Annotated in this window: 110 protein-coding genes, 1 tRNA gene and 4 pseudogenes (1 of these 115 running past the window's edge); 51 read left to right on the top strand and 64 right to left on the bottom strand. The window is 42.5% G+C overall.

Features of this window, described 5'->3' with window-relative positions:
* Window positions 1–350, top strand: the end of a protein-coding gene (locus tag V7K15_RS22655; protein ID WP_334908976.1) for a dynamin-like GTPase family protein. 2,131 nt of this gene lie to the left of the window's left edge; only the last 350 of its 2,481 coding nucleotides appear in the window; the start codon falls outside the window, past its left edge; its stop codon occupies window positions 348–350.
* 281 nt (window positions 351–631) lie between these two features.
* Here the strand turns inward: V7K15_RS22655 and V7K15_RS22650 are convergent, their stop codons facing one another.
* Together V7K15_RS22650 and V7K15_RS22645 are read right to left on the bottom strand one after the other, a co-directional pair.
* Window positions 632–1,219, bottom strand: coding sequence for a Uma2 family endonuclease (locus V7K15_RS22650; protein ID WP_334908974.1), 588 nt, complete (start codon window positions 1,217–1,219; stop codon window positions 632–634).
* 481 nt (window positions 1,220–1,700) lie between these two features.
* A complete protein-coding gene (locus tag V7K15_RS22645; protein WP_442949712.1) occupies window positions 1,701–2,948 on the bottom strand; it encodes an AGE family epimerase/isomerase in 1,248 nt (415 codons plus the stop codon).
* Between the two features lie 221 nt (window positions 2,949–3,169).
* Between V7K15_RS22645 and V7K15_RS22640 the strand changes: the two genes are divergently transcribed.
* Window positions 3,170–4,048, top strand: coding sequence for an aspartoacylase (locus V7K15_RS22640; protein WP_334908970.1), 879 nt, complete (start codon window positions 3,170–3,172; stop codon window positions 4,046–4,048).
* Here V7K15_RS22640 and V7K15_RS22635 read toward each other — a convergent pair.
* The gene (locus tag V7K15_RS22635) at window positions 4,045–4,908 is read right to left on the bottom strand and encodes an Rpn family recombination-promoting nuclease/putative transposase (protein WP_334908968.1); all 864 of its coding nucleotides are present in this window, start codon (window positions 4,906–4,908) and stop codon (window positions 4,045–4,047) included. The two genes, V7K15_RS22640 and V7K15_RS22635, sit on opposite strands and share 4 nt — an antisense overlap.
* Before the next feature lie 172 nt (window positions 4,909–5,080).
* A complete protein-coding gene (locus tag V7K15_RS22630; protein ID WP_334908966.1) occupies window positions 5,081–7,303 on the bottom strand; it encodes a hypothetical protein in 2,223 nt (740 codons plus the stop codon).
* Window positions 7,304–7,867: 564 nt separating this feature from the next.
* Between V7K15_RS22630 and V7K15_RS22625 the strand changes: the two genes are divergently transcribed.
* Together V7K15_RS22625 and V7K15_RS22620 are read left to right on the top strand one after the other, a co-directional pair.
* The gene (locus V7K15_RS22625) at window positions 7,868–9,037 is read left to right on the top strand and encodes a glycosyltransferase family 4 protein (protein ID WP_334908964.1); all 1,170 of its coding nucleotides are present in this window, start codon (window positions 7,868–7,870) and stop codon (window positions 9,035–9,037) included.
* Between the two features lie 167 nt (window positions 9,038–9,204).
* Window positions 9,205–10,344, top strand: coding sequence for a glycosyltransferase family 4 protein (locus V7K15_RS22620; RefSeq protein ID WP_334908962.1), 1,140 nt, complete (start codon window positions 9,205–9,207; stop codon window positions 10,342–10,344).
* A gap of 73 nt (window positions 10,345–10,417) precedes the next feature.
* Here the strand turns inward: V7K15_RS22620 and V7K15_RS22615 are convergent, their stop codons facing one another.
* Window positions 10,418–10,789: a hypothetical protein gene (locus tag V7K15_RS22615; protein WP_334908960.1), complete on the bottom strand. Its 372-nt coding sequence runs from the start codon at window positions 10,787–10,789 to the stop codon at window positions 10,418–10,420.
* Window positions 10,790–11,024: 235 nt separating this feature from the next.
* Complete coding sequence (locus V7K15_RS22610; protein WP_292720957.1) at window positions 11,025–11,294, bottom strand: hypothetical protein; 270 nt, start codon at window positions 11,292–11,294, stop codon at window positions 11,025–11,027.
* 363 nt (window positions 11,295–11,657) lie between these two features.
* On the opposite strand from V7K15_RS22610, the gene V7K15_RS22605 reads away from it, so the two are divergent.
* Window positions 11,658–12,932, top strand: coding sequence for a cation:proton antiporter (locus V7K15_RS22605; RefSeq protein WP_334908958.1), 1,275 nt, complete (start codon window positions 11,658–11,660; stop codon window positions 12,930–12,932).
* A gap of 302 nt (window positions 12,933–13,234) precedes the next feature.
* Here the strand turns inward: V7K15_RS22605 and V7K15_RS22600 are convergent, their stop codons facing one another.
* The 7 genes and pseudogenes from V7K15_RS22600 to V7K15_RS22570 all read right to left on the bottom strand — a co-directional run bounded on the left by V7K15_RS22600 (window position 13,235) and on the right by V7K15_RS22570 (window position 20,443).
* A complete protein-coding gene (locus V7K15_RS22600; protein WP_334908956.1) occupies window positions 13,235–13,624 on the bottom strand; it encodes a hypothetical protein in 390 nt (129 codons plus the stop codon).
* Window positions 13,625–14,082: 458 nt separating this feature from the next.
* Entirely contained in the window at window positions 14,083–15,189 is a 1,107-nt protein-coding gene (locus V7K15_RS22595) for a saccharopine dehydrogenase family protein (protein ID WP_334908954.1), read from the bottom strand.
* A gap of 206 nt (window positions 15,190–15,395) precedes the next feature.
* A complete protein-coding gene (gene crtD / locus V7K15_RS22590; protein ID WP_334908952.1) occupies window positions 15,396–16,913 on the bottom strand; it encodes a C-3',4' desaturase CrtD in 1,518 nt (505 codons plus the stop codon).
* A 399-nt stretch (window positions 16,914–17,312) separates the two neighbouring features.
* Window positions 17,313–19,206, bottom strand: a pseudogene (locus tag V7K15_RS22585) (pentapeptide repeat-containing protein).
* 146 nt (window positions 19,207–19,352) lie between these two features.
* Window positions 19,353–19,613, bottom strand: coding sequence for a Txe/YoeB family addiction module toxin (locus tag V7K15_RS22580; RefSeq protein WP_334909003.1), 261 nt, complete (start codon window positions 19,611–19,613; stop codon window positions 19,353–19,355).
* The gene (locus V7K15_RS22575) at window positions 19,613–19,885 is read right to left on the bottom strand and encodes a type II toxin-antitoxin system Phd/YefM family antitoxin (RefSeq protein WP_334908950.1); all 273 of its coding nucleotides are present in this window, start codon (window positions 19,883–19,885) and stop codon (window positions 19,613–19,615) included. Before V7K15_RS22575 ends, V7K15_RS22580 begins: the two co-directional genes overlap by 1 nt.
* Window positions 19,886–20,203: 318 nt before the next feature.
* A complete protein-coding gene (locus V7K15_RS22570; protein WP_334908948.1) occupies window positions 20,204–20,443 on the bottom strand; it encodes a hypothetical protein in 240 nt (79 codons plus the stop codon).
* Window positions 20,444–20,652: 209 nt separating this feature from the next.
* On the opposite strand from V7K15_RS22570, the gene V7K15_RS22565 reads away from it, so the two are divergent.
* The 3 genes from V7K15_RS22565 to aspS all read left to right on the top strand — a co-directional run bounded on the left by V7K15_RS22565 (window position 20,653) and on the right by aspS (window position 23,144).
* Entirely contained in the window at window positions 20,653–20,877 is a 225-nt protein-coding gene (locus V7K15_RS22565; RefSeq protein ID WP_334908946.1) for a type II toxin-antitoxin system HicB family antitoxin, read from the top strand.
* Between the two features lie 104 nt (window positions 20,878–20,981).
* Window positions 20,982–21,194 (top strand): type II toxin-antitoxin system HicA family toxin, encoded by a 213-nt coding sequence (locus tag V7K15_RS22560; protein ID WP_334908945.1) that lies wholly within the window; start codon window positions 20,982–20,984, stop codon window positions 21,192–21,194.
* 162 nt (window positions 21,195–21,356) lie between these two features.
* A complete protein-coding gene (aspS, locus tag V7K15_RS22555) occupies window positions 21,357–23,144 on the top strand; it encodes an aspartate--tRNA ligase (RefSeq protein ID WP_334908944.1) in 1,788 nt (595 codons plus the stop codon).
* Window positions 23,145–23,169: 25 nt separating this feature from the next.
* On the opposite strand, the gene V7K15_RS22550 is transcribed toward aspS, so the two are convergent.
* Window positions 23,170–23,514, bottom strand: coding sequence for a hypothetical protein (locus V7K15_RS22550; protein WP_334908942.1), 345 nt, complete (start codon window positions 23,512–23,514; stop codon window positions 23,170–23,172).
* 144 nt (window positions 23,515–23,658) lie between these two features.
* Between V7K15_RS22550 and V7K15_RS22545 the strand changes: the two genes are divergently transcribed.
* Together V7K15_RS22545 and V7K15_RS22540 are read left to right on the top strand one after the other, a co-directional pair.
* On the top strand, window positions 23,659–24,831 hold the full coding sequence (locus V7K15_RS22545) for a DNA cytosine methyltransferase (protein WP_334908940.1): 1,173 nt from the start codon (window positions 23,659–23,661) through the stop codon (window positions 24,829–24,831).
* 3 nt (window positions 24,832–24,834) lie between these two features.
* On the top strand, window positions 24,835–25,497 hold the full coding sequence (locus tag V7K15_RS22540; RefSeq protein WP_334908938.1) for a restriction endonuclease: 663 nt from the start codon (window positions 24,835–24,837) through the stop codon (window positions 25,495–25,497).
* Window positions 25,498–25,552: 55 nt separating this feature from the next.
* Here the strand turns inward: V7K15_RS22540 and V7K15_RS22535 are convergent, their stop codons facing one another.
* Window positions 25,553–27,664, bottom strand: a complete 2,112-nt coding sequence (locus V7K15_RS22535; RefSeq protein ID WP_334908936.1) for a M3 family metallopeptidase — start codon at window positions 27,662–27,664, stop codon at window positions 25,553–25,555.
* Between the two features lie 36 nt (window positions 27,665–27,700).
* Between V7K15_RS22535 and V7K15_RS22530 the strand changes: the two genes are divergently transcribed.
* From V7K15_RS22530 to V7K15_RS22520, 3 genes are all read left to right on the top strand, one after another.
* The gene (locus tag V7K15_RS22530; RefSeq protein ID WP_334908934.1) at window positions 27,701–27,844 is read left to right on the top strand and encodes a hypothetical protein; all 144 of its coding nucleotides are present in this window, start codon (window positions 27,701–27,703) and stop codon (window positions 27,842–27,844) included.
* 149 nt (window positions 27,845–27,993) lie between these two features.
* A complete protein-coding gene (locus V7K15_RS22525; RefSeq protein WP_334908932.1) occupies window positions 27,994–28,689 on the top strand; it encodes a Uma2 family endonuclease in 696 nt (231 codons plus the stop codon).
* Between the two features lie 251 nt (window positions 28,690–28,940).
* Window positions 28,941–29,897 (top strand): hypothetical protein, encoded by a 957-nt coding sequence (locus V7K15_RS22520; protein WP_334908930.1) that lies wholly within the window; start codon window positions 28,941–28,943, stop codon window positions 29,895–29,897.
* A 644-nt stretch (window positions 29,898–30,541) separates the two neighbouring features.
* Here V7K15_RS22520 and V7K15_RS22515 read toward each other — a convergent pair.
* The 7 genes from V7K15_RS22515 to ffh form a co-directional block, all read right to left on the bottom strand.
* Window positions 30,542–32,350: an ABC transporter ATP-binding protein gene (locus tag V7K15_RS22515; RefSeq protein ID WP_334908928.1), complete on the bottom strand. Its 1,809-nt coding sequence runs from the start codon at window positions 32,348–32,350 to the stop codon at window positions 30,542–30,544.
* Window positions 32,351–32,441: 91 nt separating this feature from the next.
* Window positions 32,442–33,239, bottom strand: coding sequence for a DUF6816 family protein (locus V7K15_RS22510; RefSeq protein ID WP_334908926.1), 798 nt, complete (start codon window positions 33,237–33,239; stop codon window positions 32,442–32,444).
* Between the two features lie 162 nt (window positions 33,240–33,401).
* Window positions 33,402–33,806 (bottom strand): ChuX/HutX family heme-like substrate-binding protein, encoded by a 405-nt coding sequence (locus V7K15_RS22505; protein ID WP_334908924.1) that lies wholly within the window; start codon window positions 33,804–33,806, stop codon window positions 33,402–33,404.
* Window positions 33,807–33,978: 172 nt separating this feature from the next.
* Entirely contained in the window at window positions 33,979–34,932 is a 954-nt protein-coding gene (locus V7K15_RS22500; RefSeq protein WP_334908922.1) for a PhoH family protein, read from the bottom strand.
* Window positions 34,933–35,397: 465 nt separating this feature from the next.
* A complete protein-coding gene (locus V7K15_RS22495) occupies window positions 35,398–35,832 on the bottom strand; it encodes a KH domain-containing protein (protein WP_334908920.1) in 435 nt (144 codons plus the stop codon).
* On the bottom strand, window positions 35,795–36,055 hold the full coding sequence (gene rpsP, locus V7K15_RS22490; protein WP_334908918.1) for a 30S ribosomal protein S16: 261 nt from the start codon (window positions 36,053–36,055) through the stop codon (window positions 35,795–35,797). The genes V7K15_RS22495 and rpsP overlap by 38 nt, the downstream gene beginning before the upstream one ends.
* A 202-nt stretch (window positions 36,056–36,257) precedes the next feature.
* Complete coding sequence (ffh, locus tag V7K15_RS22485) at window positions 36,258–37,724, bottom strand: signal recognition particle protein (RefSeq protein WP_334908917.1); 1,467 nt, start codon at window positions 37,722–37,724, stop codon at window positions 36,258–36,260.
* Window positions 37,725–37,805: 81 nt separating this feature from the next.
* Between ffh and V7K15_RS22480 the strand changes: the two genes are divergently transcribed.
* From V7K15_RS22480 to V7K15_RS22450, 7 genes are all read left to right on the top strand, one after another.
* A complete protein-coding gene (locus V7K15_RS22480; RefSeq protein WP_334908915.1) occupies window positions 37,806–37,949 on the top strand; it encodes a hypothetical protein in 144 nt (47 codons plus the stop codon).
* Between the two features lie 14 nt (window positions 37,950–37,963).
* Window positions 37,964–38,581, top strand: coding sequence for a DsbA family protein (locus tag V7K15_RS22475; RefSeq protein WP_334908913.1), 618 nt, complete (start codon window positions 37,964–37,966; stop codon window positions 38,579–38,581).
* Between the two features lie 466 nt (window positions 38,582–39,047).
* Window positions 39,048–40,028, top strand: coding sequence for a cation diffusion facilitator family transporter (locus tag V7K15_RS22470; RefSeq protein ID WP_334908911.1), 981 nt, complete (start codon window positions 39,048–39,050; stop codon window positions 40,026–40,028).
* Window positions 40,029–40,148: 120 nt separating this feature from the next.
* Window positions 40,149–40,397 (top strand): hypothetical protein, encoded by a 249-nt coding sequence (locus tag V7K15_RS22465; RefSeq protein WP_334908909.1) that lies wholly within the window; start codon window positions 40,149–40,151, stop codon window positions 40,395–40,397.
* A 32-nt stretch (window positions 40,398–40,429) separates the two neighbouring features.
* Window positions 40,430–42,379 carry an alkaline phosphatase gene (locus V7K15_RS22460; RefSeq protein ID WP_334908907.1) on the top strand — a complete coding sequence of 650 codons (1,950 nt, stop codon included), beginning with the start codon at window positions 40,430–40,432 and terminating at the stop codon, window positions 42,377–42,379.
* Between the two features lie 370 nt (window positions 42,380–42,749).
* Entirely contained in the window at window positions 42,750–43,241 is a 492-nt protein-coding gene (locus V7K15_RS22455; protein ID WP_334908905.1) for a PEP-CTERM sorting domain-containing protein, read from the top strand.
* 456 nt (window positions 43,242–43,697) lie between these two features.
* Window positions 43,698–44,900 carry an argininosuccinate synthase gene (locus tag V7K15_RS22450; RefSeq protein ID WP_334908903.1) on the top strand — a complete coding sequence of 401 codons (1,203 nt, stop codon included), beginning with the start codon at window positions 43,698–43,700 and terminating at the stop codon, window positions 44,898–44,900.
* A gap of 194 nt (window positions 44,901–45,094) precedes the next feature.
* Here the strand turns inward: V7K15_RS22450 and V7K15_RS22445 are convergent, their stop codons facing one another.
* Window positions 45,095–45,727, bottom strand: a complete 633-nt coding sequence (locus tag V7K15_RS22445) for a DedA family protein (protein ID WP_334908901.1) — start codon at window positions 45,725–45,727, stop codon at window positions 45,095–45,097.
* A 464-nt stretch (window positions 45,728–46,191) separates the two neighbouring features.
* Between V7K15_RS22445 and V7K15_RS22440 the strand changes: the two genes are divergently transcribed.
* Window positions 46,192–46,545, top strand: a complete 354-nt coding sequence (locus V7K15_RS22440; protein WP_334908899.1) for an STAS domain-containing protein — start codon at window positions 46,192–46,194, stop codon at window positions 46,543–46,545.
* Window positions 46,546–47,026: 481 nt separating this feature from the next.
* Here V7K15_RS22440 and V7K15_RS22435 read toward each other — a convergent pair whose 3' ends face one another.
* Together V7K15_RS22435 and rpsF are read right to left on the bottom strand one after the other, a co-directional pair.
* On the bottom strand, window positions 47,027–47,587 hold the full coding sequence (locus V7K15_RS22435) for an Npun_F5560 family protein (RefSeq protein WP_334908897.1): 561 nt from the start codon (window positions 47,585–47,587) through the stop codon (window positions 47,027–47,029).
* A 271-nt stretch (window positions 47,588–47,858) separates the two neighbouring features.
* Complete coding sequence (rpsF, locus tag V7K15_RS22430) at window positions 47,859–48,209, bottom strand: 30S ribosomal protein S6 (protein ID WP_334908895.1); 351 nt, start codon at window positions 48,207–48,209, stop codon at window positions 47,859–47,861.
* Window positions 48,210–48,374: 165 nt separating this feature from the next.
* Here rpsF and V7K15_RS22425 point away from each other — a divergent pair, with 165 nt between their 5' ends.
* Entirely contained in the window at window positions 48,375–48,551 is a 177-nt protein-coding gene (locus tag V7K15_RS22425) for a hypothetical protein (RefSeq protein ID WP_334908894.1), read from the top strand.
* Between the two features lie 68 nt (window positions 48,552–48,619).
* Entirely contained in the window at window positions 48,620–49,393 is a 774-nt protein-coding gene (locus V7K15_RS22420; protein WP_334908893.1) for a fumarylacetoacetate hydrolase family protein, read from the top strand.
* 3 nt (window positions 49,394–49,396) lie between these two features.
* Here V7K15_RS22420 and V7K15_RS22415 read toward each other — a convergent pair whose 3' ends face one another.
* Window positions 49,397–49,873 (bottom strand): Tic20 family protein, encoded by a 477-nt coding sequence (locus V7K15_RS22415; RefSeq protein ID WP_334908891.1) that lies wholly within the window; start codon window positions 49,871–49,873, stop codon window positions 49,397–49,399.
* An 81-nt stretch (window positions 49,874–49,954) separates the two neighbouring features.
* Window positions 49,955–50,152 carry a hypothetical protein gene (locus V7K15_RS22410; RefSeq protein WP_334909001.1) on the bottom strand — a complete coding sequence of 66 codons (198 nt, stop codon included), beginning with the start codon at window positions 50,150–50,152 and terminating at the stop codon, window positions 49,955–49,957.
* Window positions 50,153–51,106: 954 nt separating this feature from the next.
* On the opposite strand from V7K15_RS22410, the pseudogene V7K15_RS22405 reads away from it, so the two are divergent.
* The 3 genes and pseudogenes from V7K15_RS22405 to V7K15_RS22395 all read left to right on the top strand — a co-directional run.
* Window positions 51,107–51,466 (top strand): annotated as a pseudogene (locus V7K15_RS22405) (hypothetical protein); the annotation flags it as partial.
* A gap of 156 nt (window positions 51,467–51,622) precedes the next feature.
* Window positions 51,623–54,334, top strand: coding sequence for a hypothetical protein (locus tag V7K15_RS22400; protein WP_334908999.1), 2,712 nt, complete (start codon window positions 51,623–51,625; stop codon window positions 54,332–54,334).
* Window positions 54,335–54,790: 456 nt separating this feature from the next.
* On the top strand, window positions 54,791–54,955 hold the full coding sequence (locus tag V7K15_RS22395; RefSeq protein ID WP_442949710.1) for a photosystem I reaction center subunit VIII: 165 nt from the start codon (window positions 54,791–54,793) through the stop codon (window positions 54,953–54,955).
* A 374-nt stretch (window positions 54,956–55,329) separates the two neighbouring features.
* Here the strand turns inward: V7K15_RS22395 and V7K15_RS22390 are convergent, their stop codons facing one another.
* The 7 genes from V7K15_RS22390 to V7K15_RS22360 form a co-directional block, all read right to left on the bottom strand.
* Window positions 55,330–55,449 carry a photosystem II reaction center protein J gene (locus tag V7K15_RS22390; RefSeq protein ID WP_334908887.1) on the bottom strand — a complete coding sequence of 40 codons (120 nt, stop codon included), beginning with the start codon at window positions 55,447–55,449 and terminating at the stop codon, window positions 55,330–55,332.
* A gap of 70 nt (window positions 55,450–55,519) precedes the next feature.
* Window positions 55,520–55,642: a photosystem II reaction center protein L gene (locus V7K15_RS22385; protein ID WP_012411802.1), complete on the bottom strand. Its 123-nt coding sequence runs from the start codon at window positions 55,640–55,642 to the stop codon at window positions 55,520–55,522.
* Between the two features lie 8 nt (window positions 55,643–55,650).
* Complete coding sequence (gene psbF, locus V7K15_RS22380; RefSeq protein ID WP_012411801.1) at window positions 55,651–55,788, bottom strand: cytochrome b559 subunit beta; 138 nt, start codon at window positions 55,786–55,788, stop codon at window positions 55,651–55,653.
* A gap of 9 nt (window positions 55,789–55,797) precedes the next feature.
* A complete protein-coding gene (psbE, locus tag V7K15_RS22375) occupies window positions 55,798–56,046 on the bottom strand; it encodes a cytochrome b559 subunit alpha (RefSeq protein ID WP_273762113.1) in 249 nt (82 codons plus the stop codon).
* Between the two features lie 44 nt (window positions 56,047–56,090).
* On the bottom strand, window positions 56,091–56,327 hold the full coding sequence (locus V7K15_RS22370) for a hypothetical protein (RefSeq protein ID WP_334908885.1): 237 nt from the start codon (window positions 56,325–56,327) through the stop codon (window positions 56,091–56,093).
* Window positions 56,328–56,349: 22 nt separating this feature from the next.
* On the bottom strand, window positions 56,350–57,372 hold the full coding sequence (locus V7K15_RS22365) for a photosynthesis system II assembly factor Ycf48 (protein ID WP_334908883.1): 1,023 nt from the start codon (window positions 57,370–57,372) through the stop codon (window positions 56,350–56,352).
* Window positions 57,373–57,560: 188 nt separating this feature from the next.
* Window positions 57,561–57,896, bottom strand: a complete 336-nt coding sequence (locus V7K15_RS22360) for a rubredoxin (protein ID WP_334908881.1) — start codon at window positions 57,894–57,896, stop codon at window positions 57,561–57,563.
* 281 nt (window positions 57,897–58,177) lie between these two features.
* Here V7K15_RS22360 and ndhC point away from each other — a divergent pair, with 281 nt between their 5' ends.
* From ndhC to V7K15_RS22345, 3 genes are read left to right on the top strand one after another with little or no spacing between them, the layout of a single operon-like run.
* Complete coding sequence (ndhC, locus tag V7K15_RS22355) at window positions 58,178–58,540, top strand: photosynthetic/respiratory NAD(P)H-quinone oxidoreductase subunit C (RefSeq protein ID WP_273762108.1); 363 nt, start codon at window positions 58,178–58,180, stop codon at window positions 58,538–58,540.
* Entirely contained in the window at window positions 58,531–59,268 is a 738-nt protein-coding gene (gene ndhK, locus V7K15_RS22350) for a photosynthetic/respiratory NAD(P)H-quinone oxidoreductase subunit K (RefSeq protein ID WP_334791675.1), read from the top strand. Before ndhC ends, ndhK begins: the two co-directional genes overlap by 10 nt.
* The gene (locus V7K15_RS22345; protein ID WP_334908879.1) at window positions 59,261–59,821 is read left to right on the top strand and encodes an NAD(P)H-quinone oxidoreductase subunit J; all 561 of its coding nucleotides are present in this window, start codon (window positions 59,261–59,263) and stop codon (window positions 59,819–59,821) included. Before ndhK ends, V7K15_RS22345 begins: the two co-directional genes overlap by 8 nt.
* Window positions 59,822–59,929: 108 nt before the next feature.
* On the opposite strand, the pseudogene V7K15_RS22340 reads toward V7K15_RS22345, so the two are convergent.
* A pseudogene (locus V7K15_RS22340) lies at window positions 59,930–60,847 on the bottom strand (Rpn family recombination-promoting nuclease/putative transposase).
* Between the two features lie 68 nt (window positions 60,848–60,915).
* Here V7K15_RS22340 and V7K15_RS22335 point away from each other — a divergent pair.
* The 3 genes from V7K15_RS22335 to V7K15_RS22325 all read left to right on the top strand — a co-directional run bounded on the left by V7K15_RS22335 (window position 60,916) and on the right by V7K15_RS22325 (window position 63,576).
* The gene (locus tag V7K15_RS22335; RefSeq protein WP_334908877.1) at window positions 60,916–61,059 is read left to right on the top strand and encodes a hypothetical protein; all 144 of its coding nucleotides are present in this window, start codon (window positions 60,916–60,918) and stop codon (window positions 61,057–61,059) included.
* Window positions 61,060–61,130: 71 nt separating this feature from the next.
* Entirely contained in the window at window positions 61,131–61,520 is a 390-nt protein-coding gene (locus V7K15_RS22330; RefSeq protein WP_334908874.1) for a Pepco domain-containing protein, read from the top strand.
* Between the two features lie 7 nt (window positions 61,521–61,527).
* Window positions 61,528–63,576, top strand: a complete 2,049-nt coding sequence (locus V7K15_RS22325; RefSeq protein ID WP_334908872.1) for an SUMF1/EgtB/PvdO family nonheme iron enzyme — start codon at window positions 61,528–61,530, stop codon at window positions 63,574–63,576.
* Between the two features lie 508 nt (window positions 63,577–64,084).
* On the opposite strand, the gene V7K15_RS22320 is transcribed toward V7K15_RS22325, so the two are convergent.
* The 3 genes from V7K15_RS22320 to V7K15_RS22315 form a co-directional block, all read right to left on the bottom strand.
* On the bottom strand, window positions 64,085–64,297 hold the full coding sequence (locus tag V7K15_RS22320; protein ID WP_334908870.1) for a DUF6887 family protein: 213 nt from the start codon (window positions 64,295–64,297) through the stop codon (window positions 64,085–64,087).
* Window positions 64,270–64,392 (bottom strand): DUF6888 family protein, encoded by a 123-nt coding sequence (locus tag V7K15_RS30075; RefSeq protein ID WP_442949711.1) that lies wholly within the window; start codon window positions 64,390–64,392, stop codon window positions 64,270–64,272. Before V7K15_RS30075 ends, V7K15_RS22320 begins: the two co-directional genes overlap by 28 nt.
* A gap of 126 nt (window positions 64,393–64,518) precedes the next feature.
* The gene (locus tag V7K15_RS22315; RefSeq protein ID WP_334908868.1) at window positions 64,519–65,061 is read right to left on the bottom strand and encodes an REP-associated tyrosine transposase; all 543 of its coding nucleotides are present in this window, start codon (window positions 65,059–65,061) and stop codon (window positions 64,519–64,521) included.
* Window positions 65,062–65,192: 131 nt separating this feature from the next.
* On the opposite strand from V7K15_RS22315, the gene V7K15_RS22310 reads away from it, so the two are divergent.
* Window positions 65,193–65,333 (top strand): hypothetical protein, encoded by a 141-nt coding sequence (locus V7K15_RS22310; protein WP_334908866.1) that lies wholly within the window; start codon window positions 65,193–65,195, stop codon window positions 65,331–65,333.
* Between the two features lie 21 nt (window positions 65,334–65,354).
* Here the strand turns inward: V7K15_RS22310 and V7K15_RS22305 are convergent, their stop codons facing one another.
* Window positions 65,355–65,723: a hypothetical protein gene (locus tag V7K15_RS22305; RefSeq protein ID WP_334908864.1), complete on the bottom strand. Its 369-nt coding sequence runs from the start codon at window positions 65,721–65,723 to the stop codon at window positions 65,355–65,357.
* Window positions 65,724–65,900: 177 nt separating this feature from the next.
* Between V7K15_RS22305 and V7K15_RS22300 the strand changes: the two genes are divergently transcribed.
* From V7K15_RS22300 to V7K15_RS22280, 5 genes are all read left to right on the top strand, one after another.
* Complete coding sequence (locus V7K15_RS22300; RefSeq protein ID WP_334908861.1) at window positions 65,901–66,113, top strand: hypothetical protein; 213 nt, start codon at window positions 65,901–65,903, stop codon at window positions 66,111–66,113.
* Window positions 66,114–66,994: 881 nt separating this feature from the next.
* Window positions 66,995–68,287, top strand: coding sequence for an ATP-binding protein (locus V7K15_RS22295; protein WP_334908859.1), 1,293 nt, complete (start codon window positions 66,995–66,997; stop codon window positions 68,285–68,287).
* Window positions 68,277–70,061, top strand: coding sequence for a tetratricopeptide repeat protein (locus V7K15_RS22290; protein WP_334908857.1), 1,785 nt, complete (start codon window positions 68,277–68,279; stop codon window positions 70,059–70,061). Before V7K15_RS22295 ends, V7K15_RS22290 begins: the two co-directional genes overlap by 11 nt.
* Before the next feature lie 168 nt (window positions 70,062–70,229).
* A complete protein-coding gene (locus V7K15_RS22285; RefSeq protein WP_334908855.1) occupies window positions 70,230–70,562 on the top strand; it encodes an element excision factor XisH family protein in 333 nt (110 codons plus the stop codon).
* A 174-nt stretch (window positions 70,563–70,736) separates the two neighbouring features.
* Window positions 70,737–71,072 carry a XisI protein gene (locus tag V7K15_RS22280; RefSeq protein WP_334908853.1) on the top strand — a complete coding sequence of 112 codons (336 nt, stop codon included), beginning with the start codon at window positions 70,737–70,739 and terminating at the stop codon, window positions 71,070–71,072.
* A 91-nt stretch (window positions 71,073–71,163) separates the two neighbouring features.
* On the opposite strand, the gene V7K15_RS22275 is transcribed toward V7K15_RS22280, so the two are convergent.
* The 6 genes from V7K15_RS22275 to V7K15_RS22250 form a co-directional block, all read right to left on the bottom strand.
* Window positions 71,164–71,343, bottom strand: coding sequence for a hypothetical protein (locus tag V7K15_RS22275; RefSeq protein ID WP_334908851.1), 180 nt, complete (start codon window positions 71,341–71,343; stop codon window positions 71,164–71,166).
* A 421-nt stretch (window positions 71,344–71,764) separates the two neighbouring features.
* Window positions 71,765–72,841 (bottom strand): PstS family phosphate ABC transporter substrate-binding protein, encoded by a 1,077-nt coding sequence (locus V7K15_RS22270; protein WP_334908849.1) that lies wholly within the window; start codon window positions 72,839–72,841, stop codon window positions 71,765–71,767.
* A gap of 112 nt (window positions 72,842–72,953) precedes the next feature.
* Window positions 72,954–74,225 carry a serine/threonine-protein kinase gene (locus V7K15_RS22265; protein WP_334908847.1) on the bottom strand — a complete coding sequence of 424 codons (1,272 nt, stop codon included), beginning with the start codon at window positions 74,223–74,225 and terminating at the stop codon, window positions 72,954–72,956.
* Window positions 74,226–74,745: 520 nt separating this feature from the next.
* Window positions 74,746–75,372 carry a cytochrome c oxidase subunit 3 gene (locus V7K15_RS22260; RefSeq protein WP_334908845.1) on the bottom strand — a complete coding sequence of 209 codons (627 nt, stop codon included), beginning with the start codon at window positions 75,370–75,372 and terminating at the stop codon, window positions 74,746–74,748.
* 144 nt (window positions 75,373–75,516) lie between these two features.
* Window positions 75,517–77,253, bottom strand: a complete 1,737-nt coding sequence (ctaD, locus tag V7K15_RS22255) for a cytochrome c oxidase subunit I (RefSeq protein ID WP_334908843.1) — start codon at window positions 77,251–77,253, stop codon at window positions 75,517–75,519.
* Between the two features lie 84 nt (window positions 77,254–77,337).
* Window positions 77,338–78,444: a cytochrome c oxidase subunit II gene (locus tag V7K15_RS22250; protein ID WP_334908841.1), complete on the bottom strand. Its 1,107-nt coding sequence runs from the start codon at window positions 78,442–78,444 to the stop codon at window positions 77,338–77,340.
* Between the two features lie 405 nt (window positions 78,445–78,849).
* On the opposite strand from V7K15_RS22250, the gene V7K15_RS22245 reads away from it, so the two are divergent.
* Window positions 78,850–79,782: a COX15/CtaA family protein gene (locus V7K15_RS22245; protein ID WP_334908839.1), complete on the top strand. Its 933-nt coding sequence runs from the start codon at window positions 78,850–78,852 to the stop codon at window positions 79,780–79,782.
* Window positions 79,783–80,007: 225 nt separating this feature from the next.
* Window positions 80,008–80,958 (top strand): heme o synthase, encoded by a 951-nt coding sequence (locus V7K15_RS22240; RefSeq protein WP_334908837.1) that lies wholly within the window; start codon window positions 80,008–80,010, stop codon window positions 80,956–80,958.
* Window positions 80,959–81,188: 230 nt separating this feature from the next.
* Here the strand turns inward: V7K15_RS22240 and V7K15_RS22235 are convergent, their stop codons facing one another.
* The 6 genes from V7K15_RS22235 to V7K15_RS22210 form a co-directional block, all read right to left on the bottom strand.
* A complete protein-coding gene (locus V7K15_RS22235) occupies window positions 81,189–82,646 on the bottom strand; it encodes an ATP-binding protein (RefSeq protein WP_334908997.1) in 1,458 nt (485 codons plus the stop codon).
* A 728-nt stretch (window positions 82,647–83,374) separates the two neighbouring features.
* Complete coding sequence (locus tag V7K15_RS22230; RefSeq protein ID WP_334908835.1) at window positions 83,375–84,505, bottom strand: hypothetical protein; 1,131 nt, start codon at window positions 84,503–84,505, stop codon at window positions 83,375–83,377.
* Entirely contained in the window at window positions 84,502–85,455 is a 954-nt protein-coding gene (locus V7K15_RS22225; RefSeq protein ID WP_334908833.1) for an AAA family ATPase, read from the bottom strand. Before V7K15_RS22225 ends, V7K15_RS22230 begins: the two co-directional genes overlap by 4 nt.
* Window positions 85,440–86,417, bottom strand: a complete 978-nt coding sequence (locus V7K15_RS22220) for a hypothetical protein (protein WP_334908831.1) — start codon at window positions 86,415–86,417, stop codon at window positions 85,440–85,442. The genes V7K15_RS22225 and V7K15_RS22220 overlap by 16 nt, the downstream gene beginning before the upstream one ends.
* Window positions 86,418–86,458: 41 nt before the next feature.
* Entirely contained in the window at window positions 86,459–87,328 is an 870-nt protein-coding gene (locus V7K15_RS22215) for a CHAT domain-containing protein (RefSeq protein ID WP_334908829.1), read from the bottom strand.
* Between the two features lie 197 nt (window positions 87,329–87,525).
* Window positions 87,526–87,789: a 4-Cys prefix domain-containing protein gene (locus tag V7K15_RS22210; RefSeq protein ID WP_334908827.1), complete on the bottom strand. Its 264-nt coding sequence runs from the start codon at window positions 87,787–87,789 to the stop codon at window positions 87,526–87,528.
* A 190-nt stretch (window positions 87,790–87,979) separates the two neighbouring features.
* Between V7K15_RS22210 and V7K15_RS22205 the strand changes: the two genes are divergently transcribed.
* Window positions 87,980–88,855, top strand: coding sequence for an MBL fold metallo-hydrolase (locus tag V7K15_RS22205; RefSeq protein ID WP_334908825.1), 876 nt, complete (start codon window positions 87,980–87,982; stop codon window positions 88,853–88,855).
* Window positions 88,856–89,064: 209 nt separating this feature from the next.
* On the opposite strand, the gene V7K15_RS22200 is transcribed toward V7K15_RS22205, so the two are convergent.
* Window positions 89,065–91,371, bottom strand: a complete 2,307-nt coding sequence (locus V7K15_RS22200; protein ID WP_334908823.1) for an IMS domain-containing protein — start codon at window positions 91,369–91,371, stop codon at window positions 89,065–89,067.
* A 717-nt stretch (window positions 91,372–92,088) separates the two neighbouring features.
* Window positions 92,089–92,265 (bottom strand): hypothetical protein, encoded by a 177-nt coding sequence (locus V7K15_RS22195; RefSeq protein WP_334908821.1) that lies wholly within the window; start codon window positions 92,263–92,265, stop codon window positions 92,089–92,091.
* A gap of 142 nt (window positions 92,266–92,407) precedes the next feature.
* Between V7K15_RS22195 and pdhA the strand changes: the two genes are divergently transcribed.
* The 5 genes from pdhA to V7K15_RS22170 all read left to right on the top strand — a co-directional run bounded on the left by pdhA (window position 92,408) and on the right by V7K15_RS22170 (window position 95,627).
* Window positions 92,408–93,442, top strand: coding sequence for a pyruvate dehydrogenase (acetyl-transferring) E1 component subunit alpha (pdhA, locus tag V7K15_RS22190; RefSeq protein ID WP_334908819.1), 1,035 nt, complete (start codon window positions 92,408–92,410; stop codon window positions 93,440–93,442).
* Between the two features lie 124 nt (window positions 93,443–93,566).
* Entirely contained in the window at window positions 93,567–94,436 is an 870-nt protein-coding gene (locus tag V7K15_RS22185) for an aldose epimerase family protein (protein WP_334908817.1), read from the top strand.
* Between the two features lie 61 nt (window positions 94,437–94,497).
* Window positions 94,498–94,569 (top strand) — tRNA-Lys (locus V7K15_RS22180).
* Between the two features lie 14 nt (window positions 94,570–94,583).
* Window positions 94,584–94,727 carry a hypothetical protein gene (locus tag V7K15_RS22175; protein ID WP_334908815.1) on the top strand — a complete coding sequence of 48 codons (144 nt, stop codon included), beginning with the start codon at window positions 94,584–94,586 and terminating at the stop codon, window positions 94,725–94,727.
* A gap of 351 nt (window positions 94,728–95,078) precedes the next feature.
* Window positions 95,079–95,627 (top strand): hypothetical protein, encoded by a 549-nt coding sequence (locus V7K15_RS22170; RefSeq protein ID WP_334908813.1) that lies wholly within the window; start codon window positions 95,079–95,081, stop codon window positions 95,625–95,627.
* Window positions 95,628–95,823: 196 nt separating this feature from the next.
* Here V7K15_RS22170 and V7K15_RS22165 read toward each other — a convergent pair whose 3' ends face one another.
* Window positions 95,824–95,997, bottom strand: a complete 174-nt coding sequence (locus V7K15_RS22165; protein ID WP_334908811.1) for a hypothetical protein — start codon at window positions 95,995–95,997, stop codon at window positions 95,824–95,826.
* Window positions 95,998–96,203: 206 nt separating this feature from the next.
* Between V7K15_RS22165 and fba the strand changes: the two genes are divergently transcribed.
* A complete protein-coding gene (gene fba, locus V7K15_RS22160; RefSeq protein ID WP_334908809.1) occupies window positions 96,204–97,283 on the top strand; it encodes a class II fructose-bisphosphate aldolase in 1,080 nt (359 codons plus the stop codon).
* A 140-nt stretch (window positions 97,284–97,423) separates the two neighbouring features.
* On the opposite strand, the gene V7K15_RS22155 is transcribed toward fba, so the two are convergent.
* The 6 genes from V7K15_RS22155 to cysH form a co-directional block, all read right to left on the bottom strand.
* The gene (locus V7K15_RS22155; RefSeq protein WP_334908807.1) at window positions 97,424–98,236 is read right to left on the bottom strand and encodes a carbon-nitrogen hydrolase family protein; all 813 of its coding nucleotides are present in this window, start codon (window positions 98,234–98,236) and stop codon (window positions 97,424–97,426) included.
* Between the two features lie 217 nt (window positions 98,237–98,453).
* Window positions 98,454–98,777 carry a thioredoxin gene (gene trxA / locus V7K15_RS22150; RefSeq protein ID WP_265275256.1) on the bottom strand — a complete coding sequence of 108 codons (324 nt, stop codon included), beginning with the start codon at window positions 98,775–98,777 and terminating at the stop codon, window positions 98,454–98,456.
* A gap of 330 nt (window positions 98,778–99,107) precedes the next feature.
* Window positions 99,108–100,271, bottom strand: a complete 1,164-nt coding sequence (locus tag V7K15_RS22145) for a GuaB3 family IMP dehydrogenase-related protein (protein WP_334908805.1) — start codon at window positions 100,269–100,271, stop codon at window positions 99,108–99,110.
* A 545-nt stretch (window positions 100,272–100,816) separates the two neighbouring features.
* Window positions 100,817–101,347: a YdcF family protein gene (locus V7K15_RS22140; RefSeq protein WP_334908995.1), complete on the bottom strand. Its 531-nt coding sequence runs from the start codon at window positions 101,345–101,347 to the stop codon at window positions 100,817–100,819.
* A 521-nt stretch (window positions 101,348–101,868) separates the two neighbouring features.
* A complete protein-coding gene (locus V7K15_RS22135) occupies window positions 101,869–103,122 on the bottom strand; it encodes an exonuclease SbcCD subunit D (RefSeq protein ID WP_334908803.1) in 1,254 nt (417 codons plus the stop codon).
* A gap of 55 nt (window positions 103,123–103,177) precedes the next feature.
* Complete coding sequence (gene cysH / locus V7K15_RS22130; protein WP_334908801.1) at window positions 103,178–103,903, bottom strand: phosphoadenosine phosphosulfate reductase; 726 nt, start codon at window positions 103,901–103,903, stop codon at window positions 103,178–103,180.
* 877 nt (window positions 103,904–104,780) lie between these two features.
* Here cysH and V7K15_RS22125 point away from each other — a divergent pair.
* Together V7K15_RS22125 and V7K15_RS22120 are read left to right on the top strand one after the other, a co-directional pair.
* Entirely contained in the window at window positions 104,781–105,317 is a 537-nt protein-coding gene (locus V7K15_RS22125; RefSeq protein ID WP_334908993.1) for a methanogen output domain 1-containing protein, read from the top strand.
* Between the two features lie 157 nt (window positions 105,318–105,474).
* A complete protein-coding gene (locus V7K15_RS22120) occupies window positions 105,475–106,785 on the top strand; it encodes an ATP-binding protein (RefSeq protein WP_334908798.1) in 1,311 nt (436 codons plus the stop codon).
* A gap of 394 nt (window positions 106,786–107,179) precedes the next feature.
* Here V7K15_RS22120 and V7K15_RS22115 read toward each other — a convergent pair whose 3' ends face one another.
* The gene (locus V7K15_RS22115) at window positions 107,180–108,769 is read right to left on the bottom strand and encodes a DHA2 family efflux MFS transporter permease subunit (protein ID WP_334908796.1); all 1,590 of its coding nucleotides are present in this window, start codon (window positions 108,767–108,769) and stop codon (window positions 107,180–107,182) included.
* 245 nt (window positions 108,770–109,014) lie between these two features.
* On the opposite strand from V7K15_RS22115, the gene V7K15_RS22110 reads away from it, so the two are divergent.
* Window positions 109,015–109,611 (top strand): TetR/AcrR family transcriptional regulator, encoded by a 597-nt coding sequence (locus V7K15_RS22110; protein ID WP_334908793.1) that lies wholly within the window; start codon window positions 109,015–109,017, stop codon window positions 109,609–109,611.
* A 164-nt stretch (window positions 109,612–109,775) separates the two neighbouring features.
* On the opposite strand, the gene patD is transcribed toward V7K15_RS22110, so the two are convergent.
* Window positions 109,776–110,201 (bottom strand): heterocyst frequency control protein PatD, encoded by a 426-nt coding sequence (gene patD / locus V7K15_RS22105; RefSeq protein WP_334908790.1) that lies wholly within the window; start codon window positions 110,199–110,201, stop codon window positions 109,776–109,778.
* Between the two features lie 316 nt (window positions 110,202–110,517).
* On the opposite strand from patD, the gene V7K15_RS22100 reads away from it, so the two are divergent.
* Window positions 110,518–112,788 carry a RelA/SpoT family protein gene (locus tag V7K15_RS22100; RefSeq protein WP_334908788.1) on the top strand — a complete coding sequence of 757 codons (2,271 nt, stop codon included), beginning with the start codon at window positions 110,518–110,520 and terminating at the stop codon, window positions 112,786–112,788.
* Between the two features lie 200 nt (window positions 112,789–112,988).
* On the opposite strand, the pseudogene V7K15_RS22095 reads toward V7K15_RS22100, so the two are convergent.
* A pseudogene (locus V7K15_RS22095) lies at window positions 112,989–113,334 on the bottom strand (IS4 family transposase); the annotation flags it as partial.
* A gap of 291 nt (window positions 113,335–113,625) precedes the next feature.
* Window positions 113,626–115,260 (bottom strand): PAS domain-containing sensor histidine kinase, encoded by a 1,635-nt coding sequence (locus tag V7K15_RS22090; protein WP_334908786.1) that lies wholly within the window; start codon window positions 115,258–115,260, stop codon window positions 113,626–113,628.
* Between the last annotated feature and the right edge of the window lie 83 nt (window positions 115,261–115,343).

Here is a 115,343-nt window from a genome sequence, read left to right as displayed (position 1 = left end):
AAACTCAGTTGTTACCAATGGCAGAACAGCAAGCAGATGAAATTTTGCAGCAATACCCGCAGGCGCGTGCTTATTTAGAGAAAACATTGGAACAAGAAGCTGAAGAAAAAATTGCGAATAATCGCCGATTATTGAATGTTATTGAAGAAAATATGGAAACATATAATTCAGCAGTTTCTAGTATCAATGGTTGTTTACAGGGGATGCAATTATATGACCATCTTTTGCCTGAAATTGGTAATGCAGACTTGATATCTGCTAACCCTGATTCATTAGACACTAATGGCAAATTTGCTACTAATGGATTTGTGATTTCAGATAGGTTAGTTGATGAGGTAGCAAAGGTTTAGTATAGTGTAATACCCGTAATTTACTGTGATTTTAGGCACTTATTGATCCCCCCTAGCCCCTTTTAAAAAGGGGGGAACCGGAATCAAAGTCCCCCTTTTTAAAGGGGATTTAGGGGGATCTAAAACGTTTTGTTACCGGGAAGAGGACTTTTAAAACATCCTCTAACACACCATTTCCGATTTTCGGTGCGTTACGGAAGCTGTAACACACTCTACACTATCTTCTAATTCTTTGCACCTACTTAATTACAACACTTATTTAGGCGATCGCACTCACAAAATTATTCACTAGCACCCTCTGGAAACAACCGACTCAAGTCTAATAAGGCATTTTCAAATCCAGGAATGGTTACTGACTGGTTAGATAGAGAAATCTGCTTGCTGAGATAGCTAAACTTGCTTTGAGCATTTTGATACGGTTGGCTGTGTCGCTCAAGTTGACGATCTGGCAAATTCACAATCCAGTAATGAGAAATTCCGGCTTCTGCATACAATGACAGTTTGGTTGTTTGATCGTAATCTATAGTTTTATCCGAAATTTCAATCACTAACAAAATATCTTCAGGATAGGGATAATGAACCAGATAATCTTCATCTCTTCCTTGTGCAATGACAACATCCGGTTCAGGCTCACTTTGATTAGCAAGGGTAATAGGATCTTGTCCACGGATGACTGCTTGATCACCTAAAAGCCGATCCAATTGACGGCATAGGATAGAACTACAAACTGTATGAGGTGTTCCTTTTGCTGTCATTTGAATCAGTTCTCCTCGAATTAATTCAATATGATTGGCCTCTGTCAGAAATCCAAGTTCAATCAATCTATGGTATTCAGCGATCGTAAATCGCTTAGGTATCACAGCATTCATGAGAAATCCTTCTAATGGCACTGATTCTACTTTTACTTGTACATTAACAGAAATTAAACTGACTGCGTTATTTACCGCACTTCGGCATACTTCGACTGCGCTCAGTACAAGAGGCTCAGTGACCACCGCAGGTCTTACCCTGAGCCGGCGCCGTACCACTTCTCTACGAGACGCTCCGCTAACGTGGAAGCAAGCTACGTGCAGCGTCTCGTAGAGAAGGGAATCGCAATAACTTAAGCTGTCGTTACCACAACTGAAGCATTCATAAGTAACGTTAAAGCTGTGGTTATGAATGCTGAAGGTGTCGTTACCACAATGTCACCATTTATAAGTAAACTTAAAGCTGTCCTTACCACAGCTTTAGTTGTGATTATGAATGCGGAAGCTGTCGTTATCACAATGTCACCATTCATAAGTAATCTTAAAGCTGTCGTTAGCACAGCTTAAGTTGTGGTTATGAAGATGAATTTTTGCAACAAGTCTATTGCAAAGGAGTAGCGATCGCCTCAAATTGCTGCCAACATAGATACAATGCACGCGGGACGTGAAAACACCCTTTCCATTTGCCACCTTTAAGGTTCAACAATACTTCCCCACGCCGATTTAGATAGCCGAACCACTCACCGTACTCGGAATCAGCAAAGTGAGACCAAGCGTAATCATGCATCTTTTGATACCATTCCCAACACACCTCACGCCCTGTCAAGCGATAGCCCATCGCTAATGCAACCATAGATTCTAGGTGAACCCACCACAGCTTTTGATCCCATTCCAATTGTTGTGGGGGATGACCGTCTGCATCCATAAAGTAATACAATCCACCATACTCCCTATCCCAAGCAAAATTCAGGATATTTAGCACTACGTCAACGGCTTGGTTAATAGTTTTAGTATCTTTTTGGCGACGGGCGATATCCATAATAAACCACATAGCTTCAATACCGTGACCGGGATTAATCAGCCGTCCCTCAAAACAATCAATGTGGGAACCGTCAGGGGCAACGTTTTCGTACATTAGTCCACGTTCTTCGTCGAGAAAATCGGTCATCACTTCGCGGACTGTCTCAGCTAAAACATTCTCTAATGTTTCTTTTGGCAGTAACCATTCCATTTCTAAAGTCAAGTTGGCTAAAATCATCGGTACAGCCAATGATTTCATGGGGCGTGTGCCGGGATAAGTTTTATTATATTTGCCCTTGGGGTTGTCCTTGCGGCGTAAAACGTTGTTGTAAGCCTGTATTGCCACATCCTTTGCCCATTCTTCGCCCCCAGCGAGTGCATATTGACTAAATGCCATTGCCGCAAAGCAATCAGAAAAGATATTGTAAGGCTGAACCAGTGGTTTCCCTTCACGGGTAAGGGCAAAGTACCAATTACCATTACTATCTCTGCCATGTTGGGCGAGAAAATTAGCGCCATTGCTGGCAATTTTTAGCCAGTTTTCGCGTTTTTCTAGCTGATTGTAAAGCATCGAAAAAGTCCACACCTGGCGGTTTTGCAGCCAGATGAATTTGTCTGTATCATAAATTTTTCCCTGGCGATCGAGACAGGTAAAATAGCCGCCTTGCTGCCAGTCGAGAGAGTGTTTTTCCCAAAATGGGAGTACGTCGTTGAGGAGGGCGTTTTTGTAAAGTTCAGCGTAGGCGTAGCCCGCACTTCTCTGCGAGAGGCTACGCCAACGAGTTGGCTCAGTGACGACCTTTGGCATCGCTTGAAAATTATACTCCATAAATTTCCTCCCCTTTTCTGCTAAAACCAACAGCTTAACAGTTATCACATTTTGGCTCGAACTTGGAGCGTAGGCGTAGCCCGTCGTAGACATCACGTCAGTTTTTTACAAGATATAGTCAGCAGCAGGTATACTTCTATCTTGTATCTTGCATTATTCTCAATAACCGTAGGGTGGGCGTGATAGTGTCCATCTATAACTTTTTTAGATATGAGGTTGTTATGAGTCAGATTGAACGGGTTGCGATCGTTGGAGGAAACCACGGAAATGAGTTAACAGGAGTACATTTAGTCAAAATGTTTCAGCAGCATCCTAATTTAATCAATAGAGCAAGTTTTGAAACTCTGGCATTACTTGGCAATCTCAAAGCTATTGAAGCAGGTAAACGATACATTGACAAGGATTTAAATCGTTGCTTCACTAATCAAGGCTTACAAAATCCCCAACTCTCAAGTTATGAAGATACGCGGGCAAAAGCAATTCTACAGATATTGCAACCGCAAAATCAGCCCTTTGTGGATGTAATTGTTGATTTACACAGCACAACTGCCAACATGGGATTAAGTCTGATTTTTTCTGATCTGCATCCTTTCTTACTTCGGTTAGGCGCTTATTTAAGTTCTATCAATCCGATGGTAAAAATTTTTGTTAATCAAGAATCTAGAGAAGGTGGTTTTCTCCGTTCTTTGTGCGAATTGGGTTTTGTTATAGAAGTTGGTGCTGTGGCTCAGAATATTTTAAACGCCGAATTATTTCATCAAACAGAGCAGCTTATTTATGCAATTTTAGACTATTTTGAAGGGTGCAACCAAGGTAATATTCCGCAGATAAACAGCACCCTTACACTCTATAAATACATTGGGACTATCGATTATCCTAGAAGCCATAGCGGGGAGATTGAAGCCATGATTCATCCCCAGCTTCAGTTTAGAGATTATCAACCTCTGAATCCCGGTGATCCAATGTTTCTGACTTTTGAAGGAAAAGATATTTTCTATGAGGGAGCGTCTACTGTTTATCCTATTTTTATTAATGAAGCAGCTTACTACGAGAAAGGAATTGCGATGTATTTAACTCAAAAGCACCAAGAGGTAGTTTAATTTATTCGCCCTTGTAACCAAGATTGCAAATCAGCTAAGGTAGTAAAATCAAGCAATGCATCGCTCAAATCTCCCAGAGCAGCCAAAGGTAAACCAGAAATGGAGGAGCGCATTTCCTCAGACAGTTCTCCAAGCCGCTTAGTCAATAGTCGGGAAATAGCATTAGCCATCGCTTCTCGTCCTTCTTCTCGCCCTTCTTCTCTCCCTTCTTGCTTAATTTCTTGGTAAACTCGTGTTTGCTGTAGTGTTATTCCCAGCATAGATTCAACCTCCGTTCTGCTTAATTGTTCAAACCTATACATCATTATCGTCGTTACCATTTCTATTATGGCGCGACTCGCTGCTAATGGCACTTCTTGACTAGTTCTGGTTAACAAATACTTGGCTTCTTCTGGTGCTTGGCTTTGCTCAAGTGTAGTCAGTACCATCAACGCTACCCATAAAGGTAATTGGCGAATATTCCCCAATTCATCCAAATATACCCAATGCACTTGGTTACTATTGAGAAATCCCCGATGAGGGTAAATGTTACTTTGTTCGGTATTGCGAGATGGATAAATTATAACTGCTTGCCAGTCGTTAAATCTGGCGCGGTTGCGGTAGAAATATAGTGAAGATTCAGCAAATACTCTTTCATAAAGCTGTTCATCCTTCTGAAACTGTACCTCACAAAAATATACAACCCCAGGAGTCTCGCTTTCTGGTGGGAGAAATACCCCGTCAATTTCAAATTTGGGTTCCTTGACAGCTACCGAATCAAATCGATAAGCATCTGCATTTTTTGGAGGGTTTGTCAATAGTTCAAATAAAAGAGTGGGGGATTGTTGAAACAGTTTGTAAAAAATTGAGTCTCGACGCATGGAGCATTTTATTTTATTAAATCTGCAATACATTTAATCACATATTGTATATATAGCAATCCTGAATCAAACGCGCAGAAACAAGATCCCCGACTTCTCTAAGAAGTCGGGGATCTGCGGCTTGGTTAAGCTTAGAGTCAAGGCTGTGTCATATCGTAATTGCTGTAAATACTCACCCTCCTAGCCGATACATAATCACCTTTCCTTTCCAATTCTCTTCCACAAATACCAGATACTCGCCATTTGAACGACGAAAAGTCCGGATGCCGTAGGGTATATCAATCCAGCCACTTTCACTTCCAACTTCTGGGCCTGGTTTTAACTGTTGTACTTGCACTCCCGTCTTTGCATTGTAGACATATACCTCTGCGGTTTTAACTGTCACGGTGAAGACATAATCTTTTGCCACACTGATTGCAGCTGTGGAAACTTCGCGTTTGCCGGTGCTGTCGTAGGGAATCACAATTCGCCACCGGGGAGTCCGATTTCCTTGACTCCAATTGTCAAAACGGGCAATCTCAGATCCAGCAACTCCTGTATCGTCGCCGAAGGCGGGGTGATCTACTGTGAAGCCTGACAAATACATGGTATCTGTTTGGGGGAAATATTCGAGCCGCCGCAAGTCATTAAATATGCTGGGAGTAGTTTGCTTTTCCATCGAACTATAGCTGTAGATGGGGTTGCCTTTAGAATCTATTCCCTGTAAAGGATAGTGTCGGATAGCAGTACCATCTGGTGTTCGCAAAGCTTTCCAAACATCTCCTTTGCTGTCTACCCACCAGCCGCCGAGATAGGGATAATCTTTGCTGGTATCATATTCGTTCTTTTCAAATCTGCCATTACCGTTGCGATCGCGCCAGATCCACTCCCCTTTTTCTGGTTGATGCGGTGGCCAATTTCCGGTGAGAAATTTTTTATCTGCGCCATTGCTACCGACAAACATTCCGGCTGGGATGGCAACTTGGCCATCTGTGGCTGGATTAAAACGATATATTTGCAGAAAGCTGCTATACATATCTGTGAGAAATAAAAAGGGCTTCCCTTGGATGCGGCGAACAAAGGTTGCATCTGGCGATGTATGCAGACGTGGATCTTGAGGATATTTGAAAGCATTTAAAGTGTAGCCTTTGTAAGTCCATTGCTTACCAGCAGGCTTACTGTAGTTGATCAGATAGTGTTCTTGTTTGGTGAATAAATCGATGCCATCAGTTTTAGGATCAGCATCTGCATTATCGACGAATATCAATCCTAGCGATCGCCACAGTTGTTTTCCCGATGGTGAAAATTTTCGCAAATCTGTTCCTGATTTGTTGAAACCATTACTATTTATATAGATATTACCTGAAGCATCTGTACCGACTCCAGTAAGTCCATAAAGTTTCAAATCTCGAACTTCTCCAGGAACTCCTGCATAGATACCGCCCTTACTGCCGAAACTACCCACCTGCACCGGCTGGCTTTTGATGTCATAAATCAACATTTGCTGACGTGGGCCATTTTCTGCCACTAACAGCCTACCTTGATGATCAATTGCGATCGCAGTTGGTTCGACGATATCTGCAATCTGTTGGGATAATTGCTTTCCACTCTGGGAATAATGTATAATCTTTGCAGGATTACCACCATTTTTGCTTTGAATAATCCACAGATTTTTTTGTGGATCAATAGTTATTGCTCCCGGATTAGCAACAGTAAAGTTGCGGAGTTCCTTCATCGTATCAGTATCATAGACACGAATGCGGTTAGCAGCAAAATCACTCACATACAACTCGCTTTCCACAGTTGCTAATCCAGTGACTTCGCTTTTAGTACTGGTAATCAACATACTTTTATCCCAGCCACGCCCATTTGGAAACGGCGCAGGTTTTCCTGACAAGTCATAACGTCTAACGGAATACCAAGTTGTTCCTTCAGGTGGGTAATCTTCGTTTGTTTTGCCCCTTGAACCTTGAGTCATGGCAATGTAAACATATTTACTATTTGCTGTTACCGCTTTGCCACCGCCACGACTCCAGCCGTGAGTATCTCCAAGGGCACTAATAACCTTACCATCCTTATATATTCCTGCCTCCATTCCCGCTTCATCCCAATGGCTGTTGGTATAAACTGTGCCATCAGGGGCAACATACATTGCCTCAATATTGTTTTGTACCCGCAGATTTCCACTGCCAAAAGTATTACCTATCCACGATGTTTTATAGGTAAGCGTGGATGTTCCAGTTGTCGCCCAGTCTGTTGTAATTCCAAGAGTAGTAACAATGATTCCAACAGTCAGACTGAGTAAAAAGTTGAAAGTTTTACTTCTTTGTAAATACCTAGTCTTAGATAATTTTTTGATGGGCTGATTGAACTTGTGACCGAGTTTTCCTAACTGCGTCAGTAATTTATTTGTCATATAAGTTTTAAGCTTTTAATTATTTATATACAATCATTGTTTAGAAAATCCGCACAGAATAGAAGTATTTTTGACTGGATAAGATCCAATTTATGTGGTAGGACAACATCTGATATATAAATAGCAATTAATTGAGATTTAAAAAATTATATTTACATAACCTTTATAAAAATCACATGGTTATTTAAAAGTTCAGCTAATATCTTAAAAAACTATTGCTTTATGTATTAATATTTACTTTCTCCAAAGCAAAAATAGTAAAAATCAATACACGATCTATTGATTTATAGTGGCTTCCTCCTTTTCCTGTCTAGCATTCACCTTCGTTGATTGATAAGTATCATATCTGTCATAGTCAGTATTATATGGTTAATAAAAACACAGTTTTTAATTCCTTGTTGACGTTTGCATATAAATAGTTTATAAATTGGTGTTCTATAAAAAAACTCTTATTGGTAATGTGTATTCGGAAATTCAAGTAATTCAGATTGGGACATAACACGCTGTAGGAGCACAGCAATGCTGTGCCCCTACTGTTTTAATACATTTATAGGAGACATATTGATGGAAAATAAACAAAAAAGTTTTACGTCAGCATCGGCATCTATTCTCACTCTTGGATTAGGCTGGTTTCCCAAAAGTCCTGGAGGATTAGAAAGGTATATTTATGAACTAACTCATAAATTAGCAGCAAATCAAGATCAGGTTGAATTATGTGGAGTCGGTTTACCAGAGGCAGAACTAAATTCGCCGATTAAGCTGACTAATTTGGCTTCTCCCGATAGTTCTATGTGGCAAAGATTATGGTCGATTCGCACTAACTTTCAGAAAACAAGAACAAGCAAACCCGATGCTATTAATTTGCACTTTGCATTATATAGCTTTCCTATTTTAGATATTTTACCAAAGGGAATACCAGTTACTTTTAACTTTCATGGCCCTTGGGCTTCTGAGAGTCAGCAAGAGGTAGTTAATAAAAATCTCAGTCTTTTGATCAAACATTGGCTAATAGAACAAAATACTTATAATCGCTGCGATCGCTTCATTGTTTTGAGCAAAGCATTTGGTAAAATTTTACATGATAAATATCAAGTACCGTGGAGCAAAATTAATGTTATCCCTGGTGGAGTTGATATTAACTGGTTTCAACCAAATTTCTCACCCCAGGAAGCTTGTAGACAGCTAGCCTGGCCTAGTAATCGCCGGATTATATTTACATCACGCCGCTTAGTACATCGAACCGGGGTTGACAAATTATTACAGGCACTAGCTATAATTAAGCCCAGAATACCAGATGTTTGGCTAGCGATCGCAGGTCGTGGTCACATCCAAGCTGCACTACAACAACAAGCTACAGAATTAGGACTAGACGACAACGTTAAATTTTTAGGCTTTCTACCTGATGAACAATTACCTATAGCTTACCAAGCTGCTGAATTGACTATTATGCCTAGTCAATCTTTTGAAGGATTTGGATTAGTAATAATCGAGTCTCTAGCCTGTGGTACTCCTGTTTTATGTACTCCAGTTGGGGGAATGCCAGAAATTTTATCAGAATTTTCACCCGATTTAATTACTACTTCAACCGAAGCCTCAGCTATTGCTGAAAAATTAGAGCAAGTGCTTTTGGGAAATATTCCTATACCTTCACGCGAAGCCTGTCGCCAATACGCTATCACACACTATGACTGGAATCAAATCGCCCAACAAGTACGGAATATTTTATTAGCTTAAACAAGTGAATCTAATAAATCAGGACTTATGCACTCAAAACCTGAAACCCCTTAAAAAGGGGGGATCTCAAAGAGCCAACTTTTAAGGCGGTTGGGGGATCTCTTATGCATAAGTCCTACAAATCTTAGGGGCGTTACGTGGGTCAAATTAGATAAAATAGAGGTTTCATGAGAATTCTTTTCTTAGATCAAAGCGGTAAAGCAGGCGGTGCCGAATTATGTTTAATAGATATTGCTAAACCATATGGCGATCGCGCTTTGGTAGGTTTATTTGCAGATGGTACATTTAAAGATTTACTACAGCAAAATCATATCCCAGTAGAAGTTCTTGCAACTCAAGCAATCCAAGTTCGTAAAGAAAGCAGTTTAGTGCAAGGATTAAAGAGTTTGGGACAGCTTGCACCTTTGATTACTAAAGTAGTTAAAAAAGCGCGTGAATACGATTTAATCTATGCCAACACCCAAAAAGCATTAGTTGTCGGTGCATTAGCAAGTTTTTTCAGTCGTCGCCCTCTGGTTTATCATTTACATGATATTCTTTCCACAGAACATTTCAGCCAAACTAATCTTCGCATCGCTATTAACTTAGCTAATCGTTTTGCATCATTAGTAATTGCTAATTCCCAAGCTAGTAAAACAGCCTTTGTGCAAGCAGGAGGACGCCTAGACATCATCGAAGTTGTCTATAACGGCTTTGATTCAAACATTTATCAAACTGATGAATCTGACATTAATAAATTACAGCAACAGTTAGGATTATCAGGAAAATTTGTAGTCGGACACTTTAGCCGTCTTGCACCTTGGAAAGGACAGCATATTTTAATTGATGCCCTTGCCAAATGTCCGCAAGAGGTGACAGCAATTTTAGTGGGTGATGCACTGTTTGGCGAACAAGATTACGTCCAAAAGTTACACCAACAAGTTGCTGAACTCGGACTAGAAAATCGCGTCAAATTTTTAGGATTTCGTTCTGATATTCCCCAGTTAATGGCAGCTTGTGACTTGGTGGCGCATACCTCAACTTCCCCAGAACCCTTTGGTAGAGTGATTGTAGAGGCAATGCTATGTGGAAAACCTGTAGTTGCAGCAAAAGCTGGGGGTGTAATAGAATTAGTAGAACATGGACTTAATGGTTTTCTAGTAACACCCGGAGAACCTGAAGAACTTGCACAAGTAATCATCACCTGTCTTCAGGAGACAGAAATAACTGCAACTATAGCCCATAATGCCAGGACTAATGCTAGTCGGCGTTTTGATGTTGCAATTATTAATCAGCAAATTGCCGAACTCCTGTCCTACAGATTATAATTATCTGGGTAATCTACAATCACCGATTTTGTTGGGATAACCCCAGATTTCAATCTAGGGTTTATGGTTGTGATTACAAACCGACTAATTCACGAGATTCAAAATCAGAGAGTTGTTGAGCGATCGCTAATCTTGCTTCCAACTTAGCTACACTAAACTGATTACGCAGATATTCCAAATGAGCGATCGCATTTGCTTTATCGACAATTAATCGAATCTGGGTGTCTATTGACTTTTGATATTCCTGATTTACAAGCAGCACCTCAAAGCGGCGAGCCTTGCGTTGAGCATCATTTTTCAAATCCATCTCAAAGGCAGCGACACGATCGGCATTGCCTTCAAATCGGTCAACTTGGTGCTGTACTGCCATCAACTGAGAGTCTATTTCATTAGCCCGTTGGGCAGCTTGGGCGATCGCACCTGGATAATGACTCAGTTGCATCATTTAATAATTTTCCTCTCAGGTCAATAATGGAGTGTTTAAGTATAAGACCAACCCTTGAATCTATTTCCCAGAAGGCTGTCACAGAACAGTTTTACACTTAACTAAGCTTGGTGGAGTATATATCTATTATAGCCCAAATGTACTCAATTAAGGAAGAAAAAACGATGTCTGCGATTAGAAGAATTAAGCCTGCTTATGCAGGCTAATTATTTTCTGCTAAACTCTGCACTGTAGCTCAAGCCACTTCCCGCAGTTGTGGTTGTGACGGCACACTCACTTCTGGAAATGAAAGCGAGAGTTGTTCGGCTTGAGGTACCGCCGCTTGCTGCAAAACTTGAACTTCGATATTCACGCTCACCAAATAACTGCCTGTATCAGCACCAACCGCTTCAGCAATTAGTTTGGCAATATCTGGGCGTTTGGCAGTCAGGGGGTCACGTAAAATACATCGATCCCATTCATGCTTGGCAGTCGGATTGAGGTTGAGAATATAATGCTTCATCATCGAACTAACCCTTGAATCCATCTTCCACAAGGTTTTCACAAAGCCGTTATGCATTTGGCTAGGCTTTGTGGACGCTATCTATATTATAGTATATTTGTACTAAAATGGGCGATGTCTGAGTGAGAAAGTAGGGAAGATAGACCATTAGAGGGTTTAGTACCCCCACCTGGGAACTGAATCACCATCTAATTTGTCCCCTTGTCCCCTTGTCTCTTCCTTCAACTTTTCCTTTCTCTCTAATTTGGTAGCAAGACTGAATCTCCAATCCCTAATCCCAGAAAATCTGCCCATAGGTTATTTCTAATACAAAGCTATTGCAACTAAGCTTACAAAGCAACACCTAATTTTTATATAAATCGCTATATGGCAGATATCTATATTATTGAGCTATTTGTGATTGGTCTACTTTTGTTGATGGTAACATTAGGGTCCGGTTGGATTGCTCGCTTACCTCTTTCTTTTGCGATTATCTACCTAATAGTTGGTATTTTTCTAGGACCTTACGGCTTTGGGCTGATTCAATTACGTCGGGATGGAGTTTTCAACGCTGAACTGCTAAAGAGAATAACAGAACTTGTAGTACTTATTTCTGTGTTTGGCTGCGGCTTAAAAATTGTTCGTCCTCTCAAATTGCGGGTTTGGGATATTACGACGCGATTGATTATATTTCTGATGCCAATTTCAATTTTTGCTCTGGCTGCTGTAGGTAAATTATTTTTAGGGATGAATTGGGGAGAAGCGATTTTATTAGGAGCAATTCTCGCACCTACTGATCCAGTATTAGCATCGGAAGTACAACTGACCGATATAAACGACCAAGATGAGTTGCGCTTTGGTTTAACTTCCGAAGGTGGATTAAATGATGCTTTGGCTTTTCCCTTCGTTTATTTTGGCATTTATGCCTTAAAAGATGACAGCTGGGGGAACTGGTTTAAACACTGGATTATGGTTGATTTAATTTGGGCGATCGCAGTTGGCATCGTCATGGGAATTATTGTTGCCAAATGTATAGTTTTGATTGACAAAAAAATTCAAAATAACCGTCCTGCCAATGAGTTAATGGAAGACTTTATTGCTATCAGCACAATTCTACTAACTTATTCCTTAACAGAAATGGTGAATGGCTATGGATTTCTGGCAGTATTTGTGGCTGGCTTAGTTGTCCAACGCAGTTACAGAAATTCTGAAAAACCGCTAGCACAATTAGAATTTGTTGAGCAAGTTGAAAAGCTGCTGGAAGTTGGGACAATTTTAATATTGGGTTCAATATTATTATTCAAGCCAATGCTCAATTATGCAATGCAATCTTTGTTAGTGATAACTTTGTTATTCTTAATCATCAGACCTATAGGAGTTTGGATTAGCACAATAGGTAAACGTCCTCTAGACTCACGCCGCCGAACCTTCCACCCAGGAACTCGGTGGTTATTTGGATGGTTCGGTATTCGCGGTGTAGGATCTTTATATTATCTTGCCTATGCCTTTGGTCATGGTTTAAAAGGTGAAGCAGGCGAACAAATTGCTTGGATAACTTACACTACTATTGTAGTTTCAGTGATTGTGCATGGAATTAGTGCAACTCCATTAATGAAGTGGTATGAGCGCGATCTTGCTAATCAGAGAAACGCTACTCCATAAATATCAGGTGTGTTATGCCAAAGGCTAATGCACCTTAAATTGTTAATGCTGCGGTACTTTCGGCGATAACACATCCGACAATTTGATTTTCTTATTTGTCAAGACTTACGCAAACAATAGCCGAAAAGAGTGATTTTCTTCTTACTGGCAATACCCTGCGGTCAGCCTTCGTCTACATGAATTGCCCCTACCGTATGTAGCTTTGTGTAAGTCCTATTTGTGACTCCTGAATTATTACTAGCAAACAAAACCTCTCCTGGAAGAAGAGGTAGGGAAGAAGTTGGGGTTTAGGTTTATATTTCCTATTTACCTGTCACCTTTTCAATAACTTCTTTCGCTTTTTCACCAAAGCTTTCTGGGGGATTTTGTTCTTTCTCCGCTTTCAAATTCCTTTCGTAAGTCTTCTCTATAGTATTAAGGTTTGTTGAATCTTTTATTGCTTGCTCATAAGCTTCTTCTCGGTTTTCTTCTTCAATGCCAACACCTGGGTCATATTCATTAGCACGATTAATTTTTTCTTCAGAATTTGGTTTATGCTCTGGAGGTATTAGTTTTAATTCTTCAAGAGTAGTTGCATAACTAGCTTGCTGAACGAAAATGAAGGAACCTGATAAGCTGATGAAAATCATTAAGCCAACAATCAAAAAGCTTGAACGTAACGCTTGCTTTAAAGTTAATAGGATTTTTTGCATGAAAGAAACCTCCTGTTTTTATGTTATGAGCCTTGGTCATGTATAAATAGATTTGATATTCCAGACTCACAGGCATCCTAAATGTTTAGGTACAGTTTTTACTTCTACCGTAGGGTATATTAATTTTCACCTATAGTTAAGTTAATGCTATCTGAACCTTTTAGGACTTAGCACTACGTATATTTTTGTAATAGTCAAATTGTCGTGCTTACTGATATCCCGCCCAGAACTCAAGTTCGGGGCTAATAGCTAAAGTCCACTTCAGTGGACTGAAATTTTTACTCTATTATCTGGCAATACCCTTGGTGTTAGCCATAAAAACCTTAATCGTCCAACTCTTCTCTACGAGAGGCTGCGCCAAGGAGACGCTGCGCGTAGCTTCTCCTTGGCAGGAGTACGCGGTTCGTTAAAAAAATTGACTTTGACAAAGAGTTATGCATTAACTAAACTGTATTCAGCTATAACCAACTGTGATTAATTTTAATTCCTCGACTTTCCATTACCTCTTCAAATAAATTTGTTGGTAGTGCTTCTTCCACAGGAAAAACACCTGGTTTTTTGAGTTTACCTTCTAACAATAATTGGGCAATACTACCTGTGCCGCAACCAGAAGCCACTGCTGTATTTTTATGCACTACAGTTGAGCAATAAACGGCTGTTTCACCATTTTTTTGCCCTGTAACTTCTGAACGAACTGCTACCCCAATTCCACTAAAATTATTAGTAACATCTGTCATCGAATGGCTGACATGAGACAGAAATTCAATCATGTAACGACGCTGCATTAACCACTTAGGAAAAATGTGTGCCGCAATCCAAGTTAGGTGATTGTAAAAATCGGGAACAGAGCCGAACTTAGTAATTACAGTTTTAACTGATGGGAAGGCGTTGGGTAGTGTAAAGGTTTCTGGCATATCAAACCAGTAAACTCCTCTGCGTCCATAGGGAGATGGAAACTCAACTACTTCTCTTTCACTATAAGGCTTGATTAACTCCCATTTGCCATTTATCCAAGTCTCAAAAGGATATTGCAACCCCAAAAAAGTTGTCCGCATTACTGTAATGCCAGCACCACCAGAACCCGAAACCAAATAACTTAAATGTATCTTTTCTGCTTGATCAAATTGTTCAACACCTTGACGTACCATGCTGTTAGAAATACCAGGAAAAATGCCAGTATTAATAATTGCTGTCACACCAGCAGCAGCAGCTTGTTCATGAAAATTCAGAGCTTTGCTGGTATAAGAACGATGGTCACTCACATCTAGATAATTAACGCCTTGAGATATACAGGTTTCGAGAACATTAGTATCTCGATAGTGAAATGGCCCAGCACAATGGATGACTAAATTAGAGTTTGCGATCGCATCTCGGAGTTTGTCAACTTCTGCCAAGTCCAATACTAAAAACTGCACTTGTCCTCCCGAAGACAAGCTAACAGCCTTCCCAAACTCCGCAGAACGTCCAGTAATCGTAATTTGTGCGTCCGTATGGGTAGCTAGATCGTGAGCAACAGTGCTACCAATCCGCCCCCGTCCACCAAGAATTAAAACGCTGTCTGTCATTACTCCAGATTAGCAACACTAACCTAATTTCATCAATTTTCTGTCTTGTTTGCCATCAGTTACAAGTATGACTTGCCTGCCAAGGAAGGAGGAGTTTTCAATTATTGGTAGTTGATATAGCGGTTCTCGGTTGACTGAAGTACAAGAACCCCACCCCCAACCCCCTCCCCGCAAGCGAAGAGAGGGGGCTATGATATTAGGAAACGCTATAAGTTTTGCGCTTCAATTTGCCTGACTACCGTTAGCGCCGAATAACTCACCCCAGCAGTACCTTCGCCGGGATGGGTGGAGTCACCAACTAACCACAGATGCTCAATTGGTGTACGATTAGCGAACCCAAAGGGGCCAAAGGTGGGAATTCTTTGACCGATACCGCCAACTATACCCCGATCGCGGGCTGTGAAATGGGCAAAGGTGCGAGGTGTTGCGGCTTCTTGATGAATAATAGTTTCTGGTTTGAGATAGAAATATTCGGCAAGACGAGCGATCGCTTGCAGGGTATACTTTTGTTTGAGTCCTTCATAATCATCAGTCTGCCACCACGGAGTCGGATCGACAAATGAAGAAGCGATAATTGTCGCTTTACCCTCCGGTGCGCGACCGTCTCCAGGATGACTGACGGAAACAAAGAGGGAATTATTCTCGCCAATCGGCCCATCAGCATCATACATAAATTGTAAGTGGGGTGGACATCCTAGCGGAATCGCACTGGCATCTACACCTAAATACACCACAAACGCGCCCGATGCTTGGGGCAGTTTTTCCACCCGATTTTTATAACCAGATGGAGCGTTTTCTGCTAATAACTGCACCAAGTTTTGCATGGTGACATTACTAACTATGTGGTCAGCTGCTTCTGTCCAGACTTCGCCAGTTTTTTGATTTCTAATGACTACAGCAGTAGCTTTGCCATTCTCTACTTTGATTTCTTCTACAGTGTGGCGCATCAACAATTTGCCGCCATCTCTTTCTAAAGATTGTACTAGGCGATCGCTTAATACTTGCATACTACCCTGGAGGTGAAACAATCCTTGGGGCAGTTGAGATACACTCAACGCTGTTGCCGCATAAAGTAATGCTGTTTCTTCTGCATCCACCTGGGAATACAACTTCAGTTGCAAATCCAAAAAAGTCCGCAGTCGTTGGTTATTTCCCACTCCACATAATCGTAAAGCATCTCCTACAGTCAACAAAGTGAAGGGTACAGTAATTAATGTACTAGGACGCATCGCTTGCATTAACTGCCACAAATCCCATAAATTACGCGGTGGTAGCACCGGATTGCGTCCTTGAAATTCCCAACTGGCATTAAATAAAGTTGCGATCAATTGCCAGAACGGTTCACTACCGGGAAACTGTTTTTGTCGTTCCTCTTGCCATTTCTCTTGATCACGCCAAATATTAATCGGTGTACTTTCCCCAGGTAAATAGACTGCACAAGCAGGATCGCAAGGCGTTGCTTGTGGTAAATCTATTGACAATTCTGAGAAAATCCGGTGATGAATTCCTCCTGGTTCCAACCCCGCCACCTGAGTTGCGCCTACATCAAAGGTAAATCCCTGCCGTTTAAACGTCGAAGCACAGCCTCCGGGGACAAGAGCCTGATCCAAAATTAAGACGCTGTAACCTTTATGAGCTAATAATGCTCCAGCAGTCAGTCCACCTATTCCTGCACCGATAACGACGACATGAGATTTACTTTTGTCAAGATAAATACTGGACATTGATTAGTTTCTTTAAAATTCTTAATACTTTTACTTATAATTTTATCTTACTCTCTGAGTTAAATGGGGTGCGATTTCTCAGTTAAGTCTAATAGAGACCTAACCCCCAACCCCTTCCCTATAAGGGAAGGGGAGCAAGATTCAAAGCCTCTCTTGTCTTAGGCTACGGTGTACACACAAGTCTGAAATAGCTGATTAACCAAGGTTTTACCCCACCCTAACCCTCCCCTTATAAAGGGGAGGGAACTAGATTTCCGGTTTCCCCCCTTTCTAAGGGGGGTAATTTGACTTGTGTGTACACCGTAGCTCCTCTTAGGAGAGAGCTTTGGAGAGAGGTCAAAGTCTATTGCATACAAACGAGAAGCTCTATATTATCCGGCGATTTGAATCACGGGCGGATCAACTTAAACCTAAAAAAGTTGAAATCAACGGCAATAGATTACTGCACTGTTCAACCAACTTTGTAGCACTGGGTAAACTAGAAATTGTCCCTTTTAAAATCTTTATAGCCGTTTTCGCCGCCTTTTGCATTGCCCCTTCTTGGGGACTTTTCGCTGTTTCTGCTAAGGCTTTCACCTGCTCTAATGCCTCAGCTTTATCTTCTGGCGGTAAGTTTGTATCAGCCTCAATTGCTGCTTGCAATTGCGTCAACAATTCCTTAATTCCCGGTTTATCTGGTTCGGGAGATGCTGGTAACTCGTTGATGGTATTTGTGTACCGTACCGCTAATATCGCCCAAATTCAAAGCTTGTCCACTGGCATTAAAGTCTCTGCCAACACTGCCAATTTCAATTTTGCGGCTGGCATCATTGCTGTTAGTCATATTTTTATTCTCAACTTTATTGTCAACTTGAATATTAATAGGTTTATTAGCTAATAATCTGACAATCTCTGTCATCTCTCCACTTTGTTGGCGATAAATGATTATCTGCTCATCTTTAGCTTGTAATTGTGCTTTATATTGTTCTTCTACAGCTTGCAATGCCAGTTGATAACTTTGTGAAAAATCACTATGAATCTTTTCTTTATCAGCATCAACAGGTACACCAACCTTAACGACTACTACGCCATCACCTTTATTTTCAATACTCTGTAGGGCTAATGCTGTGTCTTCATTTTGATTTTGCACATTTTGAAAGGCATTAACAAAAGCCTTCCAATCAATGCCATTACGGAAAATCAAATCAACAGTATTTAAAACCTCTTCAAACAGCTTGGTAAATTCTCCTGGTTTAAATTCGCCACTACTGGGACGGCGTTCGCTGTCATCGGTTTCAGGCTTGGGGTGTTCTAGAAGATAAACAAAGCGACAATCTACATTATCTAACTGAGTTGAACTTTCAATATTCCATGCTTCCACACAAGCACCAGTCATTTGGGCGCTGGTAAAGTTAGTGCCTATAGCTTGAGCTAGAGTCAGATTTGCCCACTCTAAACAAGCTCCTTGGAAGGTTGCTTCAGTAATATTAGCATCTTTTAGATTTTCCTCTTTTAAGTCTGCACCTATGAGGTTAGCACCTTTAAGGTTAGCGCCAAGATATGATTTTTTTCTACCATTGCAGCTTATGAGTAAATTGAGAACAGCAAGGTTAATTAGTATAGTGTTGTCTACTCTGGCAAGGTCAAGCTTTTTGACTTCATAAAAACGAGTGCGTGTGAGGTTGGCATTTCTGAAATCTGTATTTCTGAGAATTGCACCTGTAAAGTCAACATCAGTTAAATCAGCACCACGAAAGCTAGTTCCACTTGTAGCAGCAAAGGCGACAGCAAATGAGCGAATCCAAGCGTCTTTTTCATTTCCAGCCAGACTACGCCAGCCAATGTAAGCACTAAATAATGTAAAGGCTACGGCTATGGCTCCGGCTATGGCTCCGGCTATGGCTCCGGCTCCGGCTCCGGCTAAGGCTACGGCGAAGGCTACGGCTAAGGCTCCTAAAGCTGCTGTTAAACCCTTACAAATGGTAATAATACAAAAAATTAGCAGGAAAATTAGGGAGACTATTCCTATGATGAAGTTTTGAGTATTAACAGGGTTAAAAATATATGCTACCAATACACCAAGGAAGATTGAGAAAAACCCTGATAGTCCCGACAGCAGCAATAATACTGTGAGCAACCCAATTGTCCAACGTCGCTGTAATCCGGCTTTAGCTCCTGTAAAATCAGCATCTTTAAGAATCGCGTTGCTAAAGTTTGCCCCTTTAATATCCGCCTTGCTAAAGTTGGCTCCAGTCAGGTTTTGACCTTTAAAAGAGCGACCTCGGAGATTTTGACCGGAGTAGTCTGGCGGCATAATCAGTAATTCGTAATTGAGAAAGTCAGATTAAATCTGGGTTCGGGGGTTTGAATCTGGTGACGGATTTTAGAGAACTAGTGTTACTGAGATTTTATACAACTTTGCTCTGTGATATTTCGGCTTTTGGGAAACTTTCATCAATATTACTCATAATGAGTCCACATACTTAAAACTTTCACAACTCGCTCTTCTTCGATAACTTCATATACAAGCCGATGCTGAATGTTAATTCTCCGAGAATATGCCCCTTGTAAATCTCCTTTTAACTTTTCGTAGGCAGGAGGATTTTCATAAGGATTTTGCTCCAAAATTGCCAGAAGTTCCTCCGCTTTCGGCTTGAGTCCAGATGCAGCAAGCTTCTTTGCATCTTTTTGTGCCCGCTTGGTAAAACGTAATTCCCACACTACCAATCAAGCTCTTCTTTGGTAACACATTCCTCAACAGGAGTACGCATTCCTTCAAGAATATCCTCTCGCATTCCAGGAACTTGCAGTATGTGCAACGTTTCTTGGATTGCGTTCCAGTCTTCAAGAGCAACAAGTACCGCTTGATTTTGATGACCACTAATTATTACTGGTATGTGAGATTTTGCACTTTCATTAATGACAGCATCAAGGTGCTGTTGTGCATCATTAACATTAATCACATCCATGATCGCAACCTCTTTTTTATTCACTTATGACAGTAAATAGCAAAAATTCCTACAAGTATTGTAGAGAAAGCAAAGCCAATAAGCTGTAGTTATCAATATTGCTACTGTAGCGGTCTACCTCGTGACGGGAGCGGTTCCACAACTTACGGGAGCGGTTCCACAACTTACGGGAGCGGTTCCACAACTTACGGGAGTAGTTCCACGACTTACGGGAGTGGTTCCACAACTTATGGGAGCGGTTCCACAACTTACGGGAGTAGTTCCACAACTTATGGGAGTAGTTCAACAACTTATGGGAGCGGTCTACCTTGCAATATTACTCACTAAGAGTAGCAGAGTTTATCAAGGTGCGTAGGCGCAGCCCATCGTAGACATCGCTTGACCGATACCTTTAAGAATTTGCAATATTTCATACACCTCTCTAGCAGAGGTAAACAGAGCAAACACCCGCGACAGATTATATTCAGGAGTAGGCGATCGCGTCAATTTAATAAATAAAATATCGTCACCGTTAGTCAACATCCCAAAGACAGGTTTATCAGGATGAGGGTTAGCCACTAAATAAGCTAATGCTTGCGGCAAACCTGACTAAACCGAATCGATTATGGGCATCCCTTAAGCTGTTAATCCCTTCTGTAATTGCTGTTGTCTGTGTCATAGCTTTTTAGCTTTTTGTTTATATCAGTCATGAATATAACCAAACGCCATTTTATTGGCATAATATTTTTTTAGCGATCGCAGCTACTCAACTAATCTAAAATTAGATTACCCCAGCAAATAACAACCTGAAGATGACCAGAGAATTTAACGTTATTATAGAACGCGATCAAGGTTGTTTTGTTGCCTCCGTGCCTAGTCTTGCTGGATGTCATACCCAAGCCAAATGTCTAGACGAACTGATAGAGCGGATTAAAGAAGCTATTGAACTTTGTTTAGAGGTTGAACAAGAAAAGGCCGAAGCATTAGAGTTTATCGGTGTGCAGAGAGTTTCTGTGCAAGTATATAGCGTTTCCTAATGACATGAAGTACATCATAGCCCCCTCCTCGCTTGCGGGGAGGGGGTTGGGGGTGGGGTTCTTGTACTTCTACTCAACTGAGAACCGCTATAAGCATACCGAGTTTGAGTGGACAGGAAGTAATTACAGCTTTAAAAAAAGCAGGTTTTGAGGTTGCAAGAATCCGAGGTAGTCACCATTTTTTGATACACAGTGATGGTCGTCGAACTGTTGTTCCAGTGCATTCTGGTGAAACAATTGGTTCTGGTTTGTTAGCACAGATACTCCGTGACTGTCAGATCAGCCGTGATGAATTCCGGGAACTATTGCAAAAATAGGTAAATTTTACCCTTCTGGTGTCATGGATTCTCCTATATATAGTGTGAGATGATTTAATTTTTTATTTCACCAGAACTACTACAATTACTATTGATGCTAGATAATGGGAAGGCTTTGACATTTTCTTGCCAATCTAGCCCAGACAAACAGAACTAACACTTATGCGAACTCACTATTGCGGCGAACTCCGAAAAGAACATATTGGAGAAACAGTTACCTTTTACGGATGGATAGACCGTCGCCGCGATCATGGTGGTGTAATATTTTTAGATTTACGCGATCGCTCTGGAATTGTCCAAATCGTCAGCGATCCGCAACGCACCCCAGATTCTTATCAGCAAGCAAACGCCCTGCGAAATGAATATGTTGTCGAAATCACTGGTAGAGTAACGCAACGTCCCGAAGAATCGCTGAATACCCGCATCCCCACAGGCGAGGTAGAAATCTACGCCGATAAAATTGAACTCCTGAATGCTGTCCGCAAACAGTTACCTTTCCAAGTTTCCGTAGCTGACACCGAGACAGTGCGGGAAGACTTGCGGCTAAAATATCGTTATTTGGATTTGCGACGCGATCGCATGGCGCAAAATTTGCAACTACGTCATAAAATTGTCAAAGCCATGCGTCGTTATCTGGAAGATTTGGAAGGTTTTATTGAAGTCGAAACCCCAATACTTACCCGTTCTACCCCAGAAGGGGCGCGGGATTATGTTCTACCCAGTCGCGTCAATCCTGGTGAGTGGTATGCTTTGCCGCAATCACCTCAGCTATTTAAACAATTGCTGATGGTATCTGGCTTGGACAGATATTATCAGATTGCCCGTTGCTTTCGTGATGAAGATTTACGCGCCGACAGACAACCGGAATTTACCCAGTTGGACATGGAAATGAGCTTCATGTCTCAAGAAGAAATTATCGAACTAAACGAGAAGTTAGTTAGTCATATCTTCAAAACAGTTAAAGGAATTGAGTTACAGCGCCCTTTCCCCCGTCTCACTTACGCTGAAGGGATGGAACGCTACGGGAGTGATAAACCAGATACCCGCTATGCTTTGGAATTAGTTGATGTCTCAGATATTGTCAAAGAATCTGGTTTCAAAGTCTTTCGGGACACTGTTAGCAATGGTGGTATCGTCAAAATCCTCCCCATTCCCAACGGTAACGATGTAATTTCTAATGTCCGCATTAAACCAGGCGGCGACTTATTTAAAGAAGCCAGCGAAGCCGGCGCTAAAGGTTTAGCTTATATCCGCGTCAGGGATGATGGGGAAATTGACACCATTGGCGCGATTAAAGATAACCTTAGCGTTGAACAAAAAGAAGAAATTTTACGCCGCACAGGTGCAAAAGCTGGACATTTGCTATTGTTTGGGGCTGGTGATGCTGTTACAGTTAATAAAACATTAGATAGATTACGGCAAGCGATCGCTAAAGAATTTGGCTTAATCGATCCAGAAAAAATCAACTTGCTGTGGATTACAGACTTCCCGATGTTCGAGTGGAATGCTGACGAAAAGCGTCTAGAAGCACTACACCACCCGTTTACAGCACCGCATCCTGATGATTTAAGCGACTTAAAGACTGCACGCGCCCAAGCTTATGACTTAGTACTCAACGGCGTGGAAGTTGGCGGCGGAAGTCTGCGGATTTATCAGCGAGAAATTCAACAGCAAGTATTTGAAGCGATCGGTTTATCTCCAGAAGAAGCACAAAGTAAATTTGGTTTTCTCTTAGAAGCATTTGAATATGGTACACCGCCGCATGGTGGCATCGCCTATGGTTTAGATCGTTTGGTCATGTTGCTAGCTGGAGAAGAATCTATTCGGGATGTCATTGCTTTTCCGAAGACACAACAAGCGCGTTGTTTGTTAACAGATGCACCTTCGAGTGTAGATGCTAAACAATTGAAAGAATTGCACGTTGCTTCGACATATAAACCAAAGTCTTAGTAAAGCGCAAGGGGAGCACAGAAAGTTAAAGTAAGCTTTTATAGCTCAGTTCTTCTCTAACCCTTCTGTTATGTTTATTATGCTCCCTTTGGCTTTCATCAATTGCTGGACTGTATTTTAAGGGAGGCTCTAAACACTCTAAATGTTCTTTTTGTTCATTTTCATAAATTATGATGTGACGATCATTGGTCATTCTATGGATAGCGTAATACTCAAGATACTCAGCATCATCTTTTATCCCAAAAATAAAATTTATCTTCCAACCAGCTTGAAAAATTGAACCTTTCTGACGCTTTTGTATATTCTCTTCTGGTAAGGTAATTTTCCATTTAGAAAAATATCTATTAAATTCATTCGTAATCGCGTCCATGTTTATACTCATTAGCCAAAGTCCTAGTGTAACTCAAGTACAAGTAGGGTGGACAATAGCCACCAATTACTTTAATTGAGAAAGCAAAAGTAATGAATAATATATCTCTTTAACCACAGCCATAACTTGTTTCAAAATTTGTAGATGACAACAAACAAACTCAAAGCCTTAGAGCTTTTTGCTGGTATCGGTGGGTTTCGCCTGGGTATGGCAAATGCAAATATTCAAACAGTATGGGCGAATGATATTAATGAACTTTGCTGTAAAGTTTATGAAAGTAATTTTGGCAAAGACTCAATTACTTTAGGCGATATCAACGAAATCTCCATTTTAGACATTCCCAATCACGATATATTAACTGCTGGCTTCCCTTGCCAACCTTTTAGTCCGGCTGGTAAAAAACTTGGCGTGAGAGATATAGTTAGAGGAACACTATTTGAGCGCATTATAGAAATATTAGACCAGAAGCAGCCAAAATATTTCTTTTTGGAAAATGTCAAAAGACTTTTGACAATGGAAAACGGCTATCATTTTAGATTAATTTTAAATGCACTTTCTGAATTAGATTATTTTATCGAATGGCGACTAATTAGCCCCTTGAGTTTTGGTATCCCTCAAAATCGAGATAGAATTTTTATTTTCGGCACAAAATTAAATTCAACAGATATAACACCTAATACTTTAGAAAAGCTATCAGTCTTTTTAACTGGAGAAGACAATATTTTATTGCCAGATATAGAAGTTCCATTGGTAAAATATATGTTACCAATCATGACGATGAAAAGGAAAAATGATAATTGGGGAATTGCCTATAAAAACCAGATGTTGACTCAAAATATTTCGTCATTGCCTAACATCAAGCCGAGAAAGAGGCTTCAGGATATTCTTCAGGATGAGTCAATGGTGGATACTCAGTTTGATTTTACTGCCGATACCCTGGAGCGGATTAAGCAAAGTAAGCCTGTAAATCGTTATTGTAATGGAGTTGAAATTTTGTACAACCAGGATGGAGGCGCGAGACTTGGTTATACTATATTCGGAACTAATGGCATTGCATCAACATTGACTGCCTCAACATCAAGGCATTATGAACGCTACCAAGTAGGTGAGAAATTTCGGCGTTTAACTAATATTGAATATGCCAGACTCATGGGTTTTCCTGATGATTGGTGTCAAGTTGCCAGAATTTATGATCAATACGCATTATTTGGAAATGCTATTGTACCAGCTTGTGTCGAGTGGGTGTGCAAAAGAATCGGTCAAAGGAATTTTGAATTGAGTAAATCTGGTTGGCAACAATTAACTTTGGCTATTTAAAAAATGGAAGTGCTAACCTTATCTTCCCTCAAAACTGCTGCACGAGATTTTTGTGTTGTACTAAGTACAACACCGATTCCTAATTTGTATGGCGTTACAGATGGCAAAGCAGTAGGAACCTATGTTGAGTTGACTTTTAATCAATATTTGTCCACAAAGTACGAATACATCCTTGGTAGTGCTGCTTTAGGGATTGATTTTCCCGGATTAGAAGTTGATTTAAAAATGACATCAATTCGTCAGCCCCAATCTTCTTGCCCCTTTCGGAATGCCAGTCAAAAAGTGTATGGATTGGGCTATCATTTACTGATATTGGCTTATGAAAAGATTGATGAGCATAGCTCTCGTACAGCTAATTTAAAATTCCAGAATATTGTCTTTGTATCAAGAGAAAGAACTGGAGATTATCAAACAACCTACGGTTTAAGAGAAATCTTACGCCGTAATGGCAACAAAGAAGATGTAATAGCATTTTTAGAGGAACGCAACTTTCCTTTAGACGAAATTGGGCGTGAAATACTTGCAGAAAGAATTTTGCAGCAACCGCCAGAAATTGGCTACCTAACAATTTCTAATGCGCTACAGTGGCGGTTACAATACAGTAGGATTATTCAGGTAGCAACTACGACGACAACAGTAGGTGTAGAAAATCTACTGGTAGGATGAAGGAGATTGATGTTTGACACGCATCTGCATTGCAACCTCCCTACAGAGGTGTTATTTAGTTGACAGCAGCACTAACTAAACCATTGTACCTGAGCAAAGCGATCGTACTTGGTTCACGACCCCGGAAAGTTTTAAACACCTCCATTGGATGCTGTCCACCACCAAGAGCCAGCACCGTATCTCGATAGCGCCGACCTGTAGCTTTTACCGCTTCTTCATCTTCTAGCCCAGCTTCCTCAAAAGCGGCAAAAACATCAGCGCTCAATACCTCAGCCCACTTGTAACTGTAGTAGCCTGCTGCATAACCACCCTCAAAAATATGTCCAAAAGCACACAAAATTGAATCTTCTGGGAGTGGTGGTAAAACGGTAGTAGTCTTAGCTATGCGATGACGCACATCTGAGGGGGTTTCATTACCACCAGGGCGATAGCGGTAGTGTAGTTCTAAATCAAGACTGCTCATGTGGATTTGCCGCAACGTAGCAGTACCACTCATATAATTACGCGCCGCTAGCAACTTTTGATAATAATGCTCCGGTAGGGCTTCTCCAGTTTCATAATGTTTCGCCATTCCAAATAAAGTGGGTCGCTCATAGCACCAGTTTTCCATAAACTGACTAGGTAGTTCCACTGCATCCCACTCCACGTTATTGATGCCTGCGGCTCCGGGATAGTCAACCTTGGTGAGCATGTGGTGCAATCCATGACCAAACTCGTGGAATAAAGTCTCTACTTCGGAGAAAGTCATCAAACTAGGTTTACCATCTACGGGAGGACTTTGATTACACACCAAATAAGCTACAGGTAAGCGGATGGCAGTGACACCATTTTCAGTGATTTTGCCCCGATTGATGCACGCATCCATCCAAGCACCACCGCGTTTCTCGGCTGGACGGCTATAGGGGTCTAAGTAGAAATAGGCTATGGGAGAACCAGTTTCGTCAGCAATTTGGAAATAACGAACATCCTCATGCCATACTGGCGCTTGACCATCGGCAGAGGTGACAGTGACGCTAAACAGCCGCTTGACTAGTCCAAATAAGCCGTCTAATACTTGGGGAAGGGAGAAGTAGGGACGCAATTGTTCAGAGGTAAAGGCAAATTTTGCTTCTCGTTGGCGTTCCGCCCAAAAGCTGATATCCCAGTGTTTTAAATCTGTAGCTTCTGCTGCTCCTTGTGCTGCTGCAAAAGCTTTGAGTTCTGCCAAGTCTTTGACAGCAGCATCATAACTAGCGCGGCGTAATTCTTCTAACAGGGCGTTGACTGCCTCAACGTTGGGAGCCATTTTACTAGCTAGGCTCAATTGGGCAAAACTTTTAAAGCCTAGTATATCTGCGAGTTCTTGGCGTAATTTCAAAATGCGCTCAATTAAGGGGTTGTTATCCAAATCGCCAGCAGAAGCGCGGGTGATATGAGCTTTGTAGAGCTTTTCGCGCAAATCTCGACGGGTGCTGTGCTGCATGAAAGGACCATAGCTGGGGAAGTCTAAAGTAATCCGCCAAGGACCATCTTCTGGTGTGGCATTGCTTTCGCCAGATGCACGAGCGCCTTGGGCTGCTAAACTCACTAAGCTTGGGGGTAAACCGTCAATTTCCGCTTGTGTTGTCAGGGTTAAGCTGAAGGCTTTAGTGGCATCAAGTACATGGTTAGAGAATTTGGTAGAAAGTTCTGCTAACTCCATTTGTATGGTGTTGAAACGCTCTCTTGCTTCTCCTTCTAAGCCAACACCAGCAAGTTGTGCATCTCGAATAGCGGCTTCGACAATGCGCTGTTGGGCTAATTCTAAAGTTGCCCAACTATCACTGCTACGGAGTGCCTTAAAAGCATTGTAGATGGGTTGGCTTTGACCGAGCTTGTTGATAAACTGTATGACTAGTGGCTGTACGATTTCATGAGCTTCGCGCAGTTCTGGGCTATTTTTAACACCCATTAAATGATTCACCGCCCCCCAACTCCAAGTAAGCCGTTCTATCAACTTTTCTAAGGGTTCTACTAAACCACTCCAACTAGGCTGTACACTAGCCTCTAAGGTGGCAAGCTGCTGGTCAAGTTCTGCCAGCAACTCATTGAAGGCTGGTACTACTCGTTCTGGTTTAATCTCTGCAAAGGGAGGTAAACCAATGCCTTGAAGTAGGGGATTGTCGGAAATAATAGTACTTGCACTCATGTTTTTGTGTGAACTGCGGACGAATAAAAACCAACAATGATTTTTGTTTATATATCTTCTAATGTAGCGATCGCAGTGCTAAATATTCTTGCCATTGTAGAAAAAAGGCAAAAAAAGCGAGAATTCCTCACAAAAGTATCCCGATATAGCTATTTTGTTTGGTTTGTGAACGATACCTGACCGAAGATGACAAGGGGAAAAAAGAAAAAACCCATTGTTCACACGGTTTCAGATCCAATAAATTTAACAGGCGACAGTTCCATAAATATCAGCGAAAGTCTCTGAGATAATATAATCATGCACTCATCCTCTCAACCAGGTGGCTAATTATGACTAGCCTTTTACCTAGTTCTCAATCAATAGAAGTTTTTTACCCAAGCTCGGATGGTGAACCATTGGCAGAAAGTTATATTCATTTATCTGCTCTACTGGCAACTTTAGAAGTATTGAGACAATATTTGCTGGGTCGGCAAGCAACGGTTTTGAGTAACCAGTTTCTCTATTATGCTCAGGGTTTTCCGAGGTTACGGGTAGCCCCAGATGTAATGGTGATTTTTAATGTCGCTCCTGGGGGTCGGGATAATTACAAAATATGGGAAGAGGGGCAAGTGCCTGTGGTAATCTTTGAAATGACCTCCGAGGGCACTAGAAACCAGGACACGGGCTTCAAGAAGACGCTGTATGAGCAGTTAGGGGTACTGGAATACTGGTTATTTGACCCCAAGGGAGAGTGGATTAAGTGGCAATTGCAAGGGTATCGGCTGCGAGGCGAGGTGTATGAGCCAATTACAGATAGCCGATGTGAACCTTTGCAGCTGCGCTTGCAAATAGAGGGGCAACTGATTGGTTTTTATCGAGAAGACACTGGGGAAAAGTTACTGATTCCAGAGGAGTTGGCAGAGGCGCTAAAACAGGAAAGATTGGCGAGGGAACAAGCCCAAGAGCAAGTAAGACAAGCAGAATCGCAGGTGGAAAGGTTGAAAGAACATTTACGATCGCTTGGCGTTGACCCTGATACTATTTAGCCATAGAGAATGCGATCGCCTATGGCGGGTGCTTTGCACCATCGCAAAATCAATTCATCGAGCTTAACCTGACTAAAGGCGATCGCTAAAACACATCATAATGTACTATGTCAAATTAACTAAGCGCGATCGAGCGTTTTTGCCGAATCGAAAAGCAAGGCTCTATATTTATGATTTTATTTGGCAACTCATCTTTTTACTCGTAAAATCGAAGACAAGATCAAGGTCAGTAGAAAAGAGTCCCTAAATTAATGAGTACGTTAATCACTCAGGGTGGAAGAGCTATCACTAAATTTCATGTGGTAGACCGGATAAACGATATCGCTTGGCAAGCTCACCAAGGTAGCGTTGCTGCGATTATTCAGCTATTGAACGAAAAGCTAGCCAAGTCTGGTGTCAGAACCAGAGCCATTTTTTCTGATGGTGTCTTACAACTTCTGTGCGAAGCCGCTAGGGTAGAGCAACTTGAGCAATCTCCCGTTGTCGAACAAATCCAGCAAATTCTTGAGTCCATCGCCCCGCGCCAAATTCGCCGAGTCAATATCAATAGTCGGATTGTTCGGGAACAACAATTACTTTGGTTAAAGGAAATAAATAGCGATCGCGAAAACCAATTGCTTTGGTCACACGAAATTACATTAATTCAGCCTAATATTCTAAAGCAACTAATTAAAGATTTCACAGAAGCTCAAGCTCAACTAGGAAAACCAAATTTTCCTAAAACTTCAGTCTCTCGTCCTTTAGTACTCATTAACAAAGAAAAACACAAAAATAAACCTAAAAAAAGGATATTAGCAGCAGCTGGTTTATGCTCACTGTTGTTGCTTGGTTGGGTTGTTTATGGCCAGTTAGGTAATAAACTCAAAAACCTAATGCAACTAGAAACTTCCAAATCTTTAACTACTGAAAATACTAGCTATAAGAAAGCCCAAACAGCATCCCATGCTGCTACCAATAGCCTTTCTGATCCATCTGATGACCCATTTCCAATATCTGTGCGAATTGCAAATCTTGCTTCTGCATCTGGTAAAACAGCCACCACCTCAACTCAGTGGTTAGATATAGCTGCTAGGTGGCAACGGGCTTCAGATTTAATGGGAACGGTACCACAAAACCACAGCCGTTATCAGGAAGCTAAGATTCGGACTCAACTATATAAGAAATATAGTGAGGCGGCGCAGAAAGAAGCCGATAAGAGTAAATCTTAGTTTTTTCTGATTGGAAGACTTCAAATGTGGCGAAATCAGGTTCAAATGATATATGTTGTGGCGCGGTTAAGTCTAGTTGTGTACAAAATACTGTTGGGGACAATTGGAAAAAAATAGACCTTATTGAAAATAAGGTCGATTTATTGAACCTCGCATGACTAAAAGTCAAGCGATTCCTGCTTCAACGATCTCTGCCTGGAGTAATCCAGGACTTACAAGTTCTCCACAGGCCTTTAGAGCCTCCGGCGCACCGACGGCAACTTTTTAAACAAGTACCTAAAAAGTTAAAAGTTAAGTATGTTTAACCTCTGTACCTTAAAGATTTTACTCACCTTGTGGATCGATACAAAAGTATCTATTTCCTAGCAGAACCCCATATCTTTAGTTGTCGTGGTTCAGTTTAGCTTGGTTTTCGCTATATCTAATTTTAACAGAATATGGAGCGCCTAACTCATGACTGGAAGTCACAAGTGTGCGGCTTGTAGAAATCAAGCGGATTCATTCGTGCAGTCAATCTAAAATCCAAAATCGTTCGACTGAGCATCTCGACTTCGCTCGACGGAACCGTAGCCGTACCCCTCCGGGGAAGCAAGCTACCCGTAGCGTTCCACAGGAAAGTCCAAAATCCAAAATGTTTATGTCGCCTAACTCAGAAGTTCTCCTGTTTCTTGCAGGGAGTGCAAGCGGCGATAAATACCCTCGTGACGCAAGAGTTCATCGTGGCTACCCACTTCTACAATCTTTCCTTGCTCCAGCACCACAATTTTATCAGCTTCTCGCACTGTACTTAGACGGTGGGCAATGACGATGGTGGTGCAAGTGCCCTGAATTGATCGCATCGCTAGCTGAATTGAACGCTCAGACTCATAATCTAAGCTAGAGGTGGCTTCGTCAAAAATTAGTACGTCTGGTTCTACTAGCAACGCTCTAGCAATTCCCAAGCGTTGTCTTTGTCCTCCAGATAACCTGACACCTCGTTCACCGACGACGGTGTAATAACCTTGGGGTAATTGCTGCACTACTTCATCGACTCTGGCAATTTTACAGGCTTGCTGAACCTCCTCAAAACTGGCATTTGTCCTCCCGTAGGTGAGGTTATCCAATATGGTACCGTTGAAAACGTCTACTTCTTGGTGAACGATCGCTAACCTTCGTCTATACCTACTCACATCCAAAGTGCGAATATCTTGACCATCAATCAGAATTTGACCTTCTTGAGGTTCAAAATATCGCAACAGCAACTTCACTAAAGTAGACTTACCAGAACCGGAACGCCCCACTAATGCCACTGTTTGGTATGGCTCAATCAACAAGTTGATATCTTGCAAAACTTGACGGGTGGCATCATATCCAAAACTGAGGTGCGACAACTCAACTTTCCCAGTGAAACTATAGGCTGATGTACTTTCTTCTAAACTGACTGCATCTACCCCGGTTGGTTGCTGCATAAATTCGTGATACCCCAACATTGAGGCATAACGACGAGCAAAAATCTCAGCGAGGTTGCTGATGGGTTCCAACTCCGCATAAGCCATGCTGGAAACTGTTAAAGTAGTGATAAAGTGTCCTAAAGAAATCTGGCCTTTTAGCGTAGCTGCAAGGGTCAAACCTAACACTGCAAACACACAAAATTGAATGATTGTCGTTCTGAAACTACCCAACTTAACATAACCAAGATGGATGCGGTAATCTACTACTTTAAACTCTCGGTTAAGCCTTTGTTTTTGCCGTTTGAGTTCTAGTGCTTCTGTTGCAAATGCTTTAACTGTTTTGATGTTGGTGATAATTTCTGAATTGCGGCTTTGGGTATTTTCCATGTATTTATCTAGCCGTCGTTCTTGTTCCATTAGCTGCTTTAAATCTCTGAGAGTGAAGCTGAGAATGACTACGAACGAAATCAGAAATAATATGGCAATCCGCCACTCAATCAACAAGATAACTATAAAAATTCCCAATATTCGGAATAGCTTGGGAATCAATTGTCCAGCAATTTCTGGATAAGCCCAGGTATGATTTTCTAAACCTCTAGAAATTTTTCCGGCAATACGTCCTGGGTTATTTTCATCGTAAAATTCTATAGGTAGAGTGAGTATTTTTATTATTGCCTTTGTGAAGTTGTCTCGTCGGCTACGTAAGGCAATATCCCAATGAAACCACCAAGTTGACCAGATTTGAATCGGCGCTCTGGCAACGCTTACTAAGAAGATTATACTCATTAGCACCCCTAGCGATAGTAATCGATTTGGTGGTAGTTGCGTGAGGTTGCTAATTGCAGCGATCGCATTCTCTATAGGACGATCTAGGGGTTGTCCCGAAAGTACGTTTAAAATCTGCCCTGTGGCATAGGGCACCGCCAAATCAATTATTTCAAAAACGCTCGCTGCACCAATACTGAAAATTATCAGCGCTCGATAGCGATCGTAGTATTTGAGAATATCTCTAAATTTTGCCATAATGCACACTGCCCAAGGGCGCGATCGGAATCTTGGAATTTATATATTACAAGTGTAATACAAGGTAGTCAAGGGTTATACGTTTAAATCACTACTTTCGAGTAGTAGGTATTTGTACAAAGACAAATTCTAAGCGATAGCGATAGAGAGAAACTGGTTGAGAACCAGCTTTAAAGTAATCTGGATCTTGGGGTGAAAGATAGACAGCAGTAACTTGATCTGCCTCAATCGCCGAATTAGCTGGTGAAAGTTTATGATAAGCGGTGGTAGATTCTACAGAGTTTAAATAGGGGCGTGAACCGCCTTTAAATAGTTGTTGAAATACTTCTGTGGTGATGAACTTGCCATCAGAGGTAGTTTCTGTGGCGCGTGCAGTCACAATAGAAACTAGTTGGCGACTGCTACGCAAGAACGTAATTTGACGATTAGGTGAATCTGGATCTACTTTAACTAATAATACTGCTTCATCCCCTAAATAAGCCCGTGCCAAATTTAAGCTATTAAACGCTCTATCTGCAATTAAAATTGGGGATTTGTAATCTATCTGAGGAAATATTTTGAACCGAGGAATATGTGGTTGCTCTTTCACAAATCTTACTACAAAACTCACAGGCTGATTTAATTGTCGGCGATTACCTTCAAACCCAGGAGTGACGATATCTGGTGCTAAAGGTGCAGCTAAATCTACCAAAGTACTTGTAACTTGCCAATAACCAGCCATCCATTCAGGGTAAACCAAATCACCCGAAGCTGGTTTTACTGAAGTTAATTTTTCCCATTGAGGAAAATTTGCTAACCGTTCAGATAACTCTCCTGCAAGAGCATCGCCAGTCCACAGGAGGAATAAAAGCAGCAAGCAAAAACTCAAAATTACCTTCATTGCAAGCATCAGTAGTTTTTGTTTATTTTTTATTTAATAAAAATTTATCCATTTACATCATAATCTCACTGAAATAAGCTGGGTTTAGATCCCCGACTTCTTCAATAACTCGGGGATCTGGGCAACAACTTGTGCTTAAATAATTGACATTCAACTCTAAATCAAGTTTATTTAAATCTCTGCTGGTAAAGGTTGCCAAAGTTCGCCATACTTCTCTTTTAGAGTCTGCCAAGCTTCCACCTGTCCTGGTTCATATTCTCCCGGTTTACCCCATTGCAAAAATAGGCTTAAAGCAGATTCTTGTTTATCATCTAAAAACCGGATGGCATAGGTTGTAAAATTGCCTCTCTTCGCTTCACCCGTTTCAAATTTCACCTGAATAATTTTGTCCATATTTAAGTGAAACTCAAAGCCTTCGGTGTGCATATTCGCGTATTTACCTTTAGGCAATTCTGCATAAAATAACTTTTCTACTTTGCCTCGTGCTTCTAATACAGCAGCGCTGCTAGTGACAATTAAACGCAAAGTTCCCAAAGTCTCGCAAGCTGCTAAAAATTCTTTCAAAGTAGTACTCATAAATTATTATCCTTTGTTATTTGTTCATACCCAATACTTCTCTACGAGAGGCTGCGCCAACGGCTTCTCTACGAGACGCTACGCGTAGCTTGCTTCCACGTAGTCCTGCGGAGGACAAGCTACGCGTAGCGTCCCGTAGGGAAGTGGTACGCTCAGTACAAGTGTCCAATACCTATTTCTCGTATTGCTCATAAGCAGCGACAATGCGCTGAACTAGAGGATGGCGCACGACATCTTTTTGGGAAAATTCGCAAAAGGCAATGCCTTCAACGTGTTTTAAAATTTGTAAAGCCACTCCTAAACCCGATTGTTGGTGAAGTGGTAAATCCGTTTGTGTCATGTCGCCTGTAATCACCATCCGCGAACGGAAACCCAAACGAGTCAAAACCATTTTCATCTGAGCGGGTGTAGTATTTTGAGCTTCATCCACAATTACAAAGGCGTTATTGAGGGTGCGTCCCCGCATATAGGCGAGTGGTGCGACTTCAATCACACCGCGTTCCATTAAACTGGGTACTTTTTCTGGGTCGATGAATTCATAAATAGCATCGTAAAGTGGGCGAAGATAGGGATTAACTTTCTGCTGTAAGTCTCCAGGTAAAAAACCGAGTTTTTCGCCGGCTTCGACGGCAGGGCGAGTTAAAATTAGCTTTTCAAACTGGTTAGCAAGGAGTGCTTGCACGGCGACAACAACAGCGAGATAAGTTTTACCAGTACCAGCAGGCCCAATCCCAAAGGTGAGATCACGCCTACGGAGTGTGTCGATATATTGACGCTGGCGAAAGGTTTTAGCGCGGACTTCTTCACCCCGACGAGTTTTAGCGAGGACATCTCGCTGTAAATCTTGCAGTTCCCCTTGCCGATCGCTATCTATGGCTTGACGGGCTGTTAAAATATCCGCACTGGAAACAGTATTGCCTTTAATCCAGAGGTCTTCAAGCGATCGCACTAATCGAGAAGCCAGATCAATTTGTTCTACGGTTCCAGAAATCAGTAATTCCTGTCCGCGTAGCACTAAAATGGCTCCTGTTTGCCGAGATAAGATTTTGAGATTTTCTTCTCCATCCCCGGCTAGAGCGATCGCGCTGGTAATATTCGGCAGCTGAATTGTTAAGGCACCTGCCATAGTATTTCTTAATTCGTGAGGATCTGTTTTTGACAAAGGTAAATATTTTCTCGCTAAGGGCGAAATTACGCTTTTATTACTTACATTTTACAAAAATCTTTGCAACAAATGAATCGCCTATAGAGGCGTACAGGTGTACATTGGTGTCAACTTCAGATCAAACACTCAATTTACTCTCGTTTTAGATCCCCCAACCCCCTTAAAAAAGGGGCAAAAAATTCTAGTCCCCCCTTTTTAAGGGGAGTTAGGGGGGATCGAAAATCTAGATGGTAACATTGAAAAATTTTCAAATGCTTATCTTATCAGACTAGGCTTTCATGTTAAGTTAACACCAATTACAGGTGTACGCCCCTACTGGTGAAGAGTCCAAAAAAAGATCCAAAAATCTTTTTGCTACTTTCCATTTTTATAAAAATTCTGAGCGGAGGTAACTACAACCGCTCAGACTTGCTCTCTAGTTTGAACCTAGCGGAGGCGGGGTTTAACAATGGGTCTAGGCCCATCATTTCCACGCGGTTCTCTCCTAGTCGGTGGTGGCGATCGCTCTTCTGTGTCTTCATCAAAAGACATACCCTCGCGGCCCGGGGTGGTGCTGCCGTAAATATCCAGGTATGTTGATTGCCCAGCTGCGGCTGCGGCTGCGGCAATTATTGTACGAATCGCCTCAATATTGCGTCCCCCTCGACCAAACACTTTCCCTTTATCTGTGCTTTCAAAGGCGATGCGAATCCAAACCCGGTTGAGGGCTTGAGAAATTTCACAATCGACGCTTAAAGTCTCTGGAGATTCCAAAAATGGCTGCACCAAAAACTGAACCAGCCCAAGATAGTTGGGACTAGCTGTTGGGGATATTATTCCAGAATTATGATGCGGCTGTGGCGCGGACCTGTTCAAAAACATTGGCTTTTACTAAAATGCGACGGACGGTATCGGTGGGTTGAGCGCCTTGTTGTAGTCGCTTGACGATGCCGGGAACGTCTAGTCGCACTTCATCAGTTCTGGGGTTGTAGAATCCCAACTCTTCTAGGGGACGGCCATCACGGCGAGCGAGGTTGTTAATGGCGACAATGCGGTAACTTGCTTCCCGCTTTTTACCGAATCGCTTCAAGCGCAGTTTGATCATGGTTGAAGAATCATTCTCCTATTGTTAGATATTAGTTAGCAACTAGTTGGCGAGGAAGTAACCCAAATACTGGCTGCTGCCGAGAAATTGCGGGTCAGTTTCCTCTGCTGATAAATTCTGAGGTCGAAATGCTAATCTTAGCACTGCCTAGCATTTGCTGCTATTAGTCATTAGTTAATCAGTAATCACCAATGACTCTTGACTAAAGATTGCCGAAGCCTTTTTTCTTTTTATCTTTGGTTTTTTTCTTTTTCGCACCTGCGGCATCACCACCATAACCTCGCCATCCTGGGGCTGCGGGACGATTACCTGCACCTGCGAAGGCATCACCCATACCGCCGCCACCGAACATTCCCGGCATTCCAGGGAAGCCACCTTGACCCATTTGCTGCATGAGCGATCGCATTTTTTGGAAATCAGCCACCAGTTTACTTATATCGGACTCTCTATAGCCACAGCCAGAAGCAATCCGCCGCCGCCGACTGGGAGAACTCGCTAATAAATCGGGATCATGCCGTTCTTGGCGAGTCATGGAGTTAATCATCGCCTCACAGCGTTTGAGCTGGGTTTCTCCATGCTTGAGCTGATCATCTGAGAGCTTGTTCATCCCTGGAATCATCTTGATCAAGCCTCCCAGAGATCCCATATTCTTCAGCATCCGCAGCTGCTTGAGAAAGTCAGTAAAGTCAAACTTTGCTGACAAGATTTTCTCCTGCATTTTCTCCGCATCTGCTAAGTCAAACTCTTCCTGAGCTTTTTCTACCAAGGTGAGAACATCGCCCATTCCCAGAATCCGCGATGCCATGCGATCGGGATAAAACGGTTGCAGTGCCTCGACTTTCTCACCCACGCCCACAAACTTAATCGGCGCTCCCGAAATCTTTCGCACCGAAAGCGCTGCACCACCACGGCTATCACCATCCAACTTGGTGAGAATCGCCCCAGTAATTCCGATCTTCTCATGGAAGGTGCGGGTAAGATTGGCTGCCTCTTGACCAGTCATCGCGTCAACCACCAACAGAGTTTCATGGGGTTGGACAGTGGCTTTGATGCGGGCTAATTCCGCCATCATTTCTTCGTCAATTTGCAGGCGCCCAGCAGTATCAATAATTACTGTGTTTACACCTTCTGCCCGACCGCGTTCTACACCTTGTCGAGCAATTTCTACGGGATCGGCGTCGCTTCCTAGTTCAAATACTGGTACGTCAATTTGCTTACCCAACGTCACCAACTGGTCGATCGCGGCTGGGCGATATACGTCTGTCGCCACCAATAAACAGCTACGATCTAATTTACGGAGATGTAAGGCTAACTTAGCGGTAGCTGTGGTTTTACCAGTACCTTGCAACCCAGCCATGAGAATAATAGTAGGCTTTTCCTGGGCTTCTGCTATGGGGACATTTTCTTCTCCCATCACCTGCACCAGTTCATCATGAACAATTTTGATAAACTGTTGGTCAGGTCGCACGCCGGTAATCACCTCAGATCCCTGTGCTTTGGCTTCGACTTCGCTAATAAAATCTTTGACTACCTGGAGATTGACATCTGCCTCCAACAAGGCGCGGCGGACTTCGCGCAAAGCATCTTGAATGTTGGATTGAGAAATTTTGTCCTGTCCCCGCAGTTTCTTCCAGGCGGATTCTAAACGGTCAGATAATGCATCAAACATAATGTAATTACAGGTAATTCGCCAATGGGGAATTCTAAACCGCCGATGAATGCGATTCCGAATTTCCGCTAAAGTTTAAACGTGCTATCTACCAGCTTAGTAGTTTTCAGCCCGACTGTAGCAACCAGATACTTAGCTTTATTAGGCATTGGGCATGGGGCATGGGGCATTGGGACTCCGATGCTTGAATACTTGCGATCGCTAATTCGTAATATATTTAAGTGACTATGGGAGCCAAGATGTCGCAACGAATCAAAGTGTACTCGTATTCGATATATCACTCGTCGAACTCATACATTGGTATTACTCTTGCCGAAAAAGCATTGCGGGGTTTACCTGTTGATATTGAACGACGACCAATCTACATACCGAAGGAGCGAGGTATAAAGGTAGCTGACCTGCAAGGACGAAGTGAAAGCGCTTTTTTATCGTCGTATCACAAAGAAGATTGTCTGCGGTGGGCGAAAAAGTACGGCATTGAAATTCGGCTCAAGGAGTATGAAGAATTTAGTAGGTGGGTCAAACGCTGGGAGAAAATGAAATTTGGTCGGGAAGAACTGACCGCGAGAGCATATTACGCTGCTTGTGGAACCGGGAAGGAGTATCTGCTTGATGCCGCGTTTTTTCGAGCGACGTACATCGACCTTCTTGATGTTAACGATGAGTCTGTGATTAGGAAAGTTGCAAATGATGTTGGGCTGAATGGCGATCGCATTCTGCAATTGGTACACGGCGAAGCAGCTAAACAAGCAGCAGTGGCAGCTTTGGCAGAATACGAGCAATTTGGCTGTCCTGGAGTCCCAACCTGGATAGTGGAAGGCGAAAGGATCGTGTCGATTGGCTCACTGAAAAGGTAAAACAATTAGTAAACCGTAATTCATAGATTAATTTGTACAGTGCGTAAGTCCTAGCTACGATTTTGCGAAACAATAATAGTTATCATTTTCATAAATCAGAGTCAGGTTGTTTACAACTTTTAATTACAAATAAAAGTAATTGTGTAATTAGTAAGAAGTTGCTAGCAGGATTGCATTTATTTGTAAATAGTGGGTGTTAATCTACTGTAATTTATCATTTTTAACGTAATCATTACCATTCCTTAAATTAACCAAGATAATTTTTATATAGTCTTGGTAAATTAATGCATTTAAAATTATGTATCTCTAAAATAAAAAATTAGTGAGTAATTTCCAGAAATATATAGTCCCTATTTGAAGATAATCTTTGATAACGCAGCATTCTAAATTAAAAACAGACCCATCACAAATATTGAGGTGGAGATTTTTCAGGACAATACTTTAGATTTAAAGGTTTTTTTGGCTAATGCTTTTACTTCAATGGGATAAATGTAAGTGCGAAAATACTTCGGTAAAAGTGCTTAAAAGTCGGCAGAAAGCCAAAATATTGTGGATAACAGTAGGTTTACTTGCTTGTTTTTTTGTGGCTGAGTGGAGTGTGGGTTTGTGGAGTCAAAGTTTATCTCTACAAGCAGACGCAGGACATATATTATCTGATATTTCAGCCTTGCTAATATCACTATTTGCAAGTTTATTAGCACGGCAACCAGCTAAGAGTCAAGCAACATTCGGACATCAGCGTATCGAAGTTTTAGCAGCTTTGTTAAATGGATTAGGTTTAATAGCGATCGCAACTTTTATCTCATGGGAAGCTATTGGGCGCTGGCAACATCCAGCAACTATTTTGGGCTTACCGATGTTAGGAATTGCCGTGTTAGGTTTAATCGTCAATTTACTCAACATTACCTTGCTTCATCCGCACACTCACGACGACTTAAATTTACGGGGGGCTTTGCTTCATGTCATCGCCGATACTGCTAGTTCTGTTGGCGTAATTATAGCTGCTTTAGCAGTTCATCTTTGGGATTGGTGGTGGGCAGATGTCGCTATTAGTTTAGTAGTTGCAATTTTTACTGGTTTAAGTGCTTTACCTATAATCCAAGAAAGCCTGAAGATTTTTTTGGAGTATGCACCGGAATCAATTGACCCCATTGAGGTGGAAATATCTCTCAAATCTTTTCCTGGTGTAGCTCAAGTAGAAAAACTTCATATCTGGGCAATTAGCTCAAATAAGGTAATGCTTTGCGCTAATTTGACAGTTGAATGTGCAACAACTCAAGAATGCGATCGCTTACTCACTAAGTTGCAAACTCACCTCCAAAAAAACTTTAATATTGCTGAAATCACTTTGCAGCTAACTAGCTGTAGAAAACCTTCATCAATGCCAATTCATCCTTTATTTAACCAAGATATAGTTTTAATGTTGTCTGCAAGCAAAACAAATTAAAACCACACAATAGCTAAATCAAACACCAAAAGGTTTCCCCTAAAATTCATATTTAAATATGATGCTTATTAGCATTATTACGATTGTCAAACAGTTATTTACTAGGAGGTTTACTGAATCATGAACTTAATTCCAAAATCCCAAATGATTTCATTACTGAAACAATACAAACGCATATTAGCTTGGTTCATATCTGGTCTGTTTCTGGCAATCCTGTTGTTCTTCGTCACATCGAATCAACAACCAGCAACTGCCTCCAAACCTGCCTCTAACCAGAGTTATACCACACCCTCTACTCAGCTAGATGCAACTGCTACATACTCAGACTTCGGTGCTACTCATCTAGAACCGAATTTTTATCAGTATTAACGGCTAACAAATTAACTTTAAGGCGCACTGAAATGATTTCATTTTTGAGAAAGTACAAGCGATCGCTAGCCTTGACAATGGCTGGCTTTCTCTGTACCGTTCTGCTGATATTCGGTAATTCTGTTTTTCAGCCGACTATGGCCGCTGGTAATGGAATTAATGTAATTATCATGATTGGCGATGGTATGGGTTGGAATCTCGCACGGGCCGCAGCCGTTGCCAAAGGTGCCCCTTTTTACACTAGTGGTAAAGGCTCAGGTCTAAGCTTCCAAAAGCTAACTGGATATGGACTAGTGACCACTTACGGCACAACGATTCAGGGAAATACACCAGAGAAGCCAACAGGTCAGCCCCACTTAACAACTAACTCTGCTCTGGATGGGTCTGATACATTCACAGGTGCAAGTCCTGTTCGTCCCAACTTCTCATTCCAGCCGACTCCTTTTAATCCAGGCAATCGACTTGATGGCAACAGTTTGGCAGATGCTAATCTGACAGGTTACGACCCTAGTAAGGGCGGCCCTGTTCCCTGGATTCCTCTGACCCCTGCTAATCCTGGTACATACGACAAAGAGTACATCAAACACAGTTATCCCGACTCTGCTAACACCGCTACGACTCTTTATACGGGCGTAAAGAGCTTTAACAACGCGATGGGTGTAGACATTTACGAGAAAAAGTTGAAAACCATCCTGGAAATTGCCAAAGAAAAAGGTAAGTCTACAGGACTAGTTACTTCCGTACCTATTAGCCACGCAACGCCTGGTGCTGCGGCTTCTTTTGTAAATCGTCGCAGCAAATACGACAGTAAATACGACCCCACCAAGACTAACCAAGACAGTATTCTGCAACAGACATTGCTAAACTTTCAGCCTAATGTCTTGTTGGGTGGCGGTCATCCTAAAGACTTTGACAATAAAAGTAGTACAAGTACAGCAGAGGGTATCTTTAACTATACCTATATTACAGAAGACACTTATAAGCATCTCAGCGATAACCCTACGTCCAATCGTTATGGCTATACCTTTTTGGAACGTGGCCCGAATGCAACTCAGACATTGCTAAACACGGCTGCTAACATCGACCCAAATAAGGGAGGCAAATTATTTGGTCTATACGGTGCCCGTGGACAAGAAGGCAACCTTCCTACTAGCTCTTCTAAGGGAGACTACAGTCTGACAGGTCTGAACAACGCCTCGCTCTATAGCTCCGTTGTTAAGAGTGTAAGTCCCTGTCCATCAGGTAAGATCATTCCTGGTACAGTTGGGGATTGTGTTCCTGTGGTTGATGCAGCAGGGAACCCAATTGCTGGCCCCACACCTGATACTATCCGTCCTCTCGCTCCCGGTGAAACCGATGCTAGCTTTATCGCCAGAGAGATTAACGAAAATCCAACTTTGGCTGATCTGAGCAAAGCAGCTCTAAAGGTTCTAGGTAAAGACAAAGACGGTTTCTGGCTGATGATTGAGGGAGGTGATGTAGACTGGGCTGCTCATGACAACAACATGGATAACCTAATCGGTACCATGAATGATTTTGATAAAGCAGTCCAGCAGGTCATTAGTTGGGTAGAAAATCATGGTGGTTGGAGTAAGAACCTGCTGCTTGTTACTGCTGACCATGACCACTACCTGACTCTAAATAATGATTTTGTTTCAAAGTTAACTCCCAATCCTGATCCTAATAAAGCTAGAGGCTTGAAGTATAACGCTAAGGACATCACCTTTAATAAGCACAACCCTAAAGACGCTGGTCACTTCTGGGGAGCTGATCCAAATTACAAGTACCTCTGGGGTAGTCATAGCCGACGGATTGTGCCTGTTTACTACCAGGGTGCTTATTCATCAACTCTGACTCGATCCTTTGGACAAAAGCTCAAGTTCACAGATAGCTCTGGTACTTACAGTGCGCCCGGTGTTCGAGGAGTGGTTGATCAGAGTCATATCTTCCAGGCTATGAAAACTGCGATTGTCAGTCCGTAAACTTAATACACCGCTTCACTCAACACTGACCAAGTTTTAGACTTTCCTGCGGAACGCTACGCGTAGCTTGCTTCCCCGGAGGGGTACGGCGTGAGTGCTACTTCTCTACGAAAGGGTGCGCCAACGACAACGCTACCTCGACTTCGCTCGGCACAAGTCAGTACAAGTCAGTTGAACGCTTTTGGATTTTGGATTAAAAGATTCAAAATCCAAAATCCTTAAAGTAAGCGCATTGATCTGTAGGGTCAATCTAAAATCCTTGCATTGTGTGACTGAAAAACTTTGTGTTCCAGAGACGTGGAAATACACGTTTCTGTTTCATAAAACTATTTCAGGATTTTTGTATCTCTTCTTTAATCAAGGTAAAAAAATGAGTGACTCCATCTTTAAGAAGTTAGCAGCTATAACAGTGGGAACTGCCCTGATTTTTGCGGTAGGGGAAACTATGCCTGTCCAAGCTACACAACTCACTTATAATTTCTCTAACGAGAATAAAACTCTCACGGGTAGTTTTTCGTTTGACCAAGCAGCAGCAGACGATCAACAAGTAACGATCGCAGAAGGTTTAAAGATTTTTGCTACCTACGGTGGTCAGTCATACACTGAAGCCTATGATCCTTTAGCGTCAGTTTTAACCGACTTTTCGGGAACAATTTTGAACCAAGCGGGGTTAGGCTTGTATTTTACACCTAGCACTTTTAATGTCTACCGTGATAGTTTTATCGATCTGAATGATTCGACCTCTGCGGGTGTTCAAACCGTCACTTACACCAGTGTCCCAGAGCCAAGTTTTATGCTTGGATTGTCTGTGTTTGGCTTGGGTTTGTTCTTGGCGAAAAAGACAGCATCTTCTAGGTCTTGAACCTCGCATGACTAGAAGTAACACGAGGTTCTTGGCAAATTTTTAATCTAATTTTTAACAAGATTCAAAATAGGACTTACGCAAAACTATACCCTGTAGGGGCAATTCATGAATTGCCCTTACCTGGAAATCTTTCTTTTCGGCTATTGTTTGCGTAAGTCCTGCAAAAGTTGCATATAAAAGCTATATCAGTCTTCTTTGATGTATAAAAATCGAAAGGCTCAGATTCCCGACTTCTTTAATAAGTCTGTAACTTGTTGTTCACGAATAATTAAGTAGGGCTATCTAGCTCTATCGGCAAACTTAGATGAGAGTTAACCACAAATTAGATTATATAGATTGTAGTGTCTGAGTTTGCTGACAATCTGCCTATAGGTCGTTGCATTAAGAAAATATACATGGATTAGTTCAGATATAATAATGACTCATTCTTTGTTTTCCTAACTGGAGAAATTAATGGGTCGCGCCAAAAAGGTTGTCCTGGCATATTCTGGCGGAGTGGATACCTCAGTTTGCATCCCCTATCTCAAACAGGAGTGGGGTGTGGAAGAGGTGATTACCCTAGCAGCAGATTTAGGTCAGGGAGATGAATTAGAGTCAATTCGAGAAAAAGCTCTGAAATCGGGTGCAAGTGAATCCCTAGTGGCGGATGTCAAAGACAGCTTCGTTAAAGATTACGCCTTTGGAGCGATTCAAGCCAACGCCCTCTATGAAAATCGTTATCCTCTAGGAACTGCCCTTGCGCGTCCACTGATTGCTAAGGTATTAGTAGAAACGGCTGAAAAATATGGTGCTGATGCGATCGCTCACGGTTGCACCGGTAAAGGTAACGATCAAGTTCGCTTTGATGTCTCTGTAACCGCCCTGAACCCCAACCTAAAAATCCTCGCACCAGCCAGAGAATGGGGGATGAGCCGTGAGGAAACCATCGCCTATGGTGAAAACTTTGGTATCCCTTCACCAGTCAAAAAATCTTCTCCCTACAGCATTGACAAGAATTTGCTCGGTCGTAGTATTGAAGCTGGTTTACTCGAAGATCCCTCATTTGAGCCACCAGAAGAAATCTATGAGATGACCAAAGCGATCGCTAATACTCCCAATCAGCCAGAGTACATCGAAATTGGTTTCCACGGTGGTATTCCCACAACCTTGAACGGTATTGCCAAAAAGCCCGTTGAACTAGTTGAAGAACTCAATCAGGTGGTAGGAAATCACGGCATTGGGCGGATAGACATGATCGAAAACCGTCTGGTGGGTATCAAATCGAGGGAAATCTACGAATCACCCGCGATGTTAGTCCTAATTCAGGCACATAGAGATTTGGAAAGCTTGACTTTAACCGCAGATGTTACCCATTACAAGCGTGGGATTGAAGAAACTTACAGCCAAATCGTTTACAACGGTTTATGGTACAGTCCACTCAAAGTTGCACTCGATGCCTTTATTCAAAAGACACAAGAGCGAGTCTCTGGAACTGTGCGAGTGAAGTTATTCAAGGGCAACTCTACGATAGTTGGGCGTTTGAGCGATAATTCCCTCTATACTCCCGATTTGGCAACCTACGGAGCCAAAGACCAATTTGACCATAAAGCTGCTGAAGGCTTTATCTACGTTTGGGGACTACCAACTCGCATTTGGTCGCGGCTAACTAAAAGTTAGGAGTCATTCAATTTTAGATTTTGAATTTTGGATTTTGGATTGAAGGAGAAATCTAAAATCTAAAATCCAAAATTGGCAGATTTAGGAGTTAAAAATCCAAAATACAAAAGTAAAACTTAAAAAAATAACTTTTTACTTTACTCCTAACTCTTGTACAGACGCGATTAATCGCGTCTCTCCTCACTCCTCACTTCTCACTCCTCATTACTCATTTCCTTGACTTCACGAGACTCTAGCCATAGGGGGACAATAATTAAGGCAGCGAGGATCAGTAAGGCTGCGATCGCAAATTGACCCACCCAAGCAACCAATTGTTCTAAAGAGATAATTTTGCCAGCAAAGAAAGCCAATGTCACCATCAAACTAGCCCAAGAAACTGCTCCTAACAAGTTGTATAAAAAGAATTTTCCAAAGGGCATTTCGGCTATACCAGCTAGTGGTGCCGCAAAAACTCGTAACAACGCCAGAAAACGTCCAAAAAATACCGCTTTAGCAGCATTTTGACTAAATTTATCTTTAATATTCAGCAGCCGCACTTCCGAAATCCGAAATATGCTACCAACTTTTACTAGAAAAGCCCAACCGCTAACTCTACCAATCCAATAGCCACAAGTGCCACCAATTACAGCACCCATAATTGCATCACCGAGAACCAGCCAGAAATTTAGTTCATCGCTGCCAGCTAAAAACCCGCCCACTAAGGTCACGGTTTCACCAGGAAGGGGAATGCCTAAATTTTCTAGCAAAATTCCCAAAAAAATTGCCAAATACCCGTAACTATGCGCGACTTCCTGGATATTTTCTAGTGAAATCAACTCTAAAGACATCCCGCACCGCCGCCTTTACAAATTTTTACTTTTATTATATTTTTGCTTGTTTTTGACTGGTGTGTCAATCAAACTACTACTTTGAGTCCTTAATTCATAACTTATAGTCTATGGTAACTATTAATTTTTTACTATTAACTATGTAATTTTTAGAAATTAATACCACAACTTAATATGTTTTTTTTTAAAGTTAAAAAAATTATCAGAAATTTATAAATATCCCCTATAATTATGAAAATCTTGTAAAAGATACGGTTGATACCGAAATTGTTAGGCGCTTATGCCTATATTGGTGAAAGTTATCACAAACTATACGGTATGAATACTGAAATAATCGCTCTCAATTGCACGACTGCAATTACCCAAATATCGGGGTAAAACAGTCCTTTTGCCGTTGAAAGAGAAGAGGTATTGATATCTTTTTTCAATTTTTTGTCAAGTGTTCCAACTACCCTATTAAACTCATGACTCTCACACAAGAACTTCAAGTGATTTTGTTTAAACCCCAAGGAAGCATAGATTTGCAAGGCGGTAAGGCTTTGAGTGAACAGATGGCCGCAGTAGTGCCCCAAGCTCATCAACTCTGGGTTATCGACCTAACAAAAGTTAATTTCATGGACAGTTCTGGGTTAGTCCCTTTAGTAAAAGGGTTGAAAGCTGCACGTCAGAGTGGTTGCCGCTTGGTTTTATGCAACGTACAAGCTCCTGTACGGTTAATTTTGGAACTTACCCAACTAGATACAGTCTTTGAAATTTTTCCAACTTACGAAGATATTTTTACTCCCATCAAAGATAAGAGTCTGATGCTAGTAGGCTAAGTAATAAATCTACCTATAGAAGGATGGTGGAGTCAAGCAATATTTGCATTTTTTCACATTCCCAAAGATTACAGTCTGGTGCTAGCAGGCTGATTTTCTTTGATGTCTGGAGGAAAATGTTGAGCAAAACTCATGGCTTTCAGCTAGGTAATATCAATGGCAGATGAGTCTATCTGCTTGTTGTCAGCAAATCTACTTAAACGAGTAAAGTAGGAAATGACCAAAATTGGTCAAAGCAATGCAATTGTTTGTGACACTCCCCAACCTCTAAAAGAGAGGGTTTTTCAAATTGCTCTGAGCTACTTGTTCTATGTCCGACGCAACTAGTGCAAGGAAGCAGGAGGTAAGAAAGGTTAGAATCTCAGCCTTGGGATTGTTTCTAACTCTATAAGTTATTTTGCCTTGATATACTACTTGGATATCTCCAAGATGCTTTGCCGCGCTAATTTCTTACCTCTTCGATTCGACTATGATGGTAACTTTAGGCATTCTGGGGAGTTGAAATGTTACTTTGTTCGGATGCTGGGTGGGGAAAATTTGGCAAATCAATGCCGCTGTGACTAGCATTGCGGGTTTTGAGTGCTAAACGGTAACTCACACTTTGCAGTTCTGCTTGTATTTGGCGGTTTTCCCGTTGTAGCATTGCTACCTTTTCTCTGACTGGCGTCATCCGCTCCTCAAACTTCCGACGGTAAATTTGAGGCAACTCTTGTACTACTTGCTCCAACATTCGACTGCGATCGGTGAGTTCTTGAACTGACTGTCGCAATTGGTAAATTTCGGAGTCACGAGTTGTAATTTGCTCTTGGTAGAACCCCACCTGCTGCTCTACAGCTTGGAGTTGTTCTTGCAAAGCCTGTAACTGGGTCAGATCGCGCTCAAGATCCGGCTGCTGGGGCATAAAACTAGTGTTACCCTTTACCAGCCGGAAGAGTTCTTGAGATAGTTGTTGCACTAATTGATCACGGAGTTGCAACTCTTGGCGTAGCTGCGATACTTCCGTAGAGAGAACTTGAATGTTGGGTGTATCAGATTGGATCACAGTAGCTTACAGCTCCCATTCAGAATCTTGTCCACTCTTAGGTATAACTGCGGGAGTACTACCTTTGGCAAGTATTTGTTAATTTAGCATTCCCAGGCAAGTCACGGAAAAAGAAAGAGACAAAATTTTATTGAATGGAATTGGGAATTGGGCATTGGGAAGAATTTATTCACTATTCTTTACTCCCTCATCTCCCTACTCCCCACTCCCATTCGGCTACGCCCTTCGACTACGCTCAGGACAAGCTCACGGCAAGCCTACTCCCTATCCCTTAGACCGTTGCAGCTACTTTAGCGGGTTTTTCTTTTTCCTCTTTAGGGGGTTTTTCCTCTTCCATTTCCTGCTTAATTGTCAGATAGCGAATCACTTCTTCACTCAAACGCATGGCGCGTTCAAAGGGGGCGATCGCAGTTGCAGGCGCAGTGTAGTTTAATTGGATGTAAATGCCATCGCGGTGTTTTTTGATTTCATAAGCCAGACGACGCTTACCGCGATTTTGAATTTGCATATCCTGGGCGCCTTGATCGCGAAGCAAATTCTGATATTTAGTAATTGCTTGCTCTGCCTGTTCCTCTCCCAGGTCAGGACGCAGGATGTACATTGTTTCGTAACTTGTAGTCATATTTTTCAGTCTCCTCATGGACAAAAGTGGCTGCTGGTGTTATTTTATACTTAGTTTAAATTTTAAATTTCAGTATTAATTAACATCTGAAGCAACAAGGAACTATAATCTTACCAGTTTTCTATTTGAATCATTAGCCAAATCGCCAAAGTTTGGATTTTTTCGATGTCCCTAATCAAAACTAGGTCGGGAGCCGACCCCCATATTTCTTTAGCAAGTAAGAATCCAGTTTTTGGTGGTGGACAGCGAATGGATCAAGCTATTAGCTTCGCTAACGGGTATGTTTCTCTAAGGGCATCTCATCTATACGCTTTTTTGCTCAAGCCTGAATCGGTTCGCTAAAAAGCTAACTGAGGATTGCTACCCGCTCACAAGTTCTAATCGTAGATAAAAGGATATTCATTAAGGTTATGGCACAGCGCTATGTGCGAATTCAAAATCCAGAAGGACAGATTTTTTATGGGTTACTCCAACTATCCCTCAATGTCCAAGTGCTAGATGCTCCGCCCTGGTTAGAAGGACAACCCACTGATTTAACTTTGACACCAGAAAATTACCAAATTCTGGCTCCCTGCGCTCCCTCAAAAATTGTGGCGGTGGGGAAGAATTATGCAGAGCATGCAGCCGAAATGGGAACTCCGGTACCTTCTGAGCCACTTATTTTTCTCAAGCCACCCACGTCGATAATTCCGTCTGAGAGGGAAATTAAATATCCTCCCCAGTCACAAAGAGTTGACTACGAAGGAGAGTTAGCATTAGTGATTGGCGATTACGCCTTTGAATGTACACCAAAGGTAGCCCAATCAAAAATTTGGGGTTACACCATCGCCAATGACGTAACTGCGCGGGATTTACAAAAACTGGATGGTCAATGGACGCGAGCCAAAGGTTTTGATACTTTCTGTCCCTTGGGACCTTGGATTGTGCGGGAATTAAATCCCGGAGCGAGATTGCAGACTTTTTTAAATAATGACACCAATCCAGTCCAATCTGCTTGTATCGATCAGATGGTGTTTTCGCCCGATGTTTTAGTTTCCTATATCAGTCAGGTGATGACGCTACTACCCGGTGATTTAGTGCTTACAGGTACGCCAGAGGGTGTAAGTCCATTGCATCCAGGCGATCGCGTGCGTGTAGAAATTGAAGGTATTGGTCGCCTGGAAAACACCGTAGTAGCCCGCTAATTTCTAACGCACTTGCATATACACTGCATCGGAAATCGCTGGAATTTCCGCATAACGCCCGCTCACAGACTGAATGACTGAATATGCAACTGCTCCCACTATGCCGATAAAAATGGTTGTGGATAGAGTTTGGATTGCAAAACCACCAGAGGGAACTAGTCTGACAACATCAGTCAGGATGCCAAACAAAAAGATAATGATGTCCAAAAGGATTGCTTGCATAGTATTAAAACGAATAAAGTGGCTAATTTTTTCGTTTCTCACTACCAGCAAAAATAAAGCAAAGAAAATAATCATTCCTGCATAACGCACGCCGTAGTAAATTCTCAACAATGGCAGAAGCGGCAGAAACAGCAGTTGTAGTGGTGGAAACTCTGAGAGCAAGTATTGACCAAATACAAAAACCTCAATTAGAGGAAGTAAATAAGGCAAGGAGGCAAAAATTCGATCTGAAACTGTTGTAGACCCACGCCAAGACATTATGCGTTCTCCTGTGGTTAAATTTTTATAGTTACTTGAGCTTAGGATAACGCAGTTGCTAGGTCTTGCTAGCAAATTCAACTATTCTATATGGGCGATGCGAAAGCCCATCATACATTCATACTGGTCTGGCTGCTGTTGAGTAAGCTTGCGAATGGCTTGACCACAGCGCAGTTGACCCCCACGCCAACGGGGTTGACCGCGCCCGTCAGCGAGTAAACAAGACTGGCAAACTTGCTCAGGGGCAAGGATTTGCTCGTCCATTAAAATGACTAGCATCGAATCCCTCCTGTAAATCCTCATTGTCACCCACATTTCACTTAGGTGAGGACACGCAGAGGCTCTTTGAACTGCTTCACGTAGGTTGGGCGCGTTTTGCAAAGTGGTTGTGATGAGAAAGCGATCGCGCTTTACGCCCAGCATGAGCGATCGCAGAGGACACTTAAGAGCCAAATCCTAACTCTTTGTAGCGAAAATGTGGGCAATCACAATTCAATAAAAATTATCAAGTGAATCTGAATTTATTGTATGTTGTCTCTATTACAAATTGTAATTTTAGTGAAAAATAATAGAAAATTATTCGCACTAAGTTTAGCAGAGACAGTCAACGATATTCATTGCATCCCCGTTAATTTAGGCAAGACTTACGCACTAAAAACATGAAACCTCGTTCGCGTAGCGTGCGCGAAGCGCACTCCCCCCTAACCCACGCCGCTTGCTCCACTTGGGGAAACCCCAGACGCTCTCTACGAGACGCTAAAAGCGTAGCTTGCTTCTCTGTAAGAGTACGATAACTCGCTACCGCTTTTCTACGAGACGCTGCGCGAACGCTATCGCTTTTAGCGTCTCCCCAACTCTTCTCTGCGAGAGGCTGCGCCAAGGAGACACTACGCGAAGGGAGAAGACCGCAGTGGCTCCCCGATAAATTGGGGGGAAACTCAAAGAGCCAACTTTTTAAGGGGGTTGGGGGATCTATAAATGCGTAAGTCCTATTAGGATTGGAGAGGTCAAACTTAATATTTGGGAAACAACAAAAGCTTTATCCTCAAGCAACACGGCGACCGATTAAAATTCCCTTGAGGCGACTAGTTAAAGTGCGAGAATTCAAGTAAGTAAAACTGAGTTAACTTGATAGTCATTTAAGTGATGCATTTACAAAAGACTGAGGTAAACTGGCAAGCAAGGTAATAGACAATATTACTGGGCGGCTCGTCGGTCTGGGCATCACTCACAATGGAACACTGGCAATTTCTGATACAGAAACAAGGCGCTCGCTCGTGGCATATCCTAGAATCGCCAAATTTGGAAATTTTGGAAGGAGAGTATAGAGTTTTGGCTCTTTCCCAACTTCCGAATACAGACGTGGAAGTGCGGGTAACTCACTCTTCAACTCAGGAAGTTCAACCAATGCGGCGAATTTTAAAGCGATCGCGTCGCACTAACTCAGAAGGCTTAATGGCGGTAATTCCTTATACCTACTTGCAGTCGGGACTTTGGGAGTTGCGCTGTTGCGGCGATTTGATGTCGGATCTGTTCGGTAAATCTTGGCAGTACAGTGTCCAACTTCAAGTATTGCCCCAGGAAAGAGAGGGGGAGAATCTAGAATCAAATTCACCTGACCACTCAGATACTTTTTCTAAAAAGTTGGAATCTACTGCCCCAGCAGAATCGGTAATTACCTTAGATAACGCGATCGCTGTCTTTGCAGAATTGGCAATTGCTACAGACAGTAACCCCGCTAGTATTGTTGTGCCAGATGAAGGGAACTTAGGATTTACTGCCCCAGCAGAACCTGCAATTACCTTAGATAAAGCGATCGCTCTTTCTCCAGAATTGGCAATTGCTACAGACAGGAACCCCACTAGCATTGTTGTGCCAGATGAAGGGAACTTAGAATCTACTGCCCCAGCAGAATCGGCAATTACCTTAGATGAAGCGATCGCTCTTTCTCCAGAATTGGCAATTGCTACAGACAGTAATCCCACTAGCATTGTTGTTCTAGATGAAGGGAACTTAGAATTTACTGCCCCAACAGAACCGACAATTACCTTAGATGAAGCGATCGCTCTTTCTCCAGAATTGGCAATTGCTACAGAAAGCAACCCCGCTAACATTGTTGTGCCAGATGAAGGGAACTTAGAATCTACTGCCCCAGCAGAATCGGCAATTACCTTAGATCAAGCGATCGCTCTTTCTCCAGAACTGGCAATTGCTACAGACAGCAACCCCGCTAACATTGTTGTGCCAGATGAAACCGAAGAAAATATAGTTATCGATGAGCCGGTGAGTCCTGTATGGCTCAAAGGTGAGACGGCAGAGCAGATTTTACAAAATTTAATAGATTTAGCTTTACCCGATTCTGAACCTCTGCCAGAAGATGAAAAGGTTACACATTCTCCAGTAACACAACCACCACCATTACTATTAATTTTAGATCAGGGTTCTTACATTGCTCGTTGGGGAGAAGCTCTGACAATCAATGGACACATAGAACTCGAAGAAAAGACAAATCTGGATCAGGCTGAAACATTATCCCCAAAAAGCTTGCGGGCGCTTGAATTAGGAATTGAACTGCGATCGCCCAAGAACTCGAAAATCTTGACCCAGGTACGGCAACCCTTACCAGACCAGGAGTTGCCGTTCACCATCAATACCTCAATTGATATTCCTGCTGACTGTGAATCCAAGTTAATTTTGGCAGATATCAGTTTGTATGGTAGATTCGCCGATGTCGATGAAATCATCCAGTTAGCTAGCCAGTCCTTCACCATTACAGCAGAAGTAAAAGAATTACTGGCAATCACAGGCGTAGGGAAACTTAGTAAATCCTTAAATGGAAATGGCCTGATCGCAGCATCAGACTCATCTGCTACTTTCACAGAAACAGAGACAGCTGTAAGGCTCGATTTGAAACTATTCAATCTGGTTAAGATTCCAAAAACAGACCAGTTTCAGATATTCAATATATCCCCAAACACACCCCTACCACCGCAAATTAACCTGCAAGTTCTGCGAGAAGGTGGCCTGCGGATATCTAAGTTCAACAATTCAGGCACTTCGCCTCAATTGCCGAAACTTCCCCCGGTTCCAACCGATGCCAACACCACAGATGTTGTTGCAGAATCCCCTACACAGGAGGAACTTCTAGAAAAAGATACTACTATATCTACCATCAACTTGGAGCAGTTGGTGATCAGGCAACCTCGAATGCCAAGACTCGACGCTACTTTTCCATACTTGAGACGGTTACAAGCTTTGCCAGGTGATGCAGAGGAAGTAAAAAGCAATGTCCCCCCAGATGCATTGCAAGTTTCAGATCCTGAAGACTTCCCGCAGTTGGACGTAACTGTAGCTGAAAATGCAAATACACCAGAATTAGTAGGTGATGGACAATTCCAGGAGGAATCTGTTGCTGAACTAGAAGCCCAAACAAATGCACAATTCCAGGAAGAATCTGTTGCTGAAGTAGAAGTCCAACCAAATGCACAAGTCATTACAACAGGCAACCTTGACTCATCTCCTTTACTCAGAAAGTGGATGCAGAGCCAAGGATACTCTTTGCCTGAATCGATCAATGATCTGCAACCTCAAGACTACGATAACTATGTTCTAGCGCCGCAGACACCGCTTTCTCTAAGTGCAGAAAATGCGAATGTTGATGTCAACTTGCCGTTAAACCTAGATGCCAACACGGAGAAGAATCTGAGCGAAGGTTTGGATCACTCAGAACTTGTTCTGACGGAGACGCCCAAGGGACAGGGGACATGGGAAGAAGTCCAAGGGTTGGCTTCCGAACTGGGGAACTTTGAGGAAGATGTAGACACAGCCAAGCAAGCGGATCTGGGGATAGGAGAAAATACCGGACTAGAAAAAGTATTAGAACCAACACTCTCATCGGCTCTGTTAACCCAACAACCGCTCCCCCCTGCTTCGATAAATATAAATATAGCGTCAGCTTGGTTAGCGCAAGAAATCGTTTTAGATGATACATATAGTGAACTGGAAGCCGAGGCAACCAGGAGTTACCCCTTTGAAGAAGAGGAGCAACCACTGTTAGATTTATCCCCTTCCTTCCCGATAATTGCGGCAGCCACTGAGCCTTTACCAATTCCACAATTGCATGTGCCAGAAGGTGAACTAATCGCTGGCAAGTCTATCATAGTGCGCGTAGTACTGCCTGAAGTATCTCCACAAGTTGTTGTCAAGTTATGGCTTGAAGATTATCAAACTCGCTGGTTGGTAGATGGTCCTCATTTATTGACAAATTTACTACCTAATGCTTTGGGAGGTTTGGAAGTGATGACGCAATTAAACATTCCCTTTGGCTGTTTAGAAATTCGCTTAGAAGCGATCGCACTTGATCTGACAACCCAACAGGAGAGTCACAAAGTCACAATACTCCGAACTGTGGTTCCTCCAGACTTGCCAAGCTTGCAGCTAGATGAACTCCTCAGTATGTGACAGGACTTACGCACTCAAAACTTGAAACTTCGTTCGTGTAGCGTGCGCGAGGCGCACTCCCCCCTAACCCACGCCAGTCGCGTCGCTCATGGGGGAAACCCCCTTGGCGCTAGCCTCTCCCCTTCTCTACGAGACGCTACGCGAAGGGAGAAGACCGCGCTGGCTCCCCTTAAAAAGGGGGGATCTTAAAGAGCCAACTTTTTAAGGGGGTTGGCGAATCTTTTATGCGTAAGTCCTATGTGATTTTGAGTAGCGAATGAAAAAGAGGAGACAAGGAAGAATTATTCAACAAATCACTCCCCACTCCCATTCGGCTACGCCCTTCGACTACGCTCAGGACAAGCTCACCGCAAGCCCACTCCCCACTCCCAATATTGGCTGTGTTAAAAATATGAAAGAATTTAAAAAATCTGGCAGAATTTGCAGTAAGCTCATTTTGAATTGTAGTGTGATTTAATGGGAACTTTTACTATGGCAGTTTCTTTTTTGCCTTCTATGTTGGCTACTACTTCGTTCTTGTCTCCTATCTTCATTTACATAATTGGTTGGATTTTGCCAGCTGCAACCTTCGCGTTTCTACTTTTATACATTGAAAGCGACGATATCAGCGATATTAAGTGATCTAGTGATTAGAAGCCACTGCGTTTGCCCAGAGTTGTCTGAGCCGAGGCTTGCGAGACTTAAGGGGCGTCCCTTGCGCCTCTGGTAGAGAAGCCTTAGAGACTTTACGTAGCCTCTGACTCGCTAACGTTGCGCTATTCGTTGGCGCCGCCCGCAGCCGAACTTCGTATTTTCTCAGAGTTGAAGCAAGTGGCGTTCATTAGTCAACTTTTTGCACAAGCGAAAGTTATCAATTTTGTTGGATACGTTTCTAGACTAATGACCAAAATTAATACCGCCCATCTCATAGAGACAGGCGGTTTTTTTAACGTTGATTTCTCAACAAATGCTAGAAAATTCTAACTTATAGTGTTCGGTTCAGGTTCAAACTCATGTTAAATTGAAGAACCAATTCCGGCATAGGCACCATAAAAGAAAATGCCCAGGACTGTGATTACACCTAATCCTACGATCGTAGCGACGACCCACAGGGGAATTCTCCCACTTTCAGACACAGCTTTTCTCCTTCCTTAACAACAACTCAACACATATTCAATAAACAAAGATTAACAACCGTAGTTCCAGTTAGTTAAAGAAGTAACTGGAAAACAGAATCCCCAGAACGAAAACTAGTAGTAGTCCCAGGTATAGCGAAGTCCGGTTTAGTTCAACCGGCTGATTATTGGGATTGGGCGATCTTTCTACCATAATTGCTCCTAACGGTGAATAAATTGCATTGCGGCGATCGCGCCTAAAAAGAATACAGTTGGTACACCTAAAGTGTGAACTGCCAGCCATCTAACGGTAAAAATTGGATAGGTAACTGGTTGATTGATGTTATTGCCGCTAGTCATGATCTCAAACTACTTTCCAATAAATTGTTCAACTTGTTTTTTAGCTTCAAAACGGTTCTTCACAATTGGCACTTCTTGGCGCGTTGGTGTGAAATACTCATTGGGACGAGGTGTACCAAAGGCATCATAAGCCAGACCAGTTTGTACAAATAACCAACCCGCAATAAACAATGCTGGGATGGTGATGCTGTGAATTACCCAGTAACGAACGCTAGTAATGATGTCCGAAAACGGACGTTCTCCAGTGGTACCTGACATTTAAATCCCTACCTATTACATAGAGTGTTATAGAGTTTATTATCCTACAAAGTTAAGAAAGAGTTACAAGTTGCAACGTTCTTCTCAGAAATTGGGCATCGGGCATTGGGCATTGGGCATTGGGCATCGGGCATTAGGCACTTGTACAGAGCGTAGCCTCTCGTAAAGAAGTATGGGGCATTGGTTATTAATTCATCTCTCTCATCTTTTACCCTGTGGGTTCGCGTAGCGTTCCGTAGGAAAGCTAAAGCTACATCTCCCTCATCTTCCCCACTCCCCATTCCCTACTCCCCCGTTCTCTTACTAAGCCGCCTCTGCTGGAGAAGTTGTTTCCGGGTTTGGTAAATATTTGAGCAAAACGCCGCGATCGCCAATTATAAATCCCCGGTCTGGCTCTAAAAACACAATTTTATACAAATTAGCAGCAACTTCTTCCACTGAACGGTCTTTTTCCCAGGTTTTGCCACCGTCGCCACTCCGTAGCAAATTACCGCTACCCCCACCTATCCAAATTTCATTGGGTGTGCGATATGCCAAATCCAGTAAACCCCAACTGGTGGATAACTCTGGATATTTTGTTTCTTGCCACTCATCAGGTTTAGTTGGATCACTAAACTGAATTTGACCGCCCCTGGCTAGCAACCACAATTGCCCATTCTCAGCAAAGCCCATGTTTTCTACTCGCCGAGAACTATTGCGGTTATGGGGTACCCAAGCATCTTGCCCCGGTTCCCAAGTTGAGTAGAAACTACCCTTAGCGGAAACGGCAATATATTTACCATCAGTAGAACGTTCCAAGTTACGCACCACACCGACTGCTGATTCCACCTGCGCTTTCCAGTTTTTGCCGCCGTCTGTGGTCTTATAGATGGCTCCGACATTAGTAGCCATTTCAGCTGTCTTGTCTGCCAGTGCCTTAATTGCGATCGGGCTACCTGGTAGCTTTTCGCTCAGAGGAATACGCGACCAAGAACCACCTTCATCAGTAGTGTGCAGTAACAGCCCAGGCTCTCCGGCAATCCAGCCTTCTTTACCTGCAAAACTTACTGAGTCAAAGCGATACTTTTGCTCATCCAGTTGCAGTGTTATTTGTTTCCAGGTATTACCACTGTCATTGGTTTCCAACAAGGTGGCATTGCTACCGACTAAGTAGCCATGTTCAGGGTTATCAGTAAAAGCAATATCCAATAGATTCGAGTCTGTTGGCACAGAAATGATTTTCCAGGGGTTGTAGCTAACAGAGGGAATTGTGCTACAACCTATGCACATCAGGACTACTATCAACAAAGCAGCTATTCGTTGCCAACTTTTCACAATTGAATGCATCAGTATCTCTTATTTGTTTCTAAAGTTTTTCATTTTGAATCGGGCTTACACAAAACTAGACGCGCTCAGGGGCAATTCATGTAGACGAAGGCTGACCGCAGGGTATTGCCCCTACCTAAGAATCAGGCTTTCAGCTATTGTTTGCGTAAGTCCTGTTGAATTTTGAATTTTGAATTGCTTAACGGCTGTTACTGTAAGCCGTAGAGACTGATAAAAAACAAGAAGCCAAGAGCCAAAGCGCCAAAAATTAGGATATTCTTTTGTCCTGGCGTTAGGTTATTGACACCAAAACCGTAACCGAGATTTTCTTTGAAACCGGATGCAGTACCGACAGGGCCGATGTTAGCAAAAGCAGTCTTTTTAGCAGTACAAACTGGACAACGCCAAGTTATGGGCAGTTCTGCAAAAGGTGTCCCGGAAGGAATATCATCCTTGTCGTCTCCCTTCTCAGGTTCGTAAACATAACCGCAGGCGCGACACTCGTAGCGATCTAATACCGTAGTCTCAACAGGTGGTTCGCTCATGGCTAAGGACTCGCAGAGGAGAAATCTTAAATATACGTTAAAAATTATGACATAACCGTTAGACTTTTCTATCACTACCAAAAACGAATCAAATACCTGAAGTGCGTCTGTTTCCCAGATTTCAGAAAAATCAAACAGATATAATGTAAAAGAAAGTTACGCGGTTAAGGGATTGGGCATTGGGCATTGGGCATTAGTTATTAATTCTTCTCCCACTGCTCCCCCCACTCCCTACTCCCCACTCCCCACTTAAAATACTCCATAAGCGGTAGATACTCATTGTGTTTGTCCTCAGCGGTTACGAGTACCTTCTAGGCTTCTTCATTATCTGTAGCCTAGTGCCTGCCTTAGCGCTCTCAGCATCCAAGCTCCTACGACCCAGTGGTTACAGCCCAGAACGGCACACCACCTATGAATCTGGCATGGAACCCATCGGGGGAGCCTGGATTCAATTCAACATCCGCTACTACATGTTTGCTCTGGTCTTCGTCATCTTTGATGTGGAGACTGTATTCTTGTATCCTTGGGCGGTAGCTTTCCACCGTTTGGGGCTATTAGCATTTATTGAAGCGCTAGTCTTTATTGCAATTCTTGTAGTCGCCTTAGTTTACGCATGGCGTAAAGGAGCTTTGGAATGGTCTTGAATTCTAACTTAACAACTCAGGGCAAAGAGCGAATCATCAACCCCATTGAGCGTTCCACAATCACTCAAGACCTTTCAGAAAACATCATTTTGACTACGGTTGATGATCTCTATGACTGGGCGCGGCTTTCTAGTCTGTGGCCGTTACTGTTTGGTACTGCTTGCTGTTTTATTGAGTTTGCAGCTTTAATTGGTTCCCGATTTGACTTTGACCGTTTTGGACTAATTCCCCGTTCTAGCCCCCGCCAAGCCGATTTAATTATTACGGCAGGGACGATTACGATGAAGATGGCTCCCCAACTGGTGCGTCTTTATGAACAAATGCCAGAGCCGAAGTATGTCATTGCGATGGGAGCTTGTACAATTACGGGCGGGATGTTCAGCGTTGATTCCCCTACCGCAGTGCGCGGAGTCGATAAACTGATTCCTGTGGATGTGTATTTGCCTGGTTGTCCTCCCCGTCCAGAAGCAATTATTGACGCAATTATTAAGCTGCGGAAGAAAATCGCCAATGAATCGATGCAAGAGCGGGATAAAATTAAGCAGACTCACCGCTACTACAGCACGACTCATAATTTGAAGCCAGTAGAGGAAATCTTAACTGGTAAGTATTTGCAGTCAGAAACTCGCTCTGTACCACCGAAGGAATTGACAGAAGCGATCGGTCTACCAGTACCACCTGCACTGCTAACAGCAAAGGCGCAAAAGGAGGAACAAAGCCGTGGCTGAAGAAGAATCTAAAGCAGTACCAGCAGACGAAGAAGAGTCTAAACCAGTAGCAGCAGCCAAAGAAGAATCATTGGTACAAGCCGGTAAAGTTTCCCAGTGGTTGACGGAAAATGGCTTTAACCATGAGTTTTTAGCGCCAGATAAGAATGGTGTAGAGATAATTAAGGTGGAGCCAGATTTCTTGCTTCCCACCGCTACAGCCCTTTATGCCTACGGGTTTAATTATCTCCAGTTTCAAGGTGGTGTTGACCTTGGAGCAGGGCAGGAATTAGTGAGTGTGTATCATTTGATTAAAGTCGATGATAATAGCGATCGCCCAGAAGAAGTACGCTTAAAGGTGTTCTTACCACGGGAAAATCCTGTAGTGCCTTCTGTGTACTGGATTTGGAAGACAGCAGATTGGCAAGAGCGCGAGTCTTACGATATGTATGGCATTGTCTACCAAGGACACCCAAATCTCAAGCGGATTTTGATGCCGGAAGATTGGGTAGGTTGGCCTTTGCGGAAGGATTATATCTCGCCTGATTTCTACGAGTTGCAAGACGCTTATTAGATAGTGCTGAATAGAGACGCGATGAATCGCGTCTGTACAATGTAGTGTTAGGTTTCGATAATGATTAACCCCTTTCCGGTGGCGGAGAGGGGTTATATTTTTGGTGTTTCATGTCAAGTTGGTTGACAAAACTTGCTGTAATTCATTGACTGTATTTACAGTTTTAATTGCCTGCTGAATTGCTTTTAATTTCTGCAAATCCGTAATTTGAGAGATTATCGGCATCAATTCTGAACCTTGATTGCCAAACTTAATTTCTAATGCTAATTCAATCCCTGAATATAACTCTTCTTTTCTTCCTCGTTCTTCTCCTTTGCTAAAAATTTCTTGATACCAAGGCGACTGCTCTAAAAGTGCCATATCCCACCTCAAAATTTGTTGAACTATTGCACTATCTAATACAAAGGTAGCAAAAAATCCTAATACTGTTTCTAGTTGATTCAATTGTTCATCTGCACGTAAGATTCGCAATGCGTCTCGAATTGTAGACTCGTTATCACCTCCTTTGAGGATGGGTACAAATCGAAGTAGTGATGGTAATGGTTGTGCAAAGGCAATGTTTACATCAACTTCCCACAGGTTAATCACACGGTAATCTTGAATAGCACGTAAACCAGCAATATTTGATGCATAACTTGTAGGTATTTCAGCATCACTTGCCTTGAGAATATTAATTAGTACTGGATACGTTGGCAAATTATATTTTTCTTCTGCAAGTGCTGCATACGCACGCATTCTTCGCGGCATTTCCGGTTTATAGCGCAGTTGTAATTCGTTAAGAACGAGAAATTTTCCCTCTTGGGGACTTTCGACACGGATTAGAACATCACTTTCTCGACTTATCCACTGAAATTCTGAGTTGAGAATTTCGCCAGCAACAATATCAGGAATTTGTGAGCCAGCGCGTTGCGGGGGTTCCCCCCGTTGTAGCGACTGGCGAACCCTTTAGGGTGTTACCCATTTTACCCAGTTATCAGGTGCAAGGCTGATTAAGCGTTTTGTGCTGACATCGGCGGGTTTGATCATAGGGTTGTAAACGCACTGAAAGTTATCAAATAATTGTACTTAAGACTGGATTACAGATATTCAGATTTTTGATTGGACTACTTAGAGAAAGCGTAAGCAAAGCCCGTCGTAGACATCGCACCCAATCTGAGATAATTTTGGATGGTGCGATCGCTCTGATCATCTCTATGGTATTTGGTACAAAATCCAAGATATCCAGTGAAATTTCTTAGTAATCGGAATCGCTATCTCTAGCGTTGTATCTATATTTGTGGGAAGATTTAATCTAAATATTTAAAGTAATATGTCAGAAATACACCAAAACGACGGCATTTGGATTGTGACGGATGAAGTGCCGCAAATATCGATTCCTGACGGTGTTAAAGGCGGGAGTGGTAATACACGCAGTTGGGGTGACGAAACTATCAGAGAAAACACTGGTAGCAAAGGGGTAGGAGATGCGGTTAAGGTTAGCGCTCAAACATTAGAGCAAAATATGAGTCACTTTCTCAAAGTCGTGGGAAGTTTGTTTAGTCAAGCTGAACAGCAAGCAAAAGTCAACTCCAGGATGCAGCTAGATGAAATTGAGCTATCGGTAGAAATTAGTGCAGATGGGGAAGTTAAATTAATTGGCAGTGGTGTAAAAGCTGGGAGTAAAGGAGCGATTAAGCTAAAGTTCAAGCGCCAACAATAAGTGTGAGATGGCAAAAAATTGGGCGATCGCGATCGGCGTTAACCGATATGATTATCTGCAACCGCTAAACTATGCCAAGCGGGATGCACAATTAATGCAGCAGTTTCTCCAAAGTGAGGCGGGGTTTGAGAAGATATACTTCTTCTCCGATGACTCCCCTGATGTTGGCGGTAAATCTACTCGTCCCAATCGTGCTAACTTACGGCAAGTGTTGCTGGAGTTATTTAACAAACCCTTCATGGGTGCAGGTGATAATTTTTGGTTTTTCTTCAGTGGTCATGGAATGCGCCATGATGAACGTGATTATCTCATGCCTAGTGATGGCAATCCAGGAGATATTACAGAAACAGCGATTCCTATTAACTTTGTGACTGAACGTTTGCGTCGCTGTGGTGCTGATAACGTTGTCTTGATTTTAGATGCTTGTCGCAGTTTGGGGACTCGTGCAGGTGAAGGTATTGGGAGACAAACGGCTGAGGAAGCTAGTCAACAAGGAGTTATCAGCATTTTTTCCTGTAGTCCACATGAATATTCTTATGAAATTGAAGCATTACAACAAGGTGCTTTTACCACTGCATTACTAGAAGGGTTAGGAATTAAAGGCCAATGCGCTACCGTTGAGCGGTTAAATCAGTATCTTAATTTTCGTGTGCCGGAAATTGTTGGTCAGCATAATAATGGGAGACAAACACCTTATATTATTGCTGAACCTGTAAATAAATCTCACCTGATTCTTGTGCCACGATATGCCACTCTAGCAGATATCGCCACATTGAAAAATGATGCTTACCGCGCTAAAGACGAAGGAAATCTGGATTTAGCAGAGCAATTATGGATTCGAGTATTAGTAGCTGCTTCAGGGCAAGATATGGAAGCGGTGAGAGGTTTACAAAGAATTGAGCGGTTGCGAAATAGTTCTGCAATTCCTGATTTACCTGAGCAAACAATTCCACAAGCATCTAAGTCACTCACAAATACACCTATAAGTAAACCTCTTCAAATTCCAACTCCCAAATCAACCTCACCATCTCCTGTTACTAATACTCAGACTTCTGTTGCGGGACAATTTGCAACATCTACAACGCCATCAAAAAAACTAATATTACCTAACTGGTCACGACGACGTGTAATTCAAACTACTGGGTTTGCAGTTGCTGGGTTGGGTTTGACAATTGCAGTACCACGTTTTTGGCCATCTGATTCAGGAACAACCAGCACCTCCCGCACCAATGAAGCAATTAGCCTAAAAAGCTTTCAATTTGAAACTGTCACAGTGGATGCAAGGGGAAATATCGCCAACCGTAGTAATAAGGAAGCGAAATACTTTGTTGAAAACTTAGGGAATGGTGTCACCTTGGAAATGGTGCAGATACCAGGGGGAACCTTTATGATGGGTTCACCGAAAGGGGAAGCAGAGAGATCTGACAATGAAAGTCCACAGCATCAGGTAAAAGTACCTGGGTTCTTCATGGGTAAATATGAAATTACCCAGGCGCAATATCAAGCAATTATGGGTAATAATCCTTCCAACTTCAAAGGTGAGAAACCACCTGTAGAACAGGTGAGTTGGGATGATGCAGTAGAATTTTGTAAAAAATTGACCCAAAAGACAGGAAAAACCTATCGACTACCTACTGAAGCCGAATGGGAGTATGCTTGTCGTGCTGGAACGAAGACCCCATTTTATTTTGGTGAAACGATTACCGCATATTTAGTTAACTATAACGGTAACTATCCTTATGGCTCTGCACGAGAGGGCGAAGATCGTCAAAAAACAACAGATGTAGGAAAATTTCCGCCTAACTCTTTCGGTTTATACGATATGCATGGTAATGTATGGGAATGGTGTCAAGATGTATATAATGACAATTACCAGGGTGCGCCAAAAGATGGTAGTGCGTGGCTAGCTGGTAAAGATAATGACATAACGCTGCTGCGTGGCGGTGGTTGGAACTACCTAGCTGGGCTTTCGCGTTCTGCCGATCGGTTCAACAATGCGCGCGCGGATCGTAAGGACTCTGTTGGTTTTCGGGTTGTGGCGGTGGCTGTGGCATGAGGATTCCTTGCTCTTTACCCTCTTTCCCTTTTGTCCTCTGCACTTCTTTTTCTTTTCCCTTCTTCACCCTTCGCCTGTGACGGATAAAATTTTTTAAAAAAAACCTGGTGTCTTGATATCAAAACTATTATACACTACATTTAATCAAATTTCTCACTTAGTTTGAGAGTTTGAGGATGGGGCAGGTCGATTTAGCTGCTGCGTGGCGGTAATTGGAACAACAACGCTAGGAATTGCCGTTCTGCCAATCGCAATAGGAACGCGCGCGCGAATCGTAACAACAATGTTGGTTTTCGTGTGGTGACGGTGGCTGTGGCGTGAGTACTCCCCATTGTCAGAGTTGATAAATGGGAATTTATCGAGCGTACATCAGGAAGTCCAGACCTAATCCAGCGAGGAAGGCGATAACCTCCGAATATAAAACCGAGTCAGATAGCTTGGTAGGTTGCAAAACCGAACAGTTGTTCGACTCAATTAATATACGAGATTTAAAATAAACTTCTAAAATCTAGCTCATTTTTAATTGTTCTAATTTTTGTTTAATCAAAATTTCAACTTCTTCAATCTCAGCATTCGATTTTGGGATGTCAAAAGTCTCTGGAGACGCTTCAGATGTAAAGCGGTCAACAAAAGCACGAAACGCTGCTTTGTTGTCGGGGTGAGCAATGACGAAGGCTCTTAACTCGGTTTTGCTCATGCTGCTAAAATCTGGCTCAACCACAAGAACCTCCAAAGACCATTGCGATAGATTTCTACCTCTATGTTATCTCCTGCCAAAATAAATACATTACCTGTTTGTTCATCGAGGCGGACAATGTAAATAATAATTAGTAGTAATTCGTAGGTTGGGTTGAGGAACGAAACCCAACATTACCCATCACAATACTCAACGCTGATGTTGGGTTTCATTTCGTTTAACCCAACCTACGATTTAGATAATATCTACTCTTTAGCAATATCAGAGTCAAAAACAATTTCTTGCCCAGCACCCCATGTAATATCATACATACCCTGACGAACAGAACGATGAAAACTTGAATATTCCCAATCTTTTGGAGCTTTCACTAAACCATGTTTGACAGGATTGTAGTGAATATATTCAAGGTGATTTTTAAAATCTACGTCGTCTCTAATCAAGTGTTCCCAAAAACGACGCTGCCAAATACCTCGCTCTTTTTTATTTTGCCTAGAGGTAGATAGGTTTTCCTGTGATAGAGTAATACACTGGCGACTAAAATAGCTTTTGATCAAACGCCAACGAGTAGAAAAATTGGAATCGCCCTGTGGTAATGTCCAAATACAGTGCAGATGATCTGGTAATAAAACAAAGGCATTAATTATAAATGGGTGTTGTTGCATTACATACCGAAAAACATTTCTTAATAAACATACGTTAGTAGGTAAGCATAATAGTCTTTGTCTTTTATATGTTACGAGTGTAAAAAAGTAAGTGCCACCTTCGATTGTGGCTCGGCAATATTGCATTGTGTTAATTTTACGATGGTTGAATTTCGCTCTTTATACCAAAGTATTGGTTATAAAGGATACCGTCAATTTATTTCTGTTGAGATGTGAGTTAAGAAATGAGTGAGGGGCAATCTAATAAACTAAAGTAGATGTTGGGTTTCGTTCCTCAACCCAACCTACAATTAAGTCTAATTTGGGGTTTGACAATGCCTTTAGCCCATTTGCGATCGCACTCAGCATCTCCATCGTTAATGGTGCGTTGTCACAAAGGTCAACGCACCTTTATCTAAAGAAGTGGCGAGTCCAAACAATCACTTCACAGATGTCACTGTTTGGTTTACCACTGGACGTGCTTTTTTACGGTCTGACCTGCGCGTTCCACCAGCCATCTCATACTCATCACTACTTTTGCCATAGCGAGATGCAACATTTAATAGCATTTGCTCAGAATAAGTATTCAACTCACGTTCTGCTTCTATTAATGCATTGTGTGTCTTATCTACTATTGTTTGTGCTTGATTATAAGCGCCTAGCTTTTCTCGTAACTCAATTACTTTAGTGTTGTAAGTAGCAATTGAAAACCCATTACTAAAGTTTAACTCAGGGTTAATTGTCTGCATTCCTTCAATCCGTCGTTCAGCTTTGGTCAGTGGCATGGAGTTTCGTTTCCGTTGCGTCATATAGTTTTCCTGTTTGGATTAATTTATAAATAACCCTAATTTTACACACTGAGTTATTTATATATCCTAAATATACGCAATAAGCCGATGCACTAGCCACAGTGAAGTTACAGAATTTTAAAAGCATTGGATGGCATTAGGCAACTAGATAGATGCAAGTATATTTGCTGAAATTCGTTGAGAAAAGTAGGTTTAGAAGTCGCAAAAGCTAGTTTAGAAGTCGCAAAAGCAGGTTTAGAAGTTGCAAAAGCTGGTTTAGAAGTTGCAAAAGCTAGTTTAGAAGTCGCAAAAGCTGGTTTAGAAGTCGCAAAAGCTGGTTTAGAAGTCGCAAAAGCTGGTTTAGAAGTTGCAAAAGCTGGTTTGATGAAAGTTGTTCAAATAATTCCATAACGCTTAATTAGCTCAACAGAACAACCCCACGGATAAATCCGTGGGGTTGCGACTATTACCACAAGGTGGAATTAAAATAATGCTTTTTAGCGCTGTGTGCAACTTTCTTTCAAACCTAACCCCCAGCCCCTTCCCTTGCAGGGAAGGGGAGCAAGAATTTTCGGGGGCTACGGTCTACACATAAGTCGAATTACCCCCCTTAATCCCCCTTTCTAAGGGGGGAAACAAGAAATCTAGTTCCCTCACCTTTGCAAAGTTCTTGCTGTGTAATAAATTGAGCAACTTCTAGCTGTTCGGAAACAAGAAATCCAGTTCCCTCCCCTTGTAAAGGGGAGGGTTAGGGTGGGGTAAAAAGCACGGTGTAAATAAAGCAACTATTTTAAATCGTTCAAAAGCCTGTCTTCTAAGATTTTTGACTTTTGAAGGCATGACTTCCGCCTTGTGGTACTAGGTATATTTGCAAAAGTGAGATATCTGCCTAGTAAACCAATAGTAACAACAGCTACCATCACATAGGCTAGAGGGGGATGAGACGAAGCACAATAAAAATTTATTTTCATAAGTGAAAATAAATTTTTATTTATGTGTTAGGTAGCTTTCAGGATGTTATCTGTATAATCTATCATTCAGTTTAAATTATCGAATGTATAATCTATCATTCAGTCTGATTGATTATTGACCTCTGTTACTTATTGATGGGTTGAAATTTGAGAATTAGGGCATCTCTTTTTAAGACATAAGATATCACTCACTTAGTAGTTATTTATTAACGGAAGTTGAGAAGTTATATAGGCATACTCTATCCTAGACATTACCTTAACTTTTACTTCAAAAATCATGAGCCATTATATGAATAGTCCCTATGTTTACGGCACTATGCAATGTCTCAAGAATTATTAAACTCCTTTCAAGAAGCATACAGCAATCTGGAACTGTTTCCGTTGATGGAACGCAACGAAATGGAAAGATTTAGAGTCCAATATGGTGATGATTTGATTGCAGAGCTTAACCAATTAGTCGAAGATAGTCCCAATCGAGATGGCAAAATTGTCTTTACAGGACATCGGGGATGTGGTAAGTCTACTTTGTTAGCTGAATTTAGCAGACAAATTCAAAATAAATATTTTGTAGTTCTATTTTCTATTGCTGAAAAAATTGAAATGTCGGCGGTTAATCATATTAATATATTGTTTGCGATCGCAGTTAATTTAATGACAGAGGCAGAAGCACGCCAAGTTGATATTCCTCAATCTACTAAACAAGCTCTTTATAAGTGGTTTGCTACCCGGACTCGCACTGAAGAATTAAATTTGCAGGCAGAAGCTAGCATAGGTTTTGACCTCTTAAAGTTGATTAGCTCTAAATTAAAAGTTGATGCTAGCGTTCGGGATGAAATTAAACAAGAATTTGAACGCAAATTATCAGATTTAGTTGCCAGAATTAATGAAATTGCTGCACTTATTCAAGCTGCAACTAAACAAAACGTTTTAGTAATTATTGATGATTTAGATAAACTGGACTTAGGAAGAGTTAACGAAATTTATAGAGATAATATTAAAGCTCTCTGCCAACCTAACTTTCAAATTATCTACACTATCCCGATCGCAGTACTTCGGGAAACATTTATCAGCACAATAATTGCCACTGAAACCAACGATCAGGTTGTGGCAATGCCTGTTTTAAAAATTTTTGAGAAAGGTAAAAATCGTTTCCCTAACGCCCAACCTCGTCCGGAAGCAACAAAAATTCTCGGTGAAGTTTTACAAAAGCGGATATCCAGTGAATTAATTGCGGCAGAAACTGCTGAAAAAATTGTAATTTACAGTGGTGGTGTATTGCGAGAGTTAATTCGGATTTCTAAGGAATGTTGCCGCATTTGTTTGCGGATTATCCGGCGAAATCCCTCAGCAGAAGTTATCATTGATGATAAAATTCTCCTGGAAGCAATCAATAAAATCCGTAATGATTTTTCTATACGTTTAGGAAAGGTTGATATAGATATTTTGCAGAGTGTTTATGAGCAATTTATGCCCAATGACCCTAAACAAGCAGAGTTTTTGGATTTGCTACACGGGCTGTATGTTCTAGAATATCGCACTGATGAAACTTGGTACGATGTTCATCCAATTATTATAGAAACCTTGAAAATAAAGGGAGCTATTAATGTTAAATGAAGAATTATTAGATGATGAAGGAGAAAATCAAGATGCGTATGATGATTTAATTGTTTCTATTGAAGCTCAAAAGCGGGGATTAAATTTACTGATTGCGGTTAGCGATGATGCGAGCTTTCGGGATGAGATTATTGCCCAATATGAAGCCGAACTACAACCTAAGTTTCGTTCATATCAGGTAACTTTAGCACGTCAGGAACCGAGCCTAAAAGCTGCTCTTAACCAACTGGTACAACAAGAACAATATCTTTTTCAGCAGAGCCGGGCGGTGATCACTGTGACGGGTGCTGAACAACTTTATTTTCTCAGACTTGAAAATGAGCAATCAGAACAGGAGAAATTTTTTGGTTACTTACAGTGGACAAGGGAAGGATTGCGCGAATTTCCTTTTGCGATCGTGCTTTGGGTAACTAATCAAATTTTAGTCAACCTGATAAAAAAAGCCCCTGACTTTTGGAGTTGGCGTAATGGTGTATTCCGGTTTGAATCTAAAAAGACAAATGCTATTCCTGGTAAAGAACTAGAACATATACGCTTTGTTTTTAGAGACACAGAATTAACCAGCACAGATACTAATGAAAATAACCTCTTTTTCTTGCCCATCCAAGATTTACAAAGGCTAATCGAGAAAGTAGAACAGGAACAGGGAACTAAAGCTCCCACTTTGGCTACTTTATATTCAAGCTTAGGTGATATTTATCGCAGCAGATTAGATCGGGGTGAATCTCAAAATTATCAAGAAGAACAGGAATTAGCAATTAAGTATTTGCGTCAGGCGAGTGAGCTACAAAATGAATTAGGTTTGCAGATAGACTTAGCTACTAGTCTCAACAATTTAGCAGGACTATACCGTGCAACAGGACGCTACAGCGAAGCCGAACCATTATATCAACAAGCTTTAGAAATAAGAAAACGTCTTTTGGGAGACAACCATCCTTCTTTTGCTACTAGCCTGAATAATTTGGCGGGACTCTACAAATCTACTGGACAATATAGTAAAGCGGAACTCCTATATCAACAAGCTTTGGAACTGAGGAAACGCCTGTGGGGAGAAAACCATGTTGATGTTGCCGCCAGTCTGAACAATTTGGCATTACTATATGATGAACAAGGACATTATGACGAGGCAGAACCTTTGTATCTGCAATCATTAGAAGTCGAAAAACATTTGTTTGGCGAAAATCATCCTTCTTTCGCTCTTATACTAAATAATTTAGCGCTACTTTATTATCATCAAGGACGTTACAGTGAAGCTGAACCGTTATCGCAACAAGCAATAGAACTAGATAAGCTATTTTTGGGAGAAGAGAATCCCGATGTTGCAACAGATTTGCATAATTTAGGTTTAATATGCCGCGCTCAAGGACGTTATGATCAAGCCGAATCTTTGTTTTTGCAATCATTGGAACTCAAGCAGCGTCTATTGCAAAAGGCGCATCCACTTTTAGCAGATACTATCTACGCTCTTGGTTATATGTACAGGGAGCAGGGGCGTTACAATGAAGCGGAACCCTTATGTATAAAAGCCTTAGAACTTGATAAGCACCTGTTGGGAGAAAATCATCCCAATGTTGCTGAAAGTCTCAACAATTTGGCAGAAATCTATCGTGCAACAGAACGTTACAGTGAAGCAAAACCCCTTTATCTGCAAGCTTTAGATATTTGTGAACGAGTCTGGGGGATAAATCATCTCCGTAGTGTTAATGTTCGTCAAAATTTAGAAAAACTTGCCGCAGCAATGCAGAATAATGGAGAGTGCGATCGCATTAAGTAAGTGGGTCAAATTAAATATAAAACCTCACCCTGCCTCCGGCTTCCCTCTCCGAACTCACGGAGAGGGATTGAGGGTGAGGTTTGATCTTATATTTAATTACGCCTACCTACTTACATAGAGCAAAAATATCATTTGGGGTTAAGCTGACTCTAATCTAGAGATAGCAAAATGGCTAAAGATGTTTTCCATCAACAGGTAAAAAAAGCATTAATCAAAGATGGGTGGATAATTACTCACGACCCTTTTACAATTCGGATTAGTGAAGCAATTAAACTACAAATAGATTTAGCGGCTGAAAATGCGATCGCCGCAGAACGTAATACGGAGAAAATAGCTGTTGAAATTAAAAGTTTTATTGCAGATTCAGATATCAGTCAATTTCATGTTGCACCCGGACAATATCTCAATTACTGCCAAGCTTTAGAAGAACAAGAAGCTGACAGAATCGTATACTTAGCTGTGCCTAGCGAAACCTATCAAAATTTTTTTAACTCCCTTTAGTCCAACGCACCCTTCAACGTTATAGCAGTTCTCAGTTGAGTGAAGTACAAGAACCCCACCCCCAACCCCCTCCCCGCAAGCGAGGAGGGGGCTATGATGTACCTTATGTGATTAGGGAACGCTATATCAAGTTAAGTTAATAGTCTATGATCCTAAACAGGAGGAGATTCGGCAATGGATAAAATAAAACATTATCGACAACTAATAAAACAAATATTGACAGAACATGCAGAAATTACAAGTAACACGGATACAGTCAATTCACAATTAATTATTGATAATGAAAATGATCATTATCAACTAGCTTATGTTGGCTGGCAAGGAGATAAGCGGGTGTTTGGCCCGGTCATGCATTTTGATATTCAAAATGGGAAAATATGGATTCAGTATAATGGTACAGAAGATTCTGTTGCTGAACGATTAGTTGAGTTAGGTGTACCACCTTCTGATATTGTCATTGGGTTTCATTCTCCTTCTAAACGGCAATTTACTTCTTATGCTGTCGAGTGAATGTAAATAAATATTTTCAACTCAGATAATTAATACATTAATATTGCATAAGTAGTCTTGGATAGAAAAGCGATGCCTGCGGCGAGCTACGCTAACGCACAAAATAATCGCCTAAGAGAAAGTGCGATCGCATTAATTGATCACTCAAGCGGTCATAAATGCCATAATTACTGAAGTTGTAGAAAAAACTTTGCTGCATTTGGGCAGCTTTGGGGTTAGCGTGGATATATCGCAAAGTATTTAGAGCCTCTTTGCTTATCGGTATTGGCAAAACCTGTACTGTGGTATCACTTCTCCCAAAAATGCCCTGTTCGATTCAACATTCGGTTAAAGCACATAGCAATGTACCAGTGCATGATTTTGGGCAATTCTTCAGGCTGTTTGGGTTCTAGCAAGTAATGTAACGTGAGTTGGATAAGTCTTATTTGACCTCTCCCCCAGCCCCTCTCCGACACGGAGAGGGGAGCAAAAAGCTTAATTTTTCATTGCTTCTCCCTCTTTGAAACGGAGCTACCGTGTACACACAAGTTGAATTACCCCCCTTAATCCCCCTTTCTAAGGGGGAAAAAAGAAATTTAGTTCCCTCCCCTTTACAAGGGGAGGGTTAGGGTGGGGTAAAATCCTGGTTAATCAGCTTGACTCGTGTTAGTGTAAATTGGTTTTCATGGCGATCGCTAACATCATCAAATCTACTAGCGAACCGCGACGAAACCAGCTTGCTCAATTGCCCTTTGCCCCTGGTCAGTTAATAAAAGTTTGGCGTAGGCATCGCCAATCTGCTGTTCCCGGCCTTTATTCTGCTTAATAATCACAAATAAGTTAGCAATCATCGGATAGCTGCCATTTTTGATCGCCGGAGTATTTAGCTGGTTGCGCTGACGTGGACATTGCTCAGGCGATATCATCGGTTCCCGATAGGGGGGAATTAGCTGACCAGAAGTGCGACCCAATAGCAAAGCCTTCACACTACATTGAAATACTACTGAACGGGCAGAAGCGTAATACACACCACCAGGGGTTTTACTGAGTTGGCGCACTGCGTCTGTAGTAGAGTAGACATACTGCACATTAGAGCCAAATGCTTGCCCCTTGAAGTTGCTGTTGCTCGGAAATATAACTGTATCTACGTCCTCTGGCCGTTGAGATAAAGGTGTGATGGGTAGGTTTGGCCCACCTACCTGATTCCAGTTAGTAATTTGCCCCAAATAAATTTGCTGCAATTGTTCAACAGTTAAACCTGACACTTTGAGTGATGGGTTGACTACCACTGCTATTCCATCCATACCCACCTGACGTTGCTCTAGCGTGAAGCCTCGCTCTTTGGCGATCGCTTGTTCTTCATCTGTGAGGGAACGGGAGGATTGAGCAAAGTCTAATTTCCCATCAAGCAACATCCGAATGCCTGAGCTAGAACCAGGGCTACCATTAAGAGGGTCTAGGTAACGTAATTGTATTTCAGGGCGATCGCTCTGGATTTGAGAATCTACCAATTGCCGGATAGATGCCCAAGCTGTACTGCCTCCGTAGTTGAATGAGTCAGTGGGGACATCAGCAACTGTTTGAAAAGTTGATGTAGTAGTAGAGACGGTGTTGAGACTTTGATTAGAGGAAGAATTAACCCTGCTACCAGACAATAAATTCGGCTTGAGTAACCACCAAAGCAATCCGCCAATAACCATAAGTGTCAGCACTTTACCAATAATCAAACCTCTAAGAAAGAGGCCGATTTCCGTATTAACTAAAGCTTTTTTGGGATTTGTATTGTCCATATCTTGAAATGTTGTTTATTTTATTTATACTACAGGAATCTCTAAATATTTAGGTTGAAAGCAAATCTGGAATAAGCCAGTTATTTGATTGCTGGTAGATGATTAATTGTTTCTAATGTTGAGATTCAATTTGCTTTTTGATAGTCTTTGTAATGGTGGAATTACTTTTATAAACTTTCCTGTTAGCTGCTGATTTGGCTACTAGGCTATTCACATTAACATTAGTCAACGGTAGCCCAATCAATTTTTCTATAAAATTATTTAATTTAGTAGGTTGGTTTGGATGCGATGTATTTGTATTAATAAATGTATAGATTAAAACTATTACTATCAAACTAGTGATCCCACCAAGCCCTATTCCCAGCAGCAAAAGAAAGTTTCTATAAGTTAGCAAATAGCTATCATCAGTATTTTGGTTTATGTCAGCAGATTGTGAGGACTGCGACAACACCAGATCAGAATTAAGCGCTTGCAATGCTTCTGTAGCAGATTGGTAACGCTGGTTATAGCGATCGCAAACCATCGTATCTAAAACATTTGCAAGAGCGCCACTTACCTGTGCTTTATCCCGCCAGATAACTTCTCCAGTATTGGGATCTTCTTGTAGTTCCTCAGGTATTAAACCTGTCAAAGCTTGAATGCCAATCATTCCGACTGCATAAATATCGCTGCAAAGTTTTGGCTTTCCCTTAGCCTGTTCGCTTGGCATATAGCCAGGAGTCCCAACAGCAACTGTTAAGCCTGCTCCCAAAGCACTAATTTTCTTAATACTCCCAAAGTCAATTAGCACAATCTTCTGATCGGTGTGCCGCCGCATTAAATTTTGGGGCTTAATATCTCGGTGAATAATATTATGTTGGTGGACGAAAGCCAGCACTTCCAGGATCTCTCTTAATAAATTTAAAACTGTATTCTCGCTAAGACGCTGACCTGGTACAATTTCTTGAGTCAAGGCATGACCGTCAATAAATTGCTGGACTAAATAGAAATCCCCATCTTCATTAAAATGGGCAAATAGTCTAGGGATTTGATCGTGATCGTTGCCTAGCTGATATAAAACTTCAGCTTCCCGATCAAATAGCCTTTTGGCGATCGCTACAACTGTAGGATTCGGATCTTTTGGGTGGAAATGTTTGACGACACAATGGGGTTGTCCTGGTAAATCCCGGTCTACGGCTAAGTAGGTATCACCAGATCCTCCGCTTCCTAAGTGTTTGATAATTTCAAAGCGATTCCGAAGTATTTTTAAGGCGATCGAGGATTGATGTCTGTTACCTCTAGCGCCTGCTAACAAGTAAGTATTACCATATCCTCCGCTTCTCACCAGTTTGACAGTCTCAAAGCGACCTCGGAGTTTTTTTCTGACTACAGGGTTTTGGCTCATGTGGTGTCTAATATCTTGTTAATTTGCTGACCATTCACAGCTTGGGTGAGGTTATAAATACCTGCTGCTAGAGTTCTTGGTATTTGAGGCAATCACCTTTTTAGGCGACCTAGCGTTAAAGTAGTTTTATCTTTAACCGCTTCAGTGGTTCATTTAATACTTTATATAAGTATTTTAATCTAAAATTTATTTTTGGAATAGTTCAGTAGTGTTCTCACTTCAGTAAATGTACCACTATTCCCCACTGTTTACAACTGTGGGCAGAAGACAACATTCAGCAGTCAGGAGGTTTATTTATTTTAAGTGTTGGGTCTGATTACTGACAAAACCTTAAACAGGGGAATTTAAACGAGAATATGAGCTGTCGAACTCACATTAATTTAGGTTTTGCTGCCAGCCGAGAGATGAAATAATCTGACATCAAGGCAGTTAGCTGTAACGGCAGCATTTTAATTAAAAAAGCCCCCTAGTGGGGGCCGATTAAGTTGTTTGTGTGGAGTGAACAACTAATAATTAATACTTACAGTAAGTACAGTAATCCGAACAAAATAATCCAAATCACGTCAACGAAGTGCCAGTAGATTTCGGCTGCTTCAATGCCAAAGTGCTTTTCGCTACTGTAGTGACCTGGAACGCGCGATCGCCATAACACGGCAACAATCGCTAAAACGCCGATGGTAACGTGCAATCCGTGGAAACCAGTCAAAACGTAAAATGAACTAGCAAATAAATTGGTAGTTAAACCAAATTCTAAATGGGTATATTCATATACTTGACCGATCAAGAAAGTAGCGCCCATTGCAGCAGTAATTGCTAACCAGATTCGCGCACCCCGCGTATCGTTCTTCTTAATCGCAGCGTCGGCATTATGCATGACAAAACTACTAGAAATTAGATTGATGGTGTTGACTCCAGGTAGCAATAGTTCTAATTCTGGAGTACCGGCTGGAGGCCATACAGGTAAAGTAGCACGGAAAGCCAAGTAGGCTCCGAACAGTCCCATAAAAATCATCCCTTCAGCAATCAGAAAGACAACCAGCCCAAACACGCGATGGTCTGGATGTTCTTCATGATGACCAACTGCTGCTTCCTCTGCGTGGTGATGATTCAGTTCGGTTTTAGCTGGGTCAATTATTTGACTTTGCATGAATTTTGATAAGTATAGAGTAGGGAGTTAAAAGTTAGGAGTTAGGAGTTAAAAGTTAGGATTTAAAAGTTAGGAGTTAAAAATTTTGAACTAACAACTTTATTAAAGTCATAACTCATCATTCATAACTCCTCACTCCTAACTCTATTTCCGGTCTTCGGGATTGGCGGCAACCTCTGGGTCGGGTTGTGCTCTTAAGACTGAGTTTGGGCCACCAGATAAGAGTGGATTGGGATCATACAAAGGTACACCTTCTTTAGCCCTTTCCAAACCGTAGTCGTAGGGACCCGTAGCCAGTACTGGGGTTTGATCAAAATTCTCGATCGCAGGCGGTGAGGTTGTCATCCACTCTAAGGTAAGTGCCCTCCAAGGATTATTACCAGCTTTCTCGCCGTACAACCAACTCCAAATTACATTGATAATAAAGGGCAATGTGGAGACTGCCAGTATATAAGAACCATACGTGCAGATTTCGTTCAGTGTGGTGAATTTGGGGTCATATTGGGCAATTCGGCGATTCATGCCCATTAAACCTAACTTGTGCATAGGTAAGAAGGTCATGTTTAAACCCACAATAGTCAAAGCAAAGTGAACCTTACCCAAAAATTCGTTCAGCATCCGTCCGGTCATTTTCGGGAACCAGTGGTAAATCCCTGCAAAAATCCCTAAAACGCTACCGCCAAATAGGACATAGTGCAAGTGTGCAACCACAAAATAAGTGTCGTGAACGTGAATATCAAAAGGCACTGCTGCCAACATCACGCCACTAATCCCGCCAATCACAAAGGTGCCGACAAAGCCGATGGCAAATAGCATGGCGCTGTTAAGCTGGATTTTCCCACCCCACATGGTTGCTAACCAACTGAAAATTTTAATTCCCGTGGGTACAGCAATGATCATGGTGGTGATCATAAAGAACATCCGCAACCAGCCGGGGACACCACTGGTAAACATGTGGTGCGCCCAGACAATTAGCCCCAAAAAGCTGATAGCCAAAGACGAATAGGCGATCGCTTTATAGCCAAAAATCGGCTTGCGGGAATGAATCGGGATAATTTCCGAAATTCCCCCAAAGAAGGGCAAAATCATAATGTAAACGGCTGGGTGGGAGTAAAACCAGAACATATGCTGGTATACTACTGGGTCGCCACCGCCAGTTGGGTTAAAAAATGTTGTCCCGGCAATTAAGTCAAAGGAAAGCAGAATCAGACCTGCTGCTAAGACTGGGGTTGATACCAAAACCAGTGAGGAAGTCGCAAACATCGCCCAACAAAACAAGGGCATTTTGTGGATGTCCATGCTGGGGATACGCATCTTGATCAATGTGACAAGGAAATTTATCGCCCCCAAAATAGATGATGTACCCAGCAGCAGGACACTCATAATCCAAATGCCTTCGCCCACTTGTCCTGTTACCAAACTCAGGGGAGGGTAGGAAGTCCAACCGGCATCCGGTGCATCGCCCACCGCTAAACTGGCGATCAGCAACACACCCGCAGGGGGAATCATCCAAAAGGCAACAGCATTCAGCCGAGGAAATGCCATATCTTTTGCCCCAATCATTAGGGGAATTAGATAGTTAGCAAACCCTGCTCCTGTTGGCACGATCCAGAGGAAAATCATGATCGTGGCGTGCAGCGTGAACAGACTATTGTAGACTTCTGGGGTGACAAAATCTACCTCTGGGGTTCGCAGTTCTGTGCGAACCAATTCAGCCATTACGCCACCAATGCAGTAGAAAATAAACGAAGTGACTAGGTATTGAATCCCAATCACCTTATGGTCGGTTTGAAAACCAAAGTAATCTTGCCATTTTCTGCTCCCTGGTTCATCAACAAGGGCGGGGATATTGGCAGTTTCTTGCAACTGGGTTTGTGTCATTAGTCACTTGTACTGAGTGTTGCTGAAGTATTGGTCATTAGTCATTAGTTATTAGTCATGGGATTTTGACTAAATAACAATTGACTAATGGTGAACTTGATGGAGGATTTCTGGCTGAATTCCCATCTCTTTGGTGTAATGAGCGAGAAATTCATTTGGGGATAGATCGGCAGGGTTAACAGCAATGGCTTGATTTAGGGTTTCCTTGCTGGCAACTAGCTGCTCTTGCTGCCATTTGTCAAAGGCTTCTTCTGTCTCAACGACTACTGGCGCTCTCATCGCTCCGTGATATGGCCCACAAAGTTCAGCACAGATCAGGACATAATCGCCTGCTTTTTTGGGTGTGAAGCGAATCTCGCTTTGCCTACCGGGGATCGCATCTTGTTTCAGGCGGAACTCTGGCACCCAGAAGGCGTGAATGACATCGTTGGCTGTCATATTGATTTGCACTTCTCGCCCGATGGGGACGTGCATTTCACCTGTAGTTATACCAGTTTCAGGATAGGTGAAAATCCAGGCATATTGTAGACCAGTGACGTTAACCCGTAATTCTGGTGGTTTGCCAGCTCGATCTGGGCTGCCCCCAATTGTCGGAGCAACACTACCTGCACCAGGGGAACTCCGCAATTGGGGAATTTGGTCAGCATTACGGACTTTTGCGGTAGCTGGGTCTTGCATTGCCTCATCAGATTTTTCTTGATTGAGGTTCGGTTCAGTGCTGCCAGGAGTATCGCTTAAAGTTGCTGCGAGTGCGCTTCCCGCACGCTGCGCGAACGCTGCCCCTGGCATTTTCATCGATTCCTGATTCATCGGCGCTTCATGGATAGCATGGGGATCAAAGCCACCGATTTCGTTGTATACATCAAAGCTGTAAACTGAAATGCCGAAAACGATAATTGCTGGGATTGCCGTCCAGAGAATTTCTAGAGGTATATTGCCCTCAACTGGTGGGCCGTCTTCATTGTCACCTGCACGTCGGCGATATTTAAATGCAGAGTAAATTAAAATACCTTCTACGAGCAGGAATATACCTGTAGAAACGATCATCATCGTATTGAACAGACCATCCACCAAGACCGCTTCATCTGTGGCGGCTGCTGGCAACAGACCGTGATTTTGACCGTACCAAAAGCTGACTAGCGTTAGCACGATGCCAATGAGTAATGTCCAGATTGAACTTGGAATCTTCACGGCTTACTTAAATGAATTTACTATGTTATCTCAAAGCTACTCACTTACTAAGGTAGTCTAGACTGTCAGGTATGGGGGACAAAGGTCTGAAATTTTTATTAATTTTTTTGGCTATTTTGCTAATCTTGAGTATGAGTTTAGTATTATATAACGCCAAAAAATAGATGTAAATCAGTGAAAAAATTTAAGGAAAAATTTAAGCATCATAAATTTTTTCTGATTAATCGATTTCTCACATCTTGAAAAATACCTAAAGCTTCAGGCAAAACGTAACTGGAGTGATTGAAAGTATAAGTGAGTGCCAATCTATAAACCTTTAGCCTATACGCTAGGGTGAAGATGGAACGCTAAAAGAAAATTGAAAATTTTAACAGATCCACCAAGAGCGGGCAGAAGGTATCGTTGATGAGCGAATTTGTCCTACAACAAAATGAAGCGGCGCTTCAGCAGCAAAAGCCCAAGGAAATGATTCGGCGCTTGGTGTGGAAAATGTGCATAGCCACCTTAATTTTGATGGCAATAGGCAGTGCCACCCGCGTCATGAATGCTGGACTTGCTTGCCCAGACTGGCCATTATGCTATGGCGAACTCGTGCCAGCCAAGCAAATGAATTTCCAGGTGTTTTTGGAGTGGTTTCACAGATTGGATGCAGCTTTAATTGGTATAAGCGCGATCGCACTCTTCGGTTTGTCCTGGTGGCATCGTCGTTTATTACCCTTTTGGCTGCCTTGGGCATCCACATTCGCCCTGTTTTTAATCGTCTTCCAAGGCATTTTGGGGGGACTCACTGTCACCCAACTGTTGCGGTTTGATATCGTTACCGCCCACTTAGGAACGGCGCTGTTGTTTTTTTCTACCCTGCTGATTATCGGCACAGCACTCACACCCTACAAGGGGACTGGAACCGTTGGGAAGTTGCCTTGGGTAGGTTTAGCTGCGGCTGTTCTGGTTTATTTGCAAAGTCTGCTCGGTGCTTTGGTAGGCTCTCGCTGGGCGCTACACCAATGTCTCGGCGGTTCTCAACTTTGTAGTGTAATGTACAGCCATATTGCTGGTTTGGTGCCGCCAACAATGGCAACCTTGGCGATGGTATTTATCTGTTGGCGGACACCAGCACTACATCCAGCTTTGCGGCGACTGGCAAATATGGCTGGTGCGTTGTTGATCTTACAAATCTTGTTGGGAGTTGCCACTTACAAATTACATCTTCAAGTCGAGCCTCTCACAGTCTCTCACCAAGCTATAGGAGCTACTTTGCTGGGTACTTTGGTGGCTTTTACAGTTCTGGCACTGCGTGACTCAATGAGTGCTGAGTCACTAGTGCTGAGTGCTGAGTAGGAAGTAGGGGAGATGAGGGAGATTGAGGGAACAGGGGAAGAATTTCTAACTGTACAGACGTGATTAATCGCGTCTCTCCCCACTCCCCACTAAATGATCAAAGACGCAACGGCGAGTATTGCGACCCACGCAAGTGCAGAAAATCTGTGTTTTCGTTCGACTGAAAGAGCCAGCTTGAGCGGGGGCTGCATATAAGTTGTTGAAAAATAAGGAACCAGAGTCAAAATGATTGAGACTAATGTCTCTCGCCACCACGAAACATTTTTACAGGTAATTCAAAGTTACTACCAGCTAACAAAGCCGCGGATTATTCCGTTGCTTTTGATTACTACGGCTGGGAGTATGTGGATTGCGGCTAAGGGAGAAGTAGACCTATTGCTGTTGCTAGTAACTCTCACTGGTGGCACCTTGGCGGCTGCAAGCGCCCAGACGATTAACTGTGTTTATGACCGGGATATTGATTATGACATGGAGCGGACGCGCCATCGTCCGATACCTTCGGGTAAGGTGCAGCCGCGCGATGCTCTAATTTTTGCGATCGCACTGGCGACGATTTCCTTTACACTCCTAACAGTATTTGCCAATCTGTTAGCCGCCCTATTAGCCTTTTCTGGCATTGTCTTTTATATTTTGGTCTACACTCACTGGCTGAAACGCCACACTACCCAAAATATCGTTGTTGGTGGGGCTGCTGGGGCAATTCCGGCGTTAGTGGGTTGGGCTGCTGTCACAGGTACATTAAGCTGGTCAGCATGGTTAATTTTTGGCATCGTCTTTTTGTGGACACCACCCCATTTCTGGGCGCTAGCTCTGATGATTAAAGATGACTACGCAAAAGTTGGGATACCAATGTTACCTGTGATTGAAGGTACTACGGCAACCGTGAAGCAGATTTGGTATTACACCCTGCTTACCGTAGTTGCAACCGTGTTATTGGTTTATCCCTTGGGCGCAAGTGGAATTGTCTATGGAGCGATCGCCGTAATTCTGGGAGGATTATTTATCCACAAATCTTGGCGTTTGTTGCATAACCCAGAGGATCGCGCTGTAGCTAAAGAGTTGTTTCTCTTTTCCATCTCCTACATGATGCTGTTGTGTCTGGGGATGGTAGTTGATAGTCTTCCTGTTACCCATAATCTAATTAGTGCGGTGATTAATCATCTGCATATTGGTTAGGGTATGCAAAATTTAGCGATCGCGTTGGTAAAAGGGCGCGATCGCATTTTCAGAAGATTCAAGACCTTCTTATGAAAATTAGTTACGTAAACAGACTCTTGGCACACATGAAAATATATATTCCACAATAATAAGCAATCCTGATTTCCGCCTGAGTGCGCGAAGTAAGTCTTGATAAGCTTCTTCTGATTCAGGCTGTCAATCATCATCCTAATCAGTTAAATTTGGGTTCATGAAATTTTCGCTACAGCTTCCTTAAATTGTGGAATTTCTTGAATCAATGGATGAATATCAAACCAACGCTGCATTTCTCCATCATCATCCAAATAGCGGTATTCTAAAAGACATCGGTTAGAGATTAAACTCGAATACAAGTCATCATTAGTAATGCGCTTAGAAAGTGATACTTCCGCCAATAAACTCCATTGATGATTTTCCACTGCTCTACGATAAGTATCTCTAGCTTGAGTAATTGCTCGTCGCACCGCCTTTTCTGAAACAGGTAACTCTTCAGTACGTCCAATGGCATCTTGAGTTAACAATAGCAAATTCCTCACATGACCTCCACTCATTAAACAAAGTCTATCTAAGGTTTGGGGACTGTCGAAAATTTCCTTCTCTAGTGATAGTTCGGGTGCAATTTGCCGGACTCGCTTGTTAATTACTTCCTTAACTTTCTTGAGTCCTGGCTGGTAAATGTCCCCCTTGAGAGTATTTACCATAATCATCGGCAAAATTTGGGGGTCGCCGTAGATATCTCTAAGGTCTGTTGCCCTTGTAGAATAGACCATTGAAATGGGTACAGTGTAAATCAAATGGCAATCTAAAGCTTGGAGTTGTTCGCTACGGTCTAAAAAGACTTCCTCATAGTTGGTGCGATAGCCGTCTTTAACTAACACCATCCGGTCTAAGTTATCGACAATTACCGCCAGTTTATTGTAGCCTTTAGGTAAGTGCTGTTTTGCATCCACCAGGAACTCGTTTAACACCTGAATTAAAGTGACGGTGTGAGGAGCAATTTTTTGGCGAATCTTCTGGCGTAATTCAGGAACAGCCCTTAAATTTGCGGTCAACTTGGCGAATTGAGCTAGCTGGGCTTTTACTCCCAAACTCTCAAACTCTATGGGAGGAACAGCCCTTAACTTTGCGGTCAACTTGGCGAATTGACCTAGCTGGGCTTCTACTCCCAAACTCTCAAACTCTATGGGAGTCTGTGCTAAATCTTTTAAATCTTTCCAACGGCTTTTTAACCAGTTGAGTATAGGACGAGGACTGGCAATTTCTTTTAAATCTTTGAGCAAATGGCGGGTACAGGCGAGGAGTATATCTGTATATTGGGCATCTTCTGAATCTATATCCTCTTCATCAGCCGCAAAATACACAACATAAAATTGCCGATTTTCTAAATATTTCTTTAACTTGATTAATTCTGTAGACTTCCCCGCACCCCGATGACCAGAATACAATTGGCAAGTATTTGTATCTGCCAATCGCATCCGATTTCCCAACTCTTGCTCAATATCCGCATCTCCGCGCACATCCTGACAATCTACATATTTTGGATCACCTGCGGGTAAGGGTTCAAAGGGGTTAAAGGCATTGTAGAGGTTTGCGAGTAAATTAAGGTCGGATGTGCGATCCCTTTTTTCAGAAGGGGATTGTTTATTTGTTTCTCTTGTTTGCGCCAAGATTGGACTAGGAATCGGCAGGTTTACTCCAGCAACACGTAGTTGAGGCTCTTGGTTTGCTAGTAAACTTGTCATCTCAGCTATTGCACGTTCTTGGTTCCCACGGACAAATTTTGCCATCCTGCGAGCATAAATTAGTAGCGCCTGGAATTCTGCTAATGGCTCTGCAAAAGTTTCCACCAGCGATGCCATACGAACCCACTCTGCCTTTTCCTCTAACTTCAACCTTGCAAGAACTGATGCTAAATCTCTCGCTGCCTCACTTGGTCGCGTATACGCTAACGCTGTCCACCTCTGAGCCTGAGCAAAATCACGAATATCTGGGTCGTGGCTCTCAAGCTGCTGCCGTACATAGGTAAGCAAAAAATCAGATAATTCATTAATCCGCTTTTCGCCAAAATGGGGATTCTCTTTCAACTCTCTCAACAGGGCATTTCGCACGGCTGTATCCATTTCATAGAGTTCATGACCTACCTCATCACAAAGGCTAGAAAGCAGCAGATCAGCCACCGCCAGCCAAGGTATTTTCAACTCCTGTCTATGAATATCTCGTTGGAAATTCGCCCACAGCCGGTAGAGCAAATCTGGGGTGAGGGCTAATGGAAAAGCCGCATGATAAGCTAGATAGAGGTGCGCTTCCCCAAAGCGTTGACCGAAAGACTCAATTCGACGACTAGCTACTTCTGGTTTCATGCTCTCTACCCTTGAAATACTCCCAGTTAGATTAATTACAGCCCATACTTTAATTGTGTATTGATTCCCCGACCTCGTAATACATCGATCGCACCATCAAAACCCTGTCGGCTAACTTCAAACATCGGCATCAAACGAGCAATTTCTCCTGCTGTTGTCCCAAACCAGCGCTCTGTTGCCATTGGATTGAGCCATGCAATATAACGCGATCGCTGTTTTAGTTGGTCTAAAAATTTTTGCGTTAATTCCAACCGTTCCAGGCTAAAACCGCCCCGTGCTGCTCCCCCATCACTAAAAATTAATACAGCAGAACGCTCTGGGCGCAACTGAGCTAGAAAATCTGCGACAGGTTCAGCTTTTTGCCGCGTCTGGTCATGGTAAAGATACTTAGTTGGGCAATTGTGAAAGTAGTAAATACTAGCTTTTCCTAAGCGTCCGCCTCGTAATGCTGTCTCAGCTAATCGCTGGGATAGTGCGTGAAAGGGAACCATCGACCCCTTGTGGTCAATCAGCAACAGCAGTTCAGTTCTATTCACCCGACTGGGCATCAGTACAGGCTCTAGTAAAACTCCCTGCCGTACCACTTGCTCAATAGTTGCCTCTATGTCTAACTCTGTGGGCAAACCTTGGCGTACCATTCGGCGTAAATGCCGCCAGCTTTGTTTCATCTGCCGCCGCGTCACTGGAAAATACTCATCGGTTTCGGTAAAGCGATTAACAGTAATTTCCTCATTATTTTGAGTAGTAATTTGTATTGCTTCAGCCACTTGCATCTCATCCTGTACTTCCATCAGTTCCGATGAGACGGGTATAGTGGTGGGTGTTGTGTTGAGCAAATCAGGTGAATAATTATCGTCACTTTCTACCGCTTCTTGCACTCTGGAAGACGTTTTCTCTTCTTCCTTCCTAACAAAAGGCTTTACAGGATGAGATTCTGTTATTACTTGCTGAAAGTGATAGTTGAACAGATGTTCTTCATCCTGGGATTTTACCCACAAAGTACGACACAGTTCTGCTAACGCCTCTTGGTCAGTCGTGCCAAAGCCTTCCTGTAAAGCTTTCAAAACAAGGCGGTATTCATCGATACCCAATGGCAAACCTGCCTCGCGCAGTTGTGTAAAAAGCTCAAGCAGTGGTAGTTCTTCGTGGAGAGTTTCTATCTTCATACTTCTGGCTGCGATCGCATCTGTTCACCGTAGCGACGGTAATCATCCCAACTCTTCAGCAACACCCCAGGATATAGAAGTTCAGTTTTTAACTTGCTGAGAATTTCATCATCTTGATGATTAAGAATCCGTACCCAATCCATCAGTTCGCTGGTGCTGACCTTTTTACCAGCTTCGCCCTTGTCCCGTCGCATCTCTTCGCGCAGTTCTAAAAAGCGGTCAATAATTGCGTCCACTAATTCCAAAGGCGAAACTGTAAACCGAGTTTTAACAATTTTGATTAACTGCTGACGTTCAGGGAATTTAACATAGTGAAATAAACAACGACGTAAGAAAGCATCAGGCAAGTCTTTCTCATCATTACTGGTGATCAAAACAATTGGTGTTGCTTTCGCCTGGATTTTCTTGAGCGGACTGTTTTGTTTTACTTCTGTGACTTCAAACCGTTGCTCATCAAGCTCTAGCAGTAGGTCGTTAGGAAAGTCAATGTCAGCTTTATCTATTTCATCAATCAAAACCACAGTCTGCTGTTCATTGCGAAAGGCACGTCCTAACGGGCCCCACTCTACGTAAGCATCTGCATTTTTTGCTTGCACTGCGGCTTCTTCATCTATTTTGGAGGCAGCAAGTTGGGCATCCCGCAACCTGCCAACGGCATCATAGGTGTAAAGACCATCCCGCGCTCGACTGGTAGATTTGATGTACCAAGCTTCATAAGGTAAACCCAACTCATAAGCCACAGCACGAGCCAATTTTGTCTTGCCACATCCAGGTTCTCCCTTCAAGATTAAGGGACGTTCGAGAGCGATCGCTAAATTTACTGCCTCTACTAATTTCTCACTGGGTAAGTAAGGATACAAAATTTGCCCCGTCTGCGGGTCTTGCTCTCCTGGCTGGGGTTGTACCTTCCCTATGTATTTCAGCCGTTTTCCGTCTACAGTTCTAGCCACCTAACTTCTTCCTCCTGCCAGTTACAGCCACACAAACCAAAAATTTGAGCAAACACACGCTCTGGAATGCCTTCACTCTTCTCTAGAATCACCTGAACTGTATAGTCAATTTTTTTAGTCATCTTTATTGGTAGAACATCAATTGCATTTTCTATCCAGTTGACCAAGACTCTCTCACATAAAGGGTCAATCATCGGTAGCGTAATAGGAGTGTGGGGTTTCCAGGCTGAATCGATCTGGTCTACAAACGCAAGATTCCAGGTACTGACACAACCATCTTGATCAACCAAAAACATCAGTAGAAAAAATTCATTGCTTGGGTAAATTATCTGACTTGAGTCTACCAGTGGCAACCAAAAATCACGGATTAATTCGTGCAGGTAAGTGTCATCAATGCAGTCCAGATCATGAAAGACTAAGATGATATGTTGATTTTTCAATTGACCTACGACATTTTGGGCAATCTCCTCATGGGATGAATAATTTTGTACTCCCATCTGGCGACCTAACTCTCTCCATAAAGCTGTAACATCAGTCCGCAATGCCCTGCGTGAAAGTTTAAACTGAATAAGGGGAGTTATTGCACTCTCAGGAATTGCCTGTAACAGTCGTTTCAGTAGCCAGATTTGCCCATGTTCCGGCGATCCATGAACTAGGAATGCTCCGATGCGTTTTTCGTCAATCACTTCTCGGAAGAAGCGTACCTGCGCTGTATAGTTTAGCCGAAACAGTTCAGTGTGTATTCGCTCACTCTCACAAGACCTCTCGACACCCCGAATCTGCTTAAGGAGGCGATCGCGCTCTGCCTCAAACCGCTCAATTTCCTTATCTATCTGAAAAACTACTAAAGTCCCTGCTTGGATAACCGAATCAATCCGCAAGCGTTTTATCTTCTCAGTGAGCAGATCGTACTGTGGTTGAAGTTCTTCCCGTCTTTGTTGTAAATGCCGAACTGAGAACATATTGTGAGTTTTAATACCCGACTATTGAGATATTACTATTTTTATTGCAGGCTGTTTTCTAGCTGCTCGATGCGTTGAGTAAGTTGTGTTCTTTCAACTTCAGCATTTTCAATCTGCTTTTCTAACTGAAATTTTACGGCAGCACCGGATTCTATCGCTAAATTCAAGCGCAGGCGACTCAACTTCTGACTTAATAAATCGTACTGTTGCTGGAGGCTTTCGATTTCTTGTAAAATTCGCCCCCTTTGCCCCGGATTTAAACTAGTTGACTCTGCATTTGTTACTCCACCTGATTTGTTCGAGACTATCTGCTGTACCTCTGAGACTGGAGACACTGAGTTTTGTTTTGTGTACAGAACTGGAGTCAAATGTTCTGCAATGCCTTGCAGTCTGATTTCTACACAACCGAACTTGTAAGCCTGATCTATTGTCCGCCCTGCTGCCAATGCTTTGTAAAAACCAACAGCAAAAGCGATCGCGGCTTGATCTCCAATTGCTTTATTCATGCCAATGACAAACGGAATATGGTCTGCAATAGCTTTTGCTTGAGCCTCGGAATAGCAAGCATTCAACACCACACAATTTATTTGCTCGGCTACCAGTTCAAATAACGCCGCTAGGGCATCGAGTTGTACAGGCTGGTATTTTCCGAGTAAATCTTCAAAACAAAGCTCACCTGTACTGGTTCCATGTCCAGAAAAATGCACAATCTGCGGCTCAAGATCGAATATTGCTTGGCTGATATCCCCTGGACGGACAGACTCACGGGATTCTAGGAAAAATCTATCTCGCTCTTTTGCGAGTTGCAGTCGCTCACGAATATCACGCAACTCTTGCCCCAAGCGTAATCGGGTAGCATCACTGGGATCTGCTGCCAGAAACAGAATTTTGATTTGACCATTACTGCTCATTTAGATGATCAAGCCAGAGTATGATTTTTGACCAAGTTCATTTTCACATAAGTCAAGACTATAATTGTTACACTTTTGCCGATGTTCCTGCTTAAAATCATAAAAATCTGGCATTGAAGTTGAGAAATACTCAGAAAACAACCAAAGAATTAATTTAAATCCCAGGAGATAAACAATTTTCGCCACACCGATAGGAGTTATTTAGCGATCGCGTTAATAAAAAGGCGCATTTCTAAAATTGCAATAACCACCTTCTGGATCTTCTTCAACGAAAAAGGTTCATCTATCCTATCTGCATCCCTGGCTTCATAAGTTCTGCTAAATCCACCCTCACCCAAAAGTCGTATTACTCGGAAACGGTTTCTGAATAATGGTGTGAGTATTTGTCTACACTTAATGCAAAACTTATTGTTATCAGGAGTAAAGGGATTTGAGCAGTTGGAATTAGAACAGTAAAGCATATTTGGGAATATATCAGCAGATAGTGTCTATGTTCAGTTTTCCAATTTTCTGCTGATTAAGTTTCACGAGTATTTATATTTTTGAGCAGATTTACTTCTAGTGGTATCTCCAGTTTAAGTCAACTTTTGCTACCGTAGTGATATAGGATTTATCGCTTCCCAGTAAGTGGCTGGAAGCAAAAGGATTAATATGGCACATTTAAATCAGCGTCGATCGGAAAATGTCAACGGCGATTTTTATGTAGATACTACCTGTATTGATTGTGATACCTGTCGCTGGATGGCTCCTGAAGTATTTTATGATGTTGATGAACAGTCGGCGGTTTATCATCAACCAACCAATGATGCAGAAAGATTAGCAGCACTTGAAGCACTTTTAGCTTGTCCTACCAGTTCTATTGGCACAGTTGAGAAACCAAAAGATATCAAAGTTGCTCAACAACAGTTTCCAATATTAGTAGCGGAAAATGTTTACCACTGTGGCTATCATTCTGAAAAATCTTATGGTGCTGCTAGCTATTTAATTCAACTTCCAGAAGGTAACATTTTGGTGGATTCTCCCCGTTTTACACCGCCTTTAGTCAAGCGTTTAGAAGAGATGGGGCCAATTCGTTATATGTATCTAACTCATAAGGATGATGTGGCAGATCATCAAAAGTTTGCCGAGCATTTCCAGTGCGATCGCATCCTCCACGTTGATGATATTTCTGCGGATACTCGCAATGTGGAAATACAGCTAACTGGTTCCGAACCATTTACTTTAACTCCAGATTTATTAATTATCCCAGTTCCTGGTCACACCAAAGGACAAACTGTTCTACTTTATAAAAATAAGTTTCTGTTCACTGGCGACCATCTCGCTTGGTCAGAAAGCTTGCACCAACTGGTTGCATTCCACGGTGCCTGCTGGTATTCTTGGTCAGAACAGACTAAATCAATGCGTAACTTGGCTAATTACTCTTTTGAGTGGGTGCTACCAGGTCATGGGCGAAGGTTTCATGCTGATCGGGAAACCATGCGCCAGCAGATGCACAAATGTATTGAGTTCATGGAATCTTTGAATTGACAACCCTAGTCTTTGAAAATCCCCCCAACCCCCGATAAATTGAGGGACTTTGATTCAGGTTCCCCCCTTTTTAAGGGGGGTTAGGGGGGATCTTCGAGTTTGAAAATAGTCTCTAGCCGCTTCTCCACTTCCGAAACTGTCTTTGCACATCGCCTTATTTTCAAGTTGAAGAAATGGTATATAGCGTTTTGTTATATTAGACCTATCGCCTAAAAATTAAAACTTATCTGATTGACAACAGATATACTCTGAATACGCCATTTACCTAGTTGTCGAATTAAATCATACCGAACTCGCAAATTCTCTTTAGAAGAGTTTTTAAATTGACCATTTTCATATAACTGCATCGTTTCCTTCACCGTAGCTTCAACTGCACCACGATCTGCAAATAAATCAATTTTCTCTACAGATTCCACCTTCAAGCTATGGTCGTACTTGCGGTAACGGTTGTCTGACCTATCCTGTTGAGCAATCAGCCGCCATTGAGACAAAGCTGAACCAGTTAAAATCTGCTCTAAATTATTAATCTGATGATTCGTCCCTAAAGCTTCAGCTTTGGTAGATAGCCAAGTCCGAATGACTTCCTCTGCCATTGCATCTGTTAAAGGACCTTCTAGTGATTGTAGTTTACTTTTTGGATCAGGAATAGATATTGGTGGTTGATTTATTTGTATAAACAACTCTGAACCACGTATAGATGGTGTAGGGAAAAACAGATTTTTTAACCATCCAAAAGTTGTTGTGGCTAACACCCAGAAAACTAATATACTTACCAAAGAAATAAACACTCTCCATACCAGCCGTGTTTTACCTTCTATGGTATTAGCAAAGGTTCGCCGCCGCCGAGGACGACGAGGACGATTATCTGGTACACGCTCTCGGCTAGCAGATTGAGTAGGTTTTCTCCGCCTACGCTTTTGGTTATTAGCGGTTGGAGCAGTCTTACCTGAACCGTTCAAATGCTGATTAGTGCTTCTACTCATGCGTTCGGCAGTAGGAACTTCTGATTTTACACTCTCAGATGAATTCCATCTCAGTGGTGATAAGTTTGAATATTCAGGTGTTTCTTTTGTTGGTGTTTCTGGCAAATCTAAGTCAGGTGTTCTGCTGTGATTAAATTTCCCTGAATTCCTAGTTGAATTGTTAGGGAAAGGGGGATTATTTCTCTGGGACTGGGGAAAATACTGGGGATTAATTATAGCCCATTCATTAGTTGTTTCTGCATCCGTTGGCAGTGCTTCTAAATAAGCTTGCACCTGTTGGTTAGCAAAGTAATCTTTTAGGAAAGCTTGCTGGTTTGCTAAATCTCGAAAATGTGGAAATACTTCGTGTTGCAACCACTGTTCTGTATATAGACACAGCCCTGGTAACAAATCTGGAGAGTCCTGAGATTTTTCCCGAATAAAAGCTAAAGCTTCGTACTCCTGACTAAGTTCTAAAACACGAGTTGCTTCTTCAGTCTGTCCCAAGAGTAATGCACATAGCGACTGTTCTAAATGTACATCTTGGCGCTTGCCCAGACGCATGAGCATTTGCCTTGCTTGACGAATTAAAGCAGGTTGCCGTTGAGCAAACCCCCGTGCTATCAAGGCATAAACAGCTAAGTAAGTGGCAACAGCAGAAGGACGTTTGCTTTGGGCTTCAAATAACTTATGCTGCTCTGCGACTGTTAAGTGGTTACGTAACTGCTGGATAAATCGCAGAAAGTCATCTATATTTAAACCAGAGTCATCATTGCTCGTGCCATCAATCCCACCACGATCTTCTAAGAGGTTTTGCAATAATTCCAAGCCTTGGCGTCGTTCGGCAGTTTTCTCTTGAGGTAGTGCCAGCAACTCCAAAATTCGATATGGTCGTAATTTGTAAAGATCCGCCTGAATTTCCGCCTGTACACTAGAGAACAACCCTTCGCGGGCTAGCAGTTCTTGACCAGTTTCTAGGGAGATGGCGGCATTTTCATAGTGGCCTTGCTGCCACTGTTCCCGACCTAATTCTAGACAGGCAAAGGCAACAGTGAGAACAACATCTGGATGTTCAGCACTTTGGTGTATTTCTTCGTCTGCTAAATTATGGCCTTTTCTTGCACTTGTAGCACTATTTTTATTTACTAGGTAGGGACGACCTAGTTTGAGTACAAGTTCGTATTCCCCCAACTCTTGCAAAATTAATAAAGCGCCAACTAATTCCTCTTGGGTAATTTCGATGCCCAGACTTTGGGTGTCAGTACCTCTTTTGGTGCTTTCTGTGCGATTTTCCAGTGCTACTGCGGCAGCAGCAAGGTTATCAGGGTCATAGGCATGGGCAAGATAAAGCTGATCGTAGGTACTGCGTTGTTTTGGATCTGATAAAACCACGTAAGCTTCTTCTATGAGTTGTTTACGAGAAGAAATAGCAGCCTGAGAATACTCACGTCGTGGCAATTGGACAATGCGATCGCTATATGCCTGTCGCAATTGTTCGTCACTTGCCGCTAACGGTAGTCCTAAAATTCGGTAGTAATCTAGCGGAATTCGCACAGCCTACTTCCCCTGCACCGTGATCAACATAATTCACCTAGAGCGTTCCAGGACTGTAAAACCGTGCCATAATAATGCCGTGTAAAATTTACTCTCTAAGTGTATATTGCAACAACTTGTTTTGTACCTTTATGAAATTTTGAGTCACATTCTAGTACAAAGTTTTTACTTTCGCCTAGAAAGCCTCACTCTTTTGTCTTAATTCTTAGTATTTTTGTTTAACACAACTATTATCAGCCTTCGATAGCACAAACCACAACCACCGCTTTTAGTGACGGCATAAATGTTGTGGCTGCAAGAATCTATTGATGATTGATTTTTTCGGGACTTTCCCAGTAGGCAGTCACTAAAACACCACTATTGGGATTGACGCTGATAACAAGAGAAGCAAATGATATCATAATTAACCTTTAATTACAATTACCTATTTGGGTATAGATATTTGGGTCTTTTTTTTAAATTGTTAATGGATATGCAGAAAGTAGCCTATCTTGATTGCTAGTCTATGAAAGGGAATAGTGAGAGAGAAAAACCCAAAGCGGCAGATATTGCCGATTAGCGTCGAATCCTCACGGGGCATGGACTGAAAAGTTAAAAATCAAAAATTAAAAATTTAGGTATTCCCTAAGACCTTTTTTGGTGCATAAATAAAGTTTGATTGTTGAGTCTTACAAACGCTAGCCTGTTAAAAGCTGAGTTGTTATCAGACCAACTTATTTAAGGAACAGGCGATCGCTGGTAGACAAAAGCAATAAATCCAAGTGTTGTCGGAATAAAATCAAACTGCCTACCGAAGGTGGACGGCTGCGCGGATTCTTCCTTGAGAAGATAAAGATCGCAAAACCAGAGACGCTGTGTAAGACTCAGACCAGATTGGTTCCGGGTATTCAGCAATGAATACACAAGGGCAGAGCAACGGCGAATCAGACGCTACGCGTAGCGTCTTTAAAACAGAAGCCTACACTAATACTTTGTATAAAGTGTAGGTACTTCATGACGATAACTTTAAGTTGTACAACACGAATACTCAAAAATAATGGTTCAAGAGCGTACTTTACCCACATTTAATCCTGCTACTACGAACATTACTAAGGAAGAAGCCTTACGGTTGTATGAGGACATGGTTTTAGGGCGCTTGTTTGAAGACAAGTGCGCTGAAATGTACTATAGGGGAAAAATGTTTGGTTTTGTCCATTTGTACAACGGTCAAGAAGCCGTTTGCAGTGGTGTTGTGCAGTCAATGCGACCGGGTGAAGATTTTGTTTGTAGTACCTACCGCGACCATGTTCATGCTCTGAGTGCGGGTGTACCAGCAAAGGAGGTAATGGCAGAATTATTTGGCAAAGCTACAGGTTGCAGCAAAGGGCGCGGTGGCTCCATGCACATGTTTTCTGCCAAACATCGCTTGCTGGGTGGCTATGCTTTTGTGGCTGAGGGAATTCCTGTGGCAGCTGGAGCGGCTTTTCAAAGCAAATACCGCCGGGAAGTGCTAGGAGATAAAAATGCTGACCAAGTTACAGCTTGCTTTTTTGGCGACGGTGCAGCTAATAATGGTCAGTTTTTTGAGACACTAAATATGGCAGCCCTATGGAAACTGCCAATTCTGTTTGTAGTCGAAAATAATAAGTGGGCCATTGGTATGTCTCACGAGCGAGCAACTTCCCAACCAGAGATTTATAAAAAAGCCAGTGTATTTAACATGGTGGGCGTGGAAGTAGATGGCATGGATGTTCTAGCAGTACGAGCCGTGGCTCAAGAAGCTGTAGCCCGTGCCCGTGCAGGTGAAGGACCAACATTAATTGAGGCACTTACTTACCGCTTCCGGGGTCACTCCTTGGCTGATCCTGATGAAATGCGAAGCAAAGCTGAGAAAGAATTTTGGTTTGCCCGTGACCCAATTAAGAAGTTAGCAGCTTATTTGCTGGAGCAAAATCTCGCAGATGAAGGAGAAATCAAAGCCATTGATCGTAAAATTCAGAATGTAATCGACGAGGCAGTTAAATTCGCCGAAGACAGCCCCGAACCAGACCCCAGTGAGTTATATCGTTTCGTTTTTGCAGAAGACGAATAAACAGTGCTGAGTTATGAGTGCTGTTAGCGGATAGCTAAAGTTTAGCCCGTGCTGAGTATTTTTTCTTCTACTCAGGACTCAGGACTCAGGACTCAGCACTCCACCTTACTCAGGACTAAAATTTGTGTTTAGCATCGCCATTCAACAGCAACAATACAAGACCTACATTCTTTCTGACGAAGCCACTGGTTCTCAATTGGAAGTCGTACCAGAACGCGGTGGTATTATCACCCGTTGGCGCATTCAAGGGCAAGAAATTTTCTACCTGGACAGTGAACGCTTTACTCATCCTGAGTTGAGTGTCAGAGGTGGGAATCCAATTTTGTTTCCTATTTGTGGCAATCTACCAGATAATATTTATACTCACAATGGGCAGCAGTATACTCTCAAACAACACGGTTTTGCTCGTGAATTACCGTGGTCAGTAACAGAACAAAAGACTGGAGATCAAGCTAGTCTGACTGTTGTTCTTAATAGCAACGAGCAAACTAAGGCAGTTTATCCTTTTGATTTTCAGCTGGCTTTCACCTACGAACTTCAAGGTAATACCCTAAAAGTCCGCCAGCAGTATAAAAACTTGTCATCCACACCAATGCCCTTTTCGGCTGGTTTCCATCCCTACTTTCTGTGTGGTGATAAAACTCAGTTGGAGGTGGAAATTCCCTCTAAGCAGTATCAAGATAATCAAACTAAGGAAATTCACTCTTTTGACGGCAATTTTGACTTTAGCCGTGATGAAATTGATTTTGCCTTTGGACAGCTAACAAGTCAATCGGCCACTGCGATCGATCGCAGCCGTCAGTTAAAACTCACTTTGGATTATGATGATTTCTCTACTTGGCTGGTATTTTGGACAGTCAAAGGCAAAGAATTCTACTGTCTAGAACCGTGGAGTGCCACCCGTAACTCTCTCAATACTGCTGAAAACCTGACTGTGTTAGAACCAGGAGCCAGCTACACGGCATCTGTGGGATTAACCGCAGATTTTTTCTAAACCGCTTTACAAATCTACAGATGTTTATGCTATGATGGGAAAGTTGCGAAATGCAGCGAAAGGGTCGCTAACTCAACGGTAGAGTACTCGGCTTTTAACCGATTAGTTCCGGGTTCGAATCCCGGGCGACCCATATAAAAGGAAAAAATGCTTGCAAAGTCTTTGAGGATAAAAGGCGAGGCTAGCTATATTGCTATCAAGAAATTGGTGAATGCGATCGCTATGGGGAATAAAAAATTTTCAGATGAGCGATCGCTTTTTGGTGAAGATAAAAGAAAGATTATAGATTAAGCGAAATTAACTAAGTTGTAAGTGTATTTCAGTAATTTTACGGTTATTTAAATGCGGTCTGAAGGTGGATAACTCAAGGAGAAGGCAATCATCGCTTTTGAGTCTGCGGTTTCCTTATAACCTGACAAAATAGTTCCCTGGCTGACTTGGCAAAGGTGCAAATAGGGAGAGAGAATGCTGTTGCGGCTTTACGAGCCTTTGAGGTGATTATTGTCACTCAACCTAGATGATATTGTTACCTTAATTCACAGCTATGACATATAGATGTGAAAAACAAAAAAAGGCATTCAGATGCTCATTAACAGATTGCCATTCTGAACACAACACCAAAAACAATAGTCCAAGAAACTTATGACAAACGTAAAAGTCGAATTAATTGACGTTTATTGCCAAGATACTGAAGATGTGACCGGTGCTGACGATTTTTATCTCATCGGTGGTTTGGTAGGAGGACAAACCACCCGGGGAATTCTGACAACTCCAATTAAAATCAATGATAAGCAAAAGAAATCTTTCAAACCAGACCAAACCGTTTTATTTGAGGGTGAAATCCCACAAGGGCAAAGCGTCAAAGGCGGACTAAAGGCTTACGACGAAGATGCTGCAAAAGACTGGGCTAAGTACGGTGAGACAGTTAAAAAGATTAGTAGTGCTATTTCAGGTGCTATAGCAGCAACAGGTCCACAAGGAGCTGTTGCGGGAACGATACTTTCAGCAGTTACAACCGCAGGAGGCATTCTTGCTAGTTTAGATAAAGATGACTTACTGGGTAGTACCGAATTAGACATTTCCTCCACAGGACCCTCGCATGAAGAGCGAGCCTGGAAAATGTCCAAAAAAAGCGGTACGGGCTGGTCTACCTGGGATTATACACTTACCTATCGTATTAGCCGTTCCTAGAGGACTGATTAATATCAGTATAATCGCCTGATCTGTTAGGGTGCGTTACGAAGAAAGCTAACGCACCTTCTTAACTAGCTATGCGATGTCCACGACGGGCTACGCCTACCCGTCTTTGTTAAGCATTTGAATTGAGACAGCTTTGAATATCTAAAGCGATCGCTGATCTTCGCCTTTGGAAGTGCGATAACTCTTTTTAATTGCAGTCAGTGCGATGTCTACGAAGGGCTACGCCTACGCTTTTGATTTGAATTGAGATTTTGCAGATAGGTTGAGTGCGATCGCGTTTGCGTAGCGTCTCGCAGAAAAGCGTTCCCAACCGTCGTAGGCGATCGCCTTCAGTGAGCAATCTGGGATACAGAGCTACCAAAGCGTAAAACGTGCGGGTAGCTTACCATACAGTAGAATAGGTGAAGTATAGGGCATATTTATAGTAACTATGGCGTAAACTTTTTCAACATAGACACACGACACTAGTTATAATTTCCTATAAGTTGAAAAAACTCTTAAGATTTAGCGTGATTATAACGCTTCTCTCATACCAACTAGCTAACAACCACATTAGGAGGACTATCTATGGCGCTTGTACCACTGCGGCTGCTGTTGGATCACGCAGCTGAAAACGGTTACGGCATCCCAGCTTTCAACGTTAACAATTTGGAGCAGATTCAGGCGATCATGAAGGCTGCTGTCGAGACAGATAGCCCCGTAATTTTGCAAGCTTCACGCGGCGCTCGTAATTATGCAGGAGAAAACTTCTTACGCCACCTAATTTTGGCAGCAGTAGAAACCTATCCTCAGATTCCCATTGTCATGCACCAAGATCATGGTAATGCTCCTTCTACCTGCTACTCAGCAATGAAGAACAACTTCACTAGCGTCATGATGGATGGTTCTTTAGAAGCTGATGCTAAGACCCCCGCAAGCTTCGAGTACAACGTTAGTGTTACCCGCGAAGTTGTAAATGTAGCTCATGCTTTGGGTGTGAGCGTTGAAGGTGAACTCGGTTGTTTGGGTTCTCTAGAAACTGGTGCTGGTGAAGCTGAAGATGGTCACGGGTTTGAGGGTACACTCGACCACTCTCAACTCTTAACTGACCCCGATGAAGCTGTTGACTTCGTAGAAGCAACCCAAGTAGATGCTTTGGCTGTTGCCATTGGCACAAGCCACGGTGCTTATAAGTTTACCCGCAAGCCGACTGGGGAAATTTTGGCAATCAGCCGCATTGAAGAAATTCACCGCCGTTTGCCCAACACCCACTTGGTAATGCACGGTTCCTCCTCTGTACCGGAAGATTTGCTTGCACTGATTAACCAGTATGGTGGTGCAATTCCTGAAACCTACGGCGTACCTGTAGAAGAAATCCAAAAAGGCATCAAGAGCGGTGTACGTAAGGTAAATATTGACACCGATAACCGTTTGGCTATTACGGCTGCTGTACGTGAAGCTTTGGCTAAAAAACCAGAGGAGTTTGACCCCCGTCACTTCCTCAAGCCTTCTATTACATATATGCAGAGGATTTGTACTGAACGCTATCAGCAATTTGGAACGGCTGGCAATGCAAGCAAGATTAAGCAAGTTTCTTTGGAAGATTTTGCTGCTAAGTATGCTAAAGGTGAACTCAACGTTGTTACCAAGGCAGCTGCTAAAGTTTAATTTTGACAGCAAATAAATAGTAGCACTGTGCTACTATACTTCTAAAAGACTGAGGATTCTTATATTGGCATAAACCGGGCGGTTACCCGGTTTTTTGTTTTATTGCCAGGTAATAGGCATTAGTTATTTCCCCCCAGCGCCTAAAATACCCGATGTTGTAAAGAGGGCATTTGACGGCGGACTTGTTCGAGCCTAGTGGGGTTGATTTGGGCGATCGCAATTCCCGGTTTTTCTCCAGCATCGGCTAAAATTACGCCCCAAGGGTCGATTATAACGGCGTGTCCGTGGGTTAGACGGCGAGCGTAGTTATTCCCTGTTTGGGCAGGAGCAATGACGTAGGCGGTATTTTCGATGGCTCTGGCTTGTAGTAGTACTTGCCAGTGATCTTTGCCAGTAAAGGCGGTAAAGGCGGCGGGAATAAAGATCACATCGGCTCCATTCTCTGCCAGATGACGATACAGTTCCGGGAAGCGGACATCATAACAAATAGAAAGCCCTAAATTACCAAGTTTTTCTGAGGAATACACGGGCGGTAATTGCGTACCAGCTACAACGGTGCTGGATTCCCGATAGGTATTGCCGTCAGGGACATCAACATCAAATAGGTGTACTTTGTAGTAGCGGGCAAGTTCTTCACCGTTTGGGTCGATGAGTAGAGTGGTGTTATAAACTTTGCCTGTATTGTCTACTGGAAGTGGAAAGCTGCCGCCCAAGATCGTAATTTGAAAGCGTTGAGCCATTTTTTTGAGAAAATTTTCACTTTCATGAGCGATCGCATCGCCTTGGGCGAGTTTATCTTTTTCTTCTCCCATATAGGAAAAGTTTTCTGGTAAACCTACCAATTGGGCACCTTGACGCACGGCAAGCTCGATTAATTCTTCTGCCTGTGCCAAATTTTTGTGTAGATCGGGCACACTGGTCAATTGAATAGCGGCGGCTAAATAAGACTTCATAGATTCAACAACCAACAGTTGATTTATGGAAGAGAGATTATCAAAATATATCGTTACTTCTAGAAAACTCCTAAAAATATTCGGAATCGCAAACTGTATACAAATGTAAACAAGTTTAAGAGACGGGAATTTCGCGGCTCTCAAACTTGTTTATAAAAATTAACCTCAAGTTAGAACAACATGGATAACTCAAGAGGATTTTATTGCCGATTGAGTTTCAAAGATACTTTTCGAGAGTGGAAGCTAATGTACTTTTAGGCACTGCGCCGACCACCATATCCACTTTTTGTCCACCCTTAAAAATCATTAATGTGGGAATACTGCGGATGCCGTACTGACTAGCAACATTAGGATTTTCATCTGTATTGACTTTTACGACCTTTATTTGACCTTTGTACTGTTCGGATATCTCATCGACAACAGGAGCTACCATACGGCATGGTCCGCACCAGGGTGCCCAAAAGTCAACTAAAACGGGTACATCGCTGTCGAGTACTTCTTGCTTGAAACTAGAATCTGTAACTTGTGCGGCTGTTGACATGCCTAAAACCTTCGCCAATAATATCAGAGCTTGGTGAAAATTCTACCATAGCAAAAACATCAGCTTTGGAGTAGGGGATGTACATTTGCAAAGAAGCTCTCTTATTTTATTTACAAACATAAGGAACCGCCCGAACAATAGTCCGGGCGGAGTGTGGTGTGAGGAGTGAACGGAAACATGCGTCTCCGCTATCTCTATTGTAGGTGACATATCAGATTTTTCCAGCAATTGTTTAGGGGGCTGGAAAAATTTATTCAAGAATTAGGCATTGGGAAGTGGTTATTCTCCTTGTCTCCGTTATGCCGATGCCCCATGCCCTATGCCCCAATTCTATTTCCCCATACCTAATTGTTGAGCTTTTTGGTAAACTTTACCCTCCGTTAATAAGGAAGGCGCAATCACAATTTCCACTTGTTGCATTTCTTTAATATTTTTGACTCCCAAGGTGCCCATGCTCGTCTTTAAGGCTCCTAAAAGATTGTGAGTGCCATCATCTAGTCCGGCTGGCCCAATGAGGATTTGCTCTAGGCTACCAGTGGTGCCAACGCGAATGCGGGTGCCACGAGGCAAGACTGGGCTGGGAGTAGCCATACCCCAATGATAACCTCGTCCTGGGGCTTCGGCGGCTCTGGCAAAGGGGGAACCAATCATCACGCCATCGGCACCGCAGGCGATGCATTTACAAATGTCGCCACCGGTGATTAAACCGCCATCAGCCATAATCGGGATATAGTTGCCAGTTTCCTTGTAGTAATCATCTCGTGCCGCAGCACAATCTGCGATCGCAGTCGCCTGTGGCACACCCACACCCAACACCCCACGAGAAGTACAAGCCGCACCAGGACCAATTCCCACCAGTACCCCAGCCGCCCCAGCTTTCAACAAATTTAAAGTAACTTCATAAGTCACGCAATTCCCCAACACCACGGGGATGGGCATGGAACGGCAAAATTCTGCTAAATCAAGAGGTACTAAAGACTCTGGTGATAGATGTGCAGTAGAAACTACCGTAGCCTGGATAAAAAATAAATCTGCCCCAGCTTTCGCCACAGCCTCACCGTATTTACTTGCACCGGCTGGAGTTGCACTCACCGCCGCAATGCCACCTTGTTGTTTAATTTGCTGAATACGTAGTTCAATTAATTCTGGTTTTATTGGTTCGGCATAGAGTTCTTGCATCAGGGCAACAAATTCATCTTTCCCCACAGAGGCAATTCGATCTAATATTGGCTCTGGGTCAGCATAGCGAGTTTGAATCCCCTCTAAATTGAGGACACCTAATGCTCCTAACTGTGACAAACGTACAGCCATGCGAACATCTACTACGCCATCCATCGCACTGGCAATTATCGGGATTTCTCGCTCAATATTGCCAATCCGCCACTTAGTCTCTGCCAAACTGGGGTCTAGTGTTCTGTTACCGGGGACTAAAGCAATTTCATCTATTCCGTAAGCTCTGCGAGCTGTTTTTCCCCGCCCAAGTTGAATTTCCACGCTTTAATTTTTCTCAAATCTATTTAAGCTAGGGTATCAAATTGTGGAGGGAATTGGGACGTTTTTTTCCCGGAACTACACAGATAAATTGGGCGCATCTCACTTTCGTAGAAAGCCTAAACCTCACCCCAGCCCTCTCCTTAGTAAAGAGAGGGCTGGGGTGAGGTTTCTCTTATGGTGTATTTGCTTTCACTGAGATGCTCACGATAAATTCGAGTTACCCAAGCTGTCACTGAAAACTTTGGTGGACGCAAAGTTTTTACCAAGCAACCAAATGAACAAAAATTGTTAATTGGTTTTTATATTGTATTGTTTGAAAGTTGGTGTTGCGCTAGCTTTTGATAATTGTAGTTTAATGTGTCTGTTATTACTTAGTTAATCTCAAGATTCTTAGCATTAGTTCTCTTAATTTGCCTGTATTGACTTAGGTCAATACAGGCAAATTACCATAAATAATCCCAATTTAGAATAGTTTGTCTTGTTTCAAATCGATAAACCTTCTGAATCTAAAGATTTTCAATTCCAAAATCTAAAATTGGTTTGATTTATTGTTTATTTTTAGCTGCATCTACACCAGTGTAACCAGTCGCTAACCATAGTATCGCTCTAGCTCCATCGCGGATAGATTTTTCGATAGATTCAGGGGGGTTTTCTGAAGGAACTGGCACTGGTTTTAAATAAATACCTCGACTACCCAAAATAATTTCGCCGATGACACAAGCCCGGCGCATATGGAAGTCGGAAGTAATCAAATAAACGCTCTTAATGCCGCGAGATTGCAAATCATCCACCAACGTAGTAAAATTAGTAACTGTATCTACCGCCTCATAGTCAAAGTGTAAACGTTTGGGATCAACACCAGCTTTGGTAAACACTCGTTGGGTGAATCTACGTGGACTACCGCCGCTAATCCAAATAGGTATATTTGGATGCTCACGAACAAATTTTGCTGTAAACTTCTCTCGCTCTAAATGTCTCGTTGAACCACCTAACACTACAACTGCTTGCGGCTGTACAAATTGGTTTTGTACTTCTTTGTATCCCCACCACATGATTAGCGGTAGCACAAAAGCCATAAAACGAAAAGATTTACCTGTAAAGAGTAACTTATTCAAGGCTCGATAACTTAATTTACTGAATCCAAAATTTCCTCTGGTTAGAAGAAAAACAACAATTGATAGTAGAGTAGCAAACTCCTAAAAAATCTGCCCAAATACAAATAGGACTTACGCAAAATGACACGCGCTCTGGGGCAATTCATGTAGCTTTAGCTGACCGCAGGGTATTGCCCCTACAGCGCGATTAAGCGTGTTTGCAGTTTTTCGTCTGATTGATGAATTATCCTAACCTGTATCGGACAATCTATCAAAGGGTTGTAGCAGCTTGTGGGAGAACGCCATTTAGTGGGACTTAAACATTTTTGAGGGATAAACAAGCATCAAACCTATGCAGGGTAAGGGAAATACACTAAATTTTCAAACCCAGATATATCAATAAACCAAGCAAAACGATGTCAAAGTCTTTTTGAATATTGATTTGAGGCTTTTTTCTGGGTGTTTTTTGTCTAAGTCCATAAAAAGATAATTTGTATTTTATCCTATTCATTAGTTGCTGCTTCTAGCCAAACTTCCACATCATCTGTTAGCAACTTCTGTGCAGCATCCAGCATTGATGCTGCGATGTCTTTGAGGTCTTCGCGGTTGTTCAAGTAAGTTTTCAAGGCTTCCATTGGGTCGATGCTGCTACTTGCACTCAATTCAGGAATCCGGGGTCGAGCCAATTGACTGACTAATTCTGCTTGAATGGTGTAGGTATGAGCGAGACTTAAAGCAGTATGTAGCGAGGAACTATCAATTAAATCCATCTGTTCGGAGCGGAGTTTGTAAATTAGCCGCACTACAGCATCTTCAATATCATACTTGGCGATCGCCCTCATTAACACCGCTTGCGGATCATCTGCTTTTGAGACATCCACTTCAATGGTCTGGAAAGTCCTAACTATTAAGGGACAAAATTCCCATTCAGCCCTCCCCCGTTCCAGTTCTAGCATTACATAGCCTTTGTCTTCTTTTTCTTCGCTGAAATCTACCCGCTCAATACTTCCTGGATAAATCACCGGCGGGTTATTGGATTTATTTAGATTCTGGTGGCGGTGGACGTGTCCCAAGGCTACATAATCAAAACAAGGTCGCGTCAGCAAAGATAGGGGGAGCGTAAACCCTTTACCTACTGCCAAAAAGCGTTCTGCACCCAAAGTAGCATTGTCAGCCATCAAGTGAGCCAAAAGGACAGTTGGCACATCAGGGTCAAGACGGCGAATTTCCCCTTCTAGAACAACTCGCAGACGTTCCGTTAACAGTTGGTTGACTTCCGCCAAAGACAAACCTTCAGTCTCTTGGCGAGTCATCAGAGTGGAACGGGTCAGCCAAGGCAGGGTGATTACTTGTACTTTGCCATTACGGGTTTCGATGCAGTGAGTAGTTAATGTATCACCAACAACAAATCCTGGCACTCCCAAGGTGCGATAAATATTTAAACTCGCTCCTCCCTGTCCTTGGGAGTGTTGGTCGTGGTTGCCCACCAATAGCACTGTTGGAATATTGGCATCCATCAGACGGCGAAACTGGCTGGCAAAAGCTTGTTGTACATAAGGCGGTGGTGTCGCATCCGGGAAAGCATCACCACCAAATATCACCATATCAACCGCATCTGTCAGCGCTCGGTCAATACATTTAGATAAGGTATTGACAAAATCCTCCAACCGTGTATTTAATCCAGTTGCGGGATTAATTCGTCCGTGGGAAAAGCCGCTTCCCATATGGATGTCGGAGAGGTGGAGGATTTTGATCATATTTGTCCTTTGTTCTTTGTCTACATATTAATGACAAATGACCAAAGACTAATAACTAAATATGAATTCCACATTCTGTTTTATCACTTCCCCGCCAACGTCCGGCACGTTCGTCTTCGCCTTCGCCGACTTTGGTGGTGATGGGTTGGTCACCAATGCTGGGATAACCTTTGTCGTGTAGAGGGTTGTAGATGACTCCATGTTCAGCCACGTAAACCCAGCTGTCTTGGCGTGTCCAAGTGGCTATGGGATTTACTTTCAGCCGACCTTTACCATCTAATTCAAATATGGGCATATTCCCACGGGTTACTGCTTGATCACGGCGGCGTCCAGTTATCCAAGCGACGCTGTTGAGTTCGTCTAGACCCCGTAGCAGTGGTTCAATTTTTGTAATGTGGTGGAATTGAGCAATATCCTTGTCCCAGAGTTTTTCGCCGTGCTTGGCTTCAAAGGCTTCGCGGGTGTCTAGTTCTGGAGTTTTGTAAGTTTGCAAATCGAGGTTGTAGATTTGTTTGGCTTTAGCTACTAATTCTAGGCTTTCAGGGAAGTGGTGCAAGGTGTCCAGAAAGATTACAGGAACGGGATGCTTCAGTTCACTGTAAAGAATATGGGTAATTATCATGTCATCCACATTAAAGGCGCTGGTTTGCACCAGTCCCGTTGGGATATTTTCTATAGACCATGCCAGTATTTCTTTGGGAGTGGCAGTTTCAAATTGCTCATTTAATTTCTCTAAGTCAAAAGCGATCGCTTGGTTTCTAGATGCCGTGGAGACTGTCATGATAATCTTCTGTTCAAATATTTTTACCTTGATTAATATTGATCTTATCCCATAAAGGCGCCTATTCCGCTCGGAGATAAGGTAATTATTCTGTTCGGTAATTACTACATTCTGAGGATGAGGGTATTCGGCATTGGTCAGTAAAAATCATTACATAAGTAAAAATCACAGTATTTACTAAGAAACTTTACGGTAATTTAAGTTTTGCAGGACTTTTCTGGATATTTATACTGAGTTTGATATGGTTAAGGAACTATTAACAAAAAGGATTTTACTTAAATGAACAATTCACAATTGCCCAACGCTTTAGGACAATCTCTAATTATGGGCGCTTTAATGATGTTGACCAGTGTTAGCATTATTACAATAATGAACTTTTTCTAAGATTAAAAATTTCTAATTTTAGCAATAAAACTTTACAAAGTCCCGCTCAAAACTGAGTGGGACTTTTACTTTTCTGCTCCACATATATCGGTGTATATTAAACCTCTTCTGTGACTTTCGGCAGAGAATAATTCAAGACTTACGTATTGACAGGAATTTGACTATTAGACATAGGAGTGAAAAAGAATGTAGAAAGACGTAGCAATGCTAAGTCTCTACAAGGGTTCTATGTAAGGTATATTTTTATACCAAATGTCTATTGTCCGATTTTGCAGGTATCCCGGCTGAACCCGCTCAAAGAGCTTGCCTCAACAAATAACTAAACTTAGTACGATTCCATTCTGGCGTTGATGTTAGTTTTGTAGCCAGTTAGGGAAAACTATTATAGCTATACATGGTACTTAATTAAGAGATTTTGGGGTGTCCCTGACTTTCGCTTAACTAAGCGACATTGATGCTTATCCTATCTAAATATCCAGTAAATAACACCATCATGGTTCATATATCTTTGATCGACAACCAAATACAATCCTTAGAATTATCGATTGAGCGCGATCACTTTCTGCGTACAATAATTCGAGAATTGGCTGGAACCTTACAAGATGTTGTTGGGATTGAAGAGGCAGCGGGCTTTTTGAATGTGGTTGGCTATCGAACAGGTCAACATGTCAATCAGCAATACCAGAACGCTTTGCAACTGTCAAATCTTTCTCGGGAGCAGGTAACTGCCGTCCTCATAGATTGGAAACGCCGGATTCAAGGCGACTTTTACGTGATTGAAGAAACTGATGAGAAGATCGTTTTAGGCAATCGCAAATGCCCCTTTGCAGAACAGGTAGAAGGGCGCGAAGCCATGTGCGTTATGACATCTAATATTTTTGGCGCGATCGCAGCCGACAATCTCGGCTACGCTAGAGTCGAGTTACAAGACACGATTGCTAGAGGCGCGCAGGAATGCAAAATCGTCATTTATCTCAAACCTAGCGGAGTATTAGACGAGTTTCCAGCACAGGAATACTTCAAAGCATAGTAACAGCGTTAAGGGGGACATTTGCAAACTATAACCTTCTTTCTGTAATATGTCCTGGCTGAAGTTCATCCCCCAAAGCATAGTTAAGCCTCTTTATTTTTACCCCGTCAGTGCTACGAGCAATGGTAAAGATCCCTGCTTCAATGCCTGAAGATCGATGACACCTGATCAATTTTTAACGTTTGCCCAGACTTTACCAGAACCTCTGCTTCTTGTGACTAGCGGAGGTGAAATTTTGGCAGTCAATCAACCTGCTGCCAGACTTTTTGGCAAGACAAGTAAAGCACTCATTGGTCAACGTATTACCGAGTTTGTCACTGATTCTTCAGAGAAGATCATCGACTATCTTCGAGTTTGCTCCCAAAGTCGTCAAATGATTTTAGGAGCTTTAACCATCCACCAAGCCCAGGGAGAGGGAATTGCTTGTCGTAGTGAAGGAGCTGTGATCCAACCGCGATCGCCAGAAAGTCCAGCCATCAATTTACTGCGCTTAGAAAAGCGAACGAGTAATCAATTCGTTGTCCTTAACCAAAAAATTCATGCGCTGAGTAAAGAAATTCAACAGCGCCAATACCTTCAGGTAGAACTCGCACAATCGAATGAAACCTTAAAACAAACTCTGATCAAACTGCAAAATGCCGTTGAAGCCGTTCAAACAGAAAAGATGTCTGGGCTAGGACAGTTAGTTGCAGGGATTGCCCATGAAATTAATAATCCGGTTAGCTTTATTCATGGAAATCTGACCTATGCGAGTGAATACTATGATTCATTACTGAAACTGATTCACCTCTATCAGCAAGAATACCCCAATCCGAGCCTAGTGATTCAGCAGGAAATTGAAGCCCTGGATCTTGATTTTATTCAAAAGGATATTAAAAAATTACTCCACTCAATGGAGACAGGTTCCGAGCGGATTAGCGAGATTGTTAAATCTTTCCGAAACTTCTCTCGATTAGACGAAGCAACATTCAAAGCAGTTAATATTCATGAGGGTTTAGAGGCTGCATTGATGATTTTACAAAGTCGCCTCAACCCTAGCGGGCGGCATTCTGGTATTGAAGTGATTAAGGACTATGGAGAATTGCCTTGGGTTTCTTGTTCTCCTGGACAACTCAATCAAGTGTTTATGAATCTCCTGAATAATGCGATCGATGCTTTAGAACAAGCTGAACAAGTGCGATCGCCAGAATCAATGCAAAATTATCCTAGTCGGATCTGGATTTGCACAGAGAAACTAAATGATCACTACATTGGAATTCGCATCAAGGATAATGGTAGCGGAATCTCCGCCGAGATTCATCATCAGATATTTAATCCCTTCTTCACTACTAAGCCAGTCGGCAAAGGGACAGGATTAGGATTATCGATTTGTTACCAAATCATCGAGAGCCATCATGGTCGAATTAATGTGATATCTGAGCAAGCTTGGGGAACTGAATTTAGTATTGAGTTACCCATTGTTTACTGATCAAAACTGTACTATAGGAGTCATATTTTATTTTTGAAATATACGTAGGGGAGCCAGTGCGTTGCGGTGAGGGGGTCGCAGTCTTCTCTACGAGAGGCTGCGCCAAGGCGCTTGGCGTCGATTGCGATAGCGTAGCGTTAGCGACCGGAGCGTCACCCCCGAACCCGAAGGGAGGTTCCCAATGCTCGGTGACTCGAAGGATCTGCGCTATCCGTTGTAGCAACTGGCGTTATGTTATGCCGTAGGCTAAAGCACTAAAACCTTGAGGTGGTACGTTACCGAAGCCGTAACACAGCGCCAGTCAGATCAAGTCGGGAAACCCTTTCGGTAGTTATATACCATTTAATTCTGAAGTTGCATCTGATTGTAGGTGCGATCGCTATTTACTTTACCCCTAATGACTGACTGGCGCTTTCGCTCCTGCACCGCCTTTACCCAGGAATAATAACAGGGGTAATGAGCAAAGGAATGCCACGCCTACGACTCGAAAGCAATCTGCGTAAGATAAAACAGCAGCTTGGGTATTTACTGTTTGACTTAATAAAGCTAGTGCTTGTTGTTGAGCCGTTGTCACATCCATGCCTTGACTTTGGAGCGCCCCGTTGAGTGCATCGAGTCGCTGATTGGTTTCTGGATCATAAGGACTAAGTTTTGTTAACAGGATGGCTCGATGAAAAGCTTCTCGTCGATCAAGCAGAGTAGTAAGTAGGGCAATACCGATGCTACCACCTAGTTGTCGGGTGAGGTTATAGAAACCAGAGCCAGCAGAAACATCTTGTTTGGGTAGCGGGCCTAAAACTGCCAAACTTAAGGGGAGAAACATCAACACAGTAAAAGCCCCACGCCATACTAATGGCCAAAATAAATCATCTGTGCCGGTTTGTGGGGTAATTGTTGCTAGTTGAAACATGACTCCAGATGAGCCGACAGCGCCTATTGCAATTAAAAATCGGGCATCAATTTTACTAGAGAATTTGCCTAATAAAATCATCACGATCGCAGATGCTAAAGCCCCAGGTGCTAACAATAATCCTGTCTGCGTTGCCGTAAAGTGCAGCACACTTTGAGCAAATATCGGCACAGCAAAGAGTGTGCCATAAAGCCCCATACCCACCACTGCTGAAAGAACGCTTCCGGCAGCTAAAGATCGGTGACGCAAAACTCTCAAATCTACAGCCGGATGATCTGTTTTCAGTTCTCGCCAAATAAACAACCCCAAGCCGATAATACTAGCGATCGCTAACGTGGTGATGAAATTGGAGGAAAACCAGTCGTCTGTCTCTCCTTCCTCTAACAAAGTTTGCATACAGCCAATAGCAACCACCAAAAATCCAATCCCGAACCAATCGACGGCTTGGCTTTGTGTCTCTTTCTTGTCTTTATCTTTGGGCAAAAATGCCAAAGACATCGCCACTGCAATGATCCCGAAGGGAATATTCACAAAGAAAATCCACCGCCAGCCCAAACCATCTACTAAGAATCCCCCTAAAGTTGGGCCAATTGCTGGGCCAGAAATTACACCTATCCCAAAAACTGCCTGGGCGAATCCCTGTTCAGCAGGTGGAAAAGTCTCGAACAAAATCGCTTGTGCTTTAGCTAGCAACCCGCCACCACATAAACCTTGAAGAATTCGAGAAATAACTAGCATCGGTAAATTCAATGCCAACCCACATAAAACCGAGGCCAGGGTAAAGCCAATCAACGAGAAGATGAAGTAGGTTTTGCGTCCAAAGTAATCTCCCAGCCATGCAGATAAGGGAATTAAAACGACATTTGCGATCGCATATCCTGTCACCACCCAACCTACTTCACTGACTGTTGCACCCAAGCTGGCTTGGATATCCGTCAGGGCAACGTTCACAATACTAGTATCAATTACTTCTAAGATTGCACCAAGAGAAGCCGTTAAAGCGATCGCCCACTTCAATGGCCCCTGGACATAACCAAATTGGTCAAAAGTTGAACGTTTAATGTTGGTAGCCATTGTTAGGACAAAGCTAAAATTAAGTATTGTATATATACGCTACGGTAGCGTATCATATAGAAACGGTCAAGAGAGACTTGAATAAAAAGTGGCAGAAATACTTATGCTAAAGATGGATGGTCACTGCTGCTGTTTTCGTGCATGAGAACTGGGTTATAGGGTTTATTTGTTTCCCATAGGCTATGTTCTAAGCCCAAAGGTAGAAGCAAATTGCCAAGAAGATATTGCTTAGGGATGATATTTTTATGAGTAAGCAAATCAACAGCCCGTCTGGACGCCCACGCAGCATCTACGCTGACCAAGCTATTCTGCAAGCGACTTTGGATCTGCTTGCAGAGGTAGGATATCAAAGTATGAGTATAGAAGCGATCGCTTCCCGTGCTGGAGTTGGTAAAACGACCATCTATCGGCGTTACACTTCCAAAGAAGAACTAGTTGCAGACGCTATAGAAAGTCTGAGAGATGATTTAGCGATCCCCGATAGTGGCAGCTTTTGGGGAGACATGGATATCCTAATCAATAATGCCGCTAAAAAAATACATAGTCCCCTTGGTCGTCAGACACTCGCGCTAATCATTAGTACAGCGTCTAGCAATCCTCAGTTTGCAGAGGTCTATTGGACAAAATATACCAAACTCCGACGTGAAGCCTTTGCTAAAATACTTGAGCGTGCCAAGTCTAGAGGCGAAATTCACAAGGATGCAGACGTAGACTTAATTATCGATCTTGTGAGCGGGTCACTATATTATGCACTGATCTTCAAACCCACAGCCGAGCCAGTAGAAGCGTATATGCGCCGTACAATGAATCTTCTTCTCAAAGGTATTGGGAATGAGGCATAGGGCATAGGGCATGGGGAAGAGTTTTTCTAATTCCTGTACAGACGCGATTAATCGCGTCTCTCCTAACTGCCCAATTCCCAATTCCCAACTTGTTGCCAAAATAACTTTCCAGTATAGGTCATAAATGAGATGATGGAATAATTAGAGAAAAAGGTAAATAATTGTTATTTTTCTCCCTCCGCTTCTGGTTGCAGAATAGCATCACAGTATTGAATCAGGATTATCAAGCGATCGCTAATCGTTTGAAGTCTCGTTTGTGCAGTAGATGCTTGCCGCGCTCCTTGCAAAAACATCACATCTATTTCCAACAGGCGCAATTGCTTGCTCATTTCCGTTTGATAAGACTGCACTCGCCAGTCTTCTCCTTGCAAAGAGGCTTCTCTACCAGAGGCTTCTCTACCAGAGGCTTCGCCAACGCCAACGCCAACGCCAACATCAGCCAAAGGCACAATTTGTTGCCTAAAGAATTGCTGCAACGAGGCTACACGTTGCCGCAGTTCGGGTGCAACAATTTGCGTAGTTGTGGCATCGGAGCGTAATTGCTCTAGTAAGGTTACGAATGCCTGATATTTTTCACGATTTAAAGACATCTAGTGGTAGTTAAGATAGTATTAATGTCAAGTAATTTTTCTTCTACAATAAACTTTACTTAATCGTTTATCAGCACTAAAAGCCTCAAATCGTGATTTGAGGCTTTGTTTGCCATCAATCGATTTTGAAATTTATGATCCTTGAAACTAAAACTGGATAACTACCAGACGCTCCGGCGTCGCTCTAAGCGAAGCTATCGGCAATTCGAGAATCATCCTAACACTGTTTTTTTTGAGCGACAGCATCTTTTCAGGGCGATGCTGGTAGTTTTATTTATCTTTCACTTATCTACCAATCCTCTCTAAACCCAATTGTATGAGCAGTATAGCGATAAATTCATCAGCCGATCTAGCCATTCCAGAATGGTTAAAAAAATGTTTGAAGGAGTCATCGACAACTAACGGCGCAGCCGAAGATGACCGTAGGTATAATGATACCGTCTTAATTGGTCGAGCATTTGAATTTGCTTACCAACTGCATCAAGGTCAATACCGCAAATCTGGAGAAGCATACATTGCTCATCCCATTGCTGTAGCTGATTTGCTGCGTGACTTGGGGGGGAGTGCTGCTATGATAGCAGCTGGATTTCTTCATGATGTAGTTGAAGATACAGAAGTTACCAGTGAAGACATAGAACAGCACTTTGGTCCAGAAGTCCGGCAATTGGTCGAAGGTGTCACCAAGCTTTCTAAAATCAATTTCACCAGCAAAACCGAAAGCCAAGCCGAAAACTTCCGGCGGATGTTTTTGGCAATGGCGCAAGATATTCGGGTAATTGTGGTGAAATTGGCAGACCGTTTGCATAATATGCGAACTTTACAATATATGTCAGAGGCCAGCCGCCGCCGCAGTGCCCAAGAAACGCGAGATATTTTCGCACCCTTAGCCAACCGCTTGGGGATTTGGCGGATTAAATGGGAACTGGAAGATTTGGCTTTTAAGTATTTGGAACCGGAAGCTTTTCGCCAAATGCAGGAACTTGTTTCTGAAAAACGGACGGCGCGAGAAGAGAAATTAGCCAAAGCTACAGACATTTTGCGGGAACGTTTACAGCAAACCGGGATCAATTTTCAGGATATCAGTGGTCGTCCCAAGCACCTTTATAGCATTTACCAAAAAATGCATCGGCAGCAAAAGGAATTTCATGAAATTTACGATTTGGCCGCGCTGCGAATTATTGTCCAAAGCAATGAGGAATGCTATCGGGCATTGGCGGTGGTTCATGATGCTTTTCGGCCAATTCCTGGGAGATTTAAGGACTATATTGGACTGCCAAAACCTAACCGTTACCAGTCATTGCATACTGGGGTGATTGGCCTAACTGGTCGTCCTTTAGAGGTGCAAATTCGGACAATCGAAATGCATCATATCGCCGAGTATGGGATTGCCGCCCATTGGAAATACAAAGAAACAGGAGGTTCTAGTATTAGCCATTTGACAGCGACAGATGACAAGTTTACTTGGCTGCGGCAGCTGCTGGAATGGCAAACTGATCTCAAGGATGCACAAGAATATCTTGACAGTGTAAAAGACAATCTATTTGAAGATGATGTCTATGTCTTCACCCCTAAGGGGGATGTTGTTCCTTTAAGTCCCGGTTCTACGACTGTAGATTTTGGTTATCGCATTCATACCGAAGTCGGGAACCACTGTTCAGGGGCGCGGGTGAATGGGCGGATGGTTCCACTGTCAACGCGGCTGCAAAATGGCGATATTGTAGAGGTTCTTACCCAAAAGAACTGCCATCCGAGTTTAGATTGGTTGAACTTTGTCAGGACTTCGGCGGCGAAATATCGGATAAAACAATGGTACAAGCGATCGCGCCGGGAAGAAAATGTTGCGCGTGGACGGGAATTGTTAGAAAAGGAACTTGGTAAAACTGGTTTTGATAGTTTGCTGAAGTCGGATGCAATGGAGACTGTCGCCGAAAAGTGTAACTACCATAGCGTGGAAGATTTACTTGCTGGTTTGGGTTATGGTGAAGTGACGTTGAACTTAGTATTAAATCGTTGGCGAGAAGTAGCGAAGGGACAACAAGCAGTTTCCACTGTGCCGCTATTTATCCCCAAAGAACCAACTACATCAAAAGCTTTGCGAGATGTACCTGTAACTACCTCCCGCTCCACATATTCGCCAATTGTTGGGGTGGAGGGTTTGGTGTATTATTTAGCTGGGTGTTGTACCCCGATTCCTGGCGAACCAATTATTGGTGTGGTGACGCGAGGTAGGGGGATTTCGATTCATCGCCAAGGCTGCCATAATCTGGAGAGTGTGGAGTATGAGCGTTTAGTACCAGTTAGGTGGAACCCAAGCGCCGAAAATAGTGGTCGTCCGCACACTTATCCAGTGGATGTGCAAATTGAAGCCCTTGACCGCGTAGGGGTGCTAAAGGATATTTTGTCACGGTTGAGTGACCAAGGGATCAATGTCCGCCATGCCCAGGTGAAAACTTCTATTGGTCAACCTGCATTGATCGACTTAGGAATAGATATACGCGATCGCTCTCAACTAGAGCAAGTGTTTGTCCAAATTAAGAAAATGAGCGACATTTTGAATATCCACCGCGTTGGTCAAATTGACGAATAACGCGGTGTGCAACTTTCTCTCAAACCTAACCCCCAACCCCTTCCCTATAAGGCTATCCATTAGTCACATCTTTCTTAACATTGCTGTAAGGCATACTCAGAGCGAGTGACAGCACTAAATAATGGCAGCAAAGTTGACAAAAAAAACAGAGAATATATCAGATAGATATGGATGGAGGTGGCATCGGAGGCGATCGTTAACTACTTTTCTTGAGATGAGGAATCAGAGTGAAGAAGTTTCCAGGTAGCAGCAATATCGTGTAATCGCCGCAACCCACGCCAAATGGTTTTCACCCCAGGTTCACCATCGCCTTTGCGACCCAAAAAACCACCAAGACGAGCAATCAATCCGTACTGCTTGGCGTAAAGATGGTGGATGAACTGGTGGGATAGGATTTTTATTGATAGTGGCACACAAGGATTGCCATTCGCTCTTTTCTAAAACTGTGCCACATGGTTGGTCGGGATTAACTCGTGCTTCATAAGTCAGCCATAATAAACGCCATGCCACAATTGAGTAGGTGGCTAACGCCATATTTATGCGACGAACCGCTATAATTCCAGAAGGTAAGTAGCTATCGGCAGCAGAAATACTTTGTTTTTACTCATAGTTAGGACTTACGCATTGACAGGAATGACCAAATGATTTGAAAAACTATATCTATCGTAGGGGTAATTCATGAATTGCCCCTACTGCGCGGGTCTATTTACTATCAAAGAATGATTCATAAAAATCTGAAACGACGTATTTACGTTGATACACAACATAATTCTTTTGTACAGTGCGTAAGTCTTAATGGTAGGAAAGCTCTTAAAATTACGAATTACGAATTACGAATTACGAATTATGTTGAATCAGAGGAATCTTAATCACAAACTCAGCGCCTTGTCCTGGCTGTGAAATACATTCTAAGGAACCGCCATGTCTTTCTCTAATGATCTGGTAGCTGATGGCAAGCCCCATACCCGTACCTTTGCCGATGGGCTTGGTGGTAAAGAAGGGGTTAAATAGTTGTTTCTTAACATCTTCTGGTATTCCCAATCCATTGTCAGTAATCCTAATTGTTACCTGATTTGGCTCTTGTAGTTGGGTGCAAATGCGAATTGTTGAAATTGGGCATTGGGCATTAGGCACTTGTACTGAGCGTTGCCGTTGGCGCAGCCTCTCGTAGAGAAGTATTGGAAATTGGTTATTCCCCTTGTCTCCCTGATCCCCCTCATCCCCATTACCCCTTATCCCCAGAGGGGGCCTCACCTTCCCCACTCCCTCTTCTAAAGCATCGATCGCATTTGACAAAATATTCATGAATACTTGGTTTAGCTGCCCAGTGTAACATTGAACCAGTGGTAGTTTAGCGTATTCTTTGATTATTTCAATTGTCGGGCGCTGGTCATTCCCCTTGAAGCGGCTTTGCAAAATCATCAGAGTACTGTCGATTCCTTCATGGATATCAACGGCTTTCATTTCGGCTTCATCTAAGCGTGAAAAAGTTCGCAAGGAAAGCACAATCTCTCGAATGCGGTCTGCCCCAACTTTCATCGAACTGATTATTTGTAGCAAATCTGATTTCAAAAAGTCCAGTTCGATTAGTTCTGCAAAATCCTCAATTTCTGGCACAGGTTGGGGATAATGACTTTGGTAGAGTTGCAAAAGTGAAAGTAAATCTTGGGTGTATTCCTTGGCAGGGTTGAGGTTGCCATAGATAAAATTGACCGGGTTATTGATTTCGTGTGCCACTCCTGCGACTAATTGACCCAAGCTGGACATCTTTTCACTTTGAATTAACTGAGTCTGGGTGTGTTGAAGTTCGCGGAGTGTTTCCTTGAGGTCTTGGGCTTGTTGTCGTAGTTGCGCTTCCGACTTTAGTAGGGCTTCCTTGGCTTCTTTACGTTCTGTGATGTCCCTAACAACAGCTACCCGACAGAAAGGCTCTCCTGTTTCAGGATGTTTAACTATAAATAGGCTGCAATCAGTGGGAATTTCTATACACGTTTGAAAATTTCTATGGCGAAACTCGCCTTGCCAGAAACCATGTTGAGACATCAAAGGAATAATTTGCTCTCTCAACTCTGCAAAAGCTTCTGGTGAATGAAAATCAACCAAGAATTTGGTTTTGGCTGCTTCCAGGCTACTAAGTCCCACCATCTTCAGTCCGGCAGGGTTCACATAGAGAATTTGCCCTTCCATTGAAGCAATGCCAATAAAGTCGCTACTGTTTTCAATCAACGCGACAAATTTTTGCTGTTCTTCTTCAGATCGTTTGCGTTCTGTGATGTCTAACACCATCGACGCAACGCCAATCACCTGACCATCAGGAGCGACTAACGGGTTATTATACCACTCACAGACGATCGTCTTACAATCTTTAGTGACATTCTCGTTGACACTAAAACTTCCTGCACGTTGGGTTAACAGGGCGGTGATAATCTGATTTACGTGCTTTCTAGCGTTTTCAGGTACTATAGGAATCATATTTGATTTCTGAAAAAGTGTACGAGATAATACGGGGGATATATCTGTCTAAGAGCGAACAATGATAGACCAGCATCTACAAT

Origin of the sequence: Nostoc sp., assembly GCF_036919815.1 — a bacterium.
Classification (GTDB): Bacteria; Cyanobacteriota; Cyanobacteriia; order Cyanobacteriales; family Nostocaceae; genus Nostoc.
Note: the sequence above shows the minus strand (reverse complement) of the source record. Positions and strands in the feature narration are given on the sequence as shown.

Bases quoted from the DNA above. Each gene is read 5' to 3' on its own strand.
- V7K15_RS22650 (WP_334908974.1), bottom strand. From the start codon at position 1,219: ATGAATGCTGTGATACCTAAGCGATTTACGATCGCTGAATACCATAGA.
- V7K15_RS22645 (WP_442949712.1), bottom strand. From the start codon at position 2,948: ATGGAGTATAATTTTCAAGCGATGCCAAAGGTCGTCACTGAGCCAACT.
- V7K15_RS22640 (WP_334908970.1), top strand. From the start codon at position 3,170: ATGAGTCAGATTGAACGGGTTGCGATCGTTGGAGGAAACCACGGAAAT.
- V7K15_RS22635 (WP_334908968.1), bottom strand. From the start codon at position 4,908: ATGCGTCGAGACTCAATTTTTTACAAACTGTTTCAACAATCCCCCACT.
- V7K15_RS22630 (WP_334908966.1), bottom strand. From the start codon at position 7,303: ATGACAAATAAATTACTGACGCAGTTAGGAAAACTCGGTCACAAGTTC.
- V7K15_RS22625 (WP_334908964.1), top strand. From the start codon at position 7,868: ATGGAAAATAAACAAAAAAGTTTTACGTCAGCATCGGCATCTATTCTC.
- V7K15_RS22620 (WP_334908962.1), top strand. From the start codon at position 9,205: ATGAGAATTCTTTTCTTAGATCAAAGCGGTAAAGCAGGCGGTGCCGAA.
- V7K15_RS22615 (WP_334908960.1), bottom strand. From the start codon at position 10,789: ATGATGCAACTGAGTCATTATCCAGGTGCGATCGCCCAAGCTGCCCAA.
- V7K15_RS22610 (WP_292720957.1), bottom strand. From the start codon at position 11,294: ATGATGAAGCATTATATTCTCAACCTCAATCCGACTGCCAAGCATGAA.
- V7K15_RS22605 (WP_334908958.1), top strand. From the start codon at position 11,658: ATGGCAGATATCTATATTATTGAGCTATTTGTGATTGGTCTACTTTTG.
- V7K15_RS22600 (WP_334908956.1), bottom strand. From the start codon at position 13,624: ATGCAAAAAATCCTATTAACTTTAAAGCAAGCGTTACGTTCAAGCTTT.
- V7K15_RS22595 (WP_334908954.1), bottom strand. From the start codon at position 15,189: ATGACAGACAGCGTTTTAATTCTTGGTGGACGGGGGCGGATTGGTAGC.
- crtD (WP_334908952.1), bottom strand. From the start codon at position 16,913: ATGTCCAGTATTTATCTTGACAAAAGTAAATCTCATGTCGTCGTTATC.
- V7K15_RS22565 (WP_334908946.1), top strand. From the start codon at position 20,653: ATGACCAGAGAATTTAACGTTATTATAGAACGCGATCAAGGTTGTTTT.
- aspS (WP_334908944.1), top strand. From the start codon at position 21,357: ATGCGAACTCACTATTGCGGCGAACTCCGAAAAGAACATATTGGAGAA.
- V7K15_RS22550 (WP_334908942.1), bottom strand. From the start codon at position 23,514: ATGGACGCGATTACGAATGAATTTAATAGATATTTTTCTAAATGGAAA.
- V7K15_RS22545 (WP_334908940.1), top strand. From the start codon at position 23,659: ATGACAACAAACAAACTCAAAGCCTTAGAGCTTTTTGCTGGTATCGGT.
- V7K15_RS22540 (WP_334908938.1), top strand. From the start codon at position 24,835: ATGGAAGTGCTAACCTTATCTTCCCTCAAAACTGCTGCACGAGATTTT.
- V7K15_RS22535 (WP_334908936.1), bottom strand. From the start codon at position 27,664: ATGAGTGCAAGTACTATTATTTCCGACAATCCCCTACTTCAAGGCATT.
- V7K15_RS22530 (WP_334908934.1), top strand. From the start codon at position 27,701: ATGATTTTTGTTTATATATCTTCTAATGTAGCGATCGCAGTGCTAAAT.
- V7K15_RS22525 (WP_334908932.1), top strand. From the start codon at position 27,994: ATGACTAGCCTTTTACCTAGTTCTCAATCAATAGAAGTTTTTTACCCA.
- V7K15_RS22520 (WP_334908930.1), top strand. From the start codon at position 28,941: ATGAGTACGTTAATCACTCAGGGTGGAAGAGCTATCACTAAATTTCAT.
- V7K15_RS22515 (WP_334908928.1), bottom strand. From the start codon at position 32,350: ATGGCAAAATTTAGAGATATTCTCAAATACTACGATCGCTATCGAGCG.
- V7K15_RS22510 (WP_334908926.1), bottom strand. From the start codon at position 33,239: ATGCTTGCAATGAAGGTAATTTTGAGTTTTTGCTTGCTGCTTTTATTC.
- V7K15_RS22505 (WP_334908924.1), bottom strand. From the start codon at position 33,806: ATGAGTACTACTTTGAAAGAATTTTTAGCAGCTTGCGAGACTTTGGGA.
- V7K15_RS22500 (WP_334908922.1), bottom strand. From the start codon at position 34,932: ATGGCAGGTGCCTTAACAATTCAGCTGCCGAATATTACCAGCGCGATC.
- V7K15_RS22495 (WP_334908920.1), bottom strand. From the start codon at position 35,832: ATGTTTTTGAACAGGTCCGCGCCACAGCCGCATCATAATTCTGGAATA.
- rpsP (WP_334908918.1), bottom strand. From the start codon at position 36,055: ATGATCAAACTGCGCTTGAAGCGATTCGGTAAAAAGCGGGAAGCAAGT.
- ffh (WP_334908917.1), bottom strand. From the start codon at position 37,724: ATGTTTGATGCATTATCTGACCGTTTAGAATCCGCCTGGAAGAAACTG.
- V7K15_RS22475 (WP_334908913.1), top strand. From the start codon at position 37,964: ATGTCGCAACGAATCAAAGTGTACTCGTATTCGATATATCACTCGTCG.
- V7K15_RS22470 (WP_334908911.1), top strand. From the start codon at position 39,048: ATGCTTTTACTTCAATGGGATAAATGTAAGTGCGAAAATACTTCGGTA.
- V7K15_RS22465 (WP_334908909.1), top strand. From the start codon at position 40,149: ATGAACTTAATTCCAAAATCCCAAATGATTTCATTACTGAAACAATAC.
- V7K15_RS22460 (WP_334908907.1), top strand. From the start codon at position 40,430: ATGATTTCATTTTTGAGAAAGTACAAGCGATCGCTAGCCTTGACAATG.
- V7K15_RS22455 (WP_334908905.1), top strand. From the start codon at position 42,750: ATGAGTGACTCCATCTTTAAGAAGTTAGCAGCTATAACAGTGGGAACT.
- V7K15_RS22450 (WP_334908903.1), top strand. From the start codon at position 43,698: ATGGGTCGCGCCAAAAAGGTTGTCCTGGCATATTCTGGCGGAGTGGAT.
- V7K15_RS22445 (WP_334908901.1), bottom strand. From the start codon at position 45,727: ATGTCTTTAGAGTTGATTTCACTAGAAAATATCCAGGAAGTCGCGCAT.
- V7K15_RS22440 (WP_334908899.1), top strand. From the start codon at position 46,192: ATGACTCTCACACAAGAACTTCAAGTGATTTTGTTTAAACCCCAAGGA.
- rpsF (WP_334908895.1), bottom strand. From the start codon at position 48,209: ATGACTACAAGTTACGAAACAATGTACATCCTGCGTCCTGACCTGGGA.
- V7K15_RS22425 (WP_334908894.1), top strand. From the start codon at position 48,375: ATGTCCCTAATCAAAACTAGGTCGGGAGCCGACCCCCATATTTCTTTA.
- V7K15_RS22420 (WP_334908893.1), top strand. From the start codon at position 48,620: ATGGCACAGCGCTATGTGCGAATTCAAAATCCAGAAGGACAGATTTTT.
- V7K15_RS22415 (WP_334908891.1), bottom strand. From the start codon at position 49,873: ATGTCTTGGCGTGGGTCTACAACAGTTTCAGATCGAATTTTTGCCTCC.
- V7K15_RS22410 (WP_334909001.1), bottom strand. From the start codon at position 50,152: ATGCTAGTCATTTTAATGGACGAGCAAATCCTTGCCCCTGAGCAAGTT.
- V7K15_RS22395 (WP_442949710.1), top strand. From the start codon at position 54,791: ATGGGAACTTTTACTATGGCAGTTTCTTTTTTGCCTTCTATGTTGGCT.
- V7K15_RS22385 (WP_012411802.1), bottom strand. From the start codon at position 55,642: ATGGTAGAAAGATCGCCCAATCCCAATAATCAGCCGGTTGAACTAAAC.
- psbF (WP_012411801.1), bottom strand. From the start codon at position 55,788: ATGACTAGCGGCAATAACATCAATCAACCAGTTACCTATCCAATTTTT.
- psbE (WP_273762113.1), bottom strand. From the start codon at position 56,046: ATGTCAGGTACCACTGGAGAACGTCCGTTTTCGGACATCATTACTAGC.
- V7K15_RS22370 (WP_334908885.1), bottom strand. From the start codon at position 56,327: ATGGGGAGTGGGGAAGATGAGGGAGATGTAGCTTTAGCTTTCCTACGG.
- V7K15_RS22365 (WP_334908883.1), bottom strand. From the start codon at position 57,372: ATGCATTCAATTGTGAAAAGTTGGCAACGAATAGCTGCTTTGTTGATA.
- V7K15_RS22360 (WP_334908881.1), bottom strand. From the start codon at position 57,896: ATGAGCGAACCACCTGTTGAGACTACGGTATTAGATCGCTACGAGTGT.
- ndhK (WP_334791675.1), top strand. From the start codon at position 58,531: ATGGTCTTGAATTCTAACTTAACAACTCAGGGCAAAGAGCGAATCATC.
- V7K15_RS22330 (WP_334908874.1), top strand. From the start codon at position 61,131: ATGTCAGAAATACACCAAAACGACGGCATTTGGATTGTGACGGATGAA.
- V7K15_RS22325 (WP_334908872.1), top strand. From the start codon at position 61,528: ATGGCAAAAAATTGGGCGATCGCGATCGGCGTTAACCGATATGATTAT.
- V7K15_RS22315 (WP_334908868.1), bottom strand. From the start codon at position 65,061: ATGCAATATTGCCGAGCCACAATCGAAGGTGGCACTTACTTTTTTACA.
- V7K15_RS22310 (WP_334908866.1), top strand. From the start codon at position 65,193: ATGTTGGGTTTCGTTCCTCAACCCAACCTACAATTAAGTCTAATTTGG.
- V7K15_RS22305 (WP_334908864.1), bottom strand. From the start codon at position 65,723: ATGACGCAACGGAAACGAAACTCCATGCCACTGACCAAAGCTGAACGA.
- V7K15_RS22295 (WP_334908859.1), top strand. From the start codon at position 66,995: ATGTCTCAAGAATTATTAAACTCCTTTCAAGAAGCATACAGCAATCTG.
- V7K15_RS22290 (WP_334908857.1), top strand. From the start codon at position 68,277: ATGTTAAATGAAGAATTATTAGATGATGAAGGAGAAAATCAAGATGCG.
- V7K15_RS22285 (WP_334908855.1), top strand. From the start codon at position 70,230: ATGGCTAAAGATGTTTTCCATCAACAGGTAAAAAAAGCATTAATCAAA.
- V7K15_RS22280 (WP_334908853.1), top strand. From the start codon at position 70,737: ATGGATAAAATAAAACATTATCGACAACTAATAAAACAAATATTGACA.
- V7K15_RS22270 (WP_334908849.1), bottom strand. From the start codon at position 72,841: ATGGACAATACAAATCCCAAAAAAGCTTTAGTTAATACGGAAATCGGC.
- V7K15_RS22265 (WP_334908847.1), bottom strand. From the start codon at position 74,225: ATGAGCCAAAACCCTGTAGTCAGAAAAAAACTCCGAGGTCGCTTTGAG.
- V7K15_RS22260 (WP_334908845.1), bottom strand. From the start codon at position 75,372: ATGCAAAGTCAAATAATTGACCCAGCTAAAACCGAACTGAATCATCAC.
- ctaD (WP_334908843.1), bottom strand. From the start codon at position 77,253: ATGACACAAACCCAGTTGCAAGAAACTGCCAATATCCCCGCCCTTGTT.
- V7K15_RS22245 (WP_334908839.1), top strand. From the start codon at position 78,850: ATGAGCGAATTTGTCCTACAACAAAATGAAGCGGCGCTTCAGCAGCAA.
- V7K15_RS22240 (WP_334908837.1), top strand. From the start codon at position 80,008: ATGATTGAGACTAATGTCTCTCGCCACCACGAAACATTTTTACAGGTA.
- V7K15_RS22230 (WP_334908835.1), bottom strand. From the start codon at position 84,505: ATGAAGATAGAAACTCTCCACGAAGAACTACCACTGCTTGAGCTTTTT.
- V7K15_RS22220 (WP_334908831.1), bottom strand. From the start codon at position 86,417: ATGTTCTCAGTTCGGCATTTACAACAAAGACGGGAAGAACTTCAACCA.
- V7K15_RS22215 (WP_334908829.1), bottom strand. From the start codon at position 87,328: ATGAGCAGTAATGGTCAAATCAAAATTCTGTTTCTGGCAGCAGATCCC.
- V7K15_RS22210 (WP_334908827.1), bottom strand. From the start codon at position 87,789: ATGCTTTACTGTTCTAATTCCAACTGCTCAAATCCCTTTACTCCTGAT.
- V7K15_RS22205 (WP_334908825.1), top strand. From the start codon at position 87,980: ATGGCACATTTAAATCAGCGTCGATCGGAAAATGTCAACGGCGATTTT.
- pdhA (WP_334908819.1), top strand. From the start codon at position 92,408: ATGGTTCAAGAGCGTACTTTACCCACATTTAATCCTGCTACTACGAAC.
- V7K15_RS22175 (WP_334908815.1), top strand. From the start codon at position 94,584: ATGCTTGCAAAGTCTTTGAGGATAAAAGGCGAGGCTAGCTATATTGCT.
- V7K15_RS22170 (WP_334908813.1), top strand. From the start codon at position 95,079: ATGACAAACGTAAAAGTCGAATTAATTGACGTTTATTGCCAAGATACT.
- fba (WP_334908809.1), top strand. From the start codon at position 96,204: ATGGCGCTTGTACCACTGCGGCTGCTGTTGGATCACGCAGCTGAAAAC.
- V7K15_RS22155 (WP_334908807.1), bottom strand. From the start codon at position 98,236: ATGAAGTCTTATTTAGCCGCCGCTATTCAATTGACCAGTGTGCCCGAT.
- trxA (WP_265275256.1), bottom strand. From the start codon at position 98,777: ATGTCAACAGCCGCACAAGTTACAGATTCTAGTTTCAAGCAAGAAGTA.
- V7K15_RS22140 (WP_334908995.1), bottom strand. From the start codon at position 101,347: ATGGCTTTTGTGCTACCGCTAATCATGTGGTGGGGATACAAAGAAGTA.
- V7K15_RS22135 (WP_334908803.1), bottom strand. From the start codon at position 103,122: ATGATCAAAATCCTCCACCTCTCCGACATCCATATGGGAAGCGGCTTT.
- cysH (WP_334908801.1), bottom strand. From the start codon at position 103,903: ATGACAGTCTCCACGGCATCTAGAAACCAAGCGATCGCTTTTGACTTA.
- V7K15_RS22125 (WP_334908993.1), top strand. From the start codon at position 104,781: ATGGTTCATATATCTTTGATCGACAACCAAATACAATCCTTAGAATTA.
- V7K15_RS22120 (WP_334908798.1), top strand. From the start codon at position 105,475: ATGACACCTGATCAATTTTTAACGTTTGCCCAGACTTTACCAGAACCT.
- V7K15_RS22115 (WP_334908796.1), bottom strand. From the start codon at position 108,769: ATGGCTACCAACATTAAACGTTCAACTTTTGACCAATTTGGTTATGTC.
- V7K15_RS22110 (WP_334908793.1), top strand. From the start codon at position 109,015: ATGAGTAAGCAAATCAACAGCCCGTCTGGACGCCCACGCAGCATCTAC.
- patD (WP_334908790.1), bottom strand. From the start codon at position 110,201: ATGTCTTTAAATCGTGAAAAATATCAGGCATTCGTAACCTTACTAGAG.
- V7K15_RS22100 (WP_334908788.1), top strand. From the start codon at position 110,518: ATGAGCAGTATAGCGATAAATTCATCAGCCGATCTAGCCATTCCAGAA.
- V7K15_RS22090 (WP_334908786.1), bottom strand. From the start codon at position 115,260: ATGATTCCTATAGTACCTGAAAACGCTAGAAAGCACGTAAATCAGATT.